Source organism: Pseudocitrobacter faecalis, assembly GCF_965231525.1.
Lineage (GTDB): Bacteria > Pseudomonadota > Gammaproteobacteria > Enterobacterales > Enterobacteriaceae > Pseudocitrobacter > Pseudocitrobacter faecalis.
In genome coordinates this window covers 574,268-686,457 of record NZ_CBDDNJ010000002.1, presented here as the reverse complement: position 1 = coordinate 686,457, position 112,190 = coordinate 574,268, and the positions used below count along the sequence as shown (strand labels likewise).

General features: G+C 54.2%; 121 protein-coding genes and 5 tRNA genes (2 of these 126 running past the window's edge). 37 read left to right on the top strand and 89 right to left on the bottom strand.

All coding sequences use genetic code 11. From position 1 onward, the window contains the following. The 31 genes from ACOXYR_RS03975 to ACOXYR_RS03825 all read right to left on the bottom strand — a co-directional run. Positions 1-2,594, bottom strand: partial view of a TipJ family phage tail tip protein gene (locus ACOXYR_RS03975; protein WP_113857604.1) — the 5' portion only. Its footprint begins 847 nt before the window's first position; the window shows 2,594 of its 3,441 coding nt (coding positions 1-2,594); its start codon is at positions 2,592-2,594; its stop codon lies beyond the left edge, outside the window. Between the two features lie 53 nt (positions 2,595-2,647). Continuing rightward, positions 2,648-3,238: a tail assembly protein gene (locus tag ACOXYR_RS03970; RefSeq protein WP_113857605.1), complete on the bottom strand. Its 591-nt coding sequence runs from the start codon at positions 3,236-3,238 to the stop codon at positions 2,648-2,650. A 58-nt stretch (positions 3,239-3,296) separates the two neighbouring features. After that, positions 3,297-3,710 (bottom strand): hypothetical protein, encoded by a 414-nt coding sequence (locus ACOXYR_RS03965; protein WP_024262609.1) that lies wholly within the window; start codon positions 3,708-3,710, stop codon positions 3,297-3,299. Positions 3,711-3,797: 87 nt separating this feature from the next. Next, positions 3,798-4,307: a KilA-N domain-containing protein gene (locus tag ACOXYR_RS03960; protein WP_008323346.1), complete on the bottom strand. Its 510-nt coding sequence runs from the start codon at positions 4,305-4,307 to the stop codon at positions 3,798-3,800. Between the two features lie 164 nt (positions 4,308-4,471). Beyond that, positions 4,472-5,182, bottom strand: a complete 711-nt coding sequence (locus ACOXYR_RS03955; RefSeq protein WP_113857606.1) for a C40 family peptidase — start codon at positions 5,180-5,182, stop codon at positions 4,472-4,474. Position 5,183: 1 nt separating this feature from the next. Continuing rightward, entirely contained in the window at positions 5,184-5,939 is a 756-nt protein-coding gene (locus ACOXYR_RS03950) for a phage minor tail protein L (RefSeq protein ID WP_113857607.1), read from the bottom strand. Next, the gene (locus ACOXYR_RS03945) at positions 5,936-6,274 is read right to left on the bottom strand and encodes a phage tail protein (protein WP_008323339.1); all 339 of its coding nucleotides are present in this window, start codon (positions 6,272-6,274) and stop codon (positions 5,936-5,938) included. Before ACOXYR_RS03945 ends, ACOXYR_RS03950 begins: the two co-directional genes overlap by 4 nt. Further along, positions 6,274-8,694 carry a phage tail tape measure protein gene (locus ACOXYR_RS03940; RefSeq protein ID WP_113857608.1) on the bottom strand — a complete coding sequence of 807 codons (2,421 nt, stop codon included), beginning with the start codon at positions 8,692-8,694 and terminating at the stop codon, positions 6,274-6,276. Before ACOXYR_RS03940 ends, ACOXYR_RS03945 begins: the two co-directional genes overlap by 1 nt. Before the next feature lie 19 nt (positions 8,695-8,713). Continuing rightward, positions 8,714-8,884, bottom strand: a complete 171-nt coding sequence (locus tag ACOXYR_RS03935; protein WP_419762179.1) for a phage tail assembly protein T — start codon at positions 8,882-8,884, stop codon at positions 8,714-8,716. Positions 8,885-8,889: 5 nt separating this feature from the next. Continuing rightward, entirely contained in the window at positions 8,890-9,375 is a 486-nt protein-coding gene (locus ACOXYR_RS03930) for a phage tail assembly chaperone family protein, TAC (protein WP_113857609.1), read from the bottom strand. 37 nt (positions 9,376-9,412) lie between these two features. Further along, positions 9,413-9,910 carry a phage tail tube protein gene (locus ACOXYR_RS03925; RefSeq protein ID WP_113857610.1) on the bottom strand — a complete coding sequence of 166 codons (498 nt, stop codon included), beginning with the start codon at positions 9,908-9,910 and terminating at the stop codon, positions 9,413-9,415. 51 nt (positions 9,911-9,961) lie between these two features. Beyond that, positions 9,962-10,327, bottom strand: coding sequence for a tail completion protein gp17 (gene gp17, locus ACOXYR_RS03920; RefSeq protein WP_097475628.1), 366 nt, complete (start codon positions 10,325-10,327; stop codon positions 9,962-9,964). Then, positions 10,324-10,863 carry an HK97-gp10 family putative phage morphogenesis protein gene (locus ACOXYR_RS03915; RefSeq protein WP_113857611.1) on the bottom strand — a complete coding sequence of 180 codons (540 nt, stop codon included), beginning with the start codon at positions 10,861-10,863 and terminating at the stop codon, positions 10,324-10,326. Before ACOXYR_RS03915 ends, gp17 begins: the two co-directional genes overlap by 4 nt. Beyond that, complete coding sequence (locus ACOXYR_RS03910) at positions 10,856-11,188, bottom strand: phage head closure protein (RefSeq protein ID WP_113857612.1); 333 nt, start codon at positions 11,186-11,188, stop codon at positions 10,856-10,858. The genes ACOXYR_RS03915 and ACOXYR_RS03910 overlap by 8 nt, the downstream gene beginning before the upstream one ends. A 2-nt stretch (positions 11,189-11,190) precedes the next feature. Next, a complete protein-coding gene (locus ACOXYR_RS03905; RefSeq protein ID WP_113857613.1) occupies positions 11,191-11,376 on the bottom strand; it encodes a hypothetical protein in 186 nt (61 codons plus the stop codon). Between the two features lie 60 nt (positions 11,377-11,436). After that, a complete protein-coding gene (locus ACOXYR_RS03900) occupies positions 11,437-11,742 on the bottom strand; it encodes a head-tail connector protein (protein WP_252182536.1) in 306 nt (101 codons plus the stop codon). Further along, complete coding sequence (locus ACOXYR_RS03895) at positions 11,711-11,953, bottom strand: hypothetical protein (RefSeq protein WP_137349863.1); 243 nt, start codon at positions 11,951-11,953, stop codon at positions 11,711-11,713. Before ACOXYR_RS03895 ends, ACOXYR_RS03900 begins: the two co-directional genes overlap by 32 nt. 36 nt (positions 11,954-11,989) lie before the next feature. Beyond that, positions 11,990-13,153, bottom strand: a complete 1,164-nt coding sequence (locus tag ACOXYR_RS03890; RefSeq protein ID WP_097475624.1) for a phage major capsid protein — start codon at positions 13,151-13,153, stop codon at positions 11,990-11,992. 11 nt (positions 13,154-13,164) lie between these two features. Next, complete coding sequence (locus ACOXYR_RS03885) at positions 13,165-13,833, bottom strand: HK97 family phage prohead protease (protein WP_234625718.1); 669 nt, start codon at positions 13,831-13,833, stop codon at positions 13,165-13,167. A gap of 17 nt (positions 13,834-13,850) precedes the next feature. Further along, positions 13,851-15,128, bottom strand: coding sequence for a phage portal protein (locus tag ACOXYR_RS03880; RefSeq protein WP_097475622.1), 1,278 nt, complete (start codon positions 15,126-15,128; stop codon positions 13,851-13,853). A 2-nt stretch (positions 15,129-15,130) separates the two neighbouring features. Beyond that, the gene (locus ACOXYR_RS03875) at positions 15,131-16,663 is read right to left on the bottom strand and encodes a terminase large subunit (RefSeq protein ID WP_113857616.1); all 1,533 of its coding nucleotides are present in this window, start codon (positions 16,661-16,663) and stop codon (positions 15,131-15,133) included. Positions 16,664-16,672: 9 nt separating this feature from the next. Beyond that, positions 16,673-17,107: a hypothetical protein gene (locus tag ACOXYR_RS03870; RefSeq protein WP_097475620.1), complete on the bottom strand. Its 435-nt coding sequence runs from the start codon at positions 17,105-17,107 to the stop codon at positions 16,673-16,675. Between the two features lie 102 nt (positions 17,108-17,209). Beyond that, the gene (locus tag ACOXYR_RS03865) at positions 17,210-17,500 is read right to left on the bottom strand and encodes an HNH endonuclease (RefSeq protein ID WP_040084899.1); all 291 of its coding nucleotides are present in this window, start codon (positions 17,498-17,500) and stop codon (positions 17,210-17,212) included. 133 nt (positions 17,501-17,633) lie between these two features. Next, positions 17,634-17,897: a hypothetical protein gene (locus ACOXYR_RS03860; RefSeq protein WP_113857617.1), complete on the bottom strand. Its 264-nt coding sequence runs from the start codon at positions 17,895-17,897 to the stop codon at positions 17,634-17,636. 169 nt (positions 17,898-18,066) lie between these two features. Continuing rightward, positions 18,067-18,744, bottom strand: coding sequence for a Rha family transcriptional regulator (locus tag ACOXYR_RS03855; protein ID WP_113857618.1), 678 nt, complete (start codon positions 18,742-18,744; stop codon positions 18,067-18,069). 200 nt (positions 18,745-18,944) lie between these two features. Next, positions 18,945-19,217, bottom strand: a complete 273-nt coding sequence (locus ACOXYR_RS03850; RefSeq protein WP_113857619.1) for a hypothetical protein — start codon at positions 19,215-19,217, stop codon at positions 18,945-18,947. Between the two features lie 83 nt (positions 19,218-19,300). Beyond that, a complete protein-coding gene (locus tag ACOXYR_RS03845) occupies positions 19,301-19,492 on the bottom strand; it encodes a hypothetical protein (RefSeq protein WP_113857620.1) in 192 nt (63 codons plus the stop codon). Then, positions 19,443-19,721 (bottom strand): hypothetical protein, encoded by a 279-nt coding sequence (locus ACOXYR_RS03840; protein ID WP_113857621.1) that lies wholly within the window; start codon positions 19,719-19,721, stop codon positions 19,443-19,445. Before ACOXYR_RS03840 ends, ACOXYR_RS03845 begins: the two co-directional genes overlap by 50 nt. A 7-nt stretch (positions 19,722-19,728) precedes the next feature. After that, positions 19,729-20,358 carry a glycoside hydrolase family 19 protein gene (locus tag ACOXYR_RS03835; RefSeq protein WP_113857622.1) on the bottom strand — a complete coding sequence of 210 codons (630 nt, stop codon included), beginning with the start codon at positions 20,356-20,358 and terminating at the stop codon, positions 19,729-19,731. After that, entirely contained in the window at positions 20,358-20,651 is a 294-nt protein-coding gene (locus ACOXYR_RS03830) for a phage holin family protein (protein ID WP_375875955.1), read from the bottom strand. Before ACOXYR_RS03830 ends, ACOXYR_RS03835 begins: the two co-directional genes overlap by 1 nt. A gap of 22 nt (positions 20,652-20,673) precedes the next feature. Continuing rightward, complete coding sequence (locus ACOXYR_RS03825) at positions 20,674-21,066, bottom strand: phage holin family protein (RefSeq protein ID WP_113857623.1); 393 nt, start codon at positions 21,064-21,066, stop codon at positions 20,674-20,676. A gap of 239 nt (positions 21,067-21,305) precedes the next feature. Between ACOXYR_RS03825 and ACOXYR_RS03820 the strand changes: the two genes are divergently transcribed. From ACOXYR_RS03820 to ACOXYR_RS03810, 3 genes are all read left to right on the top strand, one after another. Further along, a complete protein-coding gene (locus ACOXYR_RS03820) occupies positions 21,306-21,509 on the top strand; it encodes an ECs_2282 family putative zinc-binding protein (protein WP_421356238.1) in 204 nt (67 codons plus the stop codon). Positions 21,510-21,856: 347 nt separating this feature from the next. Then, a protein-coding gene (locus ACOXYR_RS03815) for an IS3-like element ISSen4 family transposase (RefSeq protein ID WP_096147877.1) occupies positions 21,857-22,977 on the top strand; the annotation gives its coding sequence in 2 pieces (ribosomal slippage) (positions 21,857-22,115 and positions 22,115-22,977; 1,122 coding nt in all). Between the two features lie 79 nt (positions 22,978-23,056). Beyond that, positions 23,057-23,293, top strand: coding sequence for an alpha/beta fold hydrolase (locus ACOXYR_RS03810; protein ID WP_421356625.1), 237 nt, complete (start codon positions 23,057-23,059; stop codon positions 23,291-23,293). 128 nt (positions 23,294-23,421) lie between these two features. On the opposite strand, the gene ACOXYR_RS03805 is transcribed toward ACOXYR_RS03810, so the two are convergent. The 3 genes from ACOXYR_RS03805 to ACOXYR_RS03795 form a co-directional block, all read right to left on the bottom strand. Further along, positions 23,422-24,075, bottom strand: a complete 654-nt coding sequence (locus tag ACOXYR_RS03805) for an AbiV family abortive infection protein (RefSeq protein ID WP_421356624.1) — start codon at positions 24,073-24,075, stop codon at positions 23,422-23,424. A gap of 790 nt (positions 24,076-24,865) precedes the next feature. Next, positions 24,866-25,210: a DUF1294 domain-containing protein gene (locus ACOXYR_RS03800; protein WP_421356623.1), complete on the bottom strand. Its 345-nt coding sequence runs from the start codon at positions 25,208-25,210 to the stop codon at positions 24,866-24,868. Positions 25,211-25,213: 3 nt separating this feature from the next. After that, positions 25,214-25,453 carry a helix-turn-helix domain-containing protein gene (locus tag ACOXYR_RS03795; protein WP_108477014.1) on the bottom strand — a complete coding sequence of 80 codons (240 nt, stop codon included), beginning with the start codon at positions 25,451-25,453 and terminating at the stop codon, positions 25,214-25,216. A gap of 100 nt (positions 25,454-25,553) precedes the next feature. Between ACOXYR_RS03795 and ACOXYR_RS03790 the strand changes: the two genes are divergently transcribed. After that, positions 25,554-25,808 (top strand): helix-turn-helix domain-containing protein, encoded by a 255-nt coding sequence (locus tag ACOXYR_RS03790; protein ID WP_108477013.1) that lies wholly within the window; start codon positions 25,554-25,556, stop codon positions 25,806-25,808. A 343-nt stretch (positions 25,809-26,151) separates the two neighbouring features. Beyond that, complete coding sequence (locus ACOXYR_RS03785; RefSeq protein ID WP_421356622.1) at positions 26,152-26,475, top strand: hypothetical protein; 324 nt, start codon at positions 26,152-26,154, stop codon at positions 26,473-26,475. Between the two features lie 130 nt (positions 26,476-26,605). On the opposite strand, the gene ACOXYR_RS03780 is transcribed toward ACOXYR_RS03785, so the two are convergent. The 4 genes from ACOXYR_RS03780 to ACOXYR_RS03765 form a co-directional block, all read right to left on the bottom strand. Then, entirely contained in the window at positions 26,606-27,709 is a 1,104-nt protein-coding gene (locus ACOXYR_RS03780) for a fimbrial protein (RefSeq protein WP_421356621.1), read from the bottom strand. Positions 27,710-27,720: 11 nt separating this feature from the next. Then, positions 27,721-30,240 (bottom strand): fimbria/pilus outer membrane usher protein, encoded by a 2,520-nt coding sequence (locus tag ACOXYR_RS03775; protein ID WP_421356620.1) that lies wholly within the window; start codon positions 30,238-30,240, stop codon positions 27,721-27,723. Then, entirely contained in the window at positions 30,240-30,902 is a 663-nt protein-coding gene (locus tag ACOXYR_RS03770; protein ID WP_350436004.1) for a fimbrial biogenesis chaperone, read from the bottom strand. Before ACOXYR_RS03770 ends, ACOXYR_RS03775 begins: the two co-directional genes overlap by 1 nt. Before the next feature lie 72 nt (positions 30,903-30,974). Further along, complete coding sequence (locus ACOXYR_RS03765) at positions 30,975-31,559, bottom strand: fimbrial protein (RefSeq protein WP_108477008.1); 585 nt, start codon at positions 31,557-31,559, stop codon at positions 30,975-30,977. A gap of 653 nt (positions 31,560-32,212) precedes the next feature. On the opposite strand from ACOXYR_RS03765, the gene ACOXYR_RS03760 reads away from it, so the two are divergent. Then, positions 32,213-32,734: a rhodanese family protein gene (locus tag ACOXYR_RS03760; RefSeq protein ID WP_421356619.1), complete on the top strand. Its 522-nt coding sequence runs from the start codon at positions 32,213-32,215 to the stop codon at positions 32,732-32,734. Positions 32,735-32,816: 82 nt separating this feature from the next. Beyond that, complete coding sequence (locus ACOXYR_RS03755) at positions 32,817-32,996, top strand: hypothetical protein (RefSeq protein ID WP_113857647.1); 180 nt, start codon at positions 32,817-32,819, stop codon at positions 32,994-32,996. A gap of 43 nt (positions 32,997-33,039) precedes the next feature. Here the strand turns inward: ACOXYR_RS03755 and stpA are convergent, their stop codons facing one another. Further along, a complete protein-coding gene (gene stpA, locus ACOXYR_RS03750) occupies positions 33,040-33,441 on the bottom strand; it encodes a DNA-binding protein StpA (RefSeq protein WP_113857648.1) in 402 nt (133 codons plus the stop codon). Between the two features lie 637 nt (positions 33,442-34,078). On the opposite strand from stpA, the gene alaE reads away from it, so the two are divergent. Then, positions 34,079-34,528, top strand: coding sequence for an L-alanine exporter AlaE (gene alaE / locus ACOXYR_RS03745; protein ID WP_108476437.1), 450 nt, complete (start codon positions 34,079-34,081; stop codon positions 34,526-34,528). Between the two features lie 32 nt (positions 34,529-34,560). On the opposite strand, the gene ACOXYR_RS03740 is transcribed toward alaE, so the two are convergent. Next, positions 34,561-34,905, bottom strand: a complete 345-nt coding sequence (locus tag ACOXYR_RS03740) for a DUF2002 family protein (protein ID WP_108476436.1) — start codon at positions 34,903-34,905, stop codon at positions 34,561-34,563. 163 nt (positions 34,906-35,068) lie between these two features. Here ACOXYR_RS03740 and ACOXYR_RS03735 point away from each other — a divergent pair, with 163 nt between their 5' ends. After that, entirely contained in the window at positions 35,069-35,395 is a 327-nt protein-coding gene (locus ACOXYR_RS03735; RefSeq protein WP_015963322.1) for a DUF883 family protein, read from the top strand. A gap of 93 nt (positions 35,396-35,488) precedes the next feature. On the opposite strand, the gene pdxR is transcribed toward ACOXYR_RS03735, so the two are convergent. Continuing rightward, positions 35,489-36,835 (bottom strand): MocR-like pyridoxine biosynthesis transcription factor PdxR, encoded by a 1,347-nt coding sequence (gene pdxR / locus ACOXYR_RS03730; protein WP_421356626.1) that lies wholly within the window; start codon positions 36,833-36,835, stop codon positions 35,489-35,491. Positions 36,836-36,924: 89 nt separating this feature from the next. Between pdxR and ACOXYR_RS03725 the strand changes: the two genes are divergently transcribed. The 12 genes from ACOXYR_RS03725 (at position 36,925) to emrB (ending at position 49,885) form a co-directional block, all read left to right on the top strand. Next, positions 36,925-37,356 carry a carboxymuconolactone decarboxylase family protein gene (locus tag ACOXYR_RS03725; protein ID WP_421356618.1) on the top strand — a complete coding sequence of 144 codons (432 nt, stop codon included), beginning with the start codon at positions 36,925-36,927 and terminating at the stop codon, positions 37,354-37,356. A gap of 182 nt (positions 37,357-37,538) precedes the next feature. Further along, the gene (gene nrdH, locus ACOXYR_RS03720; RefSeq protein ID WP_108476433.1) at positions 37,539-37,784 is read left to right on the top strand and encodes a glutaredoxin-like protein NrdH; all 246 of its coding nucleotides are present in this window, start codon (positions 37,539-37,541) and stop codon (positions 37,782-37,784) included. Further along, positions 37,781-38,191, top strand: a complete 411-nt coding sequence (nrdI, locus tag ACOXYR_RS03715) for a class Ib ribonucleoside-diphosphate reductase assembly flavoprotein NrdI (protein WP_421356617.1) — start codon at positions 37,781-37,783, stop codon at positions 38,189-38,191. Before nrdH ends, nrdI begins: the two co-directional genes overlap by 4 nt. Beyond that, entirely contained in the window at positions 38,164-40,308 is a 2,145-nt protein-coding gene (gene nrdE, locus ACOXYR_RS03710; RefSeq protein ID WP_421356616.1) for a class 1b ribonucleoside-diphosphate reductase subunit alpha, read from the top strand. The genes nrdI and nrdE overlap by 28 nt, the downstream gene beginning before the upstream one ends. A gap of 10 nt (positions 40,309-40,318) precedes the next feature. Beyond that, positions 40,319-41,281: a class 1b ribonucleoside-diphosphate reductase subunit beta gene (gene nrdF / locus ACOXYR_RS03705; protein ID WP_421356615.1), complete on the top strand. Its 963-nt coding sequence runs from the start codon at positions 40,319-40,321 to the stop codon at positions 41,279-41,281. A 354-nt stretch (positions 41,282-41,635) separates the two neighbouring features. Continuing rightward, complete coding sequence (proV, locus tag ACOXYR_RS03700; RefSeq protein ID WP_015963315.1) at positions 41,636-42,838, top strand: glycine betaine/L-proline ABC transporter ATP-binding protein ProV; 1,203 nt, start codon at positions 41,636-41,638, stop codon at positions 42,836-42,838. Continuing rightward, positions 42,831-43,889 (top strand): glycine betaine/L-proline ABC transporter permease ProW, encoded by a 1,059-nt coding sequence (proW, locus tag ACOXYR_RS03695; protein ID WP_421356614.1) that lies wholly within the window; start codon positions 42,831-42,833, stop codon positions 43,887-43,889. Before proV ends, proW begins: the two co-directional genes overlap by 8 nt. A gap of 69 nt (positions 43,890-43,958) precedes the next feature. Further along, entirely contained in the window at positions 43,959-44,954 is a 996-nt protein-coding gene (proX, locus tag ACOXYR_RS03690) for a glycine betaine/L-proline ABC transporter substrate-binding protein ProX (protein WP_108476428.1), read from the top strand. A 219-nt stretch (positions 44,955-45,173) separates the two neighbouring features. Beyond that, positions 45,174-46,355 carry an MFS transporter gene (locus tag ACOXYR_RS03685; protein WP_421356613.1) on the top strand — a complete coding sequence of 394 codons (1,182 nt, stop codon included), beginning with the start codon at positions 45,174-45,176 and terminating at the stop codon, positions 46,353-46,355. A 143-nt stretch (positions 46,356-46,498) separates the two neighbouring features. Then, the gene (gene mprA, locus ACOXYR_RS03680) at positions 46,499-47,029 is read left to right on the top strand and encodes a transcriptional repressor MprA (RefSeq protein WP_015963311.1); all 531 of its coding nucleotides are present in this window, start codon (positions 46,499-46,501) and stop codon (positions 47,027-47,029) included. Between the two features lie 128 nt (positions 47,030-47,157). Beyond that, a complete protein-coding gene (gene emrA / locus ACOXYR_RS03675) occupies positions 47,158-48,330 on the top strand; it encodes a multidrug efflux MFS transporter periplasmic adaptor subunit EmrA (RefSeq protein WP_421356612.1) in 1,173 nt (390 codons plus the stop codon). A gap of 16 nt (positions 48,331-48,346) precedes the next feature. Further along, complete coding sequence (emrB, locus tag ACOXYR_RS03670) at positions 48,347-49,885, top strand: multidrug efflux MFS transporter permease subunit EmrB (RefSeq protein ID WP_015963309.1); 1,539 nt, start codon at positions 48,347-48,349, stop codon at positions 49,883-49,885. A 115-nt stretch (positions 49,886-50,000) separates the two neighbouring features. Here emrB and luxS read toward each other — a convergent pair whose 3' ends face one another. The 14 genes from luxS to pncC all read right to left on the bottom strand — a co-directional run bounded on the left by luxS (position 50,001) and on the right by pncC (position 59,997). After that, positions 50,001-50,516, bottom strand: coding sequence for an S-ribosylhomocysteine lyase (gene luxS, locus ACOXYR_RS03665; protein WP_108476425.1), 516 nt, complete (start codon positions 50,514-50,516; stop codon positions 50,001-50,003). A gap of 242 nt (positions 50,517-50,758) precedes the next feature. Continuing rightward, complete coding sequence (gshA, locus tag ACOXYR_RS03660; protein ID WP_108476424.1) at positions 50,759-52,315, bottom strand: glutamate--cysteine ligase; 1,557 nt, start codon at positions 52,313-52,315, stop codon at positions 50,759-50,761. A gap of 78 nt (positions 52,316-52,393) precedes the next feature. Next, positions 52,394-52,822, bottom strand: coding sequence for a YqaA family protein (locus ACOXYR_RS03655; protein WP_108476423.1), 429 nt, complete (start codon positions 52,820-52,822; stop codon positions 52,394-52,396). Then, positions 52,819-53,385 (bottom strand): fructose-1-phosphate/6-phosphogluconate phosphatase, encoded by a 567-nt coding sequence (gene yqaB, locus ACOXYR_RS03650; protein ID WP_108476422.1) that lies wholly within the window; start codon positions 53,383-53,385, stop codon positions 52,819-52,821. The genes ACOXYR_RS03655 and yqaB overlap by 4 nt, the downstream gene beginning before the upstream one ends. A gap of 163 nt (positions 53,386-53,548) precedes the next feature. Next, positions 53,549-53,625 (bottom strand) — tRNA-Arg (locus tag ACOXYR_RS03645). A 163-nt stretch (positions 53,626-53,788) separates the two neighbouring features. After that, positions 53,789-53,865 (bottom strand) — tRNA-Arg (locus tag ACOXYR_RS03640). Positions 53,866-53,896: 31 nt separating this feature from the next. Next, positions 53,897-53,973, bottom strand: a tRNA-Arg gene (locus tag ACOXYR_RS03635). A 58-nt stretch (positions 53,974-54,031) separates the two neighbouring features. Next, positions 54,032-54,108, bottom strand: a tRNA-Arg gene (locus tag ACOXYR_RS03630). Between the two features lie 4 nt (positions 54,109-54,112). Then, a tRNA-Ser gene (locus ACOXYR_RS03625) sits at positions 54,113-54,205 on the bottom strand. Between the two features lie 337 nt (positions 54,206-54,542). After that, positions 54,543-54,728, bottom strand: coding sequence for a carbon storage regulator CsrA (csrA, locus tag ACOXYR_RS03620; RefSeq protein WP_000906486.1), 186 nt, complete (start codon positions 54,726-54,728; stop codon positions 54,543-54,545). 298 nt (positions 54,729-55,026) lie between these two features. Continuing rightward, positions 55,027-57,654: an alanine--tRNA ligase gene (alaS, locus tag ACOXYR_RS03615; RefSeq protein WP_421356580.1), complete on the bottom strand. Its 2,628-nt coding sequence runs from the start codon at positions 57,652-57,654 to the stop codon at positions 55,027-55,029. A gap of 129 nt (positions 57,655-57,783) precedes the next feature. Next, positions 57,784-58,284 carry a recombination regulator RecX gene (gene recX, locus ACOXYR_RS03610; protein ID WP_421356579.1) on the bottom strand — a complete coding sequence of 167 codons (501 nt, stop codon included), beginning with the start codon at positions 58,282-58,284 and terminating at the stop codon, positions 57,784-57,786. Between the two features lie 70 nt (positions 58,285-58,354). Beyond that, on the bottom strand, positions 58,355-59,419 hold the full coding sequence (gene recA, locus ACOXYR_RS03605; RefSeq protein WP_108476419.1) for a recombinase RecA: 1,065 nt from the start codon (positions 59,417-59,419) through the stop codon (positions 58,355-58,357). Positions 59,420-59,499: 80 nt separating this feature from the next. After that, positions 59,500-59,997 (bottom strand): nicotinamide-nucleotide amidase, encoded by a 498-nt coding sequence (gene pncC, locus ACOXYR_RS03600; protein WP_108476418.1) that lies wholly within the window; start codon positions 59,995-59,997, stop codon positions 59,500-59,502. Between the two features lie 198 nt (positions 59,998-60,195). On the opposite strand from pncC, the gene ACOXYR_RS03595 reads away from it, so the two are divergent. Further along, the gene (locus ACOXYR_RS03595; protein WP_108476417.1) at positions 60,196-60,435 is read left to right on the top strand and encodes a hypothetical protein; all 240 of its coding nucleotides are present in this window, start codon (positions 60,196-60,198) and stop codon (positions 60,433-60,435) included. Positions 60,436-60,462: 27 nt separating this feature from the next. On the opposite strand, the gene ACOXYR_RS03590 is transcribed toward ACOXYR_RS03595, so the two are convergent. The 4 genes from ACOXYR_RS03590 to mltB form a co-directional block, all read right to left on the bottom strand. Continuing rightward, positions 60,463-61,341: a metal ABC transporter substrate-binding protein gene (locus ACOXYR_RS03590; protein WP_421356578.1), complete on the bottom strand. Its 879-nt coding sequence runs from the start codon at positions 61,339-61,341 to the stop codon at positions 60,463-60,465. A gap of 9 nt (positions 61,342-61,350) precedes the next feature. Continuing rightward, positions 61,351-62,214 carry a metal ABC transporter permease gene (locus ACOXYR_RS03585; RefSeq protein WP_421356577.1) on the bottom strand — a complete coding sequence of 288 codons (864 nt, stop codon included), beginning with the start codon at positions 62,212-62,214 and terminating at the stop codon, positions 61,351-61,353. Next, positions 62,211-62,897, bottom strand: coding sequence for a metal ABC transporter ATP-binding protein (locus ACOXYR_RS03580; protein WP_421356581.1), 687 nt, complete (start codon positions 62,895-62,897; stop codon positions 62,211-62,213). The genes ACOXYR_RS03585 and ACOXYR_RS03580 overlap by 4 nt, the downstream gene beginning before the upstream one ends. Before the next feature lie 197 nt (positions 62,898-63,094). Continuing rightward, on the bottom strand, positions 63,095-64,186 hold the full coding sequence (gene mltB, locus ACOXYR_RS03575; RefSeq protein WP_421356576.1) for a lytic murein transglycosylase B: 1,092 nt from the start codon (positions 64,184-64,186) through the stop codon (positions 63,095-63,097). 221 nt (positions 64,187-64,407) lie between these two features. On the opposite strand from mltB, the gene gutQ reads away from it, so the two are divergent. Next, positions 64,408-65,382 (top strand): arabinose-5-phosphate isomerase GutQ, encoded by a 975-nt coding sequence (gutQ, locus tag ACOXYR_RS03570; protein WP_350436018.1) that lies wholly within the window; start codon positions 64,408-64,410, stop codon positions 65,380-65,382. On the opposite strand, the gene norR is transcribed toward gutQ, so the two are convergent. Beyond that, the gene (gene norR / locus ACOXYR_RS03565) at positions 65,379-66,899 is read right to left on the bottom strand and encodes a nitric oxide reductase transcriptional regulator NorR (protein WP_421356575.1); all 1,521 of its coding nucleotides are present in this window, start codon (positions 66,897-66,899) and stop codon (positions 65,379-65,381) included. The genes gutQ and norR overlap by 4 nt on opposite strands. Positions 66,900-67,084: 185 nt before the next feature. Here norR and norV point away from each other — a divergent pair, with 185 nt between their 5' ends. Together norV and norW are read left to right on the top strand one after the other, a co-directional pair. Further along, positions 67,085-68,533 carry an anaerobic nitric oxide reductase flavorubredoxin gene (gene norV, locus ACOXYR_RS03560; RefSeq protein WP_421356574.1) on the top strand — a complete coding sequence of 483 codons (1,449 nt, stop codon included), beginning with the start codon at positions 67,085-67,087 and terminating at the stop codon, positions 68,531-68,533. Further along, positions 68,530-69,663, top strand: coding sequence for an NADH:flavorubredoxin reductase NorW (norW, locus tag ACOXYR_RS03555; RefSeq protein ID WP_189623970.1), 1,134 nt, complete (start codon positions 68,530-68,532; stop codon positions 69,661-69,663). The genes norV and norW overlap by 4 nt, the downstream gene beginning before the upstream one ends. Positions 69,664-69,868: 205 nt before the next feature. On the opposite strand, the gene hypF is transcribed toward norW, so the two are convergent. The 4 genes from hypF to ACOXYR_RS03535 form a co-directional block, all read right to left on the bottom strand. Continuing rightward, positions 69,869-72,085 (bottom strand): carbamoyltransferase HypF, encoded by a 2,217-nt coding sequence (gene hypF, locus ACOXYR_RS03550; RefSeq protein ID WP_421356573.1) that lies wholly within the window; start codon positions 72,083-72,085, stop codon positions 69,869-69,871. A 3-nt stretch (positions 72,086-72,088) separates the two neighbouring features. After that, positions 72,089-74,239, bottom strand: a complete 2,151-nt coding sequence (gene fdhF, locus ACOXYR_RS03545) for a formate dehydrogenase subunit alpha (protein WP_421356572.1) — start codon at positions 74,237-74,239, stop codon at positions 72,089-72,091. A gap of 36 nt (positions 74,240-74,275) precedes the next feature. After that, positions 74,276-74,821 (bottom strand): electron transport protein HydN, encoded by a 546-nt coding sequence (gene hydN, locus ACOXYR_RS03540; protein ID WP_015963289.1) that lies wholly within the window; start codon positions 74,819-74,821, stop codon positions 74,276-74,278. A 144-nt stretch (positions 74,822-74,965) separates the two neighbouring features. Then, entirely contained in the window at positions 74,966-75,979 is a 1,014-nt protein-coding gene (locus tag ACOXYR_RS03535) for a LacI family DNA-binding transcriptional regulator (RefSeq protein ID WP_421356571.1), read from the bottom strand. A gap of 224 nt (positions 75,980-76,203) precedes the next feature. Between ACOXYR_RS03535 and ascF the strand changes: the two genes are divergently transcribed. Further along, positions 76,204-77,643 (top strand): PTS cellobiose/arbutin/salicin transporter subunit IIBC, encoded by a 1,440-nt coding sequence (gene ascF, locus ACOXYR_RS03530; protein WP_113857667.1) that lies wholly within the window; start codon positions 76,204-76,206, stop codon positions 77,641-77,643. 27 nt (positions 77,644-77,670) lie between these two features. Beyond that, positions 77,671-79,095 (top strand): 6-phospho-beta-glucosidase, encoded by a 1,425-nt coding sequence (locus ACOXYR_RS03525; protein WP_415727586.1) that lies wholly within the window; start codon positions 77,671-77,673, stop codon positions 79,093-79,095. Positions 79,096-79,182: 87 nt separating this feature from the next. Here the strand turns inward: ACOXYR_RS03525 and hycI are convergent, their stop codons facing one another. The 9 genes from hycI to hycA all read right to left on the bottom strand — a co-directional run bounded on the left by hycI (position 79,183) and on the right by hycA (position 87,006). Further along, positions 79,183-79,650, bottom strand: coding sequence for a hydrogenase maturation peptidase HycI (hycI, locus tag ACOXYR_RS03520; RefSeq protein ID WP_421356570.1), 468 nt, complete (start codon positions 79,648-79,650; stop codon positions 79,183-79,185). Then, positions 79,643-80,053 carry a formate hydrogenlyase maturation HycH family protein gene (locus tag ACOXYR_RS03515; protein ID WP_108476402.1) on the bottom strand — a complete coding sequence of 137 codons (411 nt, stop codon included), beginning with the start codon at positions 80,051-80,053 and terminating at the stop codon, positions 79,643-79,645. Before ACOXYR_RS03515 ends, hycI begins: the two co-directional genes overlap by 8 nt. Further along, positions 80,050-80,817: an NADH-quinone oxidoreductase subunit B family protein gene (locus ACOXYR_RS03510; RefSeq protein ID WP_421356569.1), complete on the bottom strand. Its 768-nt coding sequence runs from the start codon at positions 80,815-80,817 to the stop codon at positions 80,050-80,052. Before ACOXYR_RS03510 ends, ACOXYR_RS03515 begins: the two co-directional genes overlap by 4 nt. Continuing rightward, positions 80,817-81,359: a formate hydrogenlyase complex iron-sulfur subunit gene (locus ACOXYR_RS03505; RefSeq protein ID WP_407731495.1), complete on the bottom strand. Its 543-nt coding sequence runs from the start codon at positions 81,357-81,359 to the stop codon at positions 80,817-80,819. The genes ACOXYR_RS03510 and ACOXYR_RS03505 overlap by 1 nt, the downstream gene beginning before the upstream one ends. A gap of 9 nt (positions 81,360-81,368) precedes the next feature. Continuing rightward, complete coding sequence (gene hycE, locus ACOXYR_RS03500) at positions 81,369-83,078, bottom strand: formate hydrogenlyase subunit HycE (protein ID WP_421356568.1); 1,710 nt, start codon at positions 83,076-83,078, stop codon at positions 81,369-81,371. Between the two features lie 16 nt (positions 83,079-83,094). Next, positions 83,095-84,018, bottom strand: coding sequence for a respiratory chain complex I subunit 1 family protein (locus ACOXYR_RS03495; protein WP_113857674.1), 924 nt, complete (start codon positions 84,016-84,018; stop codon positions 83,095-83,097). 2 nt (positions 84,019-84,020) lie between these two features. Next, complete coding sequence (gene hycC / locus ACOXYR_RS03490) at positions 84,021-85,847, bottom strand: formate hydrogenlyase subunit 3 (protein ID WP_421356567.1); 1,827 nt, start codon at positions 85,845-85,847, stop codon at positions 84,021-84,023. Beyond that, positions 85,844-86,455 carry a 4Fe-4S dicluster domain-containing protein gene (locus ACOXYR_RS03485; protein ID WP_350437194.1) on the bottom strand — a complete coding sequence of 204 codons (612 nt, stop codon included), beginning with the start codon at positions 86,453-86,455 and terminating at the stop codon, positions 85,844-85,846. The genes hycC and ACOXYR_RS03485 overlap by 4 nt, the downstream gene beginning before the upstream one ends. Before the next feature lie 83 nt (positions 86,456-86,538). Beyond that, complete coding sequence (gene hycA / locus ACOXYR_RS03480; RefSeq protein WP_149463431.1) at positions 86,539-87,006, bottom strand: formate hydrogenlyase regulator HycA; 468 nt, start codon at positions 87,004-87,006, stop codon at positions 86,539-86,541. Between the two features lie 213 nt (positions 87,007-87,219). Between hycA and hypA the strand changes: the two genes are divergently transcribed. From hypA to ACOXYR_RS03440, 8 genes are all read left to right on the top strand, one after another. After that, positions 87,220-87,570 carry a hydrogenase maturation nickel metallochaperone HypA gene (gene hypA, locus ACOXYR_RS03475; RefSeq protein WP_108476395.1) on the top strand — a complete coding sequence of 117 codons (351 nt, stop codon included), beginning with the start codon at positions 87,220-87,222 and terminating at the stop codon, positions 87,568-87,570. 3 nt (positions 87,571-87,573) lie between these two features. Beyond that, on the top strand, positions 87,574-88,446 hold the full coding sequence (gene hypB, locus ACOXYR_RS03470) for a hydrogenase nickel incorporation protein HypB (RefSeq protein WP_113857677.1): 873 nt from the start codon (positions 87,574-87,576) through the stop codon (positions 88,444-88,446). Continuing rightward, positions 88,437-88,709: a HypC/HybG/HupF family hydrogenase formation chaperone gene (locus ACOXYR_RS03465; RefSeq protein ID WP_108476393.1), complete on the top strand. Its 273-nt coding sequence runs from the start codon at positions 88,437-88,439 to the stop codon at positions 88,707-88,709. The genes hypB and ACOXYR_RS03465 overlap by 10 nt, the downstream gene beginning before the upstream one ends. Beyond that, positions 88,709-89,830, top strand: coding sequence for a hydrogenase formation protein HypD (gene hypD / locus ACOXYR_RS03460; protein WP_108476392.1), 1,122 nt, complete (start codon positions 88,709-88,711; stop codon positions 89,828-89,830). Before ACOXYR_RS03465 ends, hypD begins: the two co-directional genes overlap by 1 nt. After that, positions 89,827-90,837, top strand: coding sequence for a hydrogenase expression/formation protein HypE (gene hypE, locus ACOXYR_RS03455; RefSeq protein ID WP_421356566.1), 1,011 nt, complete (start codon positions 89,827-89,829; stop codon positions 90,835-90,837). The genes hypD and hypE overlap by 4 nt, the downstream gene beginning before the upstream one ends. A gap of 437 nt (positions 90,838-91,274) precedes the next feature. Next, the gene (gene flhA, locus ACOXYR_RS03450) at positions 91,275-93,356 is read left to right on the top strand and encodes a formate hydrogenlyase transcriptional activator FlhA (RefSeq protein WP_113857679.1); all 2,082 of its coding nucleotides are present in this window, start codon (positions 91,275-91,277) and stop codon (positions 93,354-93,356) included. 179 nt (positions 93,357-93,535) lie between these two features. Then, a complete protein-coding gene (locus ACOXYR_RS03445) occupies positions 93,536-95,833 on the top strand; it encodes a formate C-acetyltransferase (RefSeq protein WP_421356373.1) in 2,298 nt (765 codons plus the stop codon). Further along, complete coding sequence (locus ACOXYR_RS03440; protein WP_421356372.1) at positions 95,799-96,674, top strand: [formate-C-acetyltransferase]-activating enzyme; 876 nt, start codon at positions 95,799-95,801, stop codon at positions 96,672-96,674. The genes ACOXYR_RS03445 and ACOXYR_RS03440 overlap by 35 nt, the downstream gene beginning before the upstream one ends. On the opposite strand, the gene ACOXYR_RS03435 is transcribed toward ACOXYR_RS03440, so the two are convergent. Next, positions 96,675-97,028, bottom strand: coding sequence for a nitrous oxide-stimulated promoter family protein (locus ACOXYR_RS03435; RefSeq protein ID WP_108476387.1), 354 nt, complete (start codon positions 97,026-97,028; stop codon positions 96,675-96,677). Positions 97,029-97,312: 284 nt separating this feature from the next. Between ACOXYR_RS03435 and mutS the strand changes: the two genes are divergently transcribed. Next, on the top strand, positions 97,313-99,874 hold the full coding sequence (mutS, locus tag ACOXYR_RS03430; protein ID WP_421356371.1) for a DNA mismatch repair protein MutS: 2,562 nt from the start codon (positions 97,313-97,315) through the stop codon (positions 99,872-99,874). 75 nt (positions 99,875-99,949) lie between these two features. On the opposite strand, the gene ACOXYR_RS03425 is transcribed toward mutS, so the two are convergent. From ACOXYR_RS03425 to ACOXYR_RS03415, 3 genes are read right to left on the bottom strand one after another with little or no spacing between them, the layout of a single operon-like run. Further along, positions 99,950-100,186, bottom strand: coding sequence for a non-oxidative hydroxyarylic acid decarboxylases subunit D (locus ACOXYR_RS03425; protein ID WP_189623954.1), 237 nt, complete (start codon positions 100,184-100,186; stop codon positions 99,950-99,952). 10 nt (positions 100,187-100,196) lie between these two features. Next, positions 100,197-101,624: a non-oxidative hydroxyarylic acid decarboxylases subunit C gene (locus ACOXYR_RS03420; protein ID WP_113857687.1), complete on the bottom strand. Its 1,428-nt coding sequence runs from the start codon at positions 101,622-101,624 to the stop codon at positions 100,197-100,199. Beyond that, positions 101,624-102,217, bottom strand: a complete 594-nt coding sequence (locus ACOXYR_RS03415; RefSeq protein WP_421356370.1) for a non-oxidative hydroxyarylic acid decarboxylases subunit B — start codon at positions 102,215-102,217, stop codon at positions 101,624-101,626. The genes ACOXYR_RS03420 and ACOXYR_RS03415 overlap by 1 nt, the downstream gene beginning before the upstream one ends. Positions 102,218-102,388: 171 nt before the next feature. On the opposite strand from ACOXYR_RS03415, the gene ACOXYR_RS03410 reads away from it, so the two are divergent. After that, entirely contained in the window at positions 102,389-102,793 is a 405-nt protein-coding gene (locus tag ACOXYR_RS03410) for a MarR family winged helix-turn-helix transcriptional regulator (RefSeq protein ID WP_189623953.1), read from the top strand. A gap of 64 nt (positions 102,794-102,857) precedes the next feature. Here the strand turns inward: ACOXYR_RS03410 and rpoS are convergent, their stop codons facing one another. From rpoS to cysD, 12 genes are all read right to left on the bottom strand, one after another. Continuing rightward, the gene (gene rpoS / locus ACOXYR_RS03405) at positions 102,858-103,850 is read right to left on the bottom strand and encodes an RNA polymerase sigma factor RpoS (RefSeq protein ID WP_015963258.1); all 993 of its coding nucleotides are present in this window, start codon (positions 103,848-103,850) and stop codon (positions 102,858-102,860) included. A gap of 105 nt (positions 103,851-103,955) precedes the next feature. Then, entirely contained in the window at positions 103,956-105,113 is a 1,158-nt protein-coding gene (nlpD, locus tag ACOXYR_RS03400; protein ID WP_350435699.1) for a murein hydrolase activator NlpD, read from the bottom strand. Between the two features lie 125 nt (positions 105,114-105,238). Beyond that, positions 105,239-105,865 carry a protein-L-isoaspartate(D-aspartate) O-methyltransferase gene (locus tag ACOXYR_RS03395; RefSeq protein WP_015963256.1) on the bottom strand — a complete coding sequence of 209 codons (627 nt, stop codon included), beginning with the start codon at positions 105,863-105,865 and terminating at the stop codon, positions 105,239-105,241. After that, on the bottom strand, positions 105,859-106,620 hold the full coding sequence (gene surE / locus ACOXYR_RS03390; protein WP_113857689.1) for a 5'/3'-nucleotidase SurE: 762 nt from the start codon (positions 106,618-106,620) through the stop codon (positions 105,859-105,861). The genes ACOXYR_RS03395 and surE overlap by 7 nt, the downstream gene beginning before the upstream one ends. Further along, entirely contained in the window at positions 106,601-107,650 is a 1,050-nt protein-coding gene (gene truD / locus ACOXYR_RS03385) for a tRNA pseudouridine(13) synthase TruD (protein WP_421356369.1), read from the bottom strand. Before truD ends, surE begins: the two co-directional genes overlap by 20 nt. Further along, positions 107,647-108,126, bottom strand: a complete 480-nt coding sequence (gene ispF / locus ACOXYR_RS03380; protein ID WP_015963253.1) for a 2-C-methyl-D-erythritol 2,4-cyclodiphosphate synthase — start codon at positions 108,124-108,126, stop codon at positions 107,647-107,649. Before ispF ends, truD begins: the two co-directional genes overlap by 4 nt. Beyond that, complete coding sequence (gene ispD / locus ACOXYR_RS03375; protein ID WP_421356368.1) at positions 108,126-108,836, bottom strand: 2-C-methyl-D-erythritol 4-phosphate cytidylyltransferase; 711 nt, start codon at positions 108,834-108,836, stop codon at positions 108,126-108,128. The genes ispF and ispD overlap by 1 nt, the downstream gene beginning before the upstream one ends. Before the next feature lie 24 nt (positions 108,837-108,860). After that, the gene (gene ftsB / locus ACOXYR_RS03370; RefSeq protein ID WP_015963251.1) at positions 108,861-109,172 is read right to left on the bottom strand and encodes a cell division protein FtsB; all 312 of its coding nucleotides are present in this window, start codon (positions 109,170-109,172) and stop codon (positions 108,861-108,863) included. Between the two features lie 163 nt (positions 109,173-109,335). Next, positions 109,336-109,662 carry a DUF3561 family protein gene (locus tag ACOXYR_RS03365; protein WP_015963250.1) on the bottom strand — a complete coding sequence of 109 codons (327 nt, stop codon included), beginning with the start codon at positions 109,660-109,662 and terminating at the stop codon, positions 109,336-109,338. A 43-nt stretch (positions 109,663-109,705) separates the two neighbouring features. After that, entirely contained in the window at positions 109,706-110,311 is a 606-nt protein-coding gene (cysC, locus tag ACOXYR_RS03360) for an adenylyl-sulfate kinase (RefSeq protein WP_108476362.1), read from the bottom strand. After that, positions 110,311-111,738: a sulfate adenylyltransferase subunit CysN gene (cysN, locus tag ACOXYR_RS03355; RefSeq protein WP_421356367.1), complete on the bottom strand. Its 1,428-nt coding sequence runs from the start codon at positions 111,736-111,738 to the stop codon at positions 110,311-110,313. The genes cysC and cysN overlap by 1 nt, the downstream gene beginning before the upstream one ends. A gap of 9 nt (positions 111,739-111,747) precedes the next feature. Beyond that, positions 111,748-112,190, bottom strand: the 3' end of a protein-coding gene (gene cysD / locus ACOXYR_RS03350; protein WP_015963247.1) for a sulfate adenylyltransferase subunit CysD. Its footprint extends 466 nt past the window's final position; only the last 443 of its 909 coding nucleotides appear in the window; its start codon lies off the right edge, out of view; the stop codon is at positions 111,748-111,750.

Genomic DNA, 112,190 nt, shown 5'->3' with positions numbered 1-112,190 from the left:
TGCTGTTCAAGAGCATCAGCCTGCTCTTTGATATCATCAGCCATGCCAGCAACTTTCTCACTGGTGTCGACGGCATTCTCCATCAGGTCCTTAAACACCGCGGAGTCTTTCATATCCTCCAGGATGGAATCCGTGATATCGGAAACATCGACGCTCGCCTGCCCGCGGACAAAATCGGTAAAGCCAGACTCATTGCCTGTTCTGTCCACCAGCTGCGCGCGGTACCAGAATATTTGCCCCGCCTTCAGGCCCATCTGCTGATACTTGCGCTGCGGGTAAGGTACGTCGGCCAGAAGCATCGCATCGTCTTCTGTTCCGGTCAGGCTGTACTGGATTTCCGTCTTCAGCGTGTCGTCGGTGTTCTCCGGGAATCCCCAGTTCAGCTCAATACCGAATACCACGTTTTCAGAAGCGGTGAAGCCAACTGGCTTCGGTGGATTGCCCACTTTACCCGTCAGCGTTTTCTCTTCCGAATAGCCCCATCCGGACGATATTTCTGCGGCATTGATAGCGCGTACGCGCACCAGGTAGCGCCCGGCATAAATTCCGGGGACGTCGAATGACGTGGTGGAGCTGCGCGGCACGTTAACCCAGTTCCCGTCGTTGCGGCGCCATTGCGCTTCATAGGCGATAGCGTTCTGCGCCTGGTCCCAGCTCACGCGCATTGTTTCGACGCTGATGTTCTGCTGAACTACTGAGAACGAGCTGATCACGATGTTGGCGGGCGGCGACTGGTTACCTGGCGGGATCACGCTCACCGGCCGCTGGTCAATGATGGCTCCTGTATCGATACGGGCATATTTATCCGGATCGTGCCATGCGCCGGTAATCGAGAAAGTGCCATCATCGTTATCGGAAACGCTGACAACTCGATACTGCTGTGCGTAAAGCTCGTCAGATTCAACCACCCAAACAGCTTCAGCCTGTGGCGTCTCACTGTATGCCGTGGTGACTGTGACTGATTCCCCGTTCACGGCCTGAATGGTCCTGCTCTGCGACGCTCCGGAAGGCAGGTTGAGAATAAGGCGATCACCTGCTGCTGCATCTGCCACGCGGTCAAGTTTGATAACGCGACCGTTAACGGCGCTGATGCGTCCGCCCATAACCTTTCCGGAAAGCAGCTCGTCTGCCACGGCGATGATGTACCCCGGCTGTGGAATGTTTCCGTCCAGCCCGACATCAAACGAAACAACGCGATCCTTGTTGTTAGTGAGAATACCCCAGCGCCCCTTTCGGTTCGCTTCTGACTGCCTGGTGCAGCCGATGGCTGTCATTTCCAGCTGATTGAAGCCGTATCGCGCCACCAGTGCCTGCTCAAATACCGGTTCCATCGCGTCGGCATAAGCGTTACCCGGGTCTGACCATGAAACCAGCGCTGTTGTGTAGCGACTTTTCGTGGTGCTGCTCGAATAGGTGAAGCGACCGCCAACAACGTTAGCGCGCGTGTAGCTGTAATCAACATCGCGCGGCATGTCAGCCAGGGCCACAATCTGATCCCCGCCCCAGTAGGTCATGCCACGGAAGATAGCAGCAAAATCACGCAGGACTGTGTAGGCATCGTTCCGGTCCTGAATGTACACGTTGCAGGTATAACGTGGTTCGGTACCGCTGCCCCCTTTGCCGTCTGGTACCATTTGATCACAATACTGGGCAACCTGATAAAGCGTCCATTTATCAATATTCGCAGCGGTCAAACGGTGCCCAAGGCCGAACCGGTCGGAAACAACCAGATCGTAAAAAATCCACGCAGGGTTATCCGTCCATGCCCACTTAAACGCACCGGTCCATGTACCGCTATAAGTGCGGGTTTCAGGGTCGTAGGTATCTGGAACGCGGATAACGCGGCCGCGCGGTTCGCATGAAATTTGAGGAATAGAGCCGTTGAACTGGCTTGAGTCGAATTCGATGTAGAGCAGCGCGGTGTTCGGGTAACGTAGTTTGGCGTCAATCACCTCGGTGAAGCTCTGCAGCGTCATCGTGTCGCCGATCTTCGCGCTGTTGGCGTCTGAGGTAATCTTACGCAGGCGTATTGTCCAGGTGCTGCCAGCCTGCGGTAAATCGATACGGTGGCTGCGCTCATAACCAGACGTCGTTTTGCCTGTCACGCTGGTATTGAGTACCGTCTGCCATGTGCCGCCGTCCGTCTGCAGGTCAATCGCATAATTGACCGAGTAACCCACCAGATCGCCGTCGTCTTCCTGTTTGAAAAGCGAGGGCCATTTCAGACGCAGGCGAACTGCTGAAAGCTGCGTATTGGTAAAGGTGCGCGTCCAGGCTGTAGCGCTTGATACCTCAGTTCCCACGCTGATTTCGTTTTCGGTACCGGGAATACCCTGAATATATTTTTGTGCCTGAGTTCCCGCGCGAAATTCCCACGTGACGCCGCTGAAGTTTTGGGAGCCGTCAGCATTCTCCAGAGCCGTTCCGTCCAGGTAGATATCTTTGCCGGTTAGCTGTCCTGCAAACTCCCCTTCGCCAAGCGCAACGAGGATTTTTGCCTTCGCTACAGATTGCAGATCATCAGGCTGTTCGGTAGGGGTTCGTGAACTGGAGCTGCCGCCCTTGCGGCCCTTTAACACTTTATCTGTAGCCATATTGCGCCCATAAAAAAAGCCACCCGAAGGTGGCCAGAAAAAAGTTGAGTTATCTACTGCTGATCTTCGACATAAATTCCGGCAGAAATAATCGCTCCGCCTATCCGCCGGCGGCCATAAAGGAGCGGTACCGGGTACCCCTGCGCCGCGGTGTTGGTTACACCACCGAATGCGTAGGATGCGCGGTTATCTGCACTTTGTTTGCTGGCTAATCCGGTTGGCTGAGGAGATAACATCTGGACGACGCCACCCGCCATCATAGCTCCACCAGCCATCATTACATTTACACCCCAAGCCTGGGCAAAACCAAATGTAGCAATGGCACCTACTGCAACAATAACAGCACCCAATATTGTCTGAAGTAAACCAGCCTTTTTGCTTCCGATGATAACCGGTACAATCCTGACCACTTCACCAGTTACCGGAAAACCTAGGTCATCAACTCCTATGTTTTTCTTTCCTTTAAAAATGGCAAAGGTTAGTCCGCGGCGCTTGCTGTTTACCATATAACTTTCAAACCCGGTGATTGTTTTTGCGAGTGCTACACCTGCTTCAGAAACTTTACTGATAAGTCGCCAATGAGTTTTACCAAATATTTTACCGGGTTCGCCGCCGAGCTCAATTCGAGTCATTACTTCAGACATATAAACCTCTTAATAATAAAAAACCCCGCCTGAGCGAGGTTATATATAATTGCTGCATTCAAAATGCTGTAGGGTAGATACCAAAATCACCGTTGGTTCCGTAACCAACTCTAAACATCAATACCCCAGTATCTGTCACCTTACCCGACTGTTCGCTCATGCCTCCGCCACACATACCTTTGGGCCAAGCGCTAAAGATATGATCTCCAATTTTGGGATAGACCGTTACCTTTTGAGCTGTGTCTAAGTCTGCGACCTCCTTGCCATCAACATAAACTCGGGTCATGCAGGCGCTGCCCATAAAACCAGAGTCTCGTTTGATTATTACCTTGCCAGTCCCTTCTTTTTTTACTAGCAGTGTATTGCTGATAACCTGTTTTGCAGGAACATCCTGTGCTTGTTCATTTGTCACCGGCTTAGTTGCACAACCGGCAACCATTAAGATGGAGGTAAAAACTAAAATTCTTTTCATATCCCTATCCCCTTTGGTCAATTTTGCCAAAGAGTAGCAGGGATCGAGCGGTAGCAAAACCGAATGTTATCTTGGTTCACGCGCCCTTTAAATACCGGGGAGATACATCTGTACTTCATCAGCTACACGCTCCCGTGCTGTGTGTAGAAGCCGCTTGCGGCCACCAACACCCCACTTGGCCATCTGGCTGGCGCACTGGCTGATCGCTTTGGTTTCGGTGTTAATCACATGGTCGATTTTATTCAAGCGAGACATGGCATCGAACCCGCGACGCATTAGCATTTGAAATGTCTCATAGACTTTGATTTCAAAAAGCGGATTGAGCCAGGCTGCATAGCGTATAGCGATAAGTTCAAGCCCCCAGGAGCCCTGAAATGGTCCCCCCTTAATTGTCATAACCGATGCGATTTTCTTCGCATCGCTCAAGGCTTGCACAAATCGCCTTACTTGCTTGGTTTTGAGAAACTCACCTGGTCGCTGTGATTCAGTGGCTTTGCCTTCAGCCACCGCTGCGGCGTGGAGATCATTAAGATTATAACGTCCTTCGTTATCGACACGAACTGATACGCCGTTTACAGATACGGTTGGATATTGCATATCGGATTACCTTTTAGTGATGAACCTTGTCGCACAGGAAAACGGCCCCAAGAAGGCTCCGACAGCCAGCCGGTTCCTCAAGGTGCATCCTGAAAGGTTCTTGGTTTGAATTGCGCGTGCGGTGCGCGGTGAAATGCGAGGTTTAAAAAACCCACAGAAGTGGGCTATAGAAGCGTTTTAAATCTGACGATCTTCATCGTCCTTTCCTGCCAGTAGCCACCATACGGCACGCGCTGGCTCAGGTGTCCGTACAGGTGGTGCAGCAGCATATTTCCCTCCAGCAGAATTCCCGCGTGATTCCACTTATCGGCCTGGACCTGCATGATCACCATATCGCCGGGTTTCGGTGGCCCGTCGAATTCACGGAATCCGCACTCATACCAGCAATCCTGATAGAAGTTGTCCGGATAGTCGTTTTCCCACCAGGGATAATCCACCCGGTAATCGTGGAGCTCGATACCATGCGTTTGCCGGAAATAGCTCATTACCAGCCCCCAGCAGTCGAAGTGTCCAAGCACAAACGGACGCTCCAGCAGCGGCAGTTCTCCGCGCGGCTGGATAGTGCGTAAATCCCCCTCCGGCCAGCTCACAATATGCCAGGGTAAAAGCGTTGCGTCGCATTGCGCTTTATCCAGTTCGCTCGGTTGTGTCGTGGCGTCAGGGTGACTGTGAACGATGGCGATCACCGTACCCCAGTCCTCAGCAGTTGCATAGTCTTCGGGGCAAAGGACAAAATTGTCCTCAGGCGCCGCGGCAAGATTCCGGCAAGGGAAATACCGCTCAACACGGCTTTTCTGCACCACCACGCCGCAACACTCACGAGGATATTCAGCTGCAGCATGCGCCATAATCGCATCGATGGTTTTCTGACGCATATCAGCTCCTGATCAACGACGTTCCAACGAATCCGCCATGCGATAACTCATTACCTTTGCCAAAACGTAGCTCACATGCTGCCAACGTACCGTTGCATTCATCCAGAGACGGATCGCTCACCGGGTTGTTGTTTTTGTCGAAATAGCGGGTTCCAGCATAGTCGCAGCCGTCGCCGGTACGGTATTTATTCCGGATGCACCAGGTACACAGGGAATGAAGCTGTCGCGTCGGTATCATTAGCCCCTGCAGGTCCATCGGGCTGGACAGCGTGAACTCAACCACCTCGTTAGTTTCGCTACTCTTTGCATCGATGTAGAAAACTTTCAACTTTTCCTGCGTCGGGTCAGCCGTCGTACTGCCGCCAGCGAAGTTTTTAGCGTCAAGGTACTGCGCCAGCGTATCGTGAATCGTAACCTTAGCCTGCAGAAGGTCGTCATACGCCAGGCATAGCGCTGTAATGGAGCTGTCGAGGTTAGCAACCGATAATTTGGGTTGCGCGCTGCTCCCACTGGTAGATGCCTCGATCCCCTCAATCTGACAAGGCCAGGCCTTATATTCTTCTCCCTGCCACCAGATAGATTTTGCCGGGAGCTTTTCCTCATCCCCGCCTGCTTCGGCGATTTCCTCCGGCGTATGAGCAATATTATGCGCATGGAAACGAAGCACCTCGCCTGCACCAAAGGAAGTGCCATCCACCTCGAATAACCTGACACCATCGCCAGGCTCTAACTTCTGATAATCTGCGTTAAGACTCATGGTTTGAATGCCTGTTCAAAAGTTGCAGAAAGATTAAATAACCCGGCACCAAGCGGAGTTGGCGCATAGGTGTCACAACGGTAAAGGCCGAGCGGTTCAAGCGGTGGTTTCCACTGGAAAGCCTTTACCCCTTGATGGCGGTCAAGGAAGTCTTTAATTGCCCCTATGTACGATTCGGTACCGGTGAACTGGAGGGTCCATTTCTGCGAGCGGGGATTAATCCCGTCGCCGGAAACCTGCTGATATCCGTCACCGAACTGCGCGGTGCGCCGGCGGAATGTCACTTCCTGCTCCGCGTTCGGGCGCGGACACCAGCTGAATGTTTCTATAGCCATCACCGCCCTCCTTTTGCCAGATTCCAGACCGCGCCACCGGGTGAAAGGTCACGGCCTATCAACTCGCGGTATCGCCGATCAACAAAACTACCTACCTCCCGCCCGAATTGCTCATATCCACCGCTAGCCTGAGTCTGGGTATTCCCATTGCCATCAATCTGAATACTGACCTGAGGAGCACTACTACCACCCGGTGTTAAGCCTGAGCTTCCCATAGCACGCACGCCCAGCGATCCGTCGGCGGCGCGGGTCAGTGGCATAATAGCCTCCGGCCCAGCCTCCCCCATCAATCCGGCCCCTTTGGCAAAGGCAAACAGTGTTGGAGAGCTGACGACAGAGTTACTGTACTGACTGAGATCGGCAGAAGAGTAAACGCCGCCTTTGGCGTTGAGTTGCAGGCTCGCCCCGTAGGACTGAAGCGCAGTACCGCTGCTGGCGGAAGACGATGCGGCACCACCGAACAATGAGCCTATCGAGCTGGCTGCATTGGCGATCATCATGTTAACCATCACCTGTTCGATGATTTTCAGAACACTGACACCCCAGTCTTTCCAGCTCGCTTTATTGTCGTTGAGCATGTCGACGATATTGCTGCTGATACCGGAAAGCGCGCTTTTCATAGCGTCCGCCGCCAGCGTCGCATAGTTAGTTGAATCATCTACCCAGTCAGCGAGACCGTCTCGGGCACCAGTCACCCAGTCAGACTGCAGCGCATCAATTTGACTGTAATAATCCTCCTGGATGCCCAGCCTCTCAGCTTGTGCATCCTTTAATGCCTGGGTTTCGCGGTCATAAACTGTCTGGCTGATATCTCCTGACTGATACTGCTTTTGCAGATCGCGCTGCTGATCGAGATAACTGCGCTCTATACTCAGCCTTTCCCTCAGCCTTTCACGCTGCTTGTCACCGAGTCCGGCTCCCTGAATATCCACGCCCAAATCTGCACGTGCATTCTCGTTCTGCTCCTGCAGATTTGCCACGAACGCCGCTACCTTCGCGTTTTCTTCATTAGCTTTTTTGACGGCATTAAGGCGATCAACTTCCTGAGCCAGAGACGCAAGTCGTTTCTTCTGGGTTTCGTTAAGCCCCTGCAACTTGCCGTCAGCAATGTCGAACTGAAGTTTTTGTTGTTCAGTCACCACAGCGGTTTTTTTGCCGGTGGTGTCGATCAGTTCAATCTGGCGCATGTAACTGCGCTCAGCGCTTTTAAACGCAGAATCCAGTTTCTGACCAGAAGTGTCTTTTTGTGGCTTACCGTTTGTCTCCCCGGCGCCAAGGCTATAATTTGTTTTGACTGGCTCGGGTAGTTTTATTTCCGGAAGCGTGGACTGGGAATTTTTCAAAAAGGCCAGACGTTTCTGGAGCTCAGCCCTTTCGGCCTGTTTACCTGACACATCCATCCCAATTCTGTTGAAACTCGCCAGCACACCTTTATCATCGAGATCGGCATTCAGGTTCTTGATGCGACGTTCAATTTCGGGAATTGAGGCATTCAAACCCACCGCTTTGCCGCCTTTGTACTGGTCTATCAGCTTTCCGGCTTCGGTCCCCACCTTTACCAGCCAGGTGGCCAGGTCTACCACCCCACCAACAAGATCAGTCAGCCCCTGAATAACAGCCGGGTCTTTAAATACATCCCCCATATCTCCAATGGATTTCTGAAGTGCACTCAAATCTACGCTGGCAAGGCCCGTCGCAAGTTCAATTTTGACGCCGTTGACCTGCGTCTCCATATCCTCAAACAGGGCGTTAACTTTAACCAGCTTTTCGATATCTGCGTCATCGGGCGCCACACCAAACTTCTTCGCGGCATCCATATACTGACGCAGCTTTTCACTGCCATTGTCCAGGAGCGGTAGCATCTTTGACAGGTCATTACCCAGACTCTCCAGGATGGTAGTCTTCTCGGCGTTGGACTTAACTTTCTCCAGTGCGTCACTGATTGCCAGAAGCTGCTTATCGGGAGTTTCCCCGGCCAGTTTCTTAGCCGACAACCCAAGAGAGTCCAGGGCGCCGACTGCCTCACCAGATTTATTAAGAACAGCATCGCCGATTTTGTCTCCGACATCTTTAAAGATGTCAGCCATCTGATCCCCGGATACACCTGCTTTTTCTGCAGCATATTGCCAGACTAACAGTGACTGCGTGGACATGTTGAGTGATTTTGCCCAGCGGTCAGACTCGGTTATCTGGCGTGAAGTGGTTTTGAGCAGGTTATACCCAGCCACCCCGGCTCCGACGGCGGCGGCACCGACGGCTGTTGCAAATCCGGTCATGGCAACTGCAGCAGCAGCGGCATCCTCCTTAACCTGCTTACGCCATTTTTGTGAAGCTCGCTCAGCCTGTGAGAGGCCGGAGACAAAACCGCCCACCTTGGCGATCAGGTCGATAGTCAGCGTGCCCAGTGATTTGGAAGCCATAAACTCTCCGTTGGCGGCGTTATGTCCAGCTGGCTCTGGCTTCCTCTAACGAGATTGGCCCATCAACAGCTTTGACTTTGGTGAAGTGCAGTGTGAAATCGGTGGGAGTGAATGGTGGATGTTTGGGGTCTCTGTTGACGTTGGCTATCATGCTGGCCACCAGCCCAGCCCCCCACTCAACCCGCATCATCGGGTTCAGGCTTCCATATCTTTCCCGGTATTTTGCCCAGAGCTGGGACTCTTTGAATGAGAGCGACTCACGCGCTTCGGCGATCGTTTTTCCGCCGATTCCGTTGAGGACGAGCTCGCACCAGAATTCGTCTTCGGCGCTGAGCTCGAAGTCTTTCCCAGATCGTTAACTTCCTGAATAGCCAACAGTAGCGCAACCGTCAGACTACCATCCAGCGCACCACGCTCAGGGTCGGCCTCACCAGTAATGTCTGCCGGTGTGAAGACAGGCTTACCAAGTTCATCGCAGATAGATGCTGCAATGCGTCCTGCCACACCATCCACCTTGCCCCCAAATGCCAGTACATCGGACGTCGCTGTGTGATACCCCATCGGGCGAACATACACGGTCGCAGTGATTTTCTTATCGCCCTGTTTCCAGGATATCTCTTTCTCAACCGGACGGCCGGTAAACGCGCCGGACTCCTTGAGTGCTTCAAGCGTTAATTTCATTTTTGTCTCTCGAAATGGGGCATCAAGCCCCATCAGTTTAAGAAGCTGCCTTAGGAACCCACACCGCAGAACCGGAACGCTGGATAGATGCGGAGGTGGAGACGACCGTGTTTGCTGCAAAATCAAACGGGAAGTCGCTTACGTAGCCTTTGAAAACAAACCACGTGCGGCTGTCAGGCAGCGCCAGTCCGTCTACCGCCCCGCTTGCCTCTTCGGTAGCAACTGTTGGTGACGCTGTACCATCGGCCCAGCCAATTGCAAACGTCAGATCCTGATCGCTCTCATCATCGGAAATCGACAGGTTGTGCAGCATCACGTGGCTGGTATTTTTTGGGTCGGCATTTAGAGTGAGTGAGGCGGTCCCGGGAGTTCGGAGGCCCCGCTTATAGGAGCGGTCAAACTTTTCAGAAAGACACGTGTCTTCAATCTGGTCGGCAGGGTTACTACCAGGCGAAAATGCAGTGATACACTCGATTTCGCTCACCGCGCCACTGGCGAGCACAAAGAGTTGTGTGCCTTGAGTTAATACAGACATTTATTATCTCCGGTCATAAAAAAACCGGCTCAGGGCCGGTTGGGAAGGTTCTTATCGATTGACTATCCAGTCCACATCGAACGAATAGCGATAGCGTTTTGTTTCGGGGTCTCTTTCCTGTCCGCCCCAGCGCGTGATATGCGCGTGCGGCTCAATGGCATCCCGCAGCGCCGTGGCCACGGCAATCACTTCATCCACTGTGTCGGCATATGCATCCACCTGCAGCGTAAAAAAGTCTGCGTCAGGGCGCTGGGCAAGGTAGTTCTCCGGAGAACCGGTGATGTTCTGCCAGACCACATAGGGATAGACCACGTTGTCGTCCTGCTGGCCGAACGGATACAGGCGCAGTGTGTCACCGCCCAGTAGCGCAACCACCGGAGGACTTGCGGCGCAGACGATAAAGATCGGCGCAATCACGGGGGTACTCCTTTTTTCGCCGCGCGCCTGATGGCACGGTCAATAGACTTTTCGTATTCCGAGGCGAATACGCTTACCACTTCGTCCACACTGCCTTGCGCTGCCGGGCGAAGAATGGGCTGGGCTGGCATATTTTCTGTGCCAAACTCCAAAAAACGCCAGTACCAGGTATTCCCGCCTGGATTTTTTGAATTGCCGGGGGTGTAATACAATCTTCCCGCACGACCTTTCCGCCTGTTTTCGCTTGAATCAGCATACGAAATGGCTCCGCCCAAAACGCCAACCCTGAAAGCCAGATTACCGGTTCTTCGGAATGTAACATTGCTCCATCTGGCCACAATATTTTTGCTTATCGATTCCTTGGTTAGCGGATCATCCACACGGGCTGCGTTATCCCTGGCTTTAGCGGCAATCACATTTGCCGCCTTGCGAAGCGCTGCCCGACCACCACGGCGGCGCAGATCATCGCTGATACTGTCCAGCTTCCCCAGAAGTGAATCGACACCGGTAATACTGAAATCAATGCCATCAGCCATCGTTAACACCTCGCGAGCAGGGTAGCGTCAGATATTCCCGTCCGCTTTTATCATCTTCCAGTACACCCTGAATGTCGTAAACACGCCCACGGTAAAGAATGCGATGCTTATCCGTGACATCATCACGCCAGCGGATAGTGATCCGCGTTGTTACCTCGCTCTGCCCCGCTTGCGCGGCAACAAAGTCACGGGCTGACAAATCGGCAACGTTAGCCCAAAGCTCAGCCACATCAGCCCATCCATTAACTACCGCACCGGTAACCGGGCTCTGAGTTTTAACAGGCTTCTGAAGTGTGATTCGTTTATTGAGCTTTCCAGCCTGCATCACTACCCCCTGGGCTTGCCGCTGAGGTATGTCGCCACTGGTGAATCGAGCGTTGTCGTTTCGATGTCATCAGCCAGGGACTCATAAAGCAAAGCAACCATGGCTTCATTTGACTCCGCCAGGCGGTTCATTGCTGCGGTCTGGGCTGCCATTGCTGCCAGCAGTTGGTTTACCTGTTGCTCGTTCATAGGCGATTTTCATCCACTTTTTAAGCCACTCACGTCGGGCGGCGCATCCGGAACATGCCATCAGTGCCACCTCCGGTGTCTTATCAACAAGGCCTCAACGCCCAACGGCATGTCCGTGAGATTTTGCGCTGCTGCTTCGCGGTTCGCATACCAGTGGCCAATAAGCAATAGAATTGCCGCCCAGATGCCGGGTGTAAAAAGAATCTCACGGGGAGAAGCCTCACCTTCCGCTGGCGGCGTCAACGCTTCTACCAGCGCGCCGTCGCAGAACAATTCAACGTAATCGATGGCCGCTGAAGCGTAGGCAGTGATGAGCGAATCTTCGGCGTCGCTGTCAACCCTCAGATGCGTCTTTATCAGCGCCATCTGCTCCGCGCTTATTTCCACCTTTACCCCCGGATTTAGCTTTTACAGGTTGTTCAGGAACGGAAGTTTCCGCCTTTTCGGGCTCAATCTCTTCGGCAAGGCGCAGTTTCACCAGCACGTCGCCGATCTCTTTCTTCACCACCCGGCTCTCGCCCTGGGATACAGTTCCGAGGTGGTAATGTGAGAACATACGGAGAGCTTTAATTTTCATATCGTAAACGCGGCCATTTCTGACCGCGCCCTGCTGTTATTCGCCGGAAGAAATCGCAATATCGCCAGTCACGATAGCTGCGGGACGGTAGTGCGCCAGAGCCAGACGCTCTTCGCACAGAATGGTCAGCATGTTTTTAACGAAGTTATCGCGATCCTGGTTACTGATCTCGATAGTGGCATCCATGCGGTCCCACACCTGAGACGCCAGGCCAAATGCACCAACGGTGAACTTTCCTGCCGTCTGCGCTGTGGTTGATACAACCGGCAGGCCCCAGAGTACTTTCGAGGCAAACGCCTGAGGGCCGCCGAGGATGTAATTGCCATTAGCGTCTTTCAGCAGTGCGATGCGATGCCAGTCGGCCGGGTTGAGGATGATGCCGTCGGCTTCGAACTCACTTAGTGACACCTGATAGATGGCATGTGCCAGAACATCAGCACCTGTATCCCCGGTCGCGTTAAGTGCGGTTTCGTATTCGTTCGCCACCACGTTCAACCCCTGGAGATTGTCGCCGGTGCCATCACCGTTAAGCATCTGATTCTCTTCCACCAGCGCCAGACCGTACATCATGCGGGAGTTGATATAGGACTGCAGCGCCGGGGCGTCATCCATAATCTGGCGTGATGCCTGGATCCAGTGGGCAATGGTTTTCACATTCGCCGTTTCTTTGGTGAACGTGATATTACTCTCTGGTTTGAGGGTGCCTTCAGCAACCGGTGCGGCGGCGTTGGTAAACACATTTTCACGCACATATTCCAGCGCGTTACTGGTGATGCGCCCTTGTGCCAGCAGGTCACGAACGGTCAGGCGACGCAGGCCCGGCATCAGAATACCAGGTACCTGCTGGGGCTGTACAAGCACACCGGCGGATGCAGCGCCAGAACCGATCGCCTTATCGAAACTGGTGACTTTTGCTTTAGTGCGGGAGCCGTCCCAGCCTTTCATCAGGTCTTCAGAAACGCGCTCCGCAAAGGACTTCTGGGTGGTCTGGTCAGGCGAGTTTCCTGCCAGCTTCTGTTCCAGATCGAACAGGCGGGAGCCGGTGGTTTTCAGCTCTTCCTGCGCTTTGGTCAGGTCGGTCTGCAGCTGTTTGTTGATTTCGCCGTTCTGGCTGATGGATTTACGCTGCTCTTCGATGAGTTCTTTCACTTCTTTCTGTGAATTCTCAATCGCTTTTTCGAGGGTTGCTAATTCAGACATGTGGTACTCCGTTATGCATTCCGCAGATTAGCGGCAAATGAAGTTATGCGCTGTGCCAGCGCGTCAATGTCGCCGCTACCGGACTCGCTCCGGCCTGCGGACTTCACGCGGGCAATAAATGCCTGCGCTTCTGCGCGCGTTAAACCGACTGAATCCCTCAGCCAGGCCTCCGCGTCACGAATGGTTTTGATACTGTCGATGCACTTCATGGCGGTGATACCCGCCAGCTCGTTGGCCGGGAAAGTGCAGACACTGATTTCCCGCAGGTACGAAATATTTTTGAAGATGAGGCCGGACGAACCAACGGTGTAATCATCAGGGCCGACAGAGAATCCCACTGACATCCCATCAACGGTGCCATGTTTCATCGCCGCTTTCAGGTCTTCAGAGAGGCTTAGTCCTGGAGTGAGTTGCCCACGGACAAACAAACCTTTTTCATCCTCATGCATGGAATCCCATTTGCCGACCGGGATAGCGCGCGTCTGATGGTTAAAGAACATCGCCACCTTACGACTCTGACCGGAAATAACACCGCTGAATGCGCCGGGAAGGATAATATCGCCGTCAGAATCAGTATTATTAAAAACGGAGGCGTACCCCTCAAAGATGCCGCTTTCACCGTCGCCGGTGAACTTAATTTCGGTCTGGTCAAAAGCCAGTGTTTTGTGAATGTCAGGCATCATGGCCCCCATAAAAATTAAGTCCCTTCATTGAGGGACTTATTGTTTGTTCCAAGGTCGGTAATGGGTACGTTCTGCGACTGGCGGGTGGCAACGTCACCCCCTGGCAGAGGCGGCAGGTTGTCCAGTCGCCGCACTTCGTTAACGGTTCGGATCCCGGTGTTAACCATGATCTGCATAAACGATGCCCGGCTTGTTGAATCACCGCGCAGCAGCCCATCGAGGTTATGCTCAGCGTGAATAGTGCCCTGTTCGGACTCTTTAACCAGCCAGCGTTCAATGCTGTACTCCCACCGATCGAGATAGGGCTTGAGGGTGTACTGGAGAAAGCCCAGGTTTTGCTGCTCAATCCCCGAGCCCCACGATGTTGTTTTTTCCACATCACCGACCAGGTGCGGCGGTACACCATAGAACCGCGCCAGCTCGGCAACCTGAAACTTTCGTGCGGCCAGAATTTCCGAGTCCTGAGGAGAGACGCCAATAGCTTGAGTTGTAAAACCGCTCTCCAGGATCCAGAGGCGCTTTTTAACCGGGCCGCCAGCAATCTCCTTGAAGTTTTCCTCCAGCTGTCCACGCTGCTCTTTGGTAAGCACCTTGCCATCGGTCATCAGGATCTGAGGAGACTTCGCGCCGTTTGCGAAAAACTCACGCTGATTGTCTTCCATGGCAATGGCGACACCTGCAGACTTCGCGCTGAACGCCAGCGGAGACAGGCCGGTCAGTCCGTTGAAGCCAAATCCCTTAAGATGGAAAATTTCTTTCTGCGAAAAATTGGCATATTCAGTATCACGCTGGTAGCGGTAGATAATGGTTTTGCCGTTTTCACTGAGCCGCACTTCCATATTGGCGCTCATCAGCGGAACCATGCTGATAACGTCGCCGACGCTGTTTCGCTCCACATGCGCGTAGGCGTTTCCATAAGCACAAAGCTGCATGGTCATGGCCTCACGAAACTCCAGCGCGGTCATGAAATTGTTGGGACGGAAGCGCAGTAACCTCGCGAGAGGGTGTGTGCCAGGTACCTTGCTTCTCTGATTGTCTTTGGTCTGGTAGACATCAAGGGGTAATGATGCGGTCACGGTAGAGATAAGCCTGATGCATGCCCACACAGTGCTGATTTGCATATTTCGCTCGTCAGTCACTACGGAGTCGCCAACCACACCGTGCGCGGACGTTCCTGCCATCTGCGAGCCCTTGTCAGGCGTCACAAGGCGGCCCCCTGTCAGGATGGAGGCCATGCGCGCCCAGAATGGCGATCGCGTTCGCAGGTCAATGCTGTAATCGGTATCTGCCATTTTTACACGCTCAAGAAGTTATAAATGAAATCATTGACGTCGCCTGGATCCTCCACCTCATCACTCGTCTGGGCGCCGATTGACATCGCCAGAGCAACCATTCCATCGATACGCCCGCTTGATTTACCTTTCACAAACTTTCGGTTTCCGGCGGGATCAGAAATAACCGTGGCGTTTTTGGCGCACATTTCGAGGATCGGATGGTTGCCATGTTTAAGCTGCACTCCGAGTAGCTTGGCTTCCAGCTCCCTCAGCGCAGGTGACATGGAGACAAAGCCCTGTCCGAATTCCACGAATCGCTCGAGCTCAGTTTCCGTGAATCCTGCGTCTATTAGATGTGGGCGAAGGAAACGCATGTTGTAACGGTCGAACGCCAGCGCCCTGACATTGCAAATGTCGAAAACGCGCCGCAGTTCGCGCGCAATAAATGCATATTCAATGGCCTTTCCGGGTGTCGTATTGAGAAAACCCTGCCTGGCCCAGATGTCATAAGGCACTCGATCGTTACGCGCCTTGTCCGCCAGCCCCTCTTCAGGTAGCCAGAACTTACAGTGCACATCACCCTGGGTTGTGTTGAGTACCAGTGCGGTAAGGTCCGAGACACTGGAAAGGTCCAGCCCGCCCCAGACGGTAGCCCCTGCCAGCTCGCCGGGTTCTTCTTTATTCATGTGCCAGACTGTCTGACTGACGAAAGGACTTTTAGCTTCAACCCTGCGATTCAGCACAAGGTTCTCAAACTCAGCCTGTCGTGACGGGAGGCGCTTCGCGCTGGCGGCCATATCAAGCACTTCTTTCTGGTTCATAAACACATCGAAGGCCGGGTTTGCCAGCCTTATGGCGTCAACGGAGAAAGGATCGATATCTTCCGGGGCCGTCTGTAGACGGACCACCGTGCGCGGGTCAGCACCGGTCAGTCCATCATCAATCAGCAGGCTGAGTAGATCGCTCGCATCGGGCGCCTGAGTGCTGATAATCACCGAGATAGGGTTATCCTGAGCAGCAGTCGCAGTTTCCAGTGCTTCATAAAGGGGATCACGGGGCCCACGAACCTGCCCCAGTTCATCATGCGCGACAAATCGAGGCGAGAAACCATAGGCAGTCGTGGCCTCTGCGCTCAGCGCCCGATAATAAGAACCCAGTTCGGGGCAGTGAATTTCTTTCGCCGAGTCCTTTATCGCCACATACTGCATGAGCACCGGATTCATCCGGCACATCTTGGAGGCCAGGTTAAACAGAATGGCCGCCTGGTCACGCGAGCGTGCGGCAGAATACAGCTGCGAGTTCGGCGCCGCCTCCGGCCCCACCAGGTAGAGCAGCATCAGCATGGCGGTCTCTACCGTTTTGGCGTTCTTTCGCCCACGGCTGATAATTGCGCGACGTGTGCCATGCTTGTTATCGAAAATAGCCCTAAAATCATCCTTCATGAACTCAGCCATTTTCAGTGGCTGGCCCACGAACTTTCCTTCAGGAATAACAATATTTCTTTCGCACCAGAGAATATTTCTCTCGGCTCTTGTCAGATTTTTTTTTGCCATCAAAGAGCCTTAATCAATTTCCCAGGGTTTTTTCTCCCGAGCCAGATTGTTGTGCGCTCGGCCAACTGTTTTTGGGTCGGCAGTAGCCTGGCGGGTGATCCTTAAACGTGTTGCCAGTGAAGATGCCGAGCGCACTTCACGCTCGCGCATGGCAAGAAGCTTGTCGTACCGCTTAAGTCCGTCCTCGCGCGATAGCCACTCCAGTTCAAACTCTTCAAGCTGAGTGGTGATTATTCTGGCCTGAACAACATGGCGGCAGTACATCTCCATCATGTCTCGATGAGTTTCAGTGAATGAACTGGCTGGATTGTCATTAACGAGCCTTACCCATACATTAATTTCCGGATCACTCAGATGAATGGACGGCTGCAGCCTGCTTTCAGCCAGTGCCGGCAACGAGACAGCAGACGTCGCAGCCAGAGACTTTCTGCCTCGCTGTGCCATCGGTTTTTCCTTTTTTTCTGGACGTTTTTAAAAAAAGAGTTGAGGGCGCGGTCTTTAAGAATTTGGTACCAGAGTTTTACCCCTCCCCCCTGCCTGTTCCTGTTACCAGATAACACGGCCTTCATTATCGAACTCGGTGACCGTTCCGCCCTTCTCCATCCTCTGCTTTACCGAGTCGTGGCAGCGTTTGCAAAGTGACTGAAGATTATCCGGATCATGAAAGAGCCTATCGTCTCCTTTGTGCGGGATGACATGGTCAACGATCGTTGCCGCTATCACCTGATTGCGCCGGAGGTGGAACTCACAAAGAGGTTGCTTCTGAAGCTGGTGATAGCGGAGTCGGTACCAACGCTTGGAATTGTAGAGGCTATGCCAAGGTGAATTGGATGCCATAGTTAATCTCCCTCTGCATTGCTAAATCGCCAATTCCGGCTAACGGCGTGCCCAGGCTCACAGCTGAAAGACTTTCTTTGATGTGCGCGTGCGATGCGCATTAAAAAAGCCGCCCGTAGGCGGCGATTACTGTTCAAAGAGTTGAGTTCTTAGTTCTGAATATTGTGTTTGCTTCTTCACACTTTGATTGTAACTGCACTAGCCTTTCAGCTATGTCGCTGCTTGGGCAGTTCGTTACTATGCAATACCCCTCAACCCACGCCTCATCACCACTTTTTGTGAACAGGCTTTCGAATATCTTTACCCAGTCACTGCTTGGTACACGCTCCAGCTCAAAGAACTTTAATGCACCACTCTCACGTTTTGTTCTGTGCTCATCAAATCCCAGGATTTTCATTCTTCATCTCATCATTGTTTACTGGGAAAATTTTTAGCACTTATCTGAGGTTTTTTCTAATTACCAAAACTTATAGGCATCACTGTTTTCCCATTATCAAGCCCACCAGCAGATGAGCTTTGTAATGGAAAGCCGTTGTGAAAGTGGCTCTCGAAGCTATTTTTGTAGCTTAGGCCGCCAGATGATGCTGTTCTTCGATAAGCGGCTTACGGTGATTGCGATCGAACATACCTTTCAGCACTTCTTTACGCTGCTCAAAGTCCCACCCCATACTGATGAACACAGTATTTGCTCGCTGTAGTTCAGTAATGCAGTTAATTTGTTCTGGTGTCAGGTAATCGCGGATCGGCTCTTTCTTCCCGATTTCATGATGAACGCGGAACTTAGCTGCAGTCATACCAAGCGCCAGACGATTAATCAGGTCGGCTTCGTTGCTGAAGTGATGCGAGGCAATCTGCTTACCCTGAGCCTCTCGCTCATGTTTGATGGCGTCTGTCATGGGTTTGTATTCCAGGCGCGCGGAGTTGCGATCCATTTTCTTCTTCGCCAGCGTGCTACGCATCGAGAAGAACTCTGCGACCAATCGTTTTTTGAATGCCCTGACAACTTCATTGTTTCGCATGTAGGTGATTAGCAGAGTGGTTTGCTGCTCGTTAAGTACCGCAACACGAACCTTTGCATTATTATAACCAGCTCGGATTTCAAATCCGACCTCACCAAACTCTTCAAGGTCGCTTTTATTGCGGTCAACCAGTTTGATGATGGTGTCATGTTCTCGACCTACCCCTTCAGCGATAGCTGCGGTATTAGTGACCAGGTCGAGTTTCTTAATCTCTACTAATTGCATAACGTTTTCCTTACTTTGAAATGAACCTTCGCCGCAATAGAAATCAGCCCACCGAAGGCTCGCCAGCACTAACTGACTTCTTCGAAGGCTCATATCAAAGGGTTCGGATTCGGTGTGGTTAGTTGCGCATTGCGGTGCGCGGTGAAATGCAGTTACAAAAAAGCCCCGCTATTGCGAGGCCGAGTTTTCTTTTTGGATTTTCATGCCTTAGTAATATTATTGGCGGTACAGAAATCCCGAATTATTTCGAATCGAATAACCGCCCTTTGAGATACCTCAAATAGTAACTCATCAGCCAGTTTCCCTGTGTAACGAGCCTCTATATAATTGCCGATCTCTTCGCCATCAATATCTTTATTAGCCAACAGCAGTGCGTATACAGCTTTGTAGAAACGCTCATCATCTAAGTGATGTCCTGTGTACCAAGTTTCCACGTTCAGCCATTTATCCAGATCATCAAGTTTATGAGACATATTTACTTTCCGCCCGATTAAAACTAAAAAGAATTCGCAAGATAAATAGAGCGAGCAAGCTCTGTACATAAACATTATGACAGTTATCGTGAGGCAGTGAACTCTTTCAGACAATTTGCGTGCCAAGCCTTGTTATGCGCAAGGATGTCGCGCTTCGTCTGCTTATCCAGCACGTCGATATCGTTGTTGGTCAGATAGATAATCCGGGTCCATAGGCACCCGGTATCAACCACCACCGGGGCGAGTGAAGTTTTCGCGCAGCTCGCGATCAACATCGTCATCAGGCATGTGATTAACAGTCTGCTGAACATTACTGGCCTCTTTAGTGACTTCAGCTTTACGTTCTGCTACCGCAACGGTTGCCGCTGCGTTCTCTTCGGTGCGCTGCTGGTCTGCCTTCGCTTCGGCTTTGCTGGTTCCGCGAATATGCCCAATACCAAAGCCACCAACTGCGGCAGCCAGCACCGCGCAAACCGCGCCAATGATTAATTCGATTACGCCCATAAACGTCTCACACCAGCACAGATTTAGCCTGATTAAACAGCGCACGGCGCTTATCCAGCCCATTCCGCCCGCCGTTGATGATCAACGTGACGCGTTCGACGTCACCGGAATAAAGCAAGCAGCCGCGGGAGGCGTAGAACCATGCAGCGGAACGTGCAGCGTATTCATCCTGTTCCAGCAGCTCAGGATGTGTAACGAGATCCAGCTTCAATGCCTGTCCGCATGCTCGATAGTTACTCAGGCCGGTAACCTGCTTCAGCCCGCGACCGCGATATTTCCAGCCATCGCCCGCTACCTGATTGCCGAGGTTCTTTTTGCCCCACTCACCGCCGTAGACAAGATTTGCGATAGCCTGCTGGTTTGCCGGGTGCGTCGCCGTTCTGCCCAGGGCTGCGGCCTGCTGCTCAGTGATACGATGCTTACCAAAGAAGGGAACAAGGTTTTCAGCGGCATAGTTGAGGTTTTCCACTACCCGGGTGAATCCGGTACTTTCGTGCCCCATCTGAGCGATGAACATCGCCTGATCCAGAGGCGCGTTAATACAGAAGTTTTTCATCTCCGCATCAATATGCGGAAACCAGCGCGCAGCTAACCCGGCGCTAATACCAGCCGCCTTCTGAAATAGTTGTTGATTCATCAGAGCCTCAGTACGTCAATAAGACGCGCAACGTTTCCGCGACACCACAGAACAGCCGCGCATATCAGAACATTGACCACAACCACCAGCCAGCTCGACTGGGAATAAAGGCCAAATATCAGTTTGAAAGGGATAGCGGCGTACGCCAGCACAGCCATATAAGCCAGGAAAGAAATCACAGGTCGATGCCGTGATCCGCGGCGCTGGTAGAACATCAAGACACCAACAATAACCAGGCAGATAACGGCGTTGACCTTCGCGCTGGCGTCGCTGGCGAGCACTGCGTGGAGCATTTGCCCCACCAGCAGGGATGGGTCATTTATTACCATTCGTCCCTCCTCCCCGTAACCGGGAGAGCATTCCGAACAGACTGTTTAAATCCTGGCTATTAAGAAAAGTTAGAATTTTTATGCACAGCGCAGAGATAATCACTGCACCGAGCGCATCTAACGGTTTTTCATAATGCGTTGCCGCAGTCAGCTTCGACCCAATGAATCCGGCCCCAAGAACGCCAACGATGAAAGAGGTGATGAAATACGCTACCAACCGGAGCCGGCTAACGTCCGCCGCAGTGGCCACATAAAACACCGCGCCGGCGAATGCGCCAAACACAACGCCGTAATCAATACCTGTTGCCAATCCAAAGACACTCGCTCCAGCCAACCCAGCCGACGCAACGGCAGTGCCGGATATTGGTTCTGCGGACATTTAGCCCCCTCTTATCGATGTAACTCCTCTCAAAGATGAGGGGAAGAAATGCCGCTTCTGCGGCTGTGAGTTTCAGGCTCTCGGTATGAATTTAACGATGAAGCTCATCGGTGAGGGTTACCGGAGCCTGAAATAAAAAAGGCCGCCGGATGGCAGCCTGATGATTTTTATAGTTCCTGATTTTCCTATCTGATATCGTTAAATCGCCAAAAATAACCAAATCAGACAAGGAGCTATTGATGAGTAATGTTCCCTTTAAATGCCCTGGCTGTGGTCATAACCTGACTGTACGTAGCGGCATTGAAATCAAGAGCGTAGACGATATTGAGGGTTCCACCTGCACCAATTGTGGGCGAACTGTTCATAAAGACGATATCGCTAAACAGGCCCGTGATCATGCTGAGAAGATCGTTAGGGATATGCTCGGGAAGCACTTCAAGTAAAGCATCAACCTTATCTTTCAGAATGCTGGTATCTGCCGATACGCATGCCAGCATTTTTTTATTTTTCACGGTTGGCTCCTTAAACGACAAAACCCCGCCATTGCTGGCAGGGTTTCGATTGTTAAGCGTTGTGTCGAAGTGACCACTCTTAACATAGTACGATAGCTTTTGCGTACGCGTTAGTCTTTGTTTAGAATGGCTAAAAAAAACTTGGGTAACATTATGAACTTTTCCAATACGAAGAAAGATAACCATACAAAAAAATGCCAGGTGAGGTGACCTGCTCCCCGTTGATTAGTACACCCCGATGTTAGTAATGTCTTCATAAGCCACATGAGGACATCCCCATGAAGAAGCGTTTTTCCGATGAACAGATCATCAGTATTCTCCGCGAAGCCGAAGCTGGGGTACCCGCCCGTGAACTCTGCCGCAAGCATGCCATTTCCGATGCCACGTTTTACATCTGGCGTAAGAAGTATGGCGGTATGGAGGTGCCTGAAGTTAAGCGCCTGAAGTCGCTTGAGGAAGAGAACGCCAGACTCAAGAAGCTGCTTGCCGAAGCCATGCTGGATAAAGAGGCGCTTCAGGTGGCTCTTGGGCGAAAGTACTGACGACAGACCAGAAGCGGGAAGCCGTGATGTTGATGTGTGATGCGACCGGTCTGTCGCAACGTCGTGCCTGCAGGCTTACAGGTTTATCCCTGTCGACCTGCCGCTATGAGGCTCACCGTCCGGCTGCTGATGCGCATTTATCAGGGCGCATCACTGAGCTGGCACTGGAGCGCAGGCGTTTTGGCTACCGTCGTATTTGGCAGTTGCTGCGCCGTGAAGGGCTTCATGTTAATCATAAGCGCGTGTACCGGCTTTATCACCTCAGTGGCCTGGGCGTAAAACGCAGAAGACGTCGTAAAGGGCTGGCAACAGAACGTCTGCCGCTGCTCCGTCCGGCGGCGCCCAATCTGACCTGGTCGATGGATTTCGTCATGGACGCACTTTCCACCGGTCGCAGGATCAAGTGTCTTACCTGCGTCGATGATTTCACAAAGGAATGCCTGACGGTCACTGTTGCCTTTGGGATTTCAGGCGTTCAGGTCACGCGTATTCTGGACAGCATTGCACTGTTTCGAGGCTATCCGGCGACGATAAGAACTGACCAGGGGCCGGAGTTCACTTGCCGTGCACTGGATCAATGGGCCTTTGAGCATGGTGTTGAGTTGCGCTTAATCCAGCCGGGCAAGCCAACGCAGAACGGATTTATTGAGAGCTTTAACGGACGATTTCGCGATGAATGTTTGAATGAGCACTGGTTCAGCGATATCGTTCATGCCAGGAAAATTATTAATGACTGGCGGCAGGATTATAACGAATGCCGCCCGCACTCCACGCTGAATTATCAGACACCGTCTGAATTTGCAGCGGGCTGGAGAAAGGGTCATTCTGAGAATGAAGATTCCGACGTTACTAACTGAGTGTTGTATCTAATCGTGGGGGCAGGTCAATGCGGCTATTCATTCCGATAGCAAAACTGTTGCGGATGCGGTGTATGAGTTGATGATTACCGATTTGCGTCCCGAGCTTGGCCGTATTAAAGCGCCGATTGAGATCGTTTACGCGTATGACCCCCTGTTCGGGATACCTGCAGCCAGTGTGGATACAATGTACCGTCAGGCCTATGCCTCTGCACCTGATATTCATTTCACGCGGATCGACAACAGTTTTCACTTCGTCATGCTCGATCAGCCAGAAGAGTTCTCCAAAGCGGTTGAGTCATTTTTAAATAAGTAAATGCACCAGGGGATACTGACATTTTCTCTCTCCATAGGATCAGGTGAGGTGATTAGGGTGTCCCCTGTGAGCGAGAAGCGGACGGCTGGAGATAGGCGCGGGGAGATAAAATCACAAACAAAAGATTCTTATTTCCGTAGATGCTTTTTCTTCCTCCACCTATTATTTCTCATTCCGCTTTTATGAGGCCATTGCAAAAGATTTTTATATATTTCGTAATCAAACACCTCATCCATCCCTTTGCCTCCCTCGAAATAAAACTCATCCTCCTCAATTCTCGCAATTATCCTTAGTAATTCATCATTGATTACTGATATAAACTGCCTAGCATCTTTTTGTTTAATTCTCCAAGGGGTAGAAACTCGGCTATCGATATCAACACCTCCTTTCATACGAGACAAACCAACATATATAGCATTCTGCTTTTTCTCTTCTAATTCCCTTCTCTGTATCAGTGAAATAAAACCCGGAGAATAATCATCTATTTCTCTTGCTACAAAATTCCACTGTTTTTTGGGATGTAGGTATAAAAGTTTTAACCATGCCTGCTCAAACTGAACATCTGGATAGCCCTCATTAGTTTCAGATGACCAAATGTAGTGATCTACCCAAATGGCTTTTGAGAACTCTTCAAGCGCCAAGACTGAAAGCTGAAATGCACTTGGATACGAACCGTTCTCATAGAGCAAAATTGAGTCAAAATGAAGACGGATACTATTTCTCAAAGACTCTGCAGCTATTTTATATAGCTTGTATTTTGATATGCCGTCGTGCTTTTTCACTGATACTCCGCTTCGAAAATTTACTCTTGGAATACACACCGTATAGAGCGGGAAAGCCATGTTTTTATAAATTGAATTCTGACGCGTACTATTAATATTATGTAGTCAGCCCCACCCAGTCGTTATTTATGTTGAACTGCAACCAGCTTTGGTCTTTGGCGTAAACAAAGAATCCAACAAAATTATTATCCAGATCAAATTCAATGAAAAAATTCTTCCGACAATTAACAGCAATACCAGTAAATTGACAGAGTGGATCGAATAACAACCAATAGTACGGAGTTGGCGACACTGTAAACCCTACCGCATTTAGTGCTAGATCAAATAAATATAATCCAGGAATATTAGACGATATATTTGGGTTGATCGATGAGGTTAGCTTAGGATTGATGCTTGACGTGAGATTTGGATTCCTGCTCGACGTGAGCTTGTAGTTGATTGAACTGTTCAACTTAGGGTTTATGCTAGATGTAAGCGCAGGATTGATACTTGAGGTCAGTTTTGGGTTGATGCTTGACGTCAGCTTTGGGTTAATACTGCTAGTTAGTTGAGGGTTGATACTGTTCGTCAGGTTTGGGTTGAGGCTCGACATCAACCTAGGGTTACGACTAGTTGGAATTCTCATAATGTCTCCGTGACGACTGATAAATTTCAGAGTAGCCTAACGCTTATTTTAACGTCAGCCCATATTTAACCACGTGTTAAACCCCTGAACAAGCTAGTCCAACTTTAAGTAATTATAATTAAATTCACTCGTATAAAGAATGTCTGCTATTGGCACAAACCCGCCCTACCCCCACCAATACCCCATCCCATAAACCGCCCCCACCAGCACCACGACATTCACCACCACGCTTGCGACAAACCAGCGTTTGAACGGCTGCTTCTGTGTTTTATGCCTGAACAACTGCTGAGCGGCTAACCCGCCGGGCCATCCACCCACCAGGCCATACATCAATAGCGTTCTTTCGGGTACTCGCTGCCAGCTTCGACGAGCCGCAAATTTATCGGCACCGTAGATGAAAAAGGTCAAAACATTGACCAGCAAAAACCACGCCCATACGGGATGTAAAAACCAGAAGCTGGCAATGAATGATATGGCCAGTAAGCCATAACAAATTTTATTGATCATCACGTATTAATTACTCAGAGCCATAACTTTTTTGATAACCGTAGCCGGATCAATCGAAAGCAATTTTGCTAAATGGATGAACTCAACCACGTCCAGCCTGCGCTCTCCATTCTCAACCTTGGCAATAAATGACTGGGGCTTACCTAATGCTCTTGCAAGAGTCGTCTGTGTTAATCCTTGCTCAAGGCGCGCATTCCGTAACGCGCTTATAACAAGCTGATATTCTTGAGAATAAATGGATGACATGTTTCTTTCTCGATTTTTATCCCAAAATCGAATATCAGCGATTTACTCTTTTATCCCAAAACGGGATAATTCATGTTTTTAAAGTATCAAGGATGAATAAATGCCCCCACAAAACTGGCACCCCGCCGACATCATCGCCGCACTGCGCAAGCGCGGTACCAATCTGGCGCGCGTATCCCGCGAAGCCGGGCTGGCCTCCTCTACGTTAGCCAATACGCTGAATCGACCATGGCCCAAGGGCGAGTGGCTCATTGCTAATGCGCTTGACCTGCATCCTTCGGTGATCTGGCCTGCACGCTATCAAAACTGTCACGATACGCGTCTGCCCAGAGAGACGATCATCGCGGAAAAATAGCGTCTGATATTGGAGCCTGGAATTTTATTGCATCCGGGCTCCCTACGAATTGAACCGGGAAGTCTGCAAGAAAGATTATTTTACTGATTTGTTGAATACATAATTCAGTAAATCCTGAATCTGAGGCGGCGCGTAAAATATGCCTGCAATCACACGTTTTTTCATGGATTAACGCAGCCAGATGAATGATTTATTAACCATAATTTATCGATGATTTTTCACTACCAGAATAACTCAATGCAGAACATCCTGATCCAAATACAGTTTATTCCTAATGCATCTCCCGTTTCGCTCTGCCATGCTGAATACAGCTCATACAGCCATAACGATAGATGAGGATATTATGAAAAAAACAATGATCGCATTATCTGCCCTGCTGCTGGCTTCTCCTGTTTTTGCCGCAACCACTCATGCAACGGACGATACCGTTGCTGCGGCGCATGAGAATGCCAATACCGCCAAAGAAAAGCTGCATCAGGCGCAGCATGAAGGCGAAGAGCTGAAGCTGAAATCTAAACATGCTGCTGAAGGTAAAGCAGACAGCACCGGGAGCAAAGTGAGCGAAGGCTCGCAAAAAGCCTGGAACAAAACCAAAGAAGGTACCGAGAAAGGCTGGAATAAAACCAAAGAAGGTGCTGAGTCGCTGAAAAATAAAGTGACTGAGTAATTTCTCAGCGTGATAAAAAGGCCGCTTCGCGGCCTTTTTGCTTTGGTGCTTATGCCGGATGCGCTGCGCTTATCCGGCCTACCGGTTATCTGCAATAGATTGGAGCTGCGGTATTTTGCTGGCTAACAACTCAGTTATACACCAGCGCAAACGTCACAATACTGTTCGCTTCCCCTGCAGTTACGCTACCTTCCGTCTGAACATACTGCGCCGAAAAATTCACGTTCTCCGCATTCCCCGCATTTGCCGCCGTCACATGCTTGAGAATGGGCAGATTAGTCGCCTGGTTAATTTTGACGGACGTGCCGGGTGAAGGCGCAGAGGCAGCATTGTTGCCATAAGTCAGCTTAACGCCAACCCCCGTTGCCATATCGCTACTTTTCGTCAATGCCAGCGTGTCGGGGGAATCGCTGGCGGCCAGGATCCCGAAAAAGCCTACTCTGACATCGCTGGGTGCCGAGCAATAAACCGGAATATCAAACGACCGGGCAGAGCCTGCCGTCAGCCCTTTGCCCTTAAATTCGGCGCGATTAACAGATCCCAGATTAACCTGAATGCTGGAGGTGCTGACCTGACAGCTACCGCTGGCACCGATATCGACGTTAAGCGCCGCCAGATCAATCGATACCGGGTTGCTTTTCACACTGGGCCCGCTGGCAGTGCGATCCTCAATATAGAGTTCCCCAAAATGCGGCTGCGATTCAACGTTGGCGTGGTTGCCGCCGCTCATCGTTACCTCACCGGTTTTATAGAAAGTGATATACATCTTGACGATGGGTTCGCGTTCACCGAGCAGATCCGGCAGTTCATCACTGTCACATACCGTTACCGACTCACCACCTGCCGGGGCCGCGCTGTCGCCGATATAGCGAATCGGCCCACCGTTACACTGGAATCCTGCCGAGTAGCTCACGCCATTCAGTTTTGAGGCAAACACGTGATGACCGTTAATCACCGTCCCGGCACCGGTCGTGTCTTTTTGTTGATAAACAATGCGTTTCCAGTTTTCCAGCGGTGCCTGCAAGTCACAGGTAAAGTGGATCCCATTGCCGTTATCTGCCATCTGGTTAGTCATTTGCGAGTTCACAGGCAGAGTGGGAAGGTAGGTTAAATTCTGGGTATTCAGCGTCATCTGCCCGACGCTCGCCATGCAGGTTTCAGCGTGCGAAGCGTGGCTATAAAAACCGGCAATCAGCAGAAAAATGAAAAACAGCGCGCAGTCACGATGTCGCATATCGCCCTCTCTTATAAGCAAAGGCCGGTGACAGTTTTCACCGGATTCTGCTGTGGGTTACTGGAAATATGGAAGTGCAGCGTACAGTGGTGCGAGATGTTATCGGTTTGCCATTGTGCCTCCAGCGTGCCTTCTTCTGGTACGCCGCTCAGATACACCTGCCCCTGTTCGGCAACAATACCGCTGGCTGGGGTCGCCTCGTCGTCGCTGGTTTTGCGTACCTGCGCGGTGGCACCGAAAGGCAGTGGCCCATGGTTATCGTTGAGAGTAAACAGAACGCGGTTACCGATATGCGTTTGATAATTCGCCATTACTACCGCACCGCCGCCGGGGATCACTGTCTGACCCTGAAGATCGACGTCGGTGTCATCTTTTAACGACTCGGTGTCGAGGGTAATGTAGTTTTTGCGATACGCCGTTAAAGTTGGCACCACCGCGTAGCCGCGCCAGTCCGTATGCACGTTCGTCCCATTCTGGATAGCCACGTCCGAGGCTCCTGGCGCGCGAACAATCGCAAAGCTATCGCCCGTACTCTGCCCAAACGTAATCCCGTGGGGATGGGCGACAATCGAGCCCGATGCGCCCCAGGTCAACTGGTTACTCTGCTTATCGTGGCGATAACCAAGCTGAGTGCTGCCGTAACCTCCGCGATAATCAAGCGCAACGCTGCTGTTCGCGCCCTGGCCGTTATTGCCGTAACCCTGCTGGACGGTGTAGTAGAGATTTTGATTTTCCGGCACCGAGCCGTACAACGAAACCTGCTGCGAGGTATAACCGTTGTTATCTGACGTGGTGTTATAACTCACCGAGCTGTTTGGTAACCACTGGCCGAGCGGGATCGTGACGTTGAACGACAATGAACGATCCGATTTATTCTCTGCGGAAGATTTGGTGTAGTAGTAGCCCACGCCCCACGAAAGGCCCTGCCAGGTGTTATAAAACCCCAAATGCACGGTTTCATCGTGACGCCCGGTGCGCCAGTATCGCTGCGAATAGGCAGATGCCGTCAGGCTGGTGCTGCCGCCAAGGGGCTGCGAAATTGAGATCTCTTCGCGACTACGCTTGTTATCCACCAGGCCATTTTCACTCTCCAGCGCATTGGCTTCGCTGAAGTCATAAAACCCGCTGGATGAGTAGCGATAGCTGGCAAGGTTAAAGGTTGTACCGGTCAAATTCACATCTTTTTGGTACTGCACGCGGACGGAGTGACCGGAATAACGTTTACCGGAAGGCGTGCGCGTATTCGCCCAGGTCACATCCGCGCCCAACGATCCGAAATCGCCAAAACCGTGCCCCACGCCGCCCGCCCAGGCTTGATAATCTTGCGCCAACTGGCTGCCGGCGTAGAGAGTCAAACTCGCCGGTAGCCCGTAAAACAACGTCGACTGAATAAACTGCGGGGAACGATTCCCGTCGAGACCTGAATGGTAATGGCCTGCGCTGACGCTGTACTTCAGTCGCCCCTCGCGCAGCATAAAGGGAATGGCGGAATAAGGTTGAGTAAACGTGCGCTCGGAACCATCACTCTCTTTTACCGTGACCTCAAGATCGCCACTTTGCGCGGTAGGATAGAGATCTTTCAGAGCAAACGCCCCTGGTGCAACATAGGTCTCATAAATCACATAGCCATGCTGCGAAACGGTCACTTTAGCGTTGCTGTGAGCCATCCCGCGGATCACCGGCGCAAAGCCGCGCATGCTGTCCGGGAGCATCTCGTCATCCGAGGAGAGCTGCGCCCCGCGAAACTGCACGCTATCGAAAATATCGCCCGAGGTATAGGTATCCCCCACACGCAGCAGGCTTCTCAAAGACTTCACATCACGCTGCAAATAGGTGCTTTGTGAGCGCCAGTGGCTTTTTTTATCGTATTGCATCGACGAAACGTTGCGCAGCCGCCACGCGCCCATGTTCATGCCGCTGCGTAAACTTAAATAGTTGGAGTTGTGTTCGCCGTCGCGATAACGCGATTGTGCCCCGGTCAGGTTGTAATTCACAAAGGCTGTGGGTACGCCGTCATCCCAACGAGCCGGGTCAACGTAGCCGCGGCTTTGCAGGTTCATTGCCGCCTGCGGAATACTGAGATTCAGCCGCTGCTCGCTAAAATCGAACGCACTGCTGGCATCAGGGATATAACGACTGATTTGGGTAAAGGTTTCGCCGTCATGCAGTTGATTAAAAGCAGAAAAGGCGCTGACATTGACCCCGAATTCCGCCAATTGCGCTGCTGTCAGCTGCGGTTGCAGGGTGCCATTGTCCTCAACAAAGGTCACATTCCCCTGCCCGACCTGCTGGTTGTTCACCCAGATAGCTACCGGGTACGTACCGGGCTGCTGGCCGCCATTTTTTTCGAAATAGTGGAGATCGGCGGTTTTCTGCTGAGGATCCGTCACCTCCAGCGCAGCCGGGTCGAAATAGTCATCGGCCAGCGCCAGACGGTAATGGCACAGCAGAAACAGTGCGGTTGGCACCGTCGCCAGCAGCAGTAACGGGCCGGTCGGCTTATACAGAGGGCTGCGGGGGAACTGGCACATTACTGCTGCGCAACGTCAGTAATGCCGCCGAAATCATTAATCGCACGCCATTTCACCGTCCCTGAACCGCTAATCGGCCACGTTAAAGACGACATGGGCGCAACCATTCCCGGCTCATCGACCTCTTTTCCCGCAACAGAAACGGAAAATAACGACACATAATAGGGGGTCGGGTTATTTACCACTAAATGATTACCCGCTGTGTGAAATTGCAACTGCTGCCATGCTTTACTCGGATCGCCCGCTAAATCGGCAGGGCGATAAAAAATCTTGAATTTAGATTTAATATTTACCTGTAACTTATTCACATCCCCTTTCTGGGACGGCGAAATCGTTTTCACGTTCAACCAGAATACGGACTCCCGGTCATGCGGCAATTCCATCCCGGTAAAGCTAATACGCAGCATATTTCTTTTTTCAGGATCGAGACGGAACAGCGGTGGCGTCACAATAAAGGGCACCGGGCGTTTATCATTTTCGTTAAAATTCTCAGCCCAGGATTGCACCAAATATGGCGTGTGGGTATCGGCATTCGTGACTGAAATAGAGGCTTCTCGCTTCCCTTCCTCATAGATTACGCGGGTTCCCCCCACGACGACGCCCGCCTTAGCAGCAGTAACCAATAAAAATGAAAGAGCAACGCCAGCGATAATACGTTTCATAAATAGCATTCATTTGTCAGGGGAAACGAGAACTGAGGAATGAGCAGGAGAAAACCCCTGCTCAGATTCGACTTAGTTGTAAACCATTTCGAAGTTGGTTACGCCGTCAGCGTTACCTGCCGTAACTTTATCGGCGGTGGCGCGATAGTCAGCGTAGAACAATAGATCGGCGGTACCGGCCTCGCCATTGCTACCGGCATCAATCGGATACGCTTTGGAGATCGTCCCCAGCTTAACCTGCGTGGTTTCATCCGCTTCAATCAGCTTAATACCGACGCCTTTCGCATCACCATTGATCGCCAGTAGATCGCTCTCATTGGCATCATGCGTGCCATCGAACAGTACAGAAACTTTGCTCACTGAAGACGGGCAATCTTTCACATTAATATGGAAAGGCGTTTTGGTGGTTTCCGTACCGGTTGCTTTAAAGTAGCTGCTTGCCCACTTACCCAGATCAACCACCTGATTGGTACTGTTGGCATCGATATCACACGCGGCGTCAGTAATTTCCCCGGTAAATTTCACCTGCCCACCTGCGCCCTGAGCACCATCAGCCGCGGGCACGGTAGTGGTCATGTCGTTGGCAATAGCGGAAAGCGTGGTACCTGATGCCAGAGCCGCGATAACAACGGCCATAATACGGAACTGCGATTTCATTTTATATCTCTCTTCTTTGACGGCTATCCAATGCGGTATACGCGAAGCAAAAAATGCCAGGCGATATCGCCAGTTCTTCCGTGTTGAAGTTAATCGTCGTTCCATCGGTAGGATATTTTGCACAGTCTTTATCTCAGTTTTCTCAACTGAACAATATCGACTTTTTTTGAGCGTCAGACCCGATAAACATATTAGGTCTGCGAATAAATAATATCGACAACAGCACGATTTGCAACAACAAATTATGTAGCCTGCGCGTTGCCAAATTAAAACATTTCTAATTTAATCGTTAAAATAAAACGATGTGTTAAATTAAGGGTAATACTTGCCATTTATGGAATAACACGATACATCATTAAAATTAACATACCGTTCAATAAGAAGTGGCAGTTAACATAAAATTGATCTTTTGCGTGAAAAATATTCATCCACAAGCTTTCAATATTTACATTAAGTAAGAATATTCCCATAAGGAATATTAACCATACCTATAATGTGGCTAAATCATGATCCTCCTAAGAGTTCAAATTCAAACCATGCTTATTTTACTATTGTTATTAATTATTAACCCCCTATAGATGATGGCTCCTTCGCTCGTTATTTATCTGTATATACATTAAGATGGGAATACCCCTGCATAAGGAACCAGGATAATGACAACAGAGATGATTTCCCCCCAGCAGGTGCTAATGCAGCTTAATGAAGGCGCAAAGCTGGTTGATATCCGCGATGCGGATGAATTTGCCCGCGAGCATATTGCCCAGGCTCAACCCTTCCCATTAAGCGCCATTGAGCAGGGAGCCTCGCTGCCAGTGAACGCCGATGACGTGGTTATCTTTCATTGTCAGTCCGGAAACCGCACTCGCAACAATCTCACCCGCCTGGTTGCCGCCGCTGCGCCGGCTAAGGTAAAGGTGCTGGAAGGCGGCATTCAGGCGTGGAAAGCGGCCGGGCTGGAAACGGTAGAAGATAAAAAGCAGCCATTACCGCTTATGCGGCAGGTGCAAATTGCGGCCGGAGGATTGATTCTCCTGGGCTGCGTTTTGGGTTACACGGTATCAGAGGCATTCTTTCTGTTGAGCGCCTTTGTCGGTGCGGGCCTCACTTTCGCGGGAATCAGCGGTTTTTGTGGTATGGCCAGGCTATTAGCCATCATGCCGTGGAACCGTCGTTAAGGAAGTCCCGACTCCGCATTTACTATTTCGTTACATCAGCATAATCTTAGGTAACGTCAACAAGTAGAGCAGGAGTATCGCGATGTATTCACCAGGTGATTTTGTACAACCGAAAATGGGTGGGCCAAAACTCAAAGTTCTGGAAGCGCACAACGATCATATTGTAGCGGTACAGGCAAGTAATGAGCAGGGAGAGAAATATACCCTGAAGCTGGAAGACGTTACGCCCTATACTGAAGAAGGTGATTTTGGCGTGTGCTAAAAAATTGTGCGGTGAGACTCTTCTCACCGCTTTGTTCATTCATTTAGATTAGAAAATCATCCAGTGATTTACCGTTAGCCAGCGCCTGCGCGATAGGTTTCGGCGTACGCCCCTGGCCAGTCCAGGTTTTTACTTCACCATTAAAATCCGTAAAGCGATATTTCGCCGGACGCGATGCACGTTTTTTCGGTGCGGCGGCAATCGCCGCTTTCATATCTGCCAGTTCTTCCGGCGAAATACCATCGGCCTGCATTAACTCCAGCCAGGTATTAATTTTTTCTTGCTGTTCAGCGCGTTGCTGCATCGCTAACTGCTCTTCATTTCTCTTTTCTTCAGTGACGGTCCTGAATTTTTCCAGCATTTCTTCAAGAACGTCAATGGAGAAATCTCGCGCCATTGCACGCAAAGAACGGATGTTATTCAATTTTTGTAACATAACAGACATAGAGCTAAAAAATTCCTTATTCAAAACAAAATACATTACGACAGTGCTAATTATATTGTATTTAAGAATATATTGCTACCGCCCGAATATTAATGAATATATCTTCATTGAGCTCTATCATTATATTTAAATAGAGCAATCAGATTATAAATTAATATACCCCGAAGCAATGCGTATTAGCCGTGCTGCACAACGTTTTGTTAACAAAACAGCAATATGAATAATCACCCACTATCAGTGCATAATCACAACATCACATCATCAGAACTAACTGCTACGAAATCCGGATTAATGGCATAAAAAACACCAAAATCGACCAGGTTCACACTTTTACACCTAATCTCTGCCTTAGCGGCTCCAACAGTGCCTAACCGTTTCACGCTATACAGTGAGAGAAAAAAACATAACCAATTGATTTAAAATAAAAAACAACAACTAATATTTAAAAAATAATGCCAATGGGTAAAATCGCTTACCGGCAGAGTATTTTATTGACAAAAAGGCTTTAAATAAAAATATTTCACTAGTTGTTAGTTTTAACCTAGACAGATAATCTATACACATCAACAAAGGCAACCCAAAACGCCTTTAACCCCCTAATAATGACGGTTTTCGTAACTTTTCGAGGAGCATACCGATGTTCTCTGCGCAGTCACGCCTGCGTCACGCAGCAGCAGACACTTTCGCCATGGTTGTCTACTGTTCCGTCGTGAACATGATGATTGAAATTTTTCTCTCCGGAATGACCTTTGAGCAGTCGCTTTCTTCTCGTCTGTTAGCGGTGCCGGTTAACATTATTATTGCATGGCCTTATGGTGTTTACCGCGATGCAATTATGCGTCAGGCGCGCCGTATCAGCCCGGCAGGCTGGATGAAAAACCTTGCCGATACGCTGGCGTATGTCACGTTCCAGTCGCCGGTCTATGTGATTATTCTGCTGACAATCGGCGCAGACTGGCATCAGATTGCCGCCGCCGTAAGTTCGAATATCGTGGTTTCAATGGTGATGGGGGCGGTGTACGGCTATTTCCTCGATTTCTGCCGCCGTCTTTTCCGTGTCAGCCAGTACAGTCAGGCAAAGGCATAATGCACAGCGACTGGCGAATGCCAGTCGCTCGATTAATGAAACTCGCCAAATAAACCGTTCAGGTACCGCTCCAGCGCGATACGCGAGCTGAAGCCATGTGGAATTCCGTAATGCTGCTGTTCATCTCCACCTAAATAGAGGGGAAATTGATGGTAGTGATCGCAGGTTTTGATTTCAGAAGCCGGTTCTGCTAACGAATTACTACGCTCTTTTAACGCCGGATGGATAATCAACGCCGTGCGTCCCATCCGCGCTTCACGATTCACATAAACATAATTCTCGCCACGACGATAGCCGTAGGCTTTTTGGGTTACCACATCCACAGTGAAGCCCACTTTTTCAAGAACGCGCGCCACCTCATCAGGTCGTAAATACATTATTTTTTCCTCGTCATCTTTTACTGCATCGCCACCTTACAGTAATCAGCATTAACCTCGCTTTCAGAAAAATCCACAAACGCATCGATTCACTGTGATTCGCCCCAAAGAAGAGTTTTTTTGCCTACACTTAATTCCGTCCCCACTTAAAAAGGAGAAGCACATGCCTAATCGATTTGGCCGCAATGACGTAGTTGATGAGACGCAGGATATTCAGGATCAAGTCAATCAGTTAGCCGATAGTCTTGAGGATGTACTGAAAAGCTGGGGTAGCGATGCAAAAGGTGAAGCTGACGCCGCGCGTCGTAAAGCACAGGCGCTGCTGAAAGAGTCCCGCGCCAGATTGCATGGCCGCAGCCGTTCCCAGCAGGCTGCCTGCGATTACCTGAACTGCGCCAGCACCTACGTGCGCGAAAAACCCTGGCAGAGCTTAGGCGCGGTTGCTGCGGTTGGGATATTTGTTGGCGCATTATTAAGTTTGCGTCGATAATTGCAGTGAAACAGTGAAGATAATAAATGCGTCGTATCAGAAAACGCTTCTGAACGGCTACGCGTCTGTACCCCGGCTTTTACGCCGGGGTTTTTAATTTAAAGCCAGCTTTAACGCTGAAACCTGCTCGTTTGCCATCGCCTGCGACGTAATATTAGTAAAACTCATGATGAGTCCTGGTGTCCCGTCACCGTTAATCCGCCAGTCGTTCAGCGCCTGTACGGCCAGTCCGGCATCGCGTGCCCGCCGCGCCTGTAACCTATCGTCACCGGAAATATTCACCACCAGTTGAATGCCCCCTTGCTGCGCCACCACGTCAAAACCGTGCGTCTGTAACGCCTCCTCCAGCCAGCGCCGCCGCTCGGCGTAATGCACGCGCATCTTCTTCAGATGCCGCCAGAAGTGACCCTCATGGATAAAATCACCCAACGTTTGCTGCCACAGAAGCGGTACCGGGCAGGCAATTTTTTGTACGTGGCGGCGAAACTGCGCCACCAGCGGCACAGGCACCACCAGCCAGGCAGTGCGCAGCGCCGGAAACATCGCTTTGCTGAAGGTACCGGCGTAAATGACGCGTTGCGGCGCGTCCAGGCTTTTGAGCGGTGGCAGCGGCTTTCCCTGATAGCGGAACTCACTGTCGTAATCATCTTCAATGATCCAGGCTTGTTGACGTGCAGCCCAGTCCAGAAGTTGGCGGCGACGCGGCAGTGAGAGCGCGACACCCAACGGACTTTGATGCGCAGGTGTCAGCAGCGCGAAACGGGCTTCAGGTGCATTAGTAAGTGCCCACTCCACATCCATCCCTTCATTGTCCACCGGTATCGGGTACATGTTCACGCCTTCCTGCGCAATCACCGGGCGAATCAACGGAAAGCCGGGGTCTTCCACCCACATTCCCTGCCCACGCCCCGCAAGCGCGCGTAAAATCAGACTCATCGACGCCGCATAGCCCGACGTAATAAAAACCTGTTCCGGCTGGCACTCAATGCTACGCGACAGTCGCAGATACTCGACAATCGCCTGGCGCAGCAACATCTCGCCACACACATCGCCCAGCGCCAGGTCAAAGCGCGTCTGCGTACGCAATCGCCGCCCCATCACCCTGGCCCATAAAGCGCGTGGAAAGAGATCCAGCGCAGGCAGCCCAAGCTGAAAAGGTTGCGGATGCGGTTCTTCGCCGCCAAACCAGGTTGGCTCCGCCATCGCCGGTTTGAGCGTGAGGTGTTCACTGACAAACGTTCCGGCCTGGCCGCGCCGCTCAAGCCAACCCTGTGCCACCAGCTCGCCATACGCATTTTCTACCGTGGCGCGAGATACGCCCAGTTCCTGCGCATAAACCCTGCTGGACGGCAGCCGTCTGCCTGCCGTTAATTTGCCTTCCTCAATCGCGGTTTTCAGTTGCCTGGCTATATGCCGATAGCGTGGGCCATCACTTTGCATCATGGTCTGCTTTTTTACTCATTATATGGCTATCTGATGCAGACCATTATAGTGCTATTTTTGTTGCATCAACGATGAGGAGAGACAATATGACCCTGCTGCGCCAACCCTATAATGAATTAAGCCCTGAGGTGTACAAAGCCATGGTTCAGGCAAGCCAGGCTCTGGAAAAGAGTTCGCTGGATCGCGCTTTGCTGGAGCTCGTCTACCTGCGCGTTTCGCAGATTAACGGCTGCGCCTTCTGCCTTGAAATGCACAGTAAAGCCCTGCGCAAAGCGGGTGTGGATCAGAGCAAACTGGACGCGCTGGCTGGCTGGAGAGTAAGTAATCACTTCACTGAAGCGGAAGCCGCGGCACTGGCCTGGGCGGAAGATGTGACGCACATCGCCGAATATCACGCGGAAGATAGCGTCTATCAACCTCTGCTCTCGCACTTTAGCGCCGAACAAATCAGCGACCTGACCTTCGCCATCAGCCTGATGAACGCCTTTAACCGCCTGGCCATCGCTATGCGCATGTAATTTTTACACAAACATCCCCGGCCCCCAACGCGTTGCGCGCTGGGGGCTTTTTTTGTTCAAACATCCATATATTGTATGGTTGAAGTTTTTAATAACTACATCTAGTATTCCTCTCAGGTAACCACTCCCGGACTGACGCTCTTAACTGCGCCCTATTGTCATTTTAAATGGAAATACGAATCATGCGCATTACTATTTACACTCGTGATAACTGCATCCAGTGCCACGCCACTAAACGGGCAATGGAGAGCCGTGGCTATGATTTCGAGATGGTGAATCTCGACCAGCACCCTGAAATGGCCGATACCCTGCGTGAACAGGGATTTCGTCAGCTTCCGGTGGTGATCGCAGGGGAAACCCGCTGGTCCGGCTTCCGCCCGGATATGATCAATCGCCTGCGCCCCGATGCCATTGCCGCCCACGCATGAGCCGCCTCGTCTACTTCTCCAGCAGCTCTGAGAACACGCACCGCTTTATGGTGCGTCTCGGGCTGCCCGCGATACGCATTCCACTCAATGAGCGGGAGCGTATTCAGGTCGAGGCGCCGTACATTCTGGTGGTTCCCAGCTATGGCGGCGGCGGTACGGCGGGCGCTGTTCCGCGTCAGGTGATCCACTTCTTAAACGACCCGCAGAATCGGGCGTTAATCCGTGGCGTGATTGCCGCAGGAAACCGAAACTTTGGCGACGCTTATGGCCGCGCGGGCGCGGTGATCGCTGAAAAATGCCACGTTCCCTGGCTCTACCGCTTTGAGCTGATGGGCACGCAACACGATATTGATACAGTGCGAAAAGGAGTGAGCGAATTTTGGCAACGACAACCGCAGAACGTGTAACCCAGGCCGTGCCTGACTATCATGCGCTTAACGCGATGCTGAATCTGTATGACCGGAACGGGCAGATTCAGTTTGAAAAGGACAGCGAAGCTGTAGATGCGTTTATGGTCGCCCATGTTCAGCCGAATAGCGTCACGTTTAATGACGCAGACGAGCGTCTGCGCTGGCTGGTCGTTGAAGGCTATTACGATGATGCCGTGCTTAAACGTTATCCCCCCGCGTTTGTCACTGCGCTTATCAAACACGCGCACGCCAGCGGTTTTCGTTTCCAGACCTTCCTCGGCGCATGGAAGTTTTACACCAGTTATGCATTGAAAACCTTCGACGGCAAACGCTATCTGGAGCACTTCGCCGACCGCGTTTGTATGGTGGCATTAACCCTCGCTCAGGGCGACGAAGCGCTGGCCTGCCAGCTTACTGATGAGATGCTTTCCGGTCGTTTCCAGCCCGCGACGCCGACCTTCCTCAACTGCGGAAAACAGCAACGCGGCGAGCTGGTTTCCTGCTTCCTGCTGCGTATAGAAGACAATATGGAGTCTATCGGCCGTGCGGTGAACTCAGCATTACAGCTTTCAAAACGCGGCGGCGGCGTGGCCTTTTTACTGTCGAATTTACGTGAATCCGGTGCGCCGATTAAGCGTATCGAGAATCAGTCATCCGGCGTGATCCCGGTAATGAAAATGCTGGAGGATGCCTTCTCCTACGCCAATCAACTCGGTGCGCGTCAGGGCGCGGGCGCCGTTTACTTACATGCGCATCACCCGGACATTTTGCGCTTCCTTGATACCAAGCGGGAAAATGCTGACGAAAAAATTCGCATTAAAACGCTCTCGCTTGGCGTGGTGATCCCGGATATCACGTTCCAGTTAGCGAAAGAGAATGCCGAAATGGCGCTCTTTTCGCCCTATGATATCGAACGTCTGTACGGCAAACCGTTTGGCGATATCGGCATTAGCGAAATGTATGCCGAGCTGGAAGCGGACACGCGCGTACGCAAAAAATATATTAATGCGCGTGATTTCTTCCAGACGCTGGCGGAGATCCAGTTTGAATCCGGCTATCCGTACATCATGTATGAAGATACGGTGAACCGTGCAAACCCGATTGCCGGGCGCATCAACATGAGCAACCTGTGCTCGGAAATTTTGCAGGTTAACAGTGCGTCGACCTACGATGAGAATCTCGATTATGCCGCCACCGGGCATGATATCTCCTGTAATCTCGGCTCGCTGAACATCGCGCACACCATGGACTCACCCAACTTTGGCCTGACCATCGCCACCGCCATTCGCGGGCTGACGGCGGTGTCTGATATGAGCCATATCCGTTCGGTGCCATCGATTGAGGCGGGTAACGCCGCCTCACACGCCATCGGGCTTGGGCAGATGAATTTGCATGGTTATCTGGCGCGGGAAGGCATCGCCTACGGTAGCCCGGAAGCGCTGGAATTTACCAACCTCTATTTCTATACCGTCACCTGGCATGCCCTGCATACCTCAATGCTGCTGGCGCGCGAGCGTGGGCAACGCTTCGCCGGGTTTGAGCAATCACGCTATGCCAGCGGCGAGTATTTTGCACAATATCTGGAAGGTGACTGGCAGCCAAAACACGCGCGAGTCCGCGTCCTCTTCCAGCGCTCAGGCATTACCTTACCGAGCCATGAAAACTGGCGACAACTGCGCGAAGCGGTGATGTGCTACGGCATCTATAACCAGAATTTGCAGGCGGTGCCGCCGACCGGGTCGATTTCCTATATCAACCACGCCACCTCAAGCATTCACCCAATCGTTTCGAAGGTGGAGATTCGCAAAGAGGGCAAAACCGGGCGTGTTTACTACCCTGCGCCGTTTATGAACAACGACAATCTGGCGCTCTATCAGGATGCGTACGAGATTGGCCCGGAGAAAATCATCGACACTTACGCCGAGGCGACGCGTCATGTCGATCAGGGGTTGTCCTTAACGCTGTTCTTCCCCGATACCGCCACCACGCGCGATATCAATAAAGCGCAAATTTACGCCTGGAAGAAAGGTATCAAAACCCTCTACTACATTCGCCTGCGCCAGCTTGCGCTGGAAGGCACCGAAATTGAAGGCTGCGTGTCCTGCGCGCTGTAAGGAGAAAAGGATGAACCGTTTATCGCACGTCAGCGCCGTCAACTGGAACAAAATTCAGGACGATAAAGATCTTGAGGTCTGGAACCGTCTGACCAGTAACTTCTGGCTACCGGAAAAAGTGCCGCTATCCAATGATATCCCCGCGTGGCAGGGGCTGACGCCCACCCAGCAGCAATTAACCATCCGCGTATTTACCGGTCTGACGCTGCTGGATACGATTCAGAATACGGTGGGCGCGCCATCGTTGATGCCGGATTCACTCACGCCGCATGAAGAAGCCGTAATGTCCAATATCAGCTTTATGGAGGCGGTGCACGCCCGCTCCTACAGTTCGATTTTCTCCACGCTGTGCCAGACCAAAGATGTGGATGCCGCTTACGCCTGGAGCGAAGAAAACGCGCCATTGCAGAAAAAAGCACACCTGATGCTGGCGCGCTATCAGGCCGATGAACCGCTGAAGAAGAAAATTGCCAGCGTGTTTCTGGAATCATTTCTCTTCTATTCCGGCTTTTGGTTGCCCATGTACTGGTCGAGCCGCGGCAAGCTCACCAATACCGCAGACCTTATCCGCCTGATTATTCGCGATGAAGCGGTACACGGTTACTATATTGGCTATAAGTATCAGAAAGGGCTCGAGAAAGTCAGCGAGGCCGAGCGTGAAGCATTGAAAGATTTTGCCTTCGATTTGCTGATGGATCTCTATGACAACGAACTGACCTACACCGAAGCACTGTATGCCGACAGCGGTTGGGTTGATGAGGTAAAAGCGTTTCTCTGCTACAACGCCAATAAGGCACTGATGAACCTCGGTTACGAGGCGTTATTCCCGCCAGAAATGGCTGAGGTTAACCCGGCAATTCTCGCCGCGCTCTCTCCTAATGCCGATGAAAACCACGACTTTTTCTCCGGCTCAGGTTCCTCTTATGTGATGGGAAAAGCGGTCGAAACCACCGACGACGATTGGGATTTTTAGTAACCTCATCCGGTAAAAATAACCCTCATTTTTTACCGGATTATTTTGCGAATAGCGCAATTAATCACACAAATTTTCTTAGGTCTACTACACTGTTATTTATCACACCCTTTCACCTGAATGTATCGCTTTCAGGTGAAATTTGCGGTGGGGAAACGCAAAAATATCATAAAAATTTAAATCGCTCTCAGCCCTTATATCATGGGAAGCCCCGGCAATTCACCCTTCTCATTTCGGCAAGCAGAATCCTCCCAAGGGTTGTCATAGAATCTCAGTATGTTAGGGTATACCCGTGTAATTATTTCCATCAGGAATCATATTGATATAAATAAATAACGGGAATTCTATTATTGCATGGCAATTAAATTAGAAGTTAAGAATCTTTATAAAGTATTTGGTGAGCATCCACAGCGCGCATTCAAATATATTGAAAAAGGCCTCAGCAAAGAACAAATTCTGGAGAAAACAGGATTATCGCTTGGCGTTAAAGACGCCAGTCTGGCCATTGAAGAAGGCGAGATATTTGTCATCATGGGATTATCCGGTTCCGGTAAATCAACCATGGTACGCCTTCTCAATCGCCTGATTGAACCAACCCGCGGGCAGGTGCTGATTGACGGCGTAGACATCGCCAAAATCTCCGACGCCGAGCTTCGTGAGGTGCGCAGAAAGAAAATCGCGATGGTCTTCCAGTCGTTCGCCCTGATGCCGCATATGACCGTGGTCGATAACGCCGCTTTTGGTATGGAACTGGCGGGTATTCCAACCGCCGAGCGTCAGGAGAAAGCCCTGGACGCGCTGCGTCAGGTCGGGCTGGAAAATTATGCTCACTCTTACCCGGATGAACTCTCTGGCGGTATGCGTCAGCGTGTTGGTTTAGCCCGTGCGCTGGCTATCAACCCTGATATCTTATTAATGGATGAAGCCTTCTCGGCGCTCGACCCATTAATTCGAACGGAAATGCAGGATGAGCTGGTAAAATTACAGGCCAAACATCAGCGGACTATCGTCTTTATTTCTCACGATCTCGACGAAGCCATGCGAATTGGCGATCGCATCGCTATTATGCAAAATGGCGAAGTGGTACAGGTTGGCACACCGGATGAAATTCTCAATAATCCGGCGAATGATTATGTGCGCACCTTCTTCCGTGGTGTCGATATCAGCCAGGTATTTAGCGCGAAAGATATTGCCCGCCGTAGCCCGGCTGGAATTATCAGAAAAACGCCAGGATTCGGCCCGCGTTCTGCCCTGAAATTATTGCAGGATGATGACCGTGAATATGGTTATGTCATCGAGCGCGGAAATAAGTTTGTTGGAATTGTCTCAATTGACACGCTGAAAGCTGCCCTGAGTGCAGGTCAGGGAATTGAAAGCGCCTTGTTAGATCCGCCATTAGTGGTTGACGCAGAAACACCGCTCAGCGAATTGCTCTCTCATGTCGGCCAGGCCCCGTGTGCGGTCCCGGTTGTTGGCGAAGAGCAACAGTACGTTGGCGTTATTTCTAAACGCATGCTTCTTCAGGCTTTAGATCGCGAGGTGACAAACAATGGCTGATCAAACCAATCCGTGGGATACCGCACCGGCGGCCGATAATGCCGCACAATCCGCCGACGCCTGGGGCAGCGCGCCTGCCGACGGCGGTGGCGGCGCAGACTGGCTGACCAGCGCCCCCGCGCCACAGCCAGAGCATTTCAATATTCTGGATCCGTTCCATAAGACGCTGATCCCGCTGGACAGTTGGGTAACGCATGGCATTGACTGGGTGGTGCTGCACTTCCGCCCGCTGTTCCAGGGCATTCGTGTTCCGATTGATTACATTCTCAGCGCATTCCAGCAACTGCTGCTGGGGATGCCTGCGCCCGTCGCGATTCTCGTTTTCGCCCTGATTGCCTGGCAGATGTCGAGCCTCGGCATGGGGATCGCCACGTTGGTATCGCTGATTGCCATTGGCGCAATTGGTGCCTGGTCACAGGCGATGATTACCCTGGCACTGGTTCTGACGGCGCTGCTGTTCTGTATCATCATCGGACTACCGTTGGGGATATGGCTGGCGCGAAGCCCACGGGCGTCGAAGATCATTCGCCCATTGCTGGATGCCATGCAGACCACGCCAGCATTTGTGTATCTGGTGCCTATCGTGATGCTGTTCGGTATCGGTAACGTACCGGGTGTCGTGGTGACAATTATCTTCGCCCTGCCGCCCATTGTACGTCTGACTATTCTTGGGATTAACCAGGTGCCTGAGGATCTGATTGAAGCGTCGCGCTCATTCGGCGCCAGCCCGCGTCAGATGCTGTTTAAAGTCCAGCTCCCGTTGGCGATGCCGACTATTATGGCGGGTGTGAACCAGACGCTGATGCTGGCGCTGTCGATGGTGGTTATCGCCTCGATGATCGCCGTGGGCGGCCTGGGCCAGATGGTTCTGCGCGGTATTGGCCGTCTTGATATGGGCCTCGCCACCGTAGGCGGCGTCGGGATCGTTATTCTGGCGATTATCCTCGACCGCCTGACACAAGCCGTTGGCCGCGATTCCCGCAGTCGTGGCAACCGCCGCTGGTACACCATCGGCCCTCTGGGTCTGCTGACCCGTCCTTTCAGCAAGTAATCCTGTTTTTACCCGGCGCATCACGCGCCGGGCTCTGCAAACTTTACTCATCATAAAAAAGGAACAACGATGCGACATAGCGTAATGTTAGCCACAGCCTTCGCCACCCTTGTTTCCACCAGCACCTTTGCGGCGGACTTACCGGGCAAAGGCGTTACCGTACAGCCAATTCAAAGCACCATCACCGAAGAAACCTTCCAGACCCTGCTGGTCAGCCGCGCGCTGGAAAAACTGGGCTATACCGTCAATAAGCCCGATGAAGTTGACTACAACGTTGCTTACACTTCACTGGCATCTGGCGATTCCACTTTCACCGCCGTCAACTGGCAGCCGCTGCATGACGATATGTATGCCGCTGCCGGTGGCGACAAGAAATTCTACCGTGAAGGCGTATTTGTGAACGGTGCGGCTCAGGGTTATCTGATCGACAAAAAAACCGCCGATCAGTATCACATCACCAATATTGAGCAGCTTAAAGATCCGAAAATCGCCAAACTGTTCGACAGCAATGGTGACGGCAAAGCTGATTTAACTGGCTGTAACCCAGGCTGGGGTTGTGAAGCGGCCATTAACCATCAACTGGATGCCTACGGCCTGACCAAAACCGTTAACCACAACCAGGGTAACTATGCGGCGATGATGGCCGATACCATTACCCGTTATAAAGAAGGCAAACCGGTGCTGTATTACACCTGGACGCCTTATTGGGTGAGCGACGTGATGAAGCCGGGTAAAGATGTGGTATGGCTGCAGGTGCCGTTCTCTTCCCTGCCAGGCGTGCAGAAAGACATCGATACCAAACTGCCGAACGGCGCGAACTATGGCTTCCCGGTCAGCACCATGCACATTGTTGCCAACAAAGTCTGGGCTGAGAAAAACCCGGCGGCGGCAAAACTGTTCTCTATTATGAAACTGCCGGTTGCTGACATTAACGCCCAGAACTCGATGATGCATGAAGGCAAAGCATCGGAAGGGGATATTCAGGGTCATGTTGATGGCTGGATCAAAGCTCACCAGGCGCAGTTTGATGGCTGGGTAAAAGAGGCGCTGGCGGCGCAGAAATAACACCCTCACCCCTGCCCTCTCCCACAGGGAGAGGGAGAAAACCGGTGCAGGACGTGCAGATATGCACACTCAGTCCCCTCTCCCTGTGGGAGAGGGGTAGGATGAGGGGCCTCCCCACAGAAACCGCACGTCTCGCCACCATTCATTTCACTTAATTCCCCCTGCATCCGTTATTATTGGTAACATCAATAATAATCACCACGAAAATAATTTACCCCAATGACCAAAACCTCACACGGGCTGAGTCCCGCGCTGATTGTCCTGATGTCTGTCGCCACCGGGCTTGCCGTCGCCAGCAACTATTATGCGCAGCCGCTGCTGGAAGCCATTGCCCGCGCGTTTTCCCTGAGCGCCAGCCAGGCAGGCTTTATCGTCACGGCTGCACAGCTTGGCTATGCTGCCGGGCTGCTGTTCCTGGTACCGCTCGGCGATATGTTTGAGCGCCGACGCTTGATTGTCGTGATGACGCTGCTCGCCGCTGGCGGAATGCTGATCACGGCCAGCAGTACTTCATTGGGAATGATGATTCTGGGCACCGCGCTGACCGGGCTCTTTTCAGTCGTGGCGCAGCTGTTAGTCCCTATGGCGGCTACCCTCGCCGCCCCGGAAAAACGCGGCAAAGTGGTCGGTACGGTGATGAGCGGTCTTCTGCTTGGGATCCTGCTGGCGCGCACCGTTGCCGGGTTACTGGCAAACCTCGGCGGCTGGCGCACCGTGTTCTGGGTCGCCAGCGTATTAATGGTGATTCTGGCACTGGCGCTGTGGCGGGGTTTACCGAAGCTCAAACAGGACAATCACCTGAGCTATCCGCGCATTCTTGGCTCAATTTACCATCTGTTTGCCCATAACAAACTTCTTCGCACTCGCGCTCTGCTGGGGTGCCTGACCTTCGCCAGCTTCAGCATTCTCTGGACATCCATGGCCTTCCTGCTCGCAGGCGCCCCCTATCACTTCTCCGAAGGTACCATTGGTCTGTTCGGCCTGGTGGGTGCGGCCGGCGCGTTAGGCGCGCGTCCGGTGGGTACGCTGGCTGATAAAGGTAAAGCGCATCTGACCACCACAGTAAGCCTGCTGGCGCTGCTGCTCTCCTGGCTGGCTATCTGGTACGGGCAGGTCTCCGTGGCGGCGCTGATCGTTGGTATTCTGCTACTCGACCTGATGGTTCAGGGTGTACATATCACAAATCAGACGGTGATTTATCGCGTGCATCCCGATGCGCGTAACCGTCTGACGGCAGGTTACATGACCTGCTATTTCATCGGCGGCGCGGCCGGGTCGCTGATTTCCGCTTCCGCCTGGCAACATGCAGGCTGGAATGGGGTTTGTCTGGTTGGCGCATGCATTACGCTGCTCAATCTGTTGGTGTGGTGGCGCGGCTACCGACACCAACCGCAGGAGTAACGCCCTGCACTGCTGACTCGGGCTGCGGAACGGCCCGATTTTCACTTTGATAGATTCGTCATATAAATTCGAATCAATAATTCATTTACTTTATTTGTCACCGTCGTTACTATATCGGCTGAAATTAATGAGGTTATGCCCAAATGGATAGTTCGTTTACGCCCATTGAACAAATGCTAAAATTTCGCGCCAGCCGCCATGAAGATTTTCCGTTTCAGGAAATTCTTCTGACTCGTCTATGCATGCACATGCAGGGCAAGCTGCTGGACAACCGCAATAAGATGCTGAAAGCTCAGGGGATTAACGAGACATTATTTATGGCGTTAATTACGCTGGAGTCTCAGGAAAATCACAGCATTCAGCCTTCTGAGCTGAGCTGCGCGCTGGGCTCGTCTCGTACCAATGCAACCCGTATCGCCGATGAGCTGGAAAAACGCGGCTGGATCGAGCGTCGCGAAAGCGATAACGATCGTCGTTGCCTGCACCTGCAGCTTACCGATAAAGGTCATCAATTCCTGCGTGAGGTTCTGCCTCCGCAACATCATTGCTTACACCAACTCTGGTCTTCTTTAAGCGCGGCTGAAAAAGACCAGCTTGAGCATATCACCCGGAAGCTCCTCACCCGTCTGGATCAGATGGATGAAGATGGCGTTGTCCTTGAGGCACTGCGCTAAGTCCGGATATCGCTCAATTATCCTGATTGATAACAGAAACTGATAGGCCAGCAGATTCCCCTCTGCTGGCCTTTCTGATAAACAGGTCGGCTCAGCCGATGTGAAATAATAAGATCGTGGAGAATAACATGAGCGCAAATGCGGAGACTCAAACCCCGCAGCAACCGGCCAACAAGAAAGGCACGCGTAAGCGCGCCCTGGTGCTGTTGACCTTGCTCTTTGTCATTATTGCTGTGGCATATGGGATTTACTGGTTTTTAGTACTGCGTCATTTTGAAGAAACCGATGACGCCTACGTGGCAGGGAACCAGGTACAAATTATGGCGCAGGTGTCCGGCAGCGTGACGAAAGTCTGGGCCGATAACACCGACTTTGTGCAAAAAGGCGATGTGCTGGTTACGCTCGATCAGACCGATGCACAGCAGGCCTTCGAAAAAGCGCAAACCGCACTGGCCTCTACCGTGCGCCAGATGCGTCAAACGATGATCAACAGCAAGCAATTGCAGGCGAGCATCGACGTGAAAAAAACCGCACTGGCTCAGGCGCAGACAGACTTAAATCGCCGTATTCCGCTGGGTAGCGCCAACCTGATTGGCCGCGAAGAGCTGCAACACGCGCGCGATGCGGTTGCCAGCGCGCAGGCGCAACTCGACGTCGCTATCCAGCAATATAACGCCAACCAGGCGATTATTCTGGGGACGAAGCTCGAAGACCAGCCGACGGTGAAACAGGCGGCGACAGAAGTGCGTAATGCCTGGCTCGCTCTGCAACGAACCCAAATCGTCAGCCCGATGACCGGTTATGTATCTCGTCGTCAGGTACAGCCTGGCGCGCAGATTAGCCCAACCACTGCGCTGATGGCCGTCGTTCCGGCGAATAACCTGTGGGTCGATGCGAACTTCAAAGAGACGCAACTGGCGCACATGCGTATTGGCCAGCCGGTTACCGTTATCTCTGATATTTATGGCGACGACGTGGAATATCACGGCAAAGTAGTCGGCCTCGATATGGGCACCGGTAGTGCCTTCTCGCTGCTGCCTGCACAAAACGCCACCGGTAACTGGATCAAAGTGGTTCAGCGTCTGCCGGTTCGTGTTGAGCTGGATGAGAAACAGTTGGCGGAGCATCCGCTACGTATTGGCCTCTCCACGCTGGTGAAAGTCGATACTTCGAACCGCGACGGTCAGATCCTGGCAAGTCAGGTGCGTACCAGCCCGGCTTACGAAAGTAATGCGCGTGAAATCAGTCTCGATCCGGTCAACAAGCTGATCAACGACATCGTGCAGGCCAACGCCAACTGATCCCGGGGTGAGTGTAATGCAACAGCAAAAACCGCTGGAAGGCGCGCAACTGGTCATCATGACCATTGCGTTGTCGCTTGCGACTTTCATGCAGGTGCTGGACTCCACCATCGCAAACGTGGCGATCCCGACGATCGCCGGTAACCTTGGCTCATCATTGAGCCAGGGGACCTGGGTTATCACCTCGTTCGGCGTCGCGAACGCCATCTCCATTCCGATTACCGGGTGGCTGGCGAAGCGTGTCGGCGAGGTGAAGCTGTTCCTGTGGTCTACCGTGGCCTTCGCTATCGCGTCGTGGGCCTGCGGCGTTTCCAACAGTCTGGGCATGCTTATCTTCTTCCGCGTGATTCAGGGGATTGTTGCCGGGCCACTGATCCCGCTGTCGCAAAGTCTGTTACTCAGCAACTATCCGCCTGCTAAACGCTCTATCGCATTAGCGCTGTGGTCGATGACCGTGATTGTTGCACCGATTTGCGGGCCAATTCTCGGCGGCTATATCAGCGATAACTATCATTGGGGCTGGATTTTCTTCATCAACGTGCCGATTGGTATCGTGGTGGTGCTGATGAGCCTTCAGGCACTGCGTGGGCGTGAAACGCGCACTGAGCAACGTCGCATCGACGGTATTGGTCTTGCACTGTTGGTGCTGGGTATCGGCAGTTTGCAGGTCATGCTCGACCAGGGGAAAGAACTCGACTGGTTCAACTCCACCGAGATCATCGTACTGACTATTGTGGCGGTGGTGTCGCTAAGCTTCCTGATTGTCTGGGAGCTGACGGACGATAATCCGATAGTCGATCTCTCACTCTTCAAGTCGCGAAACTTTACCATCGGCTGTTTGTGTATCAGCCTGGCGTATATGCTCTACTTCGGCGCGATCGTTCTGCTACCGCAGCTTTTGCAGGAAGTTTACGGCTATACCGCGACGTGGGCGGGGCTGGCTTCTGCGCCGGTGGGCGTGATACCGGTGATTCTGTCACCGATTATCGGTCGCTTTGCGCATAAACTTGATATGCGTCGTCTGGTCACCTTCAGCTTTATTATGTATGCGGTCTGCTTCTACTGGCGCGCTTACACCTTCGAGCCGGGGATGGATTTCGGCGCATCGGCCTGGCCGCAGTTTATCCAGGGCTTCGCGGTGGCATGCTTCTTTATGCCGCTAACGACCATTACGCTCTCCGGTTTGCCGCCTGAGCGTCTGGCGGCGGCATCGAGTTTGTCGAACTTTACGCGTACGCTGGCAGGCTCTATCGGGACATCCATTACCACCACTCTGTGGACCAACCGGGAATCGCTGCACCATGCGCAGTTAACGGAGTATGTCACGCCGTATAACCCGGATGCTCAGGCGATGTACAATCAGCTTGAGGGAATGGGCATGTCGCAACAGCAGGCTTCTGGCTGGCTGGCGCAGCAGATAACCAATCAGGGGCTGATAATCTCGGCAAACGAGATATTCTGGATCTCGGCGGGGATATTTCTCGTGCTGCTGGGCCTGGTGTGGTTTGCCAGACCGCCATTCGGCGCCGGGGGCGGCGGCGGTGGCGCGCATTAAGTTGTCGATATAAAAAAAGGGCCATTGGCCCTTTTTTGTTGCCCGGTGCCGCTTCGCTTACCGGGCCTGCGTTTTCCGTACGATCATGTCGACCGGATTATTCGGCATTGCCAGACTAAATGTGCAATTCCTGTAACTTCTCTTTCGGCAGCGCCAGCTCATCATTGCTGTTCACGCGCACGTCGCGGTCGAGAATATGGCGCGCAATTTCCTGCGCTTCCGCCAGGGAGTGCATCTGATATGTACCACACTGGTACACGTTCAGTTCCGGGATCTGATTCTGATCCTGAACTTTCAGCACGTCTGCCATTGCCGCTTTCCACGCATCCGCCACGCGCTGCTCATCCGGCGTACCGATCAGGCTCATATAGAAGCCGGTGCGGCAGCCCATCGGGGAGATGTCGATGATCTCAACGCCGTTACCGTTAAGGTGATTACGCATGAACCCGGCAAACAGGTGCTCCAGCGTGTGAATGCCTTTTTCCGGCATCACTTCTTTGTTTGGCACACAAAAGCGCAGATCAAAAACGGTAATCGCGTCACCATGCGGCGTGTTCATCGTTTTGGCTACACGGACTGCTGGGGCTTCCATACGGGTGTGATCGACAGTGAAGCTATCTAACAACGGCATTTCGTAACCTCCGGTGTATCCCTTATCCCAGGCATTTTATTTCTCACCCTAATAGACTGAAAAATATAACTTTTAAGCCATCACAAACAGGATTTTTAGGGATAAAGTGATTTTTTTTAAAAAAAACTGAACTCTTCTTTCAAGTGCGAGTCTGAGTATATGAAAGACGCGCATTTGTTATCATCATCCCTGAATTCAGAGATGTATATTTGGCCACAGTGATGTGGCCTTTTTCTTTTCTGTCAGGCGTGTTTTGCCAGCAACGCTTCAAATGATTCCGTATCCGAGGCTTCCAGCTTACGCTGACGCTCAACGGATGCATCACGTTCCGCAGCAAATTCCTCTTCGGTTAGGATCTCCAGCGGCTCCTCACGCAGCATATTACGATATTGCTCCGCCAGCGCCTTGCCGGTTCCGCCAATGCCCTCATCAAGCATAGAACGCAGAATGCGCGCTGAGAAGGTTAATTCCGGATTATCAAAGCACGCAACCAGTTCATCGCACACTTTCTGGTAAGCTTCACCGCCTTCAATGCTGTCCATGGTCTGCGCCACACGTTTCAGATCGCGGAACAGATCTTTACCCACTTTCGGCAGCGGGAACTGTGCGGTTTCGCAACCCATGCCCAGCGTGAGGCCCGGCTTACGTCCTTCCAGAATCACGCGATTCCAGTTGGTGCGCGTGCATTGCAGCTCCTTACTGCTCATTTCAGGCGCATCGGCCAGCACGCACCAGACCATAAACAGATCAAGGAAGCGAATCTGCTGCTCATCCACGCCGATTGGTGAGAACGGGTTAATATCCAGCGAGCGCACTTCGATATATTCGATGCCACCACGCAGCAGCGCGTCAGACGGATTCTCACCGCTACGTGTCACGCGTTTAGGACGAATCGGTGCGTAGAGCTCGTTCTCAATCTGCAAGATATTGCTGTTGATTTGCAGACGCTTACCGTCTTTCTCAACACCAATACGCGCATATTCTTCCGATGGTGTTTTGATCGCCCGCTTTAATCCTGCCACGTATTCATGCAATTCGTTAAACGTAATTCCGAGATTGCTTTGCGATTTATTGGTATAGCCGAGATCGCTCAGACGCAGAGACGTGGCGTAAGGCAGGTAGTACATGCCGCAGTCGGTTTTCTCAAACGGCAACGCACTCTCCTTCCCTTGCAGGAAAGAGGAGCAAATCGCCGGAGAGGCGCCAAACAGATACGGGATCACCCAGCCAAAACGATAATAGTTGCGGATCGCGCGGAAATAGCCAGCAGAGATCGCATCTTTACCGCTCTCAGCATCCGTCACACCGCACTTCGCCTGCCAGAACGCCATCGGCAAAGAGAAGTTGTAATGCACGCCAGAGATGGTTTGCATCAGCGCGCCATAGCGATTCTTCAGCCCTTCGCGATACAGCGTTTTCAGACGGCCAACGTTAGACGTGCCGTACTGCGCCAGTTCGATATCCTGGCCCGGCGCGATATAGCACGGCATACTCAGCGGCCACATCCGTTCATCGCCAAGATGACGCGCCGTATAACGGTGCACGTCACGCAGGAAGGTGAGCATATGATTGACGTCGCCATCAACCGGAGTGATAAATTCCAGCAGCGCTTCGGCGAAATCGGTAGTGATCCATTTATGGGTCAACGTCGAGCCGAGTGATTCCGGGTGCCCGGTCGTTGCCAGTGAGCCATCAGCGTTAACGCGCAGCGTCTCACGCTCAAGACCACGATTTATCCCTTTCAGTGCTTCAGGGTGTTTTTCCAGCCAGGTCAGCGCCTGTGATACATCCGGGATCAAATTGACCTCCCGCCTGTCGATATCATTTTATTAAGCATAATTGTAATGGTTGACGATTAAAGGTCACAAGCAATCCAATTAGTGCCACCACGTCATACCCTGGAGCGTCGCCGCCGCTACAGCGATGTAGCGTAACGCTTTTCCAAGACATAAAAAAAAGAGCACCGGCCCCCAAGAGATGCGCATCCATCCCGCCAGCAGACACAGTAAATCACCGATCACGGGCATCCAGCTCAGTAACAGTGTGGCTGCGCCATAACGTTTTAACCAGGATGTTGCTTTTTCCTGCCAGCGCGATTGCTTACGCACGGGAAACAACCGTCCAAGGATAACGTTTGTTGCCCCACCAAGGCTATTACCCATTGTTGCTATTAATACTAAAAGCCAGGGGTGACTGAGGCCCGAGACGAGGAGCGCGACAAGCACCGCTTCCGAGTTCCCCGGCAGCAGTGTTGCGCTCAGGAAACTGCTAGCGAACAACGATGCCAGAGCCAGCCCGTCACTCACAGCAGACGAACGTCAACAGCGTCCATACCGGCGCTTCTGGCCGCCTGTAGGCCAAAATCAGCATCTTCAAACACGACGCATTTTTCCGGCGCCACGCCTAAGCGTTGTGCGCAAAGCAGGAAAGTATCAGGCGCGGGTTTGTGATTTTTGACGTGATCGGCGGCGACCACCGCAGAAAAATAGTGACGCAGACCCAGATGCGCAAGCAACGCTTCAGCAATAGCGCTCTCGCTGCCTGTACCGACCGCCATCGGGCGACGTCCGTGCCAGGCTTTCACCACATCAATCAGCGGTAACGGCGTCACAGAATCCAGCAGCATCGCTTTAACGGCAGCTGTTTTTTCCTGTGCCAGAAGATGAGGGTCGAGATCGGCCTGATGAAGTTCAATGATGGCCTGGGCGATACGCCAGGTAGGAGAACCGTTAAGGGCAACCATCGCCTGCTCGTCGAAACGCATACCATAACGCCCCAGCACCTCGTTCCACGCTTTACGGTGCGTAGGTTCGGTGTCCAGGATAGTGCCATCCATATCAAAGATTAATCCCGCGTAGCGTTCGTACATCACGTTCTCACAGACAGATAAAGTGAGATGTTACTTTAACGTAAAAGGCGGTTTTTGTCGCTGACAGACGCGTTGGAAATATGTCGTGAGGGAGGGTTTAGAACAAATTAGGATTTATAAGTGTATCGGGGAAGTAAGAGACTGGCTGTAATCCAGGAGAATATGGTGCATCCGGGAGGATTCGAACCTCCGACCGCTCGGTTCGTAGCCGAGTACTCTATCCAGCTGAGCTACGGATGCATCGGGAAATACTATTCGTTAAAACAAGAGATGGTGCATCCGGGAGGATTACTCGGCTGCGCCTTGCCCTACGGGTCGTTGCTAAAGCAACGCTATCCTCCCTGGTGCTCGCGAGTATCTCGCAGAACCTGAAACAACAAACCCACTGTTATCTCGGAGAATATGGTGCATCCGGGAGGATTCGAACCTCCGACCGCTCGGTTCGTAGCCGAGTACTCTATCCAGCTGAGCTACGGATGCATCGGGAAATACTATTCGTTAAAACAAGAGATGGTGCATCCGGGAGGATTCGAACCTCCGACCGCTCGGTTCGTAGCCGAGTACTCTATCCAGCTGAGCTACGGATGCATCGGGAAACTTGCTTTACTACGCTGATTTAACATCACTAATGCAATGTTAAGTAAGATGGTGCATCCGGGAGGATTCGAACCTCCGACCGCTCGGTTCGTAGCCGAGTACTCTATCCAGCTGAGCTACGGATGCAAAATGGCGGTGAGGCGGGGATTCGAACCCCGGATGCAGCTTTTGACCGCATACTCCCTTAGCAGGGGAGCGCCTTCAGCCTCTCGGCCACCTCACCACACGCCTCTTACGAGTGCTTCGGAGAACTCGTTAAAAGCTCTTCGTCGCTGCGTGGCGCACATATTACTTTCTGGGCTTTATAAGTCAAACAATTTTTCGAGACCTTTTATCGTTTGCACACTTCGCGCACAATTAGGCGTTAAAAACGGCAAAAAGCCTGTTTTCTCAACAGTAAAATCCCTAACTCACGGTAAAACAAAACAGAAAGAATGTGGCACAGCAGAGGCGATAAAATCACGGCGGGCAGAAAAAAGAAGATTGCGAGAAGAAAACGAAGCGGTAAAACGAGAATTCTGGAAAGGATGCGTCTCACCGGAGAGGTGAGACGCGAGAACTTAGTAACTGGACTGCTGGGATTTTTCAGCCTGGATACGCTGGTAGATCTCTTCACGGTGAACGGATACTTCTTTCGGAGCGTTAACGCCGATACGCACCTGGTTACCCTTCACCCCTAAAACTGTCACAGTGACCTCATCTCCAATCATGAGGGTCTCACCAACTCGACGAGTCAGAATCAGCATTCTTTGCTCCTTGAAAGATTAAAAGAGTCGGGTCTCTCTGTATCCCGGCATATCCATCATATACACACTCAACATCAGGCTTCCTTGATTTGACCTGAACGCTTCGTGCATAACGCCAAACGTACGCTGTGACTCACACCCTGGTGTAACGTTCACGGCATCACATTCTGTTAAACGTAAGTTTAGCCGATATACATGACTTCAACCTGACTTTATCGTTATCAGTACTCCATATGCAAGGCGTCTTAACAATTAACGTTAAGACGCCCACACAGGATTTATTTTATGTCTTGCGTAATTACAGCTTCGCGCTCACCCAGCCTTTCACACTGGACAATGCCGCTGGAAGCGCCGTCGCATCGGTACCACCGGCTTGCGCCATATCCGGACGACCACCGCCTTTACCACCAACTTGTTGTGCCACCATGCCGATAAGTTCCCCTGCTTTTACGCGGTCAGTGACATCCTTAGACACGCCCGCAATCAGAGAAACCTTATCGTCAGCCACGGTCGCCAGCACAATAATGGCGGAACCCAGCTGGTTCTTCAGATCGTCAACCATTGTGCGCAGCATTTTCGGCTCAACGCCGGAAAGCTCGCTCACCAGCAGCTTAACGCCGTTGATGTTTTCTGCTTTGCTGGAAAGGTTTGCACTCTCCTGCGCTGCCGCCTGCTCTTTCAGCTGCTGCAGCTCTTTTTCCAGTTGACGGGTACGTTCCAGAACAGTACGCACTTTTTCCGTCAGGTTATGGCTATCGCCTTTCAACAACTGGGCGATATCACTCAAACGATCGCTTTCTGCATGCAGGCTGGCAATCGCGCCTTCACCAGTAACCGCTTCGATACGACGAACACCCGCCGCCGTTCCGGATTCGGACACAATACGGAACAGGCCGATGTCACCGGTGCGTGAAGCGTGAGTTCCGCCGCACAGCTCGGTAGAGAAATCGCCCATGCTCAGCACGCGAACGCGGTCATCATATTTTTCACCGAACAGCGCCATCGCGCCCTTCGCTTTTGCCGCGTCGAGATCCATTACGTTAGTCTCAATCGGCAGGTTACGACGAATCTGGGCATTCACCAGATCTTCGACCGCACGAATCTCTTCCGGTTTCATCGCTTCGAAATGCGAGAAATCGAAACGCAGCACTTTGTCATTCACTAGAGAACCTTTCTGCGCCACGTGCGTGCCAAGAATCTGGCGCAGCGCTGCGTGCATCAGGTGTGTCGCCGAGTGGTTCAGTCGAATACGCGCACGACGCGCTTCGTCAACATCAGCCTGAACCGCGTCGCCCACTTTCAGAGAACCTGCCATCAGCTTGCCGAGATGACCAATCGCCTGACCATATTTCTGCGTATCATTCACGCTGAAGCTAAAGCCCGCGCCTTTCAGCTCGCCTTTATCGCCAACCTGACCGCCAGATTCCGCATAGAACGGGGTCTGGTCCAGAATGACTACCGCTTCCTGACCGGCCGCCACGCTTTCAACCGCTTTACCGTCGATAAACAGTGCAGTGACTTTGCCGTTCAGTTCGAGATGATCGTAACCTTTGAATTCTGACGCGCCATCAACGCGGATCATCGCGTTATAGTCTGCGCCGAAACCGCTGGATTCACGCGCACGACGGCGCTGCTCTTCCATCGCAGCTTCAAAGCCTGCTTCGTCAACTTTCAGGCCACGCTCACGACAAACGTCCGCCGTCAGGTCAACCGGGAAGCCGTAAGTGTCGTACAGACGGAAAGCGGTTTCGCCATCCAGCGTGTCGCCCTTCAGCTTAGATAACTCTTCATCCAGCAGCGCCAGGCCGCGTTCCAGCGTACGGGCAAACTGCTCTTCTTCGGTTTTCAGAATCTGTTCAACCTGCGCCTGCTGGCGTTTCAGTTCTTCACCGGCAGAACCCATCACGTCAATCAGCGGGCCAACCAGCTTGTAGAAGAAGGTGTCTTTCGCGCCCAGCATGTTGCCATGACGAATAGCGCGACGAATGATGCGGCGCAGCACGTAGCCACGGTTTTCATTCGACGGTGTAACGCCATCGGCAACCAGGAATGCACAGGAACGAATGTGGTCGGCAATCACGCGCAGTGACTTGTTAGACAGGTCAGTCGCGCCGGTGACTTTTGCTACGGAATCAATCAGTTTACGGAACAGGTCAATTTCATAGTTAGAGTTGACGTGTTGCAGTACCGCTGTGATACGTTCCAGACCCATACCGGTGTCGACGGACGGTTTCGGCAGCGGCTCCATGGTGCCGTCAGCCTGACGGTTGAACTGCATGAAGACGATGTTCCAGATTTCAATGTAACGGTCGCCGTCTTCTTCAGGCGTTCCCGGAGGGCCACCCCAGATGTGGTCGCCGTGATCGTAGAAGATCTCGGTGCACGGGCCGCATGGGCCGGTATCGCCCATCTGCCAGAAGTTATCGGAAGCATACGGCGCGCCTTTGTTGTCGCCAATGCGAATGATGCGCTCACGCGGGATACCGACTTCTTTTTCCCAGATTTCGTAAGCTTCATCATCGGTTTCGTAAACGGTCACCCACAGACGCTCTTTCGGCAGGGCGAACCAGTTTTCACCGGTCAGTAATTCCCACGCGTACTGAATAGCGTCGTGTTTGAAGTAGTCGCCGAAGCTGAAGTTGCCCAGCATTTCGAAGAACGTGTGGTGACGCGCGGTGTAACCGACGTTTTCCAGATCGTTATGTTTACCACCCGCACGAACGCAACGCTGCGCAGTAGTTGCGCGAGAATAATTACGTTTGTCGAGACCAAGGAAAACATCCTTGAACTGGTTCATCCCGGCGTTGGTAAACAGCAGGGTCGGGTCGTTATTCGGCACCAGGGAGCTGCTGGCAACTACCTGATGTCCCTTGCTATGGAAAAAGTCGAGAAACGCCTGACGGATCTCAGCGGTGCTCTTGCTCATAATTATCCTGAAATCAAGCTAACGAAAGGTCGCCGTCGTAGCAGGTTATTTGTTGTCCAACTTGCTACCTGACGGAAAAAGTGGGAATAAGATAAGTTTTCTTTAAAGGGAAGTAAAACCCCCGAGCGCTCAATCGGCAAAATTTCGCCATATTTCCTGGATATCTTCCATCAGATAGCCACGGTAAAGCAAAAAGCGCTGGATTTTCACTTTTTCAGCAAATGTTGTCGGTAACGGTTCACCGTACTTCCGCTCGGCCTGCTCACGCGCCAGCGTACACCAGTCAATATCACACTCGCGCATCGCCTGCTCGATATCATTACGTGCAATGCCTTTGTGCCCGAGTTCCTGTCGAATACGCGCCGGGCCGTAGCCTTTGCGGCTACGGCTGGCGATAAACTGCTGCACAAATCGCAGGTCATCGAGATAGCGATTCTCATGACACCAGGCGATCACTTTTTCGACCTCTTCTTCCGGCGCATCAATGGGTTCGGGGCCGTTTTTAGTCATTACCGGGGCCGTCAGTTTACGGCGCAGCTCCTGTTCGCTGTGGTCACGCATCGCCAGAATACGAATGGCACGATCCAACAAACGCGCGTAGGCGGAGCGGCGTGGTGCGTTCTCGTTCATAACCCTCCCGATCGTTTAAATGCAAAAAAGGGCTGCATTAGCAGCCCTTCTGTTTTCTGATGAGAGGTTATCAGAAATCTTCGTTGGTTTCTTTCGCGTGCGTGTCGTTTTCATCGACCACGAAATCCGGCGTAGAATCCTGATTGCTGAGCAGTAACTCGCGCACTTTTTTCTCGATTTCTTTCGCCGCAGCCGGGTTCTCTTTCAGCCAGGAGATAGCATTCGCTTTACCCTGACCAATTTTGTCGCCGTTGTAGCTATACCAGGCACCCGCTTTTTCGATCAGCTTCTCTTTCACGCCCAGGTCAACCAGCTCGCCCAGGAAGTTAATACCTTCACCGTAGAGGATCTGGAATTCGGCCTGTTTGAACGGTGCGGCGATTTTGTTTTTCACCACTTTCACGCGGGTTTCACTACCGATGACGTTATCGCCCTCTTTCACCGCGCCGATACGGCGGATATCCAGACGAACGGACGCATAGAATTTCAGCGCGTTACCGCCAGTGGTGGTTTCCGGGTTACCGAACATGACGCCAATTTTCATACGGATCTGGTTGATGAAGATAAGCAGCGTGTTGGACTGTTTCAGGTTACCCGCCAGCTTACGCATCGCCTGGCTCATCATACGTGCCGCAAGGCCCATGTGAGAGTCACCGATTTCGCCTTCGATTTCCGCTTTTGGTGTCAGTGCCGCAACGGAGTCGACAACCAGCACGTCAACCGCGCCAGAGCGCGCCAGCGCATCACAGATTTCCAGCGCCTGTTCACCAGTATCTGGCTGAGAACACAGCAGGTTGTCGATATCAACCCCCAGCTTACGCGCATAGATGGGATCCAGCGCGTGCTCTGCATCGATAAAGGCGCAGGTTTTGCCTTCACGCTGTGCCGCAGCAATAACCTGCAGGGTCAGCGTTGTTTTACCGGACGATTCAGGCCCGTAGATTTCGACGATACGCCCCATCGGCAGACCGCCTGCACCCAGTGCGATATCCAGTGAAAGCGAACCGGTGGAGATGGTTTCCACGTCCATGGAACGGTCTTCACCCAGGCGCATGATGGAGCCTTTGCCAAATTGTTTCTCAATTTGGCCCAGTGCTGCCGCCAACGCTTTCTGTTTGTTTTCGTCGATAGCCATTTTTACTCCTGTCATGCCGAGCAAGCCCGGGGAATGAATTCTGTTCTGTTGAAGCAATTATACTGTATAGTCATACAGTATCAAGTATTTTGTAGAAATTGTTGCCAGAGCAGTTGCAAGGCAAATGCCGTAGCCTGCCGACGCACCGATTCACGGTCGCCCGAGAAGCATTCGCGCTGGGTTACACCCTGCCCGGTCGCGCTTGCCACGCCAAACCATACGGTGCCGACGGGCTTCTCATCGCTGCCGCCATCCGGCCCGGCAATGCCGCTGACCGATACCGCATAAGAGGCACGCGCTGCACGCAATGCGCCCACGGCCATTTCGACCACTACCGGTTCGCTCACCGCGCCGTGCTGTTCCAGCGTCACCGCGCTGACGCCAATCATTTGCGATTTAGCTTCATTGCTATAGGTGACAAAGCCGCGCTCAAACCACGCTGAGCTTCCCGCGACATCGGTCAGGGTTTTTGCAATCCAGCCTCCGGTGCAAGATTCTGCCGCGGTGACTGTCGCACCCTGCGCTTTCAGCGCCTGCCCGACCTTTTCGCTCAGTTGAAATAATTCGCTGTCAGTCATCATCCCTCCTGTCAGGTAGATATCTGTCGGACAAGATAGCACTTTCCCAACACAGATGGGGGCGAGGTATCGATTTTACGAGGGGGGTTCAGAAAATGGATCGCAAGCATTGCCCAGGTGCTTTTCGGATAGCAGCCTGAAAAACACAGTGAGATAATTTCACCCGGAAACTACCCTGGAAATGGAAGGACTAAGGATATGTCGACACACGATCCAGAGACTGAAAAAAAACTCAAGAAAACGGAACAGTTACGCTTAATTATGTTTTTTTGCGGCCTGTTCACATTAGTGAAAGTGGGGTTAAGTATCAGTTCGGGCCCGTTTGATGCATTGTATATGGCAGTTGAAGCATTGCTCGGCCTGGTATGTCTGATTTATGCCCTGAGGTTGGGCAAAACAGTGAGTTCACTTAAAGCCGGGCAAGGCAACGTGAAATAAGTGTCGGCCCCTACGGGCCGACCGAGATTACTGCATGCTGTTAACAATCGTATCCACGTTATGTCGCACCATATTCACGTAGCTATCCGCCACGCCGCCCGGTTTCGATAACGCTTCCGGATAAAGCTCGCCACCCGCCTGCGCGCCGGTCGCGGATGCAATCTGTTTTACCAGACGTGGGTCGAGCTGGTTTTCCATAAACCAGGTGTGCACACCATCAGCTTTGATTTGTTTAATCAACGCGCCGACATCCGCCGCGTTCGCTTCGCTTTCCGATGACAGCCCCTGCGGCGATAGGAAGTCCACCTGATACGCTTTGGCGAAATAGCCGAACGCATCGTGGCTTGTCAGCACCTTACGCTTATCGCGCGGAATCGGGCTGAAGCGCTGCTTGACCCAGCTATCGAGTGCCCTGAGTTCAGCCACATATTTCGTACCGCGTGCTTTTATTGCACTGGCGTCCTGCGGGTCCGCTTTGGCGAGGCCCTCGGTAATGTTCTGCGCATAAATGACGCCGTTCGCCACATTATTCCAGGCGTGCGGGTCCGTCACCGTTTGTCCGTCTTCTTCCAGGGTTTGCGTAGCGACACCCTGCGAGGCAACGACCAATTGCCCTTTAAACCCGGACGCTTTGACTAATCGGTCAATCCACCCTTCCAGCCCCAGGCCGTTAACCACCACCACATCCGCTTTGCTCAGCAACGCGCTCTCTTTTGGCGACGGCTCAAAAGTATGGGGATCGCCGTCCGGCCCCACCAGCGTCGTCACCTTCACCGCATCGCCCCCAACCTGTTGCGTGATATCGCCCAGCACCGAAAAACTGGTGACAACATTGAGCGTTTTCGCCATCGCGCCCTGCGTGATTAACCCCAACGCCAGCGCCAGAATCACCTTCTTCATTTTCATACCCTCCCCTCAGTTAAAAAGCGCACGCAGGCGGTAGGCCAGCCTGCTGCGCGTGCCAAAAATTAGCGAAAAAAGAAAAATCAGACTGGCGGTCAGAACGATAGACGGCCCGGCGGGCAGGCTTGCCGTCCACGACAGGCTAAGCCCCATCCATGCGCAAAGCACGCCGCACAGCCCCGCCAGCCAGAGCATAGCTGGCAGTGTTTGCGCCCAGCAGCGGGCCGCTATTGCGGGCAGCATCATTACGCCCACCGCCATCAACGTGCCCAACACCTGAAATCCGGCCACCAGATTCAGCACCAGCAGGGCGAGGAACAATCCGTGCAGCGCAGACGGCAGCCAGCGCGCATTTACCTGCAACCAACTGCTGTCGAACGCTTCAACCACCAGCCCGCGATAACACACCGCCAGGGCGATCAGCGTGATGCTGGCCACCAGCGCGACAAACAGCGCTGACGGGCCATCCACCGCCAGAATGGAGCCAAACAGCAGATGAAGCAGATCGACGTTTGAGCCGCGCAGTGACACCAACGTGACGCCCAGCGCCAGCGAGCCCAGATAGAATCCGGCAAAGCTGGCATCCTCTTTCAGGAGCGTGCGGCGACTCACCCAGCCCGCCCCCAACGCCACGGCGATCCCTGCCACAAAACCGCCGATCGTCATTGCCAGCAATGACATTCCATTCATTAAATAGCCCACAGCAACGCCGGGAAGTATGGCGTGCGACAGCGCATCGCCCATTAAGCTCATCCGCCGCAGCAGAAGAAATACGCCAAGCAGCGTTGTGCTTAGTGAAAGCGCGAGGCACACCATCAGCGCCCGACGCATAAAGCCGAACTCAATAAACGGCTGAAAGAAGATGTGCCAGATCATGCTGACCTCGCGGGTAACAGCGGGGAGATTGCGCGCACGCCGCCTAACTCCAGCACCTGTGGAAAGAAGCGCGCCACTTTTTCGCTGTCATGCAGCACCGCCAGCACCGTTTGCCCGTGCCGCTGCATATCCAGAATGAGCGGCATCAACATCTCCGTAGTCGTTTCATCGACGCCAGTAAAGGGTTCATCCAGCATCACCAGCGGAGCCTGCTGCACTAAAATGCGGGCAAAGAGCATGCGCTGGAACTGGCCGCCGGATAGGGTGTTAATCGGCGCTTTCGCCAGTGACAACAGCCCGACGCGCTCCAGCGCTGTCGCTATACGTTTGCGCATCCCCGGCCCCATGCCGTACAGCAAAGAGAGGCGCGGCCACGCCCCCTGAGACACCACATCCTGCACCGTTAACGGAAACTGCTGATCGAGCTCCTGTCGCTGCGCCAGCCAGCCAATAACCGGACGCCGCACCTGCCAGCGCACTTTACCGCTCACGGGCGGAATGAATCCGGCCAGCGTTTTCAACAGTGTCGATTTGCCGCAGCCATTCGCCCCGACGATCGCCATCAGGTTGCCGCGCGTAATGCGTCCATCGACGGGGGGCGCAATCGCCTCGCCGTCATAGCCGATGCAAAGGTTATCGAGCACGATCATGGCAGTGATACCGCCCACCAGGCGACGAGCCAAATAAACGCCAACAGCAGACATGCGCCTGCCAGTCGCCTCAGGCTGGAGAGAGAAAAAAGCGAAGGTGACATGAATACCGCCCCAATGATTATGTTATAACATAACAATAAACAGCAGGCAGAGAAATGTAAATCCTTGTCAGCACATGAGGGTGTATCGAAATGTAACTCCCCTCCCGGACGGGAGGGGAAGCGGGATTACTGAACGCGAGCCAGCGCGACGGCCTGGCCAAGCTGCCAGACAGCCATCGCATAGTGCGTGCTGTGGTTATAGCGGGTGATAGTGTAGAAATTCGGCAAACCGTACCAGTACTGATAACCAGTGCCGACATCCAGACGCAGCAGGCTGGCCTGCTGATGGTTGCCCAGCGAATCCATCGGCGTCAGGCCCGCGGCAGCAAGCTGCGACACGCTGTATTTGGTTTTAAAGCCGTTTTCCAGCCCTGGTGCCTGGCCCATCGCCTGGCCCATCGCCTGCACCGCCACCTGGTCGCCCTTCACCCAACCGTGCTGTTTGAAGTAGTTCGCCACGCTGCCGATAGCATCTTCCGGGTCCCACAGGTTAATGTGTCCGTCACCATTAAAATCAACGGCGTACTGTTTGTAAGAGGACGGCATAAACTGGCCGTAACCCATTGCACCCGCGAAGGAACCTTTCAGATCCAGCGGGTCATCGCTTTCATCGCGCGCCATCAGCAAGAAGGTTTCCAGTTCGCCAGAGAAGTACTCTGCACGGCGCGGATAATTAAAGGAGAGCGTCGCCAGCGCATCGAGGATACGGGTTTTACCCATCACGCGGCCCCAGCGGGTTTCAACGCCGATAATACCGACGATAATTTCCGGCGGCACACCGTACACCTGCCACGCGCGTTTCAGCGCGGCTTCATGTTGATTCCAGAATGCGACGCCGTTTTGCACGTTGTCCGGGGTAATAAACTGTTTGCGATAGCGCAGCCACGCGCCGTTTGGCCCACTCGGCGGCAAACCGGTCGGTGCCTGGCGATCCATCAGACGCAACACATAATCAAGACGCTTCGCCTGGGAGAGAATTTCGTGCAACTGTTGTCGGTCAAAGCCGTGCTTGCTCACCATCTTATCGATGAACTGCTCTGCCGCCGGGTTATTGGCAAAATCACCGGTCGGGATCAGCGCATTGTGCTGCGGCTCCAGCAGGAAACCGCCGGATGGCGTGCCAGCCGTTGCCGGTGCGGCGGCGGTTTTCGGTTTGCTGCTACAGGCAGCGAGCAGGACACACAAGGGCAGTAAGGCGATATAACGACGCTTCAACATGGGACATCCATTTAACAATATCGGCAAGAGTTAATTATGGTAAAGCAATCGCAACGCCTCAAGGAAGCGCCATAACGTATCGTGGATAAAAAAACTTCCCCCCTCCTTAACCTTGATCGCGCCATTGGTATTGACCGGACAAAATCAGTACCCTTATGCAGCACCTCGGTGAATGCCGAGCCCTACACGTATAATATTCAAAAATGACAGGATGCAACGCCATGATTGCGGATAACACTTTTTTACTGGAAGCGGGCCGTCAAACGCTGATGCTGGAACTTCATGAAGCCAGCCAACTGCCGGACCGCCTGGGTGATGACTTTATTAAAGCCGCCGAAGCCATCATTCATTGCAAAGGCAAACTGATTGTTTCCGGCATCGGTAAATCGGGTCATATCGGTAAAAAACTTGCCGCAACCTTCGCCAGCACCGGCACACCGGCATTCTTTGTTCACCCGGCTGAAGCGCTGCACGGCGATCTGGGTATGGTGGAAAGTCAGGATGTGATGCTGTTTATCTCCTACTCCGGCGGCGCGAAAGAGCTGGATTTAATTATCCCGCGGCTGGAAGAAAAGTCCGTTGTCCTGCTGGCGATGACCGGCAAATCGCACTCACCGTTAGGTTTAGCCGCAAAAGCCGTCCTTGATATTTCCGTTGAGCGTGAAGCCTGCCCGATGCGTCTTGCCCCCACCTCCAGCACCGTGAACACGCTAATGATGGGCGATGCGCTGGCGATGGCCGTGATGCAGGCGCGGGGTTTCAATGAGGAAGATTTTGCCCGTTCACATCCGGCTGGCGCGCTGGGCGCACGTTTACTGAATAAAGTGCATCATCTGATGCGCCGCGATGCCGACGTACCGCAGGTGAGCATCCACGCCAGTATTATGGACGCCATGCTCGAACTGAGCCGCACCGGGCTGGGCCTGGTTGCCGTCTGTGATGAGCAGTTGCAGGTGAAAGGCGTGTTTACCGATGGCGACCTGCGCCGCTGGCTGGTTGGCGGTGGTGCACTGGCGGATAACGTCAGCCTGGCGATGACGGTGAACGGCACCACGCTGAATGCGCAGAGCCGCGCTATTGATGCCAAAGAGCAGCTGATGAAGAAAAAAATCAGCGCCGCGCCGGTGGTGGATGACAACGGCCAACTGGTCGGCGCGATCAACCTGCAAAACTTCTATCAGGCCGGTATTCTTTAATCCTTCATCCCCAGACGTTTCGCCAGCCGATGCAGGTTGGCGACGTCGGTCTCCAGCGCCCGTGCGCTGGCCGCCCAGTTATTGTTGTTTTGCGACAGCGCCTGACGAATCATCTCACGCTGAAAATGTTCGGTGGCGTCACGCAGGTTGTGACACGCGGGTAACGCTGGCGCTTCACTTTCCATGACTGGCGCAACCGCGCTCTCCTCAAATGCAAAATGCTGCGCTTCAAGGATCACATCGCCACCGTTGCGCGTTGCGCGCGCCAGCACGACCGCGCGATGCACCGCATGTTCCAGCTCACGCACGTTGCCCGGCCAGGCGTAACTCAGCAAATGCGCCCGCGCTCCGGCGCTTAAAATCACCCGCGATAACCCCAAACGCAACCGGCACTGTTCGCAGAAATAGCCTGCCAGCAGCACCACATCATCGCCGCGTTCGCGCAGCGGTGGCACGGAGAGAGGGAAGACGCTCAGACGATGGAACAGATCGGCGCGAAAACGCCCGGCCAGCACCTCTTCACGCAGGTCGCGGTTGGTGGCCGCCAGCACGCGCACATCGACCCGCAGACTGCGGTCATCCCCCACGCGCTGAATATCGCCATACTGCAATACGCGCAGCAGCTTGGCCTGCAACGCCAGCGACAGCTCACCAATTTCATCAAGGAACAGCGTGCCGTTATCGGCCATTTCAAACTTACCGCTACGGTTGCTGATAGCCCCGGTAAACGCACCCTTTACATGACCGAAGAGTTCACTTTCCGCCACGCTTTCCGGCAGCGCCGCGCAGTTAAGATAGACCAGCGGATTAGCCGCACGCGGGGAACCTTCATGAATCGATTTCGCCACCAGCTCTTTCCCGGTACCTGTTTCACCGCTGATCAGTACGTTGAGATCGGACGCCGCGACAATCTCTATCTCTTTTTTCAGCTGCATCATGTTCGGCGACAGGCCAATCATGTCGGTACTGGCGACCGGTTCAAACGCGGCAGGTGCCCCCGGCAACATATTCTGACTTTCCAGTTGTTCAATCAGCAGGGCGTTACTCAGCGCCCCGGCGGCCAGCGCGGAGATCAAACGCAACTCTTCATCGCTAAAGACATCGAACTGCTCCGGCACCATCGCATCAAGCGTCAACGCGCCAATCAGGTTCTGCCCGGCAAACAGCGGCAAGCCAACGCAGGCATGCACTTTCAGGCTCTCCTGACCGGGAATTAATCCATCGTAGGGGTCGGGCAAATCACTGTCTGCGGGGAAGCGGACGACATCCCCCGCGCGGGCAATGGCTTCAAGGCGAGGATGCCCCTCCAGCGTAAAGCGACGGCCCAGCACATCCTGCGCCAGCCCGTCGATCGCCAGCGGAACAAACTGTCGTGCTTCATAGCGCAGTAGCGCCGACGCGTCGCACTCCAGCACCTGACGCAGCGTGGTAATTAAGCGCTGAAAGCGATCCTGATGGCCAACACCGCGTTGTAGTTCGATGGCGATATTCGCCAGTACATCGACCGAGAAACTCATCGTAACCTCATTGTCTTTTTGACAATGCATATTGTCATATTGACTGTGTCAATAACAGTCATTTTGACAACAACCATGCACGAAAAAATATTAAATGCAGATAAAACAACATGTTAAAAAGTTGGCACACAACCTGCAATAAGCAATACATCTTTTTAAAAACATTGCATTTGATTGAGGTTGCTATGTCTATTCTGGTTAAAAATAACATTCATTGGGTTGGCCAACGTGACTGGGAAGTGCGTGATTTTCACGGTACCGAATACAAAACGCTGCGCGGTAGCAGCTACAACAGCTATCTGATCCGTGAAGGTAAAAATGTCCTGATCGACACCGTTGACCACAAATTCAGCCGCGAATTCGTGCAGAACCTGCGCAGCGAAATCGACCTGAACGACATCGACTACATCATTATCAACCACGCGGAAGAAGACCACGCCGGTGCGCTGACGGAGCTGATGTCTTACATCCCGAACACCCCGATTTACTGCACCACCAACGCCATTGATTCCATCAACGGCCACCACCACCACCCGGAATGGAATTTCCATACGGTGAAAACCGGCGACAGCCTGGATATCGGTAACGGCAAACAACTGATCTTCGTTGAAACCCCGATGCTGCACTGGCCGGACAGTATGATGACTTACATGACAGGCGACGCGGTTCTGTTCAGTAACGACGCCTTTGGTCAGCACTACTGCGACGAACGTCTGTTCAACGACGAAGTGGATCAGACCGAACTGTTCGAACAGTGCCAGCGCTACTACGCCAATATTCTGACGCCGTTCAGCCGTCTGGTGACGCCAAAAATTACCGAGATCCTCGGCTTCAACCTGCCGGTCGATATGATTGCCACCTCCCACGGTGTGGTATGGCGTGACAACCCGACGCAAATCGTTGAGCTGTATCTGAAATGGGCGGCCGATTATCAGGAAGACCGCATCACGATTTTCTACGACACCATGTCGAACAACACCCGCATGATGGCGGACGCGATTGCTCAGGGCATCAATGAAGTTGACCCACGCGTGGCGGTGAAAATCTTCAACGTCGCCCGCAGCGATAAAAACGAAATCCTGACCAACGTTTTCCGTTCTAAAGGTGTGCTGGTCGGGACATCAACCATGAACAACGTGATGATGCCGAAAATCGCCGGTCTGGTCGAAGAGATGACCGGTCTGCGTTTCCGTAACAAACGTGCCAGCGCATTCGGTTCACATGGCTGGAGCGGCGGCGCGGTTGACCGTCTCTCTACCCGCTTGCAGGATGCCGGTTTTGAAATGTCGCTGAGCCTGAAAGCCAAATGGCGTCCTGACTTCGACGCACTGGAAGTGTGTCGCGAACACGGTCGTGAAATCGCCCGCCAGTGGGCGCTTGCGCCGCTGCCAGAGGTGAGCGCGAAAGTGACAACCGCAAAGGAAGAATGTGCCTGTGCAGCCGCCGCTGCCGCCGACCTCGGCCCAAGCATGCAGTGCAGCGTCTGCCAGTGGATTTACGATCCGGCAAAAGGCGAGCCGAACCAGGATGTCCAGCCGGGCACGCCCTGGAGCGAGGTACCGGACAACTTCCTGTGCCCGGAATGCTCACTGGGTAAAGACGTCTTCGACGTACTGGCAACGGAGGCAAAATGAAGAATGGCATCGTGATCATCGGGTCGGGCTTTGCGGCCCGCCAGTTGGTGAAAAACATTCGCAAACAGGATGCTGCCGTGCCGCTGACTTTGATCGCCGCCGACAGCATTGATGAATACAACAAGCCGGATCTCAGCCACGTTGTCAGCCGTGGGCAAACCGCCGCCGACCTGACGTTGCAAACTGCGGGCGAGTTTGCCGAGCAGTACAACCTGAATCTGTTTCCGCAAACCTGGGTGAGCGACATTGATGCACAGGCCAAAGTGGTGAAAAGTCAGGACAGAGAGTGGCATTACGACAAACTGGTGCTGGCGACCGGGGCATCGACCATCGTACCGCCGGTTCCCGGAAAAGAGCTGATGCTGACCCTCAACAGCCAGCAGGAATTCGGGGCCGCGCAGAGTACCCTGCGTGATGCGCAGCGCGTACTGATTATCGGCGGCGGGCTGATTGGCACCGAACTGGCGATGGACTTCAGTCGCGCAGGCAAAGCGGTGACGGTAGTGGATAACTCCGCCTGCATTCTGGCGTCACTGATGCCGCCGGAAGTGAGCAGCCGCCTGCAACATCGCCTGACCGACATGGGCGTACATTTGCTGCTGAAAACCCAGTTACAATCGCTGGCGCAAACTTCCACCGGGATTGTGGCGCAGTTTGACCGTAATCGTCAGGTTGAAGTGGATGCGGTCGTCGCCGCAACGGGTTTGCGCCCGGAAACCGCGCTGGCGCGACACGCGGGTGTAGAGATCAATCGCGGCGTGAAGGTCAACAGCGCGATGCAAACCAGTAACCCGGATATCTACGCACTGGGCGACTGCGCGGAAATCAACGGTGCCGTGCTGCCGTTCCTGCAACCGATTCTGTTAAGTGCGATGTGTTTGGCGAAGAACCTGCTCGGCCAGAGCGGTGAACTGAAATTACCGCACATGCTGGTGAAAGTAAAAACACCGGATCTGCCGCTGCATCTGGCGGGGGAAACGCGCCGTCAGGATCTGAACTGGACTATCGCCACCAGCGCGCAGGGTATGCTTGCCCAGGGCTATGATGAAAGCCAGCAGCTTCGCGCCTTTGTGGTGAGTGAAGAGAGAATGAAGGAGGCGTTTAGCCTGTTGAAATTATTGCCGAACTGATTTGCTACGCCATTGCTGAACTTAACCTTGCTCGCGAAGTTTGCAGAGCCCTTCTTAACCTCAGATACATGGACGTATCGCGTCTGATTGTTGCCCCGGTCGCCGGGGCTTTTTTTTGGATCCGTGCGCACATTATTGTCGGGTGGCGGCTACGCCTTACCCGACCTACCTTTTGCACCATCAGACAACCCCATACCATCCGGCATCACGCGCACCTGGCCGCTGCAACCACCGCCTGCCCGAACGCAATTGCCCCATCACCTGCGGGCAAACTGTGCGGGAAAAGCAGTGTGAAATCAGCCAGATGGTGTTGCAACCGCGCACGCAGCAGCGCGTTATGCAGCACACCGCCACCAAATGCCAGCGTGGTTATCCCGCGCATCTGCGCTTCGCGGCGCATCACACCGCCCAGCCCCTGCGCCAGCGCATCGTGAAACGCCCACGCCTTTTCCGCCGGGCTGGCCTGCCACGCCAGCCACTGCGGCCAGAATTCTGCCAGGTCAAACCGTGCACTTTGCAGCGGATGTTCAACGCCAGCACACGTCGCCGCCAGCGCTTCCAGACGACAGGCCGCCTCACCTTCATAACTCAACGTCAGCGGCGCACAGCCCAGCACACAGGCCACCGCATCAAACAATCGCCCGCACGATGACGCGCGCGGCGCATTAATACCGCGTTCAATCGCCCGCGCCAGTAGCGGCCAGTTTTGCTCGCGCACAGAGGCGGTTTCCGGATAACGTTCCCACTCCGGCACAAACGCCAGGCAGTGCGCCAGCAGGTTACGCCACGGCTGACGTGCCGCCAGGTCGCCCCCCGGCAACGCTACCGCAGGCAGGCCGCCAAGATGTTCACACTCGCGGTAGTTCACACGTAGACATTCACCGCCCCACAACGCGCCCTCTTCCCCCATGCCAATGCCGTCCAGCGCCAGTCCAATCACATCACCGCCGTCCAGCGGCCAGTTGTGTTCCGCCAGGCACGCAGCGATATGCGCATGGTGATGGAGCACCGTTTGATGGGGTAAATCGCGGGCCGCAGCCCACTGTGAGGAGTGATAGCCGGGATGCGCATCCGCCACCACTGCCTGCGGGGTAAAATCGTAGATAGCCTGCATCAAACGCAACGACTGCTGCCATTGCGCTTCGACACCTTCATCAGTGAGGTCGCCAAAATGCTGGCTCAATACCGCCTGCTCGCCGCGCACCAGGCAGAAGGTATTTTTCAGATCTGCCCCCAGACAAAGCATCGGCGGAATATCGTGAAAACCTGGCGGCAGTGGAATCGCATCCGGCACATAGCCGCGCGACCGGCGCAGCATTTCACCGCTTTGCCGCACCACCGAGTCATCCATCCGCTGCACAATATCGCGATTATGCAGTAAAAATCCGTCGGCGATATCCGCGAGATCCGCCAGCGCCAGCGCATTGGTCAGCGCCGGTGGTTTACCGCTGAGATTCCCGGAGGTCATCACCAGCGGGCGATTCAACGCCTGCATCAGCAAATGCTGAACAGGGTTAGCCGGGAGCATGACGCCAACTTCCGCCAGCCCCGGCGCAATATCATCGCACAGGCCGCTGACGCAGCTTTTCTCCACCAGCACAATCGGTGCTGCGGGCGTGCGCAGTAATCGGCTGGCGTCATCAGGTAAATGGGAGGTGTCGGGGATCATCACCGCCAGCGGTTTCGCCGGGCGATGTTTCCGGGTGCGCAGTGTCGCCACCGCGCGGGCATTACCCGCATCACAGGCCAGATGAAAACCACCCAGCCCCTTGATCGCCACAATGCCACCCGACGTGAGAAGCGCGATCGCCGCCTGCAGCGCCGCCTCGTGATGCAGCGGCTCACCTTCGGCATACCACGACAACCACGGGCCACACTCGGCGCAAGCCACTGGCTGGGCGTGAAAGCGACGATCGTAAGGATTGCGGTACTCCGCCTCGCAGGCGGAACACAGTGGAAATGCCGCCATCACCGTCAGCGGACGGTCATACGGCATGGCGTTGATAATGGTGAAACGTGGGCCACAGTGGGTACAGTTGATAAAAGGATAACGATAACGGCGTTCCTGCGGATCATTCATCTCCGCAAGACACGCCGGGCAGGTGGCCGCATCCGGGACAATCTGCGTGCTCATCGCCCCCGCGCCGCTCTCGCGGATCACGAAGTCGTCAGGCACGCTTTGCCACACATACGGCTGCACCTGCGTTTCATCAATGCGCGCCAGCGGCGGGCAGTGTTGATGAAGCGCGGCAAGGAAATCCGCTTCTTCGCCCAGCAAACGAACGAGCACCCCCGCGCCGTCGTTGCAGACATCACCAAAGCGTGCCTGCTGCTGAGCCAGTTGCCAGACAAAGGGGCGGAAGCCCACCCCCTGTACTTTACCGCGGATGCGGATTTCGACGCCGTTATGCGTTATCGTCATTCATTACCCTGCTACCGCCTCGCGCAGGCGGGATTTCATCGACTGGTAGCTTTCCAGCGCGTAGTTTTCCGCCCAGTTCTGATCCTCAATCGCACTGATATTCACCGCACAATACTTGGTTTCCGGCGTTTTGGAGATAGGATCGAGGTTGTCCTGGGTCAGTTCGTTACAGGCGCCAATCCACCACTGGTAGGTCATATAGACGCTGCCGTGATTAATACGCTCGTTGACGTTGGCACGCGTAATGACTTTACCGCGGCGCGACGCCACCCACACCAGTTGTTTGTCTTTTACGCCCAACTTCTGCGCATCCTGCGGGTTAATCTGCACAAAGCCCGGTTCATCGGCCAGTGATTGCAGCGCCGCGCAGTTACCGGTCATCGAACGGCAGGAGTAATGCCCCACTTCGCGAACGGTGCACAGCACCAGCGGATAGTTGTCATCCGGGCGTTCGGCGGGTGCACGCCACGGCGCGGCAAACAGATGACCTTTGCCATCCGGGGTATCGAACTGATTGCCTGCGTACAGATACGGCGTGCCTGGATGATCGAGCGTCGGGCACGGCCACTGAACGTGCCCCATGTCGCCCATTTTATCGTAAGTGACGCCAAAGAAGAGTGGGCAAAGCTCACGCATTTCGTCCCAGATTTGCTGGTTATTGTCGTAATGCATCGGATAGCCCATTTTCTGGGCAATCAGGCTGATAATTTCCCAGTCACGTTTGACGTTATATTTTGGCTCAATGGCTTTTTCAAAACGCTGGAAGCCGCGGTCAGCGCAGGTGAAGACGCCGCCGTGTTCACCCCAGGAGGTGGCGGGCAGCAGCACATCAGCCTGCTCGGCGGTTTTGGTCATAAAGATGTCCTGCACCACCACGAAATCAAGCGCTTCAAACCCTTTGCGCACCAGGCCTAAATCGGCTTCGGTTTGCAGCGGATCTTCGCCCATGATGTAGTAGGCTTTCACCTTCCCTTCCAGCGCCAGATGCGGCACTTCGGTAATGCGCACGCCCACTTTGTCGTCCATCAGGCCGGCGTCAATGCCCCAGGCTTTGGCGAATTTCGCCCGCACGTCTGCATCCACCACGTCCTGATAACCGGGGAACTGGTTGGGGATCACGCCCATATCGCACGCGCCCTGCACGTTATTCTGACCGCGCACCGGGCCGACGCCAACATGTTCACGACCCAGGTTGCCGGTGAGCAGCGCAAGCGTCGCCAGCCCTTTAACCACATCCACGGCCTGACCAAACTGGGTGACGCCCATGCCCCACATAATGGTGGCGCTGGGTGCCGCCGCATAGGTACGCATCGCCTGACGAATCTGTTGTGCCGTCACGCCGGTCAGCGCTTCCACCGCTTCCGGCGCGTAATCTTTCACGATTTCACGCAGCTCGTCGATACCGGTGGTGTAGCGCGCAACGTATTCTTTGTCGTAGAGATTTTCTTCCAGCAGCACATGGGAAAACGCATTCACCAGCGCCATGTTGCAGCCGTTATTGATTTGCAGATGTTGATCGGCGATACGCGCGGTTTCAATGCGACGCGGGTCGCAGACGATAATTTTCGCGCCTTTCTCTTTTGCTTTAATCACGCGACGCGCCACGATAGGGTGCGAATCGGCGCAGTTGTAGCCAAAGACCAGCAGACAGCTTGAGTTTTCAATGTCTTCGATGGAGTTACTCATCGCGCCGTTGCCGAGCGCTTCCTGCAAACCTGCGACGGAAGGCCCGTGGCAGACACGTGCGCAGCAATCGACGTTATTGGTATTGAGCACGCCGCGCGCAAATTTTTGCATCACATAGTTGGTTTCATTCCCGGTACCGCGCGATGACCCGGTGGTCATAATGGCGCGCGGGCCGAATTTCGCTTTGATCTCACCTAAGCGTTTTGCCGTATAGCTGATGGCTTCATCCCAGCTTACTGGCGTCAGTTTGCCGCCTTTTTCATAGCGGATCATCGGCTGCGTCAGGCGCGGCGTCAGCAGTTTGGTGTCGTTCAGGAAATCCCAGCCGTAATAGCCTTTCAGGCACAGTTCATGCTGGTTAGTTTTTCCATCGGCCGCTTCCGCGCGGATGATTTTATTGTTATCGACAACCAACTTCAGTTTGCAGCCAGCACCACAATACGGACAAACACTTGTAATTTTTTTCATCAGTAACAGACCTGTTAAAAGTGAAACGGAGGATCATTAAAACGACAGGGAAATAGACGTATCGAGCGCAGCGCGGCGACGTTTCTCGGCGCTGATTTGCTCAAGCTTGTCGCGGTCAACGCAGAAAATAGCGTGGGTCGGGCAGGCTTCCATACAGGCCGGGCCTTGCTCGCGGTGGAAGCAAAGGTCACACTTGTTAGCTTCCGCTTTTTCGGCACGCACGTTGAGGCCCGCGCCGCTGTTGCGTACAACCGGGCGCACCACCACTTCCATCGCACCATAGGGGCAGGCCACGACGCAGGTTTTGCAGCCGATGCAGCGTTCCTGCATCACATGCACAAAACCTTTTTCGCGGCGAATTGCGCCGTTCGGGCACACATTCGCACACGGCGCGTCTTCGCACTGGCGGCACGCGGTCGCGGTCGAGACATTGACGCCTTTAATGACATGAATACGCGGCAGGAAAGATTCCGGCGTCAGCGCGGCGCAATCCTGTTCGGCCTGGTGGCTGACCACGCATGCAACTTCGCATGTCCGGCAGCCTATACATTTACTCGCATCTGCAATGATGAAACGGTTCATCAAATTCTCCAGCAATGACAATGAATGAGCCGGAGAATGCATTATTCGCGCCAACTTTTATTTTACTGTTTATTAAGGATTTTTTATTTGAAGCGCTGTGTCTAACCCTGTCATCGTCACGAGTGACGATGACAGGTGACGAGATTAACCCTGCGGGCCTGCGCCCAGAGAGTCGCGCGCGATAAGCTCGCCGAGGAAGGAAGGTTGAGGTTTGAACTCGCCGCCGTCGAGCATGAAAATCAGGCGATGGATTATCTCCTGAATCATCTCTGTCACCGGGATTTTAACGCTGGAGAGCGAAGGCATCATGTACGGCGCGAGCGCGATATCATCAAAACCGACGACGGAAACCTGCTCCGGCACGCGTATACCGCGCGACTGTAGCTGTTTCATCGCCCCGATGGCCATGTCATCGTTACTGGCAACCAGCGCGCTAAAGCTAACGCCGCGCTCAAGCAGCCTATCGACACCCGCCGAACCTGTCGCTGGCGTCCATTTCCCTTCCACAATCAGCCCATCTTGCAGTGGGATATTGTGTTCAGCCAGAGCGGCTTTGTAGCCTGACAAGCGTTCAATGCCGGTCGGCGAATCAAGCGACCCGGTGATAAACGCGATATCGCGATGCCCCTGTTGAATCAGCCTTTCCACCGCATTCTGGCTGGTACGCGCCTGGTCGCAGTAAACGCAGTGGCTGAGGTTGCGCCGCAGCCGGCGGTTGAGTACCAGCACCGGCTGTTCATGCTGCTGAATGAGTTCGTCGATTTCGTCAACGCTGAGAAAACGCGGGTAGATAATGATGCCGTCGCAGCGCATATCAAGCAGATACTGAATCGCCGCCCGCTCCTCTTCGGCGCTGTGTTTACCATCGGCGAGGATCAACTGGCGGCCCTGATTTTCCGTCATCCGCGCAGCGTGAAACAGCAGTTCGCTGAAATAGACGCCGTGATACAGGGTATTGGTGACCACCAGCCCCAGCGTTTGCGTGCGTTTGGTCGCCAGATTACGCGCCAGCAGATTAGGCCGATAGCCGCACTCTTCAATCGCCTGCCAGACCCGGTCTTTGGTTTCCTGCCCCACATAGCCGTTGCCGGTCAGCACGCGTGAGACCGTCGCTTTCGACACGCCAGCCAGCTTTGCCACCTCCAGCATCGTCGCCATTTCGCTTCCCTCGTCAAAAATGATGGGCAGCAGTGTACTTCAGCCACCGCCCTTTTTCAGCTTTTGCCGTTCATGGCGATCTCAATCACAAATTTAAAAAATTAATTTTTTACTCTCTTGCCAGTGATAATGAAACTCTTCATGATTTTGTGGAACCGGTTTCCTATGCAACGTTTCATCGCCTGGCGATGAGTCCCCTACAGATAAAAACAGGATAGATTCCGATGTCCAAAAACTATGCGGCACTGGCGAAGTCCATCGTCGATTTACTGGGCGGCGTCAATAACATCAGCGCGGTGACCCACTGCATGACGCGTTTGCGCTTTGTACTGAAAGACGACGCATTGGTCGATAGTCCCGCGCTGAAAAGCCTGAGCGGCGTACTCGGCGTGGTGCGCAGCGATAACCAGTGCCAGGTGATCATCGGCAACACCGTTTCTCAGGCATATCGGGAAGTCGTGAGTTTGCTGCCGGAGAACATGCAACCCGCCGAACCCGCGGGAAAACCGAAGGTCACCCTCAAGCGCATCGGCGCGGGGATCCTCGACGCACTGATCGGCACCATGTCGCCGCTGATCCCGGCGATTATCGGCGGATCGATGGTCAAGCTACTGGCGATGATCCTCGAAATGTCCGGCGTGCTGACCAAAGGTACGCCGACGTTGACTATCCTGACGGTGATCGGCGACGGCGCGTTCTTCTTCCTGCCGCTGATGGTCGCCGCCTCTGCCGCCGTGAAATTCAAAACCAACATGTCGCTGGCCATCGCCATTGCAGGCGTGCTGGTGCACCCAAGCTTTATCGAACTGATGGCAAAAGCCGCGCAGGGCGAGCACGTGGAATTCGCCTTCGTGCCGGTCACGGCGGTGAAATATACCTATACGGTTATTCCGGCGCTGGTGATGACCTGGTGCCTGTCGTACATCGAGCGCTGGGTGGATCGCATCACCCCGGCGGTAACGAAAAACTTCCTCAAACCGATGCTGATTGTGCTGATTGCCGCCCCGCTGGCGATCCTGCTTATCGGCCCGATTGGTATCTGGATCGGTAGCGGCATTTCTGCGCTGGTTTACACCATTCACGGTTATCTGGGCTGGCTGTCCGTCGCCATTATGGGTGCGCTCTGGCCGCTGCTGGTGATGACCGGGATGCACCGCGTCTTTACGCCCACCATTATTCAAACCATCGCTGAAACGGGTAAAGAGGGCATGGTGATGCCGTCGGAAATCGGCGCGAACCTGTCGCTGGGCGGTTCATCGCTGGCGGTGGCGTGGAAAACCAAAAATCCGGAACTGCGCCAGACGGCGCTGGCTGCGGCGGCGTCTGCCATTCTGGCGGGCATCTCTGAACCGGCGCTGTACGGCGTGGCGGTCAGGCTGAAGCGTCCGTTAATTGCCAGCCTGATCAGCGGCTTTATCTGCGGTGCCGTTGCAGGCATTGCCGGGCTTGCCAGCCACTCAATGGCGGCTCCTGGCCTGTTCACCAGCGTGCAGTTCTTTGACCCCGCGAATCCTATGACCATTGTGTGGGTCTTTGGCGTGATGGCGTTGGCAGTGGTGCTCTCCTTTATTCTGACCCTGCTCCTCGGCTTTGAAGATATCCCGGTCGAAGAGGCCGCCGCCGATGCCCGCACGCGTCAGGCCGCAGCACCAGCATCCGTCTGAATCACATAACATTTAACGAGGAAACGCATGTCGACATTTCCGCAAGGATTTTTATGGGGCGGCGCACTGGCCGCCAACCAGTGTGAAGGGGCCTATCTTGAAGGCGGTAAAGGGCTGACGACGGTCGATATGATCCCGCATGGCGCGAATCGCCTGCCGGTCAAACTGGGCCTGGAAAAACGCTTTACTCTGCGTGACGATGAGTTTTACCCCAGCCATCAGGCGACCGATTTTTATCATCGCTACAAAGAAGATATCGCCCTGATGGCCGAAATGGGCTTTACCGTATTTCGCACCTCCATTGCCTGGGCGCGTCTTTACCCGAACGGCGATGAGCTGACACCCAACGCGGAAGGCATTGCGTTTTATCGCGCGGTATTTGAAGAGTGCAAAAAGTACGGCATCGAACCGCTGGTCACCTTGTGCCACTTCGATGTGCCGATGCATCTGGTGACAGAGTACGGCTCGTGGCGCAACCGCAAAATGGTCGAGTTCTTCACTCGCTACGCGCGCACCTGCTTTGAAGCGTTTGACGGGCTGGTAAAATACTGGCTCACCTTCAATGAAATCAACATCATGCTGCACAGCCCCTTCTCCGGTGCCGGGCTGGTGTTTGAAGAAGGCGAAAATCAGGATCAAGTGAAGTATCAGGCGGCGCACCATGAGCTTATCGCCAGCGCGTTAGCCACCCAAATCGCCCACGAGGTTAACCCGCAAAACCAGGTGGGCTGCATGCTGGCGGGCGGCAATTTCTACCCCTACTCCTGCAAACCAGAAGATGTGTGGATGGCGCTGGAAAAAGACCGCGAAAACCTGTTCTTTATCGATGTACAGGCGCGTGGCGCGTATCCCTCCTACTCTGCCCGCGTGTTCCGCGAAAAAGGCGTGGTAATTGAGAAAGCCGAGGGCGATGACGCGATCCTGAAAAATACCGTCGATTTCGTGTCGTTCAGCTACTACGCCTCTCGCTGCGCGTCTGCCGACATGAACGCCAATAACACCAACGCAGCGAACATTGTGAAATCGCTGAAAAACCCGTACATCCAGGCCAGCGAATGGGGCTGGGGTATCGACCCGCTGGGGCTGCGCATCACCATGAACATGATGTACGACCGCTACCAGAAGCCGCTGTTCCTGGTGGAAAACGGGCTGGGCGCGAAAGATGAAGTGAACGCGCAGGGTGAGATTAACGACGACTATCGCATCAGCTATTTGCGCGAACATATCCGCGCGATGGGCGAGGCAATTGGCGACGGCATTCCGGTTATTGGCTATACCAGTTGGGGCTGTATCGACCTGGTGGCGGCCTCAACAGGCGAAATGAGCAAACGGTACGGTTTTGTCTATGTCGACCGCGACGACGCAGGCAACGGCACGCTGGCCCGCACGCGCAAAAAATCGTTCTGGTGGTATAAGAAGGTGATTGCGAGTAACGGGGAAGATTTGGGATAACCCCTCACCCCGGCCCTCTCCCACAGGGAGAGGGAGTATCGGTCCCCTCTCCCTGTGGGAGAGGGTTAGGGTGAGGGGAGAAACTGGCTAGGCTTCAGCCTCTAACTGCGCAAATCCGCCGTTGCCTTCCCAGCCCTCCAGCCGCTGATAAACTCCTTCTACCGCGTCTTTTATTGCCTGAGTCATTGGGTAATAGAAACCGACAATATCTGGTTGAATGCCGAGGAAAATCACCTCGCCAACATCCTCTTTGAGCTGATCGACCAGGTAGTTCAGCGGCATATTGTGGGTGGTCATCATAAACATCTCGGCGATGTCGTCCGGGTCGATAATGCGAATGTCGCCAGGGTTAAGCCCCATGTCGGTGGCATCGACAATCAGCAGACGTTCCGGGTGCAGTTCGCGAATGGCGAAGACGTCGTTTTCCGGCGCACTGCCGCCGTCAATCACCACCCAGTTGCCTTTCGGCGCGGCGGCACACATTTCGGCGAGCAACGGGCCTGCGCCATCGTCGCCCATCATGCTGTTGCCTACGCAAAGTAATACGTCAGTCACGAAGCCTCCGGACCATCAAATAAATCGCACTTTCCTGATAAATCGCGTGCAGCATACCGAGCATCGCTTCGCTCCATTCCTTCTGCTGCGCCGTTTGCACCGCGCGCGCTTTATCAAACGCGTTCGCGAGCATAGAGACGTGATTACTGTCGATAACGATTTCACCGTACTTCGGCACGCCTTCCATTTTGCGCCGCGCGACGCTGCCCTCTTCAAGGGTAGCAATCCATGCCAGGTATTGATCCCACGGGCAGGTCAGCGCGGCTTCGAGGCAGTCGATCACCCCGAGGTGGTGGCCAATCGCCAGGCTGTAATAGACAACCTGCTGCGCCTCAGACGGCGTTGCATCGTTCTCATCGATAAATTTACGGCTCAGTTGACTGAACACCACCGTTTCGCTCATCGGATACGCGCCTCTTCCACAACATGATTAAGCTGGCCGACAATTTCGGTCAGGCGTGGGTCGCTTTCGGCTTCCAGCCAGCGCTGTACCTGGTGATCGCCCTGCCCCAGCAGACGCATATAATCGTCAGCAATCTGGCGACCATAGCGATAGCCTGCCAGACGGCGCGCGGCACGGTCAACGCGAACGCGCAGCGGTTGGTTCATATCCGCGTGAAGCAGTTCCGCCGGTTGTGCATCCAGTTCACCCGGCGCGCGGGCGTGGATTTTTTGCTCAAGCAGACCGAGCGCCATCGCGAAGCCATACAGCGTGGCAGCAGGCGTCGGCGGGCAGCCAGGGATGTAAACATCCACGGGTACGATTTTGTCGGTGCCGCCCCAGACGCAGTACAGGTCGTGGAAGATACCGCCGCTGTTGCCGCAGGCACCGTAAGAGATACAGATTTTCGGGTCCGGTGCCGATTGCCAGGCCCGCAGCGCCGGGGAACGCATGGCGCGGGTGACTGCGCCAGTAAACAGCAGGATGTCCGCATGACGCGGTGACGGCACAACTTTAATGCCGAAGCGTTCTGCGTCAAACAGCGGTGAAAGCGTAGCGAAAATCTCGATTTCGCAGCCGTTGCAGCCGCCGCAGTCGACGCGGTAAACATACGCGGAACGTTTGATGTTTTTCAGTAACGCCGTTTTCATACTGGCGATGGACTCTTCCACCGTCATCGGCACCGGCATGCCGTTATCATCACGTGGGCCTAATAAAGCACTCATCAGCTGGCCTCTTTCATATGGCGAGTCAGTTCAATACGGTCGGACGGCACCAGACATTTCTGGCGTTTGCATTCCGGGCAGGTTTCGAAGCTTTCGCGATGTTTCTCCGCGCGGCTGTCGCCGTTGTGCTTGAGGACAGCAATGGCGTAGTCGATCTCTTTTTGCACCGCGAACGGACGCTGGCAAACGCGGCAGTTACAGATGTCGAAGCGGGACTGCTGTAAGAAGTCCTCTTTTTTCCATACCGCCAGTTCGTACTCCTGCGACAGTTTAATCGCCGCCGTTGGGCACACTTCTTCACAGCGTCCACAGAAAATGCAGCGTCCCAGGTTGAATTGCCACGCCAGTTGGTTGGTGGCTAAATCCGTTTCCACGGTCAGCGCGTTAGATGGGCACGCGTTCACGCAGGCCGCACAGCCTACGCACTGCTGCGGATTATGTTCCGGTTTGCCACGGAAGTTTTTATCAACCGGCAGCGGCTCCAGCGGATACGACGAGGTGGTCGTACCGGTTTTGATCACTTTTTTGATAAAGGTAAACATGGCGATTCCTTATTTCAGCGGCGAGTTTTTACGCTCGATGCTGTAGCGCTCAAGTTCTTTGTACGGCACCACTTTGCTTTTCTTCTTACGCACATCAACCACGGTCATGCGGTCGGTGCAGGAGTAGCAAGGGTCGAGGCTACCGATGATCAGCGGCGCATCGGAAACGGTGTTACCGCGCAGCATGTAGCGCAGGGTCGGCCAGTTGGCGTAGGTCGCCGCGCGGCAGCGCCAGCGGTAGAGTTTCTGGTTGTCACCGGTCATGCTCCAGTGGATATCATCGCCGCGCGGCGCTTCGGCAAAGCCAAGGGCGAAGCGATGCGGAATGTAGGTAAAGCCTTCCACCGCCAGTGGGCCACCCGGCAGGTTATCCAGACCGTAGTCAATCATGTTCAGTGCGGTGAAGACTTCGTTGATACGCACTTTCAGGCGCGAAATCACGTCACAACCCTGCTCACTGTGCACTTCCATCGGCAGCAGGCCGTAACCGACAAACGGGTGATCGGCGCGGGTATCACGCGCATGGCCACTGGCACGAACCATCGGGCCAACGTTACTGAAGTCACGGGCAATCTCCGGGTCAAGACGGCCAATGCCCACGGTGCGCTGTTCCATGTTCGGTGTGCTGAGGAGCATATCCACAAGCTCCTGCACGTCGCGACGCATCTGCTGCGCGAGCTGACGGGTCTGGATCATGTCATCTTTCAGCAGATCGCGACGAATACCACCAATCAGGTTCAGGCCGTAAGTTTTGCGCGCGCCGGTGAGGATTTCCGCCATTTTCATGGAGGTTTCACGCACGCGGAAGAACTGCATAAAGCCGGAGTCAAACCCGGTGAAGTGGCAGGCCAAACCGAGGTTTAGCAGGTGCGAGTGCAGGCGTTCCACTTCCAGCAGAATGGCGCGGATCATCTGCGCACGTTCCGGCACCACGATGCCCATCGCATTCTCAACGGAGGTGGTGTACGCCGTGCTGTGAGCGAAGCCGCAGATACCGCATACACGATCCGACAGGAAGGTGACTTCGTTGTAGCCCATACGAGTTTCCGCCAGTTTCTCCATGCCACGGTGGACATAGAAAAGGCGGTAGTCGGCGTCAATAATGTTTTCACCGTCAACGAACAGGCGGAAATGGCCCGGTTCATCGGAGGTCACATGCAGCGGGCCAATCGGCACCACGTTGTTTTTCTTGCTGCCCAGTTCGTTGATGAACTCGTAGGTTTCCGCATCCGTGGTCGGGGCCGGGCGCTGACGGTAATCCATGCTGTCTTTACGCAGCGGATAGAGTTCGTCCGGCCAGTCATCGGGCAGTACCAGGCGGCGTTCATCCTGCAGGCCAACCGGAATCAACCCGTACATGTCGCGCACTTCGCGCTCGCCCCATACCGCAGCAGGCACGCGCGGCGTCACGGACGGATATTCCAGCGTGTTGGGGTCGACTTCGACGCGCACGGTGATCCAGCACTTAGTGCCCTGCTCCATCGACAGCACGTAGTAAACCGCATAGTGACCGTTCAGCTTACGTTCGTCATTGCCGAACAGCACCGACAGCCAGCCGCCCTGTTTGTAGTAAAGAAACTCCACCACTTCCGGCAGGTAGTTCACCTTCACCGTAACAGTGAGCTGATCTTTCGTCTGCCAGGCTTCATCCAGCACCACGCCGGGGAAAGCCTGATGCAGTGCAGCAAGATAGTGTTGACCGATTTTTTCTTCAGACATGCTCAAACTCTCTTAATCACGCCGCCAGCAAGGAGACGAAAGCTAAAAACGCAAAACCAAAACCCGCCCAGGTGACGCGAGACGTGGCACAAAAACGCAGACGCGCCATGCTGTTTTCGAACAGGGCGATAACCAGTACGCCGACCACCAGTTTGACGACCGCCGCCACCAGTGCCAGCACAAGGCCGCCAACGCTGAAGCTGGTCATCTGGCCCCATGGGATAAAGACGCCGACGAACATTTGCAGCACCACCAGTTGTTTCAGGCTAATGCCCCACTTCAGCACCGCAAATCCGCTACCGCTGTACTCGGTCAACGGCCCTTCCTGCAATTCCTGCTCTGCTTCAGCCAGGTCGAACGGCAGTTTGCCCATTTCGATAAAAGTGGCAAATGCGCAGGCGCACAGGGCCAGCAGCAGCGGCAGGGTGTGAGAAACAGGCCAGTGATAAACGGTGTTCGCGATATTGCTGATATGCGTAGACCCTGCCACCAGCGCGGCAACCCACAGGCCAAGCAGCAAAATCGGCTCCACCAGCACGCCGAGCATCGCTTCGCGGCTCGCGCCAATGGCGGTGAACGGACTACCGGTATCAAGACCCGCAATGGCAAAGAAGAAACGGGCAATGGCAAATAGATAAATCAGGGTGATAAGATCGCCCAGAGACGGCATCAGCGAGCCCACCGTCACCACTGGCAACGCGGTGGCGATGGTCAGCATCACGCCCACCATCACAAACGGCGTCAGGCGGAAGACCCAACCGGACGCATCCGGCCCGACGCTCTGGCGGCCCAGCAGTTTGATAATGTCGCGATACTCCTGCAACACCCCCGGCCCACGGCGGTTATGCATACGCGCGCGGGCCACGCGGGTAATGCCGGACAGCAGCGGCGCCGCGGCAAACAGCACCAGCGCCTGCAGTAATGCAAAGAAAACGGTCATTCTCAGGCTCCTCGCGAAATCACAATCACCACCAGCACGGCAAGCTCAATAAAGGCCACACCGCGCAGCAGCGCAGGTGCACTGGCGTTCTGCCAGCCTGGCACCAGACGCACCGGGTTCAGCCAGTCGCGCAGTTTCAGCACCACGGCAAACGCCTCTTTCACCGGCATAGCAAAACCGTGCGCAGTCACTACCATCGATTGTTCATGGTCATAGCCACACACCCACGCCGCACCGCGTGCACGGTTCGGCAGGCGGTCGCCTTTGAAGATAAGCATGATGATGAAGGGCAGCAGCGGGCAGGCAATCAGCAGCAAGGTGATCATTGGCTGAGATACCACGGTGCTCGCAGTCTGCAGCGGCAGCGGCACGGCAGAGGTCAGCAGCGGCAGCAACCACGGTGCCGCAACGCCACCCACGACACACAGCAGCGCCATCGCAGCGGTGCTCACGCCCATCAACAGCGGCGCGCAGCAGGCGTTTTCCGCCTCTTTGGTACGCGGCGCGCCAAGGAAGGTGACGCCATAGACTTTCGCCATACACATCACCGCCAGCGCGCCGGTAATGGCGAGGCCCACCGCCAGCAGCGGCCCTAACAGACGAGCAACAAACAGGTCGCTGGTGCTCAGTTTGAAGAAGGATTGATAGATAACCCATTCGCCCGCGAAGCCATTCAGCGGCGGCAGCGCAGCCATCGCCATCAGGCCAACCAGCATGGCAATGGAGATAACCGGCATTTTTTTGCCGATACCGCCCAGTTTTTCGATATCGCGATGCCCGGTGCGATACCACACCGCGCCTGCGCCGAGAAACAGCGTAGTTTTAAACAGGCTGTGGTTTACCAGGTGATAGAGACCACCGGTTAAGCCCAGCGCCACGAGCACCGGCTGTTGCAGCGCAATACCGGTGACGCCAGCGCCAAGGCCGAGCAGAATGATGCCGATATTTTCCAGCGTGTGGTACGCCAGCAGACGCTGAATATTGTGTTCCATCAGCGCATAAAGGCCGCCGACAAATGCGGTGATCATTCCCAAAACCAGCAGGGCAATGCCCCACCACAGTGGTTGATTCACGCCAATCAGCGAGACGGTCAGAATGCCGAGTAAACCGACTTTCATCACCACGGCGGAGAACAGCGCCGCAGCCGGTGCGCTGGCATTGGCATGCGCCTGCGGCACCCAACCGTGCAGCGGAATAATCCCCGCCAGCAGGCCGAAGCCCAGTACGCTGAGTACCCAGATATCCGAGCCCAGCGGCAGAAGTTGAGTCCGTTCATTCAGTACCGAGAATTCCAGCGAGCCGTAACGCTGCCACAGCAGCCAGCAGGCGACCGCCAGCAGAATCGTGCCCAGACGCCCCAGTGCAAACCACAGTTTGCCGGAGGTGGCGCAACCGGTCAGGAACGCGCCACACAGGGCCATGATTTCCGCCATGACAACCATCGACCCCAGGTTATCCGCCACTGTGGCGCATACCGCCGCAGCCATAAGAATGTTCATCAGCCAACCGTTGGCTTTCGCCTGCGGATGACGGTGCCAGGTAATATTAAACAGGCTGATAAATAGACCACACAGGCCAAAAGCAATCAGCCAGATGGAATTCAGCGGCGTGGCCAGCACGCGATGCCCGACCAGCGGGAGCACCCCGGCAATCGGCTGAGTGTGCGTTAATACGCTAAACCCCGCCAGCGCCGTACAGGCACTGCCGACCGCGCCGCCAATACCGGCAACCCAGCCGCTCAGCGGTTTATTGAACGACAGCAGAAAAGCGAGCACCGCCGCCGCGGCAAACCAGGCGACTGCACTATCAATTAACGACATCACGCTCATTTCGCCTCTCCTTCCTGCATGCTCTGCAACAGCGACAGATCGCCGAAGTCGGTATTAAAGGTCAGTTCGCGTTTGCGTTTGCTGACGCGAGCAATATCCATGTTATTGACCAGATGCAGCGCTTTAGTTGGGCAGGTGCGTACGCAGGCCGGGCCTTCTTCGTCGAAGTTGCACAAATCGCATTTCACAGCGATGGCGCGAACGCCCGGCACCCAGTCGAGCAGCGTGCTCACACGAGCAGGCGCAGGCGGCGCAGGGAGCGCTTTCGGGGTATTGGCATTGGCCGGAATATCCAGCGGACGGCTGCCAGAGAATTCAATCGCCCCAAACGGGCAGGCGATGCCGCACAGTTTACAGCTTACGCACAGGCTCTCGTTGAGCTGTACCGCGCCGTCGACGCGGTTGATGGCGTTCACCGGACAAACGGTGGCGCACGGCGCGTCTTCACAGTGGTGGCACATCTGCGGGGCAGATTCTTTTTCATTGCGCATTACGCGCAGACGCGGCATGGACTGCAATCCATGCTGGCGATGCGTCTCGGAACAGGCGGCTTCGCAGGTGCGGCAGCCAATACAGACGCTTGAGTCAGCAATTACAAAACGGTTCACCAGGTCTTCCTCAGGTGACAGTCATTTTTGACGAAATCATGCAGAGCAAGTGTCATTTCGACACCTGTCGACACACCGGTATTTCAGGCCACTTTGGCCGTATTCGCGCTTTGCGCCAGCGGGTTGAACGTCACCGGGCTGTCGCTTTCCAGCGCGGCATACAGGGCGTCATAAACCGGGGCGATTTTTTCCAGATAGTGTTCCAGTACCTGCTCGCGGTCGCGGCATTTGACGCCGTTATCCACGGTGCCGTCGGCGTTTAACTCCGCGCGGGCAATACATTTTTTGTCTTGTCCATCGCGCGTTTCGACGGTGTATTCGATGGTGTGGCTATTGAAGCCGCCGACCAGGCTTACGGAGAGCACGAAGTGTTCGAACAGTACAAAGCTGAGGTCCTTATCCGGTGCGCAGTTCACCGCGTGATGCAGGCGCGCTTTCGAGAGCGTGATCCCCTGAACCAGCGAGTTGCAGTAAATACGCCACTGTTCCTGTTGGCGATGGTGTCGATCGGCGATGAAGTCAGCTTTTTCGCTAATTTCCCAAATTGTCATGTCAGGTTACCCGGTTGATAGAGACTCACACTGATAAGCACGTTCCATGCCAGTTTTTAATTCATTGATAGATAAGGAATTTAAATATCCACATGCTAAATAGCGACATGTCATTTCGTCAGTTTGACACTGTCATCGACAGTACAAATGCATCAGTTCTCATCTCTGGCATCGTTATTGCATTAACCGGGTCAATGAAATCTCGGAGGCGTTATGCACGAAATTACGCTCTGCCAGCGGGCGCTGGAAATCGTCGAACAGCAGGCCACCCAGCACGGCGCGAAACGCGTAACCGGGGTCTGGCTCAAAGTTGGCGCATTTTCCTGCGTCGAAACCAGCGCAATGACCTTTTGTTTTGATCTGGTATGCCGCGGCACGTTAGCTGAAGGATGTAAATTACACGTCGAAGAACAAGAGGCGGAGTGCTGGTGCGAAAAGTGCCAGCAATATGTTCAGTTACTCTCCGTTCACGTGCGCCGCTGCCCGCAATGCCAAAGTAACGACCTGCACATTGTGGCGGATGACGGTTTACAGATTCAGCGAATTGAAATAGACCAGGAGTAAGCTATGTGTACCACCTGTGGTTGTGGAGAAGGTAACCTCTATATAGAGGGAGACGAACATAACCCGCACTCGCCGTTTCGCAGTGCGCCTTTCGCCTCTGCTGCACGGCCAGCAATGACCATTACGGGCGTGAAAACCCAGCAATTCGAACCAACGCGCGCCGACAACGGCGACCTGCATTACGGTCACGGCGAAGCGGGAACCCACGCGCCGGGCATGAGCCAGCGTCGCATGCTGGAAGTCGAAATTGACGTGCTGGACAAAAACAACCAGCTCGCCGCGCGTAACCGCGCTCGCTTTGCCGCCCGTGAACTGTTAGTGCTGAACCTGGTATCCAGCCCTGGCTCCGGTAAAACCACTCTGCTCACCGAAACCCTGATGCGCCTGAAAGACAAGGTGCCTTGCGCCGTTATTGAAGGCGATCAGCAAACGGTGAACGATGCCGCCCGTATTCGCGCCACCGGCACCCCAGCCATTCAGGTCAACACCGGGAAAGGTTGCCACCTCGACGCGCAGATGATTGCCGACGCCGCGCCGCGCCTGCCGCTGGATAATCACGGCATTCTGTTTATCGAAAACGTTGGTAATCTGGTGTGCCCGGCAAGTTTTGATCTGGGTGAAAAACACAAAGTCGCCGTACTGTCGGTTACTGAAGGCGAAGACAAACCGCTCAAATATCCGCATATGTTTGCCGCCGCGTCTATCATGCTGCTCAATAAAGTTGACCTGTTGCCGTACCTCAACTTCGACGTTGAAAAGTGCATCGCTTACGCCCGTGAAGTGAATCCGAACATTGAAGTGCTGCTGATTTCCGCCACCAGCGGCGAAGGCATGGACACCTGGCTAAACTGGCTGGAGGCACAGCGATGTGCATAGGCATTCCGGGGCAAATCTGCGCCATTGATGGCGTGCAGGCGAAAGTGGAAGTCAGCGGCGTAAAGCGCGACGTTGACTTGACGCTGGTTGGCGCAGTGGATGAACAGGGCCAGTCGCGCATCGGCCAGTGGGTGCTGGTGCACGTCGGTTTCGCCATGAGCGTGATTAATGAAGAAGAAGCCCGCGACACGCTCGCGGCGCTACACAACATGTTTGAAGTCGAGCCGGACGTCGGCGCGCTGCTGTATGGCGAGGAGCACTGATGCGTTTCGTTGATGAATATCGCGCACCTGAGCAGGTGATGCAGCTTATCGCGCACCTGAAATCTCGTGCGGCGCTTCTGAACTACACCGCCGCTCGTCCGCTGCGCATTATGGAAGTGTGTGGCGGCCACACCCACGCCATTTTCAAGTTCGGGCTCGACCAGCTTCTGCCGGATAACATTGAGTTTATCCACGGGCCGGGCTGCCCGGTATGCGTGCTGCCGATGGGGCGCATTGATAGCTGTATTGAAATCGCCAGCCATCCGGAAGTGATTTTCTGCACCTTTGGCGATGCGATGCGCGTGCCGGGGAAAAATGGCTCGCTGATGCAGGCGAAATCGCGCGGCGCGGACGTGCGCATTATCTATTCGCCGATGGACGCGTTGAAACTGGCACAGCAGAACCCGGATCGCAAAGTAGTGTTCTTTGGCCTCGGCTTCGAAACCACCATGCCGGCGACCGCCATTACGCTGCAACAGGCGCGTATCCAGCAAATCGATAACTTCTTCTTTTTCTGTCAGCACATCACGCTCATTCCTACGCTGCGTAGCCTGCTTGAGCAACCGGACAACGGCATCGACGCGTTCCTCGCGCCGGGCCACGTCAGTATGGTCATCGGCACCGACGCCTACGGGTTTATCGCCAGCGATTTTCATCGTCCATTAGTGGTCGCTGGATTCGAACCGATTGATCTACTGCAAGGCGTGAACATGCTGGTTGAGCAGAAAATAGCGGATAACATTCAGGTAGAGAATCAATACCGCCGGGTCGTGCCCGATGAAGGCAACCGGCTGGCACAGGTGGCTATCGCCGATGTGTTTACCGTGAAAGGCGATAGCGAATGGCGCGGTCTGGGGCTTATCAATGACTCTGGCGTGCAGTTAACCGAAAAATATCAATCCTTTGATGCAGAAGCGCACTTCAAACCTGCGCCGCAAAATGTAAGTGATGACCCGCGCGCGCGCTGCGGCGACGTGCTAACCGGGCGCTGCAAACCGCATCAATGCCCGCTTTTCGGCAACACCTGTAATCCACAAAGTGCCTTCGGCGCACTGATGGTTTCCTCCGAGGGAGCCTGCGCCGCCTGGTATCAATACCGCAGTCAGGAATCAGAAGCATGAAAAGTATTCAGCTTGCTCACGGCAGTGGCGGCCAGGCAATGCAGCAGTTGATTGGCGACCTGTTTATGCAGGCATTCGCCAACCCGTGGCTGGCGGAGCAGGAAGATCAGGCGCGCCTTTCGCTGGCAACATTGACCGCGCAGGGCGACCGTCTGGCCTTTTCCACCGACAGCTACGTTATCGACCCGCTCTTCTTCCCCGGCGGCAACATCGGCAAACTCGCGGTATGCGGCACGGCGAATGATGTCGCGGTCAGCGGTGCGATCCCACGCTTCCTCTCCTGCGGCTTTATCCTCGAAGAAGGGCTACCGATGGAGACGCTGGAAGCGGTGGTGAACAGCATGGCGGCGACGGCGAAAGCGGCGGATATCGCTATTGTGACCGGCGATACCAAAGTGGTGCCGCGCGGCGCGGCAGATAAACTGTTTATCAATACCGCCGGTATGGGGGCTATTCCGGCGGATATTCACTGGGGGGCGGCGCAATTGCAGCCGGGCGACCAATTATTGGTGAGCGGTACCCTGGGCGACCACGGAGCGACTATTCTTAACCTTCGCGAGCAGATGGGGCTGGATGGCGAACTGGCAAGCGACTGTGCGGTACTGACACCACTGATTCAGGCGCTGCGTCATATTCCTGGCGTGAAGGCCCTGCGCGATGCCACCCGTGGCGGCGTGAACGCCGTGGCGCATGAGTATGCCGCCACCAGCGGTTTCGGTATTGAACTGCACGAGCAGAAACTGCCGCTGAAAGAGGCGGTGCGCGGCGTGTGTGAACTGCTGGGGCTGGATGCGCTTAACTTTGCCAACGAAGGCAAACTGGTGATCGGTGTGGCGCGCGATGCGGCGGAAGCCGTACTGGAAGCGCTGCGTGCGCATCCACTGGGGCGCGATGCGGCGATCATTGGCGAAGTGACCGAACGCAAAGGCGTACGCGTCGCCGGGCTGTATGGCGTAAAACGCACGCTCGATCTTCCGCACGCCGAGCCGCTGCCGCGGATTTGCTGAGTGCCAATATTATGCCGGGGGCGCTACGCTTGCCCGGCCTACGGGTAAGCACAGCGGCACACGGCACCGTTCGTCGGACATGATGGTTTGGCCGTTGTAGGTCGGGTAAGCGAAGCGCACCCGACACCATGCACCGGCATGACGGTTTGGTCGTTGTAGGTCGGGTAAGCGAAGCGCACCCGACACCATGCACCGGCATGACAGTTTGGCCGTTGTAGGTCGGGTAAGCGAAGCGCACCCGACACCATGCACCGGCATGACGGTTTGGTCGTTGTAGGTCGGGTAAGCGAAGCGCCCCCGACACCATGCACCGGCATGATGGTTTGGTCTTTATAGGTCGGGTAAGCACTGCGCCACCCGACAAAAAAGCAGGTTCCGCCCTGCCATTACTCTTTTTTCTTTTTCCGTACCCTCACGGTACGTTTGTGGGCTAATCAATGTCGTATACACCGATGGGCGATCTCGGTCAGCAAGGGCTGTTCGATATCACCCGGACACTTCTGCAACAACCCGATCTGGCGGCGCTTAGCGAAACGCTAACGCGGCTGGTAAAGCAATCTGCACTGGCAGATCGGGCAGCCATCGTACTGCTGCAGGCGGGCAATCACCGCGCCAGCTATCATGCGACGCATGAAGCAGGGAAACCCATTGCCTGGGACGACGACAACCTGCTGGCGAACGGCCCGGTGCGTCGGCTGCTTTCGCGCCCGGACGCCCTGCACTGCGACTATCACGAATTCAGCGAAACCTGGCCGCAGCTCGCCGCAAGCGAACTCTATACGCCTTTTGGTCATTACAGCCTGTTGCCACTCGCCGCAGAGGGTCGTATTTTCGGCGGCTGCGAATTTATTCGCGACACCGACCAGCCATGGACGGAAAAAGAGTACCAACGGCTGCAAACTTTCACCCAGATAGTCGCCGTGGTCACCGAGCAAATTCAGACTCGGGTCACCAACAATGTCGATTACGATTTGCTGTGCCATGAGCGCGATAACTTCCGCATTCTGGTTGCCATTACCAACGCCGTCCTCTCGCGTCTGGATATGGATGACCTGGTGAGTGCGGTAGCCAAAGAGATCCACTACTACTTTCGCATCGACGCCATCAGCATCGTGCTGCGCAGCAATCGCAAGGGCAAACTGAACATTTACTCCACACACTATCTGGATGTGAACGATCCGGTTCACGATCAGAGCGAAGTGAGTGAAGCCGGTACGCTGACCGAGCGCGTATTCAAAAGCAAAGAGATGCTGATGCTCAACCTGCGTGAGCAGGATAATCTCGCGCCCTATGAACGCATGCTGTTCGACATGTGGGATAACCAGATCCAGACTCTGTGCCTGCTGCCGCTGATGTCGGGTAATACCATGCTGGGTGTGCTGAAACTTGCCCAGTGCGATGAAAAAGTCTTTACCGCCACCAACCTTAAGCTATTGCGTCAGATTGCCGAACGCGTGGCCATCGCGGTAGATAACGCTCTCGCCTATCAGGAAATTCATCGACTGAAAGAGCGGCTGGTGGATGAGAACCTGGCGCTAACCGAGCAGCTTAACAACGTTGAAAGCGAGTTCGGCGAAATCATTGGTCGCAGCGAAGCCATGTACAGCGTGCTTAAGCAGGTTGAGATGGTGGCACAAAGCGACAGCACGGTGCTGATCCTCGGGGAAACCGGCACCGGGAAAGAGCTGATTGCCCGCGCGATCCACAACCTCAGCAACCGTAACGGTCGCCGGATGGTGAAAATGAATTGCGCCGCCATGCCTGCCGGTCTGCTGGAAAGCGATCTCTTTGGCCACGAGCGCGGTGCGTTTACCGGGGCGAATACGCAACGCATTGGCCGATTTGAACTGGCCGATAAAAGCTCGCTGTTCCTTGATGAAGTCGGCGACATGCCGCTGGAACTTCAGCCAAAACTGCTGCGCGTATTACAGGAGCAGGAGTTTGAGCGTCTCGGCAGCAATAAATTGATCCGCACCGATGTGCGTCTGATCGCCGCCACCAATCGCGATCTGAAACAGATGGTGACCGATCGCGAATTCCGTAGCGATCTCTACTATCGCCTGAACGTCTTCCCGATCCACCTGCCGCCGCTGCGCGAGCGCCCGGAAGATATTCCGCTGCTGGTGAAAGCCTTCACCTTTAAAATCGCCCGCCGTCTGGGGCGCAATATCGACAGCATTCCGGCGGAAACTCTGCGCACCCTGGAACGTATGGAGTGGCCGGGTAACGTGCGAGAGCTGGAAAACGTGATTGAACGCGCCGTACTGCTGACGCGCGGCAGCGTGCTGCAACTTTCGCTGCCGGAAGTAACCATCACCCCGGATGAACCCACCGCGCCTGCGGCGACCTGCGCTATGGACGGGGAAGATGAATTCCAGCTAATCACCCGCGTGCTGAAAGAGACCAACGGCGTCGTCGCTGGGCCAAAAGGTGCGGCGCAACGACTGGGGCTGAAACGCACCACGCTGCTGTCGCGCATGAAGCGTTTGGGCATTGATAAAGACGCTCTGCTCCCCTAAACACGCAAACATACACAGCGCCAAATCAATGGCGCTGTTGTTTTTAATACAGGACAAAACAGAGATCTCACTTTCAAAATCTGCGTACAATAATCCAGTATTTCGCCAGATTGTCTCCTGTCTTCGCCCCCCTGATTTGCCTACCTTAGACGCATCACCTGTTCTGAGGAGCAACCCACATGACCCATCGCATTGAACGCCTGAAAGACGCCCTTTTCGCTCACCCGCGTGAAATCTCTCTTGAGCGCGCCCTGCTCTACACCGAAAGCCATCGCCAGACAGAAGGCGAGCCGGTGATGATTCGCCGCGCCAAAGCCACCGCGCACATTCTGGACAATGTCGCCATCAGCATTCGCGATGATGAACTGATCGCGGGCAATCGAACGATTAAGCCGCGCGCCGGGATTATGTCACCGGAAATGGATCCTTACTGGTTGCTCAAAGAGCTGGATCAGTTCCCGACGCGTCCGCAGGATCGGTTTGCCATCAGCGACGACGACAAGCGTTGCTATCGCGAAGAACTTTTCCCGTACTGGGAAAAACGGTCGATGAAAGATTTCATTAACGCCCAGATGACCGATGACGTGAAAGCCGCTGTTGGTACGCAGATTTTCAGCGTTAACCAGACCGATAAAGGCCAGGGTCATATCATTATCGACTACCCGCGCTTGCTGAATAACGGCCTCGCCGCGCTGGTTTCAGAGATGAAAACGCACTGCGATGGGCAGCCCGAAAATCATTTTTATGCCGCGGTATTGATTGTGCTGGAGGCCGCGCAGCGTCATATCCTGCGCTATGCCGAACTGGCCGAATCGCTGGCCGCAGCGTGCCCGGATGCCATGCGCCGTCAGGAACTGCTCTCTATCGCTGCGACATCACGCCATAACGCCGAACAGCGCCCGGAAGATTTCCATCAGGCGTGTCAGTTGTTCTGGTATATGAACATCATTCTGCAATACGAATCTAACGCCAGTTCCATTTCCCTGGGCCGTTTCGATCAGTACATGCTGCCCTTCTGGCAGGCGTCGCTCAACCGTGGCGTTGACGCGCAAACGCTGCGCGAATTGCTGGAATCCCTGTGGGTGAAATGTAACGACATCGTGCTGCTACGTTCCACCAGCAGCGCCCGCTATTTTGCTGGTTTCCCGACGGGCTATACCGCACTGCTCGGTGGTTTAACCGAGAATGGCCGCAGCGCCGTTAACGCCCTTTCGTTTATGTGTCTGGATGCTTACCAGAGCGTGCGCCTGCCACAGCCAAACCTTGGCGTGCGCATCAATGAACTGATCGATCGCCCGTTCCTGCGTAAAACCGCCGAGACCATTCGCCTTGGTACCGGCATTCCGCAAATTTTTAACGATGAAGTGGTGGTTCCGGCGTTTTTAAACCGTGGCGTGTCGCTGGAAGATGCGCGCGATTACGCGGTGGTCGGCTGCGTTGAGCTGTCGATCCCAGGGCGCACCTACGGGCTGCACGATATCGCCATGTTTAACCTGTTGAAGGTGATGGAAATCGTGCTGCATGAAAATGAGGGCAATCCGGATATCGACTGGGAGGGCTTGCAGGCGCAGATCCGCGACAAGATCCGCCATTACATCAAGTTAATGGTTGAAGGCAGCAATATTTGCGATATCGGTCATCGCGACTGGGCTCCTGTGCCGCTGCTTTCATCGTTTATCAGCGACTGCATGGTCAATGGCAAAGATATCACTGAAGGCGGTGCGCGCTACAACTTCTCCGGCGTGCAGGGCATCGGTATCGCCAACCTGAGCGATTCGCTGCACGCGTTAAAAGGCATGGTATTTGACCAGCAACGCATGAGCTTCGATGAACTGCTGGCGGTGCTGAAAGCCAACTTCGAAACACCAGAAGGGAAAGAAGTTCGCGCACGCCTGATTAACCGTTTCGATAAATACGGCAACGATATTGATAAAGTGGACAATATCAGCGCCGATTTGCTGCGTTTTTACTGCAAAGAGGTGGAAAAATACCGCAACCCGCGCGGCGGTCAGTTTACACCGGGTTCCTATACGGTTTCCGCACACGTGCCGCTGGGTTCAGTCGTTGGCGCAACGCCGGATGGCCGTTTTGCCGGAGAGCAACTGGCGGATGGCGGATTGTCACCCATGTTGGGCCAGGATTGTCAGGGGCCAACGGCGGTGCTGAAATCGGTGAGTAAACTGGATAACTATTTGCTATCGAACGGGACGCTGCTGAATGTGAAATTCACCCCGGCGACGCTGGAAGGCGAAAGCGGCCTCAGCAAACTTTCTGATTTCCTTCTCGCCTTCACCAAACTGAAGTTGCAGCACGTGCAGTTCAACGTGGTCAACGCCGATATGTTGCGTGAAGCCCAGCAGCGCCCGCAGGATTTTGCCGGGCTGGTGGTGCGCGTGGCCGGATACAGCGCCTTCTTTGTTGAGCTGTCGAAGGAGATTCAGGATGACATCATCCGCCGCACCGCGCATCAGCTGTGAGGTCACTGAAATGCGCGCCGATAAGGCGCGCATCTTCAATATCCAGCGCTATTCGTTGAACGACGGTCAGGGCATCCGCACGGTGGTCTTTTTTAAAGGCTGCCCGCATCGCTGCCCGTGGTGCGCCAACCCGGAATCCCTGTCGCCCAGAATCGAAACCGTGCGCCGCGAGAGTAAATGCCTGCGCTGCGTTCGCTGTCGCCAGGATGCGGATGAGTGCCCGTCTGGCGCATGGGAACATATTGGCCGCGACGTCACGCTGGAACAGCTTGAGCGTGACGTGTTGAAAGATGAAATCTTCTTTCGCGCGTCAGGCGGCGGTGTCACGCTGTCCGGTGGAGAAGTATTGATGCAGGCAGAATTTGCGACGCGCTTTTTACAGCGATTGCGTCAGTTAGGCATTCGCACCGCGATTGAAACCGCAGGCGATACCGCATTCAGCCGTTTGCTGCCGCTGGCTCAAGCCTGTGATGAGGTGTTGTTTGATCTCAAAATCATGGATGCCGAACGCGCCCGCGAGGTGCTGAATATCAATCAACCGCGCGTGCTGGATAATTTTGAGCGACTGTTGAAGGAAGGCATTCGGGTGACGCCGCGTTTACCGCTGATCCCCGGTTTTACGTTAACCGACGAAAATGTGGCGCAAATCCTGGCGTTTCTCGCCCCGCTTCCCGTCGCGGAAGTGCATCTGTTACCGTTCCATCAGTATGGTGAACCCAAATACCACCAGCTCGATAAAGTCTGGCAGATGGCAGGCATCCCCGCCCCCGCGGAGCAGGATATCGCCCCGCTGCGGGAAAAAGTGGAACGCGCTGGCTATCGGGTGGTGATGGGCGGATAACTATTTCGTACTGGGTTTCTTGCGATATTTTTCAGGCAGTTCCGGTACAGGGCGTTTGTCATCAATCAGATGGCGGACGGTGAGAATCGGATGACGCCAGAGCATTCGTGGCCCGGCCCAGCGCATAATCTGCTTCATCTCTTCGCGCTTCGCCGGCTGATAACAGTGCACCGGGCACTGTTTGCAGGCCGGCTTTTCTTCACCGAATACGCATTTGTCGAGGCGTTTATCGGCATAACGGTTCAGCGCCTGATAGTGTTCCTCATCAGCTTGTGCATCCGGGCATTGCCGCTGATAAAGCGAAATCATGCAACGGATAGTCTGTTTTTCTCGTTCAATGCGTTTGCCTGACATCCCCGCCCCCCTAAATAAGTTGCATAGATAATACACCTTACAAGCTGTGAATGCATTACTGTCACCTTGTCACAGGAAACCGATCTTAAACCACAATTGGAAGGCGCAACGCACAACCGCGCAGATTGTTAAATCAACATCGTATTGATGGTACAATCGCCCCCTCCAATAAGCTGAATTTCATCGGCGGCGTTGACGCGAACCTGTTCACTTTCGTGGTCGCGCATGAGATGCGAAATTCTCACTAACGCATTAAAAGTAAAGAGAATGGAATAACGAATTCGATGAGTACGATTGATAACCTTGACGCCCACACGCCGATGATGCAGCAGTATCTCAAGCTGAAAGCCCAGCATCCGGAAATTCTGCTGTTCTACCGTATGGGCGACTTTTACGAGCTGTTCTACGATGACGCCAAACGCGCATCGCAACTGCTGGATATTTCGCTTACCAAACGCGGCGCTTCTGCAGGCGAACCGATTCCGATGGCGGGCATTCCGCATCACGCCGTGGAAAACTATCTCGCGAAGCTGGTGAATCAGGGCGAATCCGTTGCTATTTGCGAACAGATTGGCGACCCGGCAACCAGTAAAGGCCCGGTCGAACGCAAGGTTGTGCGCATCGTCACGCCGGGCACCATCAGCGATGAAGCCCTACTGCAGGAGCGCCAGGACAACCTTCTGGCGGCTGTCTGGCAGGACAGCAAAGGCTACGGCTACGCGACGCTGGATATCAGCTCCGGGCGTTTTCGCCTGAGCGAACCGGCTGACCGGGAAACCATGGCGGCAGAGCTGCAACGCACTAATCCTGCGGAACTGCTGTATGCAGAAGACTTTGCTGAGATGGCGCTGATTGAAGGCCGTCGCGGCCTGCGCCGTCGCCCGCTGTGGGAATTTGAAATCGACACCGCGCGACAACAGCTTAATCTGCAATTCGGTACGCGCGATCTCATCGGTTTTGGTGTGGAAAACGCCCCGCGCGGCCTGTGCGCCGCCGGTTGTCTGTTGCAGTACGTGAAAGACACCCAGCGCACGTCCCTGCCGCATATCCGTTCCATCACCATGGAGCGTCAGCAGGACAGCATCATCATGGATGCGGCCACCCGCCGCAATCTGGAGATCACCCAGAATCTGGGCGGAGGCGTGGAAAATACGCTGGCGTCGGTACTGGATTGCACCGTCACGCCGATGGGCAGCCGTATGCTCAAACGCTGGTTGCATATGCCAGTACGGGATACGAAAGTTCTGGTCGAGCGCCAGCAAACCATCGGCGCGCTGCAGGATGCAACCGGCGAGCTGCAACCGGTACTGCGTCAGGTGGGCGATCTCGAACGTATTCTGGCGCGTCTTGCGCTGCGTACCGCGCGCCCGCGTGACCTTGCTCGTATGCGTCACGCCTTCCAGCAACTGCCTGAACTGCGCGCCCAACTCGAAAACGTTGATAGCGCTCCGGTGCAGATGCTGCGCGAAAAAATGGGCGAGTTCACCGAACTGCGGGAACTGCTCGAACGCGCGATTATCGACGCGCCTCCGGTGCTGGTGCGCGACGGCGGTGTCATCGCGCCAGGCTATCATGAAGAGCTGGATGAGTGGCGGGCGCTGGCTGACGGCGCAACCGACTACCTCGATCGCCTCGAAATTCGTGAACGCGAACGTACCGGTCTGGATACCCTGAAAGTCGGCTTTAACGCCGTACACGGCTATTACATCCAGATTAGTCGCGGGCAGAGCCATCTTGCCCCCATCAACTATGTTCGCCGCCAGACGCTGAAAAATGCCGAGCGCTATATCATTCCTGAGCTGAAAGAGTACGAAGACAAAGTTCTCACCTCGAAAGGAAAAGCGCTGGCGCTGGAAAAACAGCTTTACGACGAACTGTTCGACCTGCTGCTGCCGCATCTGGCCGATCTGCAACAGAGCGCAAGCGCCCTGGCGGAGCTGGATGTGCTGGTGAACCTTGCCGAGCGCGCCTATACGCTGAACTATACCTGTCCGACCTTTATCGACAAACCGGGGATTCGCATCACTGAAGGCCGCCATCCGGTGGTTGAAAAGGTGCTGAACGAGCCATTTATCGCCAACCCGCTGAATCTGTCACCGCAGCGTCGCATGTTAATCATCACCGGCCCGAATATGGGCGGTAAGAGTACCTACATGCGTCAGACCGCGCTGATTGCCCTGTTGGCTTACATCGGCAGCTACGTGCCTGCGCAAAGCGTGGAGATTGGCCCGATTGACCGTATCTTTACGCGCGTTGGCGCGGCGGATGACCTGGCGTCCGGGCGCTCAACCTTTATGGTGGAGATGACCGAAACGGCTAATATTCTGCATAACGCCACCGAAAACAGCCTGGTTCTGATGGACGAGATTGGCCGCGGTACATCGACCTACGACGGTCTGTCACTGGCCTGGGCGTGTGCGGAAAATCTGGCGAATAAGATCAAAGCATTAACGCTGTTTGCCACCCACTACTTCGAGTTGACTCAGTTACCGGAGAAGATGGAAGGCGTGGCTAACGTGCACCTTGATGCGCTGGAGCACGGCGACACCATCGCCTTTATGCACAGCGTACAAGATGGTGCGGCGAGTAAAAGCTACGGCCTGGCGGTCGCGGCGCTGGCGGGTGTGCCTAAAGAGGTGATCAAACGTGCGCGGCAGAAGCTGCGCGAGCTGGAGAGCATTTCGCCAAATGCCGCCGCGACGCAGGTCGATGGCACCCAGATGTCTTTGCTGTCAGTAGCGGAAGAAACGTCGCCTGCGGTCGAAGCACTGGAAAATCTCGACCCGGATTCACTCACCCCGCGTCAGGCGCTGGAGTGGATTTATCGGTTAAAGAGTCTGGTGTAGCCTGATGGCGCTACGCTTATCCGGCCTGGGAAACACAGGCCGGGTAAGGCGTAGTCGCCACCCGGCATTACGTGTTTAACGCTTATCTTCCGTCAGCAGCGGCGGAATGCTCGGCACCATTGGCGCGTCATCAATATCTTTCTGCGTCATACGGAACGCTTCCGGATAATGTTCGCGGCGGGTGCGGCGTAATGGTTCGGTATCGCGCCAGGTATAAAGGCAATGCTGGCACTGGTATACCGTCCAGACATCTTTCACCGGCGATTTCGCCATCACTTCAATCTGTTCATCGGCACAACGTGGACAAATCATCTTCTTCTCCTTATTGACGTGCGGCCAGCATAGCGGTCAGTTTTTCAGCCCAGGCTTTGGTTTCTGGTAAATCCACCACCGGCTGGCTGTAGTGACCACGGTTGTCTGGCGCGACAGGCGTGGTGGCGTCGATAATCAGTTTGTCGGTGATCCCCGCCGGGCTTGAGCCAGGGTCGAGTTCCAGCACGGACATATTCGGCAGTTGCACCAGGTCGCCCGCCGGGTTCACTTTCGAGGAGAGCGCCCACATCACCTGCGGCAGGTTGAACGGGTCAACGTCTTCATCGACCATAATCACCATCTTCACGTAGCCCAGACCGTGCGGTGTGGTCATCGCCCGCAGGCCCACCGCGCGGGCAAAGCCGCCGTAGCGTTTTTTGGTGGAGATAATTGCCAGCAGGCCATGGGTGTACATGGCATTCACCGCCTGCACTTCCGGGAACTCGGCTTTCAGTTGCTGATACAACGGCACGCAGGTGGCTGGCCCCATCAGGTAGTCGATTTCCGTCCACGGCATCCCGAGATAGAGCGATTCAAAAATGGGTTTGCTGCGATAAGAGACTTTATCAATGCGCACCACGGTCATATTGCGCCCGCCGGAGTAGTGGCCGGTAAACTCACCGAATGGCCCTTCAATCTCACGTTTGCGGCTTTCGATGACCCCTTCGAGGATCACCTCCGAGCCCCACGGCACATCAAAACCGGTCAATGGCGCGGTGGCGATCGGATACGGGCTTTCGCGCAGCGCGCCTGCCATTTCATACTCAGACTGATCGTATTTCAGCGGCGTGGCCCCCATCAGGGTGATGATCGGATCGTTACCGAGCGTGATCGCAATCGGCAGATCTTCACCACGCTCTTCCGCTTTATGCAGATGGAGGGCGATATCGTGCATCGGCACTGGCTGCAGGCCGAGCTTACGCTTACCCTTCACTTCCATACGGTAAATGCCGACGTTCTGCTTGCCGAAGTTATCCGGATCAAGCGGATCGCGGGAAACCACGCAGGCTTTGTCGAGATAGAAACCGCCATCGCCATCGTTTAAACGAAACAGCGGCAGGATATCGAACAGGTTAATCTCTTCGCCATCAACGGTATTCTGCGCCCACGCGGGATCCGCGCGGCGTTCCGGGGCGATCGGGAAGTTATCCCAGCGGCGGATAAACTCATCAATCTGTTTTTTAACCGGCGTATTTGGCGGCAGGCCGAGGGAGATGGCGTGATTCTGCCAGGAACCGATGGTGTTCATCGCCACGCGCGCATCGGTAAAACCGCGAATATTATCGAACCACAGCGCCGGTGCGCCGTCGCCAATACGCCCGGTGGCATTGGCAGCGGCGGCCAGATCCGGCTCGGCGTTCACCTCTTCGCTGATTTTCAGCAATTGCCCCTGGTCGTCGAGCGCCTGTAAAAAGCTGCGTAAATCATCAAAAGCCATTATGCATTCTCCTGTGAAAATGAGTGTGCCGACGGAAGCCCCTTCCAGCGGCGGGCCTTGTGATACTTCAGGCCGAATTGGTCCAGCACGCGGGCGACGATGTGATCGACAATATCGCCCACCGATTCCGGATGGTTATAGAAAGCAGGCATAGGCGGCACCATCGCCACGCCCATGCGCGACATCGCGAGCATATTTTCCAGATGAATGGTGCTGAGCGGCATTTCACGCGGTACCAGCACCAGCTTGCGCCCCTCTTTGAGCACCACATCCGCCGCGCGCCCCACCAGGCCATCGGCGTAGCCGGCGCGAATCCCCGCCAGCGTTTTCATGCTGCATGGGATAACAATCATGCCGTCAGTCTGGAATGAGCCTGAAGAGATGGTCGCCGCCTGATCCGCCGGGCTATGGCTGAAATCCGCTAACGCGGCGACATCACGCGCACTGTAGGGCGTTTCCAGCTCGATGGTGGTTTTGGCCCATTTCGACATCACCAGATGCGTTTCAACATCTGGCATATCACGCAGCGCCTTTAGCAGCGCGACGCCAAGCGGTGCGCCTGTTGCGCCTGTCATCCCCACTATCAGTCTCATTCTTCACCTCAATATATTTGTTCGTGTACGAACGTTTTAGTTAAATTACGTCAGAATAGCCTTATGCACAATATTGTTCGTACACGATCGCACTCAGAGCTAAAAAATGAAGGATTAAAAAAACGCCGCGTAGCGGCTATCATGAGGAAAAGTTTTTACAACGGGGTTTTCATGGAGTTAAGAAACGAAGCATTTCACCTGCTGCGCCAGCTTTTTCAGCAACACACCGCGCGCTGGCAGCAAGAATTGCCAGAGCTGACCAAGCCCCAGTACGCCGTGATGCGCTCGATTGCCGAACATCCGGGCATTGAGCAGGTCGAATTAACGGAAGTGGCGGTCAGCACAAAGGCGACGCTTGCTGAGATGTTGAGCCGCATGGAAAGCCGCAATCTGGTGCGCCGCGAGCACGATCCCGCCGATAAACGCCGTCGTTTTGTTTTTCTCACGGAAGAAGGTGAAGCGTTATTGAACGCAAAACAAACCGTCGGCAACGCCGTGGATGAGGAGTTTTTGGGGCGATTAAGTAAGGAAGAGCGCGAACTGTTCACGCGACTGGTGAGAAAGATGATGGGGTGAATAACCCGTCATCTACAAAAGAAAAAGGCCAGTCTCTCGACCGGCCTTTTTGACGAATGTTCACTTACTCGCGGAACAGCGCTTCGATATTCAGCCCCTGCGTCTGCAAAATTTCACGCAGACGACGAAGACCTTCAACCTGAATCTGACGAACGCGTTCACGAGTCAGGCCAATTTCGCGGCCCACATCCTCAAGCGTTGCAGCTTCATACCCCAGTAAACCAAAACGACGAGCCAGCACTTCACGCTGTTTGGCGTTCAGTTCGAACAGCCATTTGACGATGCTCTGTTTCATATCATCGTCCTGCGTGGTGTCTTCCGGGCCGTTTTCCTTTTCATCGGCCAGGATGTCCAGCAGCGCTTTTTCAGAATCGCCGCCCAGCGGCGTGTCGACTGAGGTAATGCGCTCGTTGAGACGCAGCATACGGCTCACGTCATCAACCGGTTTATCCAGCTGTTCGGCAATCTCTTCCGCACTTGGCTCGTGGTCCAGTTTATGGGACAACTCACGCGCCGTACGCAGATAGACGTTCAGCTCTTTGACGATGTGAATCGGCAAACGAATGGTACGGGTTTGGTTCATAATTGCCCGTTCAATCGTCTGGCGGATCCACCAGGTCGCGTAGGTTGAAAAGCGAAACCCGCGTTCCGGGTCAAACTTCTCAACGGCGCGGATAAGCCCCAAATTGCCCTCTTCAATGAGATCCAGCAGTGCCAGACCACGATTGCCATAACGGCGAGCAATTTTTACCACCAGACGCAGGTTACTCTCGATCATTCTGCGACGGGAGGCGACGTCTCCACGCAATGCACGACGTGCAAAATAGACTTCTTCTTCGGCTGTTAACAGTGGAGAATAACCGATCTCTCCAAGGTAAAGCTGAGTCGCGTCCAGCACACGCTGTGTGGCCCCCTGCGATAACAGCTCTTCCTCAGCCAGGTCGTTATCACTGGGTTCCTCTTCTACTAAGGCTTTCTCATCGAAAACCTCTGCTCCGTTCTCATCAAATTCCGCGTCTTCATTTAAATCATGAACTTTCAGCGTATTCTGACTCATAAGGTGGCTCCTACCCGTGATCCCCAGGCAAAGCACCTTATCACTTCATCTCCAGACGGCGTGTTCACACCGCCTGAAAGACTCCGTGCTTAGTACTCTGCCGAATTATCGCTGCGGCAAATACTGCAGCGGGTTTACGGATTTCCCCTTGTAACGAATTTCAAAATGCAAGCGTGTAGAACTGGTTCCGGTGCTACCCATGGTAGCTATTTTTTGCCCCGCCTTAACCTCTTGTTGTTCCCGGACCAGCATTGTGTCGTTATGGGCGTAGGCGCTCAGGTAATCATCGTTATGTTTGATGATAATTAAGTTACCGTAACCTCGCAGTGCATTACCGGCATACACAACACGACCATCCGCGGTCGCGGTGATAGCCTGTCCTTTGCTACCTGCGATATCGATGCCTTTGTTGCCTCCTTCGGAGCCGCCAAAGCCTTCGATGATTTTGCCGTCAGTCGGCCAGCGCCAGGACGAAATTGGCGCGCTGGTTGTCGTGCTGCTGGCATTCGGTACGGAAGAGCTCGCAACAGGTGCCGTTACAGGCGCTGTGACTGTCGTCGCAGGCTTGTTATTAGGCAACATCTTGTTAGCACTTTGTTCACCTGAATCCTCAGAATACGTAATTGTTGGTTGCGACGCAACAGCCACGGTTGAATTTTGTGCAGGTTTCGCGACCGTCGTCTGAGAAGAGGTCGCCGCCTGCGCGCTCGCCATGGCGACCGGGTTGTTGCCGGTAATCGGCTGACCGGACGCGTTGCCAACCTGCAGCACCTGACCGACATTCAGCGCATAAGGCGCGGCGACATTATTGCGTTGTGCCAGATCGCGGAAATCATTACCGGTAACCCATGCGATGTAGAAAAGCGTGTCACCATGCTTAACGGTATAGGTACTTCCCCCCGTGTAGCTGCCTTTCGGAATATCACCATATTTTCGGTTATAGACGATGTGACCGTTCTGCATTTGCACCGGCTGCTGGGCAACAGGTTGCTGAGTGACTGGCTGAATCTGCGTCGGCTGGGTTTGTACCGGCTGCACTGGCTGAATTTGCGGCGTCGCCGGCACGCTGTTTTGCGCTGTTCCGCCCGCTTTTTGCTGTGGCGTGATGAGCATGCCGGAATTCGTGCTGCTGGAGGTGTTTCCGTTAACAGAGGTTACCGGCGCAGGCGGATTGTCCGATGAAGTACAACCTGCCAGCCAGAGTGAAACCAGTGATAATGCCGCAACACGGCGTACGGTGATTTTTGGGCTTCCCGCGCTCATTTATCCCCCAGGAATAGTGTTAACTGCCAGTGTGTTAATAACCGTGTCGCGTCCATCGTGGATGCTTACAAAGTCTCACCACGATACGCTGAATTGTGCCGAAAAACCTAAGAAAAATCCGGGTCTCAGGCCAGTTCTCCTTTGACTAAAGGAACAAAACGCACGGCTTCCACGGTATCAATAATGAATTCGCCTCCCCGCCGATGAACGCGTTTTAGAAACTGATGTTCATCACCCACGGGTAAAACGAGAATGCCGCCTTCATCCAGCTGCGACATCAGCGCCACCGGAATTTCCGGCGGTGCGGCCGTGACGATAATGGCGTCGAAAGGCGCACGCGCCTGCCAACCCTGCCAGCCATCGCCATGGCGAGTAGAAATATTATGCAAATCAAGCTGCTTCAGGCGACGTCTTGCGTGCCATTGCAAACTTTTAATGCGTTCAACCGAGCACACGCGCTGCACCAGATGCGCCAGAATCGCGGTCTGATACCCGGAGCCGGTGCCAATTTCCAGCACGCGCGATTCCGGCGTCAGCTCCAGCAATTCGGTCATCCGTGCAACCATATAAGGCTGAGAAATGGTTTGCCCCTGCCCTATCGGTAAAGCGACGTTTTCCCAGGCTTTATGTTCAAACGCCTCATCAACAAATTTTTCGCGGGGAACGCGGGCAATAGCATCCAGCACCCGCTCGTCGCGAATGCCCTGCGTGCGAAGTTGTTCCAGAAGCGCCAGTACGCGTCCGCTTACCATTGCGTATCCACTCCCGCCAGTTCCAGCCAACTGCCTACGACTTCACGGGCGCTATGCGCGGTTAAATCGACATGCAGCGGCGTGACGGAAACATAACCGGCGTCAACCGCGGCAAAATCCGTATCCGGGCCGGCATCCTGTTTTTCGCCCGGCGGGCCAATCCAGTAGAGCGTATTGCCGCGCGGATCCTGCTGCGGGATCACTTTATCCGCCGGGTGGCGGCTGCCGCAACGGGTCACGCGAATACCTTTAATTTGATCGAGCGGTAAGTCCGGTACGTTGACGTTGAGAATACGCCCGGTGCGCAGCGGTTCACGTGCCAGCGCGCGCAGCAGCGTGCAGGTGACCGCCGCTGCCGTGTCGTAATGCTGCGTGCCATTCAGTGACACCGCCAGCGCCGGGAAACCGAGGTGACGCCCCTCCATCGCCGCCGCAACGGTACCGGAATAAATAACGTCATCGCCCAGATTCGGCCCGGCATTAATACCCGACACGACGATATCCGGACGCGGGCGCATCAGTGCGTTAACGCCGAGATAGACACAGTCCGTCGGCGTGCCCATCTGCACGGCGATATCGCCGTTTTCAAACGTAAAAGTACGAAGAGAAGATTCCAGGGTCAGCGAGTTTGATGCGCCACTGCGGTTACGATCGGGTGCAACTACCTGAACCTCGGCAAATTCCCGTAAGGCTCTGGCCAGTGCCTGTATGCCTGGCGCGTGGATCCCGTCATCGTTACTCAGCAATATTCGCATATTCACCTGTTGTATTGATAAGTTCCCTTACCACGCTGGTCGCAAAGCTGCCCGCCGGGAGCCAGAAACGCAACTCTACGGTTACGTCGTCCCACCAGTTCCACTCAAGCTGTTGTGGATAGAGCAGCATTGCGCGCCGCGCGGCTTCTACTTTTTCGCGCACCAGCAGCGACTGAAGCGCGGTTTCTTCTGCAAGCTGAAGTTGTTCAAATGCGAGCGCTTCACGCTGAGTTCCCCAGTCGCCGCTGCCCGGTAAGGACGCGGTGATCATCAGTTCACGCGCATCCACACGCGTTTGCAATTCGGGCATTTCTTCAGGCGTGGCAACAAACCAGCTGCCGCGTCCCGCTAATTGTAGCGCATCGCCATCAACAACTTGATTAAATTCCGGTTTCTGTAAGCGTGCGCTCACCAGCTGATTAAACAACGCACTGCGCGCTGCCGACAACCAAAAACTGCGTTTATTGCGATCGCGCACCGGCGCACCGCTTTCAGCCCAGCGCAGCGCGCCCTGTAGGTTACTGCCACCAATACCAAAACGCTGCGCGCCGAAATAGTTCGGCACACCCCGGGCGTTAATCGCCTGCAAGCGGGCGTCAACATCCTCGCGATGGCTGACCTCGCGCAGAATAAGCGTGAACTGGTTGCCTTTAAGGGCACCTAAACGCAGTTTACGCTTATGTCGCGCATACTCCAGCACCTGGCAGCCTTCCAGCTCGAACTTGCTTAAATCGGGCATCTCTTTGCCCGGCACGCGCGCGCAGAGCCACTGCTCGGTGACCGCGTGTTTGTCTTTCTGCCCGGCAAAGCTTACTTCGCGGGCGTGAATTTTCAGAAATTTTGCCAGCGCGTCAGCCACGAAACGGGTATTGCAGCCATTTTTCAGGATCCGCACCAAAATGTGCTCGCCTTCGCCGTCAGGCTCAAACCCTAAATCTTCCACGACCAGGAAATCTTCCGGGTTGGCTTTCAGCAACCCGTGTCCCTGCGGCTTCCCGTGCAGGTAAGTCAGGTCATCAAATGCAATCATTTGTTTGCCTTATACAACAGAGCGACCGCTTCGCAGGCGATGCCTTCACCGCGCCCGGTAAATCCGAGTTTTTCGGTGGTGGTCGCTTTTACGTTAACGTCATCCATATGGCAGCCAAGATCTTCAGCAATAAACACGCGCATTTGCGGGATATGCGGCAGCATTTTCGGCGCCTGGGCGATGATAGTGACATCGACGTTGCTCAGGGTGTAGCCCTTCGCCTGCACGCGTTTCCAGGCTTCACGCAGCAGCGCACGGCTGTCTGCGCCTTTGAACGCCGGATCGGTGTCCGGGAAAAGTTTCCCAATATCGCCCAACGCCGCCGCGCCAAGCAGAGCATCGGTCAGCGCATGGAGCGCGACGTCGCCGTCCGAGTGGGCAAGCAGCCCCTTCTCGTAAGGGATGCGCACGCCGCCGATAATAATCGGCCCTTCGCCGCCAAACGCGTGTACATCAAAACCGTGTCCAATTCGCATTATGCTTTCTCCTGGTGTCCCGATCGGGTGAGGTAAAATTCTGCCAGCGCCAGATCTTCCGGGCGTGTCACTTTAATATTATCAGCGCGTCCGGCAACCAGCGCCGGATGAAAACCACAATATTCCAGCGCCGAGGCTTCATCGGTGATGGTTGCGCCTTCGTTGAGCGCCCAGGTCAGGCAATCGAAGAGTAATTCGCGGGGGAAGAACTGCGGCGTCAGGGCGTGCCACAGATCGTTGCGATCAACCGTATGGGCGATAGCCGGTTTGCCGGGCTCCGCGCGTTTCATGGTATCGCGCACCGGCGCGGCCAGAATACCGCCGACGCGGCTGGTTTCGCACAGCGCCAGCAGTCGCGCCAGGTCATCCTGATGCAAACAAGGCCGCGCGGCATCGTGCACCAGCACCCAGTCAGCATTCCCTGCGGCTTTCAGGCCGGCCAGCACGGAATCGGCGCGTTCGGCACCGCCGTCGACAACGGTAATCTGCGGATGCTGCGCCAGAGAGAGTTGGCTGAAACGCTCGTCTCCGGGAGAGACAGCGATGATCACCCGCTGAACGCGCGCGTTAGCCAGCAGCGCATCCACCGAATGTTCGAGAATCGTTTTGTTACCGATTGAGAGATATTGTTTCGGGCAGTCCGTTTGCATGCGGCGACCAAATCCGGCCGCCGGAACCACGGCGCAAACGCCCGGAAAAGTTGCTGCCATGTGTTAATCCTGGGCTTATTCTGTTTATCGGTTTGTTTGCCCTGAACTCTGATTGCGTTTCGATGCATCCGGTACCAGACGGTAGAAGGTTTCACCCGGTTTCGTCATGCTGAGTTCATTGCGTGCGCGTTCTTCGATTGCTTCCTGGCCACCGTTAAGATCGTCAATTTCGGCGAAAAGCTGATCGTTGCGCGCTTTTAATTTGGCGTTGGTCGCCTCTTGTACTGATACGTCATCACGGACCCGGCTAAAGTCATGCAGACCATTTTTGCCGAACCACAGTGAATACTGCAACCACACCAGCAAAGCCAGTAATAGCAGCGTTAATTTACCCATCCTGCCCCCTGAAAAACGGCATCATCATCCCAAAACTTGCCGTCGTACTCTACGCCGGCTGCGGACGATACCGCGTCACGCGGGCAATGTATCACATTTTGCCTGCCGATACTTATGTCTCGTTGTCGGGCGATTGTGCGGATATTCACAGAATATGTCGGGCTTAGCCCATCAACCATAGAAATAATAGACCGCACAACGCGGCGACGGTAAGCAACGTTGCGATAATACTGTAGCGCAATTTGCTGTTTACCAGCGAGTGGATTGCCACGCCAATCACCACGGCAACGGGCATCAGCGCAAGGAAGAAAGGCCAGGTATAAAGGAAGAAAAACAGGGTGTTATTGCCATACCAAAGGTAGGGAATACCCAATGCAATCAGCCAGGCGACGAAACCCACGGTGGCGCCTGACAAAGACCAGGTGGTTTCGTCATCGGGCGGGGGAATGGACTCTGAACGCGTCAGGCTGATGTTTTGAGTATTGCGCATAGTTAATCCTGTCAGGCCGGGCAACGATACGCCCGGCACTCTCTCAGGATCTGATGATATCGTCCTGTCTCAGCAGGTCTAACATTTGGTCTACTAAATTTGTTACCAATTGTTCACCATCGAGGTGGATTTCAGGATGTTCGGGGGATTCATATACTGAATCAATGCCGGTAAAGTTGCGCAGTTCACCGGCACGCGCTTTCTTGTATAAGCCTTTTGGATCGCGGGCTTCGCAGGTATTGAGCGGCGTATCGACGAACACTTCGATAAAGCGCCCTTCCCCTACCCGCTCGCGTACCATCTGGCGCTCAGCGCGATGGGGAGAAATAAATGCCGTCAATACCACCAGCCCGGCATCCACCATCAGGTTAGCCACTTCGCCTACCCGACGGATATTCTCTTTGCGATCGTCATCGCTAAAGCCGAGATCGCTGCATAAACCGTGACGCACGTTGTCACCATCCAGCAGATAAGTGCTGACGCCCAGTTTATGCAACGCTTCTTCCAGCGCGCCGGCAACGGTGGATTTCCCCGAGCCTGAGAGCCCGGTAAACCACAGCACAACCCCACGGTGACCGTGGAGTTGTTCACGCTGTTGCGCAGTGACCGGGTGAGCGTGCCAGACGACGTTTTCGTCATGCACCGCCATCACTTGCCTCCCAGCAGGTCACGCGCGCCCCAGTGTGGGAAGTGTTTACGCACCAGCGCGTTCAGCTCCAGCTCAAAAGCACTGAATTCCGACACGACTGACGTCGGAGCAGTATACGGTTCGCGCACCATACCAGCGCCCACCGTGACGTTGGTCAAACGGTCGATAAAGATAAGACCACCGGTAACCGGGTTTTGCTGGTATTTATCCAGCACCAGCGGTTCATCAAAGGTCAGATCCACCAGGCCGATACCGTTTAGCGGCAGGTTATCGACGTCACGCTGGGTCAGGTTATTGATATCCACCTGATACTGAATACCGTCCACGCGGGCGCGGGTTTTCTTGCCCGCGATTTTGATGTCATAGCTCTGGCCCGCCGCCAGCGGTTGTTCCGCCATCCACACCACATCCACGGATGCACTCTGTACGGCAGGCAGCGTTTCGGTGGCATCCAGCAGCAGGTCGCCACGGCTGATGTCGATTTCGTCCTTCAGCACCAGCGTCACGGCTTCTCCCGCGAACGCTTGCTGCAAGTCACCGTCAAACGTGACGATACGCGCGATGGAGGATTCCACGCCAGACGGCAATACTTTAATGCGTTGCCCCACGCTGACGTTCCCGGAGGCCAGCGTGCCGGAGAACCCACGGAAATCGAGGTTCGGACGGTTCACATACTGCACCGGGAAGCGCATCGGCTGGCTATCGACCACACGCTGAATCTGCACGGTTTCCAGCACTTCCAGCAGCGTTGGGCCACTGTACCACGGCATTTTTTCGCTCTGACTGGCAACGTTATCCCCTTCCAGCGCCGACAGCGGCACGAAGCGGATATCAAGGTTGCCAGGCAATTGTTCGGCAAAGGTCAGATAGTCCTGACGGATCTGCTCAAATTTCTCTTCGCTGAATGCCACGAGATCCATTTTGTTGATCGCCACCACCAGATGTTTGATCCCCAGCAGCGTGGAGATGAAACTGTGGCGGCGGGTTTGATCGAGCACGCCTTTACGCGCGTCAATCAGCAGGATCGCCAGGTCACAGGTGGACGCTCCGGTCGCCATGTTACGAGTGTACTGCTCGTGCCCTGGGGTGTCGGCAATAATAAATTTGCGTTTTTCGGTGGAGAAATAGCGATACGCCACGTCAATGGTGATGCCCTGCTCGCGCTCGGCCTGTAAGCCATCCACCAGCAGCGCCAGATCCAGGCGTTCACCCTGCGTACCGTGGCGCTTGCTGTCATTGTGCAGCGAAGAGAGCTGATCTTCATAAATCTGACGGGTATCGTGCAGCAAACGGCCAATCAGCGTACTTTTGCCATCATCCACGCTGCCGCAGGTCAGAAAACGCAGCAGGCTCTTGTGTTGCTGGGCGTGCAGATACGCTTCAACGCCGCCTTCATCCGCAATTTGTTGTGCAATTGAACTGTTCATGGCGGCTCCTTAGAAATAACCCTGACGTTTTTTAAGCTCCATCGAGCCTGCCTGGTCGCGGTCGATGACGCGGCCCTGACGTTCACTGGTCGTTGAAACCAGCATTTCTTCGATGATTTCCGGCAGCGTCTGCGCGTCGGATTCCACTGCGCCGGTCAGCGGCCAGCAGCCAAGGGTACGGAAGCGCACCATGCGTTTTTTGATAACCTCGCCCGGCTGTAAATCGATGCGATCGTCATCGATCATCATCAACATACCATCGCGCTCCAGCACCGGACGTTCTGCCGCCAGATACAGCGGAACGATTTCGATATTTTCCAGATAGATGTACTGCCAGATATCCAGCTCAGTCCAGTTGGAGAGCGGGAAGACGCGGATACTTTCGCCTTTGTTGATCTGGCCGTTATAGTTGTGCCACAGCTCCGGGCGCTGATTTTTCGGGTCCCAGCGGT

Excerpts from the sequence above, each read along its gene's own strand:
- ACOXYR_RS03970 (WP_113857605.1), bottom strand. The coding sequence starts at position 3,238 with ATGTCTGAAGTAATGACTCGAATTGAGCTCGGCGGCGAACCCGGTAAA.
- ACOXYR_RS03965 (WP_024262609.1), bottom strand. The coding sequence starts at position 3,710 with ATGAAAAGAATTTTAGTTTTTACCTCCATCTTAATGGTTGCCGGTTGT.
- ACOXYR_RS03960 (WP_008323346.1), bottom strand. The coding sequence starts at position 4,307 with ATGCAATATCCAACCGTATCTGTAAACGGCGTATCAGTTCGTGTCGAT.
- ACOXYR_RS03955 (WP_113857606.1), bottom strand. The coding sequence starts at position 5,182 with ATGCGTCAGAAAACCATCGATGCGATTATGGCGCATGCTGCAGCTGAA.
- ACOXYR_RS03950 (WP_113857607.1), bottom strand. The coding sequence starts at position 5,939 with ATGAGTCTTAACGCAGATTATCAGAAGTTAGAGCCTGGCGATGGTGTC.
- ACOXYR_RS03945 (WP_008323339.1), bottom strand. The coding sequence starts at position 6,274 with ATGGCTATAGAAACATTCAGCTGGTGTCCGCGCCCGAACGCGGAGCAG.
- ACOXYR_RS03940 (WP_113857608.1), bottom strand. The coding sequence starts at position 8,694 with ATGGCTTCCAAATCACTGGGCACGCTGACTATCGACCTGATCGCCAAG.
- ACOXYR_RS03935 (WP_419762179.1), bottom strand. The coding sequence starts at position 8,884 with ATGATGCGGGTTGAGTGGGGGGCTGGGCTGGTGGCCAGCATGATAGCC.
- ACOXYR_RS03930 (WP_113857609.1), bottom strand. The coding sequence starts at position 9,375 with ATGAAATTAACGCTTGAAGCACTCAAGGAGTCCGGCGCGTTTACCGGC.
- ACOXYR_RS03925 (WP_113857610.1), bottom strand. The coding sequence starts at position 9,910 with ATGTCTGTATTAACTCAAGGCACACAACTCTTTGTGCTCGCCAGTGGC.
- ACOXYR_RS03915 (WP_113857611.1), bottom strand. The coding sequence starts at position 10,863 with ATGGCTGATGGCATTGATTTCAGTATTACCGGTGTCGATTCACTTCTG.
- ACOXYR_RS03910 (WP_113857612.1), bottom strand. The coding sequence starts at position 11,188 with ATGCAGGCTGGAAAGCTCAATAAACGAATCACACTTCAGAAGCCTGTT.
- ACOXYR_RS03905 (WP_113857613.1), bottom strand. The coding sequence starts at position 11,376 with ATGAACGAGCAACAGGTAAACCAACTGCTGGCAGCAATGGCAGCCCAG.
- ACOXYR_RS03900 (WP_252182536.1), bottom strand. The coding sequence starts at position 11,742 with ATGGCGCTGATAAAGACGCATCTGAGGGTTGACAGCGACGCCGAAGAT.
- ACOXYR_RS03895 (WP_137349863.1), bottom strand. The coding sequence starts at position 11,953 with ATGAAAATTAAAGCTCTCCGTATGTTCTCACATTACCACCTCGGAACT.
- ACOXYR_RS03890 (WP_097475624.1), bottom strand. The coding sequence starts at position 13,153 with ATGTCTGAATTAGCAACCCTCGAAAAAGCGATTGAGAATTCACAGAAA.
- ACOXYR_RS03885 (WP_234625718.1), bottom strand. The coding sequence starts at position 13,833 with ATGCCTGACATTCACAAAACACTGGCTTTTGACCAGACCGAAATTAAG.
- ACOXYR_RS03880 (WP_097475622.1), bottom strand. The coding sequence starts at position 15,128 with ATGGCAGATACCGATTACAGCATTGACCTGCGAACGCGATCGCCATTC.
- ACOXYR_RS03875 (WP_113857616.1), bottom strand. The coding sequence starts at position 16,663 with ATGGCAAAAAAAAATCTGACAAGAGCCGAGAGAAATATTCTCTGGTGC.
- ACOXYR_RS03870 (WP_097475620.1), bottom strand. The coding sequence starts at position 17,107 with ATGGCACAGCGAGGCAGAAAGTCTCTGGCTGCGACGTCTGCTGTCTCG.
- ACOXYR_RS03865 (WP_040084899.1), bottom strand. The coding sequence starts at position 17,500 with ATGGCATCCAATTCACCTTGGCATAGCCTCTACAATTCCAAGCGTTGG.
- ACOXYR_RS03860 (WP_113857617.1), bottom strand. The coding sequence starts at position 17,897 with ATGAAAATCCTGGGATTTGATGAGCACAGAACAAAACGTGAGAGTGGT.
- ACOXYR_RS03855 (WP_113857618.1), bottom strand. The coding sequence starts at position 18,744 with ATGCAATTAGTAGAGATTAAGAAACTCGACCTGGTCACTAATACCGCA.
- ACOXYR_RS03850 (WP_113857619.1), bottom strand. The coding sequence starts at position 19,217 with ATGTCTCATAAACTTGATGATCTGGATAAATGGCTGAACGTGGAAACT.
- ACOXYR_RS03845 (WP_113857620.1), bottom strand. The coding sequence starts at position 19,492 with ATGTTGATCGCGAGCTGCGCGAAAACTTCACTCGCCCCGGTGGTGGTT.
- ACOXYR_RS03840 (WP_113857621.1), bottom strand. The coding sequence starts at position 19,721 with ATGGGCGTAATCGAATTAATCATTGGCGCGGTTTGCGCGGTGCTGGCT.
- ACOXYR_RS03835 (WP_113857622.1), bottom strand. The coding sequence starts at position 20,358 with ATGAATCAACAACTATTTCAGAAGGCGGCTGGTATTAGCGCCGGGTTA.
- ACOXYR_RS03830 (WP_375875955.1), bottom strand. The coding sequence starts at position 20,651 with ATGCTCCACGCAGTGCTCGCCAGCGACGCCAGCGCGAAGGTCAACGCC.
- ACOXYR_RS03825 (WP_113857623.1), bottom strand. The coding sequence starts at position 21,066 with ATGTCCGCAGAACCAATATCCGGCACTGCCGTTGCGTCGGCTGGGTTG.
- ACOXYR_RS03820 (WP_421356238.1), top strand. The coding sequence starts at position 21,306 with ATGAGTAATGTTCCCTTTAAATGCCCTGGCTGTGGTCATAACCTGACT.
- ACOXYR_RS03795 (WP_108477014.1), bottom strand. The coding sequence starts at position 25,453 with ATGTCATCCATTTATTCTCAAGAATATCAGCTTGTTATAAGCGCGTTA.
- ACOXYR_RS03790 (WP_108477013.1), top strand. The coding sequence starts at position 25,554 with ATGCCCCCACAAAACTGGCACCCCGCCGACATCATCGCCGCACTGCGC.
- ACOXYR_RS03785 (WP_421356622.1), top strand. The coding sequence starts at position 26,152 with ATGAAAAAAACAATGATCGCATTATCTGCCCTGCTGCTGGCTTCTCCT.
- ACOXYR_RS03780 (WP_421356621.1), bottom strand. The coding sequence starts at position 27,709 with ATGCGACATCGTGACTGCGCGCTGTTTTTCATTTTTCTGCTGATTGCC.
- ACOXYR_RS03775 (WP_421356620.1), bottom strand. The coding sequence starts at position 30,240 with ATGTGCCAGTTCCCCCGCAGCCCTCTGTATAAGCCGACCGGCCCGTTA.
- ACOXYR_RS03770 (WP_350436004.1), bottom strand. The coding sequence starts at position 30,902 with ATGAAACGTATTATCGCTGGCGTTGCTCTTTCATTTTTATTGGTTACT.
- ACOXYR_RS03765 (WP_108477008.1), bottom strand. The coding sequence starts at position 31,559 with ATGAAATCGCAGTTCCGTATTATGGCCGTTGTTATCGCGGCTCTGGCA.
- ACOXYR_RS03760 (WP_421356619.1), top strand. The coding sequence starts at position 32,213 with ATGACAACAGAGATGATTTCCCCCCAGCAGGTGCTAATGCAGCTTAAT.
- ACOXYR_RS03755 (WP_113857647.1), top strand. The coding sequence starts at position 32,817 with ATGTATTCACCAGGTGATTTTGTACAACCGAAAATGGGTGGGCCAAAA.
- stpA (WP_113857648.1), bottom strand. The coding sequence starts at position 33,441 with ATGTCTGTTATGTTACAAAAATTGAATAACATCCGTTCTTTGCGTGCA.
- alaE (WP_108476437.1), top strand. The coding sequence starts at position 34,079 with ATGTTCTCTGCGCAGTCACGCCTGCGTCACGCAGCAGCAGACACTTTC.
- ACOXYR_RS03740 (WP_108476436.1), bottom strand. The coding sequence starts at position 34,905 with ATGTATTTACGACCTGATGAGGTGGCGCGCGTTCTTGAAAAAGTGGGC.
- ACOXYR_RS03735 (WP_015963322.1), top strand. The coding sequence starts at position 35,069 with ATGCCTAATCGATTTGGCCGCAATGACGTAGTTGATGAGACGCAGGAT.
- pdxR (WP_421356626.1), bottom strand. The coding sequence starts at position 36,835 with ATGCAAAGTGATGGCCCACGCTATCGGCATATAGCCAGGCAACTGAAA.
- ACOXYR_RS03725 (WP_421356618.1), top strand. The coding sequence starts at position 36,925 with ATGACCCTGCTGCGCCAACCCTATAATGAATTAAGCCCTGAGGTGTAC.
- nrdH (WP_108476433.1), top strand. The coding sequence starts at position 37,539 with ATGCGCATTACTATTTACACTCGTGATAACTGCATCCAGTGCCACGCC.
- nrdI (WP_421356617.1), top strand. The coding sequence starts at position 37,781 with ATGAGCCGCCTCGTCTACTTCTCCAGCAGCTCTGAGAACACGCACCGC.
- nrdF (WP_421356615.1), top strand. The coding sequence starts at position 40,319 with ATGAACCGTTTATCGCACGTCAGCGCCGTCAACTGGAACAAAATTCAG.
- proV (WP_015963315.1), top strand. The coding sequence starts at position 41,636 with ATGGCAATTAAATTAGAAGTTAAGAATCTTTATAAAGTATTTGGTGAG.
- proW (WP_421356614.1), top strand. The coding sequence starts at position 42,831 with ATGGCTGATCAAACCAATCCGTGGGATACCGCACCGGCGGCCGATAAT.
- proX (WP_108476428.1), top strand. The coding sequence starts at position 43,959 with ATGCGACATAGCGTAATGTTAGCCACAGCCTTCGCCACCCTTGTTTCC.
- ACOXYR_RS03685 (WP_421356613.1), top strand. The coding sequence starts at position 45,174 with ATGACCAAAACCTCACACGGGCTGAGTCCCGCGCTGATTGTCCTGATG.
- mprA (WP_015963311.1), top strand. The coding sequence starts at position 46,499 with ATGGATAGTTCGTTTACGCCCATTGAACAAATGCTAAAATTTCGCGCC.
- emrA (WP_421356612.1), top strand. The coding sequence starts at position 47,158 with ATGAGCGCAAATGCGGAGACTCAAACCCCGCAGCAACCGGCCAACAAG.
- emrB (WP_015963309.1), top strand. The coding sequence starts at position 48,347 with ATGCAACAGCAAAAACCGCTGGAAGGCGCGCAACTGGTCATCATGACC.
- luxS (WP_108476425.1), bottom strand. The coding sequence starts at position 50,516 with ATGCCGTTGTTAGATAGCTTCACTGTCGATCACACCCGTATGGAAGCC.
- yqaB (WP_108476422.1), bottom strand. The coding sequence starts at position 53,385 with ATGTACGAACGCTACGCGGGATTAATCTTTGATATGGATGGCACTATC.
- csrA (WP_000906486.1), bottom strand. The coding sequence starts at position 54,728 with ATGCTGATTCTGACTCGTCGAGTTGGTGAGACCCTCATGATTGGAGAT.
- alaS (WP_421356580.1), bottom strand. The coding sequence starts at position 57,654 with ATGAGCAAGAGCACCGCTGAGATCCGTCAGGCGTTTCTCGACTTTTTC.
- recX (WP_421356579.1), bottom strand. The coding sequence starts at position 58,284 with ATGAACGAGAACGCACCACGCCGCTCCGCCTACGCGCGTTTGTTGGAT.
- recA (WP_108476419.1), bottom strand. The coding sequence starts at position 59,419 with ATGGCTATCGACGAAAACAAACAGAAAGCGTTGGCGGCAGCACTGGGC.
- pncC (WP_108476418.1), bottom strand. The coding sequence starts at position 59,997 with ATGACTGACAGCGAATTATTTCAACTGAGCGAAAAGGTCGGGCAGGCG.
- ACOXYR_RS03595 (WP_108476417.1), top strand. The coding sequence starts at position 60,196 with ATGTCGACACACGATCCAGAGACTGAAAAAAAACTCAAGAAAACGGAA.
- ACOXYR_RS03590 (WP_421356578.1), bottom strand. The coding sequence starts at position 61,341 with ATGAAAATGAAGAAGGTGATTCTGGCGCTGGCGTTGGGGTTAATCACG.
- ACOXYR_RS03585 (WP_421356577.1), bottom strand. The coding sequence starts at position 62,214 with ATGATCTGGCACATCTTCTTTCAGCCGTTTATTGAGTTCGGCTTTATG.
- mltB (WP_421356576.1), bottom strand. The coding sequence starts at position 64,186 with ATGTTGAAGCGTCGTTATATCGCCTTACTGCCCTTGTGTGTCCTGCTC.
- gutQ (WP_350436018.1), top strand. The coding sequence starts at position 64,408 with ATGATTGCGGATAACACTTTTTTACTGGAAGCGGGCCGTCAAACGCTG.
- norR (WP_421356575.1), bottom strand. The coding sequence starts at position 66,899 with ATGAGTTTCTCGGTCGATGTACTGGCGAATATCGCCATCGAACTACAA.
- norV (WP_421356574.1), top strand. The coding sequence starts at position 67,085 with ATGTCTATTCTGGTTAAAAATAACATTCATTGGGTTGGCCAACGTGAC.
- norW (WP_189623970.1), top strand. The coding sequence starts at position 68,530 with ATGAAGAATGGCATCGTGATCATCGGGTCGGGCTTTGCGGCCCGCCAG.
- hypF (WP_421356573.1), bottom strand. The coding sequence starts at position 72,085 with ATGACGATAACGCATAACGGCGTCGAAATCCGCATCCGCGGTAAAGTA.
- fdhF (WP_421356572.1), bottom strand. The coding sequence starts at position 74,239 with ATGAAAAAAATTACAAGTGTTTGTCCGTATTGTGGTGCTGGCTGCAAA.
- hydN (WP_015963289.1), bottom strand. The coding sequence starts at position 74,821 with ATGAACCGTTTCATCATTGCAGATGCGAGTAAATGTATAGGCTGCCGG.
- ACOXYR_RS03535 (WP_421356571.1), bottom strand. The coding sequence starts at position 75,979 with ATGGCGACGATGCTGGAGGTGGCAAAGCTGGCTGGCGTGTCGAAAGCG.
- ascF (WP_113857667.1), top strand. The coding sequence starts at position 76,204 with ATGTCCAAAAACTATGCGGCACTGGCGAAGTCCATCGTCGATTTACTG.
- ACOXYR_RS03525 (WP_415727586.1), top strand. The coding sequence starts at position 77,671 with ATGTCGACATTTCCGCAAGGATTTTTATGGGGCGGCGCACTGGCCGCC.
- ACOXYR_RS03515 (WP_108476402.1), bottom strand. The coding sequence starts at position 80,053 with ATGAGCGAAACGGTGGTGTTCAGTCAACTGAGCCGTAAATTTATCGAT.
- ACOXYR_RS03510 (WP_421356569.1), bottom strand. The coding sequence starts at position 80,817 with ATGAGTGCTTTATTAGGCCCACGTGATGATAACGGCATGCCGGTGCCG.
- ACOXYR_RS03505 (WP_407731495.1), bottom strand. The coding sequence starts at position 81,359 with ATGTTTACCTTTATCAAAAAAGTGATCAAAACCGGTACGACCACCTCG.
- hycE (WP_421356568.1), bottom strand. The coding sequence starts at position 83,078 with ATGTCTGAAGAAAAAATCGGTCAACACTATCTTGCTGCACTGCATCAG.
- ACOXYR_RS03495 (WP_113857674.1), bottom strand. The coding sequence starts at position 84,018 with ATGACCGTTTTCTTTGCATTACTGCAGGCGCTGGTGCTGTTTGCCGCG.
- hycC (WP_421356567.1), bottom strand. The coding sequence starts at position 85,847 with ATGAGCGTGATGTCGTTAATTGATAGTGCAGTCGCCTGGTTTGCCGCG.
- hycA (WP_149463431.1), bottom strand. The coding sequence starts at position 87,006 with ATGACAATTTGGGAAATTAGCGAAAAAGCTGACTTCATCGCCGATCGA.
- hypA (WP_108476395.1), top strand. The coding sequence starts at position 87,220 with ATGCACGAAATTACGCTCTGCCAGCGGGCGCTGGAAATCGTCGAACAG.
- hypB (WP_113857677.1), top strand. The coding sequence starts at position 87,574 with ATGTGTACCACCTGTGGTTGTGGAGAAGGTAACCTCTATATAGAGGGA.
- ACOXYR_RS03465 (WP_108476393.1), top strand. The coding sequence starts at position 88,437 with ATGTGCATAGGCATTCCGGGGCAAATCTGCGCCATTGATGGCGTGCAG.
- hypD (WP_108476392.1), top strand. The coding sequence starts at position 88,709 with ATGCGTTTCGTTGATGAATATCGCGCACCTGAGCAGGTGATGCAGCTT.
- hypE (WP_421356566.1), top strand. The coding sequence starts at position 89,827 with ATGAAAAGTATTCAGCTTGCTCACGGCAGTGGCGGCCAGGCAATGCAG.
- flhA (WP_113857679.1), top strand. The coding sequence starts at position 91,275 with ATGTCGTATACACCGATGGGCGATCTCGGTCAGCAAGGGCTGTTCGAT.
- ACOXYR_RS03445 (WP_421356373.1), top strand. The coding sequence starts at position 93,536 with ATGACCCATCGCATTGAACGCCTGAAAGACGCCCTTTTCGCTCACCCG.
- ACOXYR_RS03440 (WP_421356372.1), top strand. The coding sequence starts at position 95,799 with ATGACATCATCCGCCGCACCGCGCATCAGCTGTGAGGTCACTGAAATG.
- ACOXYR_RS03435 (WP_108476387.1), bottom strand. The coding sequence starts at position 97,028 with ATGTCAGGCAAACGCATTGAACGAGAAAAACAGACTATCCGTTGCATG.
- mutS (WP_421356371.1), top strand. The coding sequence starts at position 97,313 with ATGAGTACGATTGATAACCTTGACGCCCACACGCCGATGATGCAGCAG.
- ACOXYR_RS03425 (WP_189623954.1), bottom strand. The coding sequence starts at position 100,186 with ATGATTTGTCCACGTTGTGCCGATGAACAGATTGAAGTGATGGCGAAA.
- ACOXYR_RS03420 (WP_113857687.1), bottom strand. The coding sequence starts at position 101,624 with ATGGCTTTTGATGATTTACGCAGCTTTTTACAGGCGCTCGACGACCAG.
- ACOXYR_RS03415 (WP_421356370.1), bottom strand. The coding sequence starts at position 102,217 with ATGAGACTGATAGTGGGGATGACAGGCGCAACAGGCGCACCGCTTGGC.
- ACOXYR_RS03410 (WP_189623953.1), top strand. The coding sequence starts at position 102,389 with ATGGAGTTAAGAAACGAAGCATTTCACCTGCTGCGCCAGCTTTTTCAG.
- rpoS (WP_015963258.1), bottom strand. The coding sequence starts at position 103,850 with ATGAGTCAGAATACGCTGAAAGTTCATGATTTAAATGAAGACGCGGAA.
- nlpD (WP_350435699.1), bottom strand. The coding sequence starts at position 105,113 with ATGAGCGCGGGAAGCCCAAAAATCACCGTACGCCGTGTTGCGGCATTA.
- ACOXYR_RS03395 (WP_015963256.1), bottom strand. The coding sequence starts at position 105,865 with ATGGTAAGCGGACGCGTACTGGCGCTTCTGGAACAACTTCGCACGCAG.
- surE (WP_113857689.1), bottom strand. The coding sequence starts at position 106,620 with ATGCGAATATTGCTGAGTAACGATGACGGGATCCACGCGCCAGGCATA.
- truD (WP_421356369.1), bottom strand. The coding sequence starts at position 107,650 with ATGATTGCATTTGATGACCTGACTTACCTGCACGGGAAGCCGCAGGGA.
- ispF (WP_015963253.1), bottom strand. The coding sequence starts at position 108,126 with ATGCGAATTGGACACGGTTTTGATGTACACGCGTTTGGCGGCGAAGGG.
- ispD (WP_421356368.1), bottom strand. The coding sequence starts at position 108,836 with ATGGCAGCAACTTTTCCGGGCGTTTGCGCCGTGGTTCCGGCGGCCGGA.
- ftsB (WP_015963251.1), bottom strand. The coding sequence starts at position 109,172 with ATGGGTAAATTAACGCTGCTATTACTGGCTTTGCTGGTGTGGTTGCAG.
- ACOXYR_RS03365 (WP_015963250.1), bottom strand. The coding sequence starts at position 109,662 with ATGCGCAATACTCAAAACATCAGCCTGACGCGTTCAGAGTCCATTCCC.
- cysC (WP_108476362.1), bottom strand. The coding sequence starts at position 110,311 with ATGGCGGTGCATGACGAAAACGTCGTCTGGCACGCTCACCCGGTCACT.
- cysN (WP_421356367.1), bottom strand. The coding sequence starts at position 111,738 with ATGAACAGTTCAATTGCACAACAAATTGCGGATGAAGGCGGCGTTGAA.